General features: G+C 35.4%; 96 protein-coding genes, 1 tRNA gene and 2 riboswitches (2 of these 99 only partly in view). Of the genes, 67 read left to right on the top strand and 30 right to left on the bottom strand.

Annotated elements, in window-relative coordinates; genetic code table 11:
• The 4 genes in view from parE to parC are tightly spaced (at most 2 nt apart) and all read left to right on the top strand, a layout consistent with a single transcriptional unit that may run on beyond the window.
• A protein-coding gene (gene parE, locus ACQVD9_RS09730; protein ID WP_264745842.1) for a DNA topoisomerase IV subunit B crosses the window boundary here: on the top strand, positions 1-1,830 show its 3' portion. The gene continues 66 nt to the left of window position 1, outside the view; the window shows 1,830 of its 1,896 coding nt (coding positions 67-1,896); its start codon lies off the left edge, out of view; the stop codon is at positions 1,828-1,830.
• Entirely contained in the window at positions 1,830-2,888 is a 1,059-nt protein-coding gene (locus tag ACQVD9_RS09725; protein WP_264745841.1) for an esterase-like activity of phytase family protein, read from the top strand. The genes parE and ACQVD9_RS09725 overlap by 1 nt, the downstream gene beginning before the upstream one ends.
• Positions 2,881-3,411: a retropepsin-like aspartic protease family protein gene (locus tag ACQVD9_RS09720; protein WP_264745840.1), complete on the top strand. Its 531-nt coding sequence runs from the start codon at positions 2,881-2,883 to the stop codon at positions 3,409-3,411. Before ACQVD9_RS09725 ends, ACQVD9_RS09720 begins: the two co-directional genes overlap by 8 nt.
• A 2-nt stretch (positions 3,412-3,413) precedes the next feature.
• The gene (parC, locus tag ACQVD9_RS09715; RefSeq protein WP_264745839.1) at positions 3,414-5,711 is read left to right on the top strand and encodes a DNA topoisomerase IV subunit A; all 2,298 of its coding nucleotides are present in this window, start codon (positions 3,414-3,416) and stop codon (positions 5,709-5,711) included.
• 45 nt (positions 5,712-5,756) lie between these two features.
• Here the strand turns inward: parC and ACQVD9_RS09710 are convergent, their stop codons facing one another.
• From ACQVD9_RS09710 to ACQVD9_RS09685, 6 genes are all read right to left on the bottom strand, one after another.
• Positions 5,757-6,620 (bottom strand): SdiA-regulated domain-containing protein, encoded by an 864-nt coding sequence (locus ACQVD9_RS09710; RefSeq protein ID WP_264745838.1) that lies wholly within the window; start codon positions 6,618-6,620, stop codon positions 5,757-5,759.
• A gap of 4 nt (positions 6,621-6,624) precedes the next feature.
• On the bottom strand, positions 6,625-6,915 hold the full coding sequence (locus tag ACQVD9_RS09705) for a PA4642 family protein (RefSeq protein WP_264745837.1): 291 nt from the start codon (positions 6,913-6,915) through the stop codon (positions 6,625-6,627).
• A 110-nt stretch (positions 6,916-7,025) separates the two neighbouring features.
• Positions 7,026-8,273, bottom strand: a complete 1,248-nt coding sequence (locus ACQVD9_RS09700) for a lipoprotein-releasing ABC transporter permease subunit (protein ID WP_264745836.1) — start codon at positions 8,271-8,273, stop codon at positions 7,026-7,028.
• Between the two features lie 3 nt (positions 8,274-8,276).
• Complete coding sequence (lolD, locus tag ACQVD9_RS09695; RefSeq protein ID WP_264745835.1) at positions 8,277-8,969, bottom strand: lipoprotein-releasing ABC transporter ATP-binding protein LolD; 693 nt, start codon at positions 8,967-8,969, stop codon at positions 8,277-8,279.
• Positions 8,962-10,215, bottom strand: coding sequence for a lipoprotein-releasing ABC transporter permease subunit (locus tag ACQVD9_RS09690; RefSeq protein ID WP_264745834.1), 1,254 nt, complete (start codon positions 10,213-10,215; stop codon positions 8,962-8,964). Before ACQVD9_RS09690 ends, lolD begins: the two co-directional genes overlap by 8 nt.
• Positions 10,216-10,444: 229 nt before the next feature.
• Positions 10,445-11,287 carry an alpha/beta fold hydrolase gene (locus ACQVD9_RS09685; RefSeq protein WP_264745833.1) on the bottom strand — a complete coding sequence of 281 codons (843 nt, stop codon included), beginning with the start codon at positions 11,285-11,287 and terminating at the stop codon, positions 10,445-10,447.
• 316 nt (positions 11,288-11,603) lie between these two features.
• Between ACQVD9_RS09685 and ACQVD9_RS09680 the strand changes: the two genes are divergently transcribed.
• The 3 genes from ACQVD9_RS09680 to ACQVD9_RS09670 all read left to right on the top strand — a co-directional run bounded on the left by ACQVD9_RS09680 (position 11,604) and on the right by ACQVD9_RS09670 (position 23,175).
• A complete protein-coding gene (locus tag ACQVD9_RS09680; protein ID WP_264745832.1) occupies positions 11,604-12,110 on the top strand; it encodes a DUF2478 domain-containing protein in 507 nt (168 codons plus the stop codon).
• 518 nt (positions 12,111-12,628) lie between these two features.
• Entirely contained in the window at positions 12,629-22,339 is a 9,711-nt protein-coding gene (locus tag ACQVD9_RS09675) for an autotransporter-associated beta strand repeat-containing protein (protein WP_264745831.1), read from the top strand.
• 404 nt (positions 22,340-22,743) lie between these two features.
• Complete coding sequence (locus tag ACQVD9_RS09670; protein WP_264745830.1) at positions 22,744-23,175, top strand: DUF3592 domain-containing protein; 432 nt, start codon at positions 22,744-22,746, stop codon at positions 23,173-23,175.
• A gap of 254 nt (positions 23,176-23,429) precedes the next feature.
• On the opposite strand, the gene ACQVD9_RS09665 is transcribed toward ACQVD9_RS09670, so the two are convergent.
• A tRNA-Leu gene (locus ACQVD9_RS09665) sits at positions 23,430-23,516 on the bottom strand.
• Positions 23,517-23,830: 314 nt separating this feature from the next.
• Between ACQVD9_RS09665 and ACQVD9_RS09660 the strand changes: the two genes are divergently transcribed.
• The 3 genes from ACQVD9_RS09660 to ACQVD9_RS09650 all read left to right on the top strand — a co-directional run bounded on the left by ACQVD9_RS09660 (position 23,831) and on the right by ACQVD9_RS09650 (position 25,006).
• Positions 23,831-24,262: a pilin gene (locus ACQVD9_RS09660; RefSeq protein WP_264745829.1), complete on the top strand. Its 432-nt coding sequence runs from the start codon at positions 23,831-23,833 to the stop codon at positions 24,260-24,262.
• Between the two features lie 137 nt (positions 24,263-24,399).
• A complete protein-coding gene (locus ACQVD9_RS09655) occupies positions 24,400-24,690 on the top strand; it encodes a hypothetical protein (protein ID WP_264745828.1) in 291 nt (96 codons plus the stop codon).
• A 118-nt stretch (positions 24,691-24,808) separates the two neighbouring features.
• Positions 24,809-25,006: a phage holin family protein gene (locus ACQVD9_RS09650; RefSeq protein WP_264745827.1), complete on the top strand. Its 198-nt coding sequence runs from the start codon at positions 24,809-24,811 to the stop codon at positions 25,004-25,006.
• Positions 25,007-25,407: 401 nt separating this feature from the next.
• On the opposite strand, the gene ACQVD9_RS09645 is transcribed toward ACQVD9_RS09650, so the two are convergent.
• Positions 25,408-25,680 (bottom strand): hypothetical protein, encoded by a 273-nt coding sequence (locus ACQVD9_RS09645; RefSeq protein WP_264745826.1) that lies wholly within the window; start codon positions 25,678-25,680, stop codon positions 25,408-25,410.
• A 760-nt stretch (positions 25,681-26,440) separates the two neighbouring features.
• Here ACQVD9_RS09645 and ACQVD9_RS09640 point away from each other — a divergent pair.
• From ACQVD9_RS09640 to ACQVD9_RS09625, 4 genes are all read left to right on the top strand, one after another.
• Positions 26,441-27,502, top strand: a complete 1,062-nt coding sequence (locus ACQVD9_RS09640; RefSeq protein WP_264745825.1) for a DUF2333 family protein — start codon at positions 26,441-26,443, stop codon at positions 27,500-27,502.
• Between the two features lie 4 nt (positions 27,503-27,506).
• Complete coding sequence (locus tag ACQVD9_RS09635) at positions 27,507-27,878, top strand: translation initiation factor Sui1 (RefSeq protein ID WP_264745824.1); 372 nt, start codon at positions 27,507-27,509, stop codon at positions 27,876-27,878.
• 27 nt (positions 27,879-27,905) lie between these two features.
• Positions 27,906-29,825 (top strand): arginine decarboxylase, encoded by a 1,920-nt coding sequence (speA, locus tag ACQVD9_RS09630; RefSeq protein WP_264745823.1) that lies wholly within the window; start codon positions 27,906-27,908, stop codon positions 29,823-29,825.
• Positions 29,826-29,858: 33 nt separating this feature from the next.
• Positions 29,859-30,060: riboswitch (cobalamin riboswitch) on the top strand.
• Between the two features lie 110 nt (positions 30,061-30,170).
• Positions 30,171-32,108, top strand: coding sequence for a TonB-dependent receptor domain-containing protein (locus tag ACQVD9_RS09625; protein ID WP_264745822.1), 1,938 nt, complete (start codon positions 30,171-30,173; stop codon positions 32,106-32,108).
• Positions 32,109-32,156: 48 nt separating this feature from the next.
• On the opposite strand, the gene ACQVD9_RS09620 is transcribed toward ACQVD9_RS09625, so the two are convergent.
• From ACQVD9_RS09620 to ACQVD9_RS09610, 3 genes are read right to left on the bottom strand one after another with little or no spacing between them, the layout of a single operon-like run.
• A complete protein-coding gene (locus ACQVD9_RS09620; RefSeq protein WP_264745821.1) occupies positions 32,157-32,501 on the bottom strand; it encodes a YdbL family probable chaperone protein in 345 nt (114 codons plus the stop codon).
• A 10-nt stretch (positions 32,502-32,511) separates the two neighbouring features.
• A complete protein-coding gene (locus ACQVD9_RS09615; RefSeq protein ID WP_264745820.1) occupies positions 32,512-32,703 on the bottom strand; it encodes a YnbE family lipoprotein in 192 nt (63 codons plus the stop codon).
• Between the two features lie 47 nt (positions 32,704-32,750).
• Positions 32,751-35,294 (bottom strand): intermembrane phospholipid transport YdbH family protein, encoded by a 2,544-nt coding sequence (locus ACQVD9_RS09610; RefSeq protein WP_264745819.1) that lies wholly within the window; start codon positions 35,292-35,294, stop codon positions 32,751-32,753.
• Between the two features lie 331 nt (positions 35,295-35,625).
• On the opposite strand from ACQVD9_RS09610, the gene rnr reads away from it, so the two are divergent.
• The 3 genes from rnr (at position 35,626) to ACQVD9_RS09595 (ending at position 39,243) form a co-directional block, all read left to right on the top strand.
• The gene (gene rnr / locus ACQVD9_RS09605; RefSeq protein WP_264745818.1) at positions 35,626-38,187 is read left to right on the top strand and encodes a ribonuclease R; all 2,562 of its coding nucleotides are present in this window, start codon (positions 35,626-35,628) and stop codon (positions 38,185-38,187) included.
• Positions 38,184-38,933, top strand: coding sequence for a 23S rRNA (guanosine(2251)-2'-O)-methyltransferase RlmB (gene rlmB, locus ACQVD9_RS09600; RefSeq protein WP_264745817.1), 750 nt, complete (start codon positions 38,184-38,186; stop codon positions 38,931-38,933). Before rnr ends, rlmB begins: the two co-directional genes overlap by 4 nt.
• 109 nt (positions 38,934-39,042) lie before the next feature.
• Positions 39,043-39,243 (top strand): DUF3079 domain-containing protein, encoded by a 201-nt coding sequence (locus ACQVD9_RS09595; protein WP_264745816.1) that lies wholly within the window; start codon positions 39,043-39,045, stop codon positions 39,241-39,243.
• A gap of 46 nt (positions 39,244-39,289) precedes the next feature.
• Here the strand turns inward: ACQVD9_RS09595 and ACQVD9_RS09590 are convergent, their stop codons facing one another.
• Together ACQVD9_RS09590 and ACQVD9_RS09585 are read right to left on the bottom strand one after the other, a co-directional pair.
• Positions 39,290-39,502 carry a hypothetical protein gene (locus ACQVD9_RS09590; protein WP_264745815.1) on the bottom strand — a complete coding sequence of 71 codons (213 nt, stop codon included), beginning with the start codon at positions 39,500-39,502 and terminating at the stop codon, positions 39,290-39,292.
• Between the two features lie 259 nt (positions 39,503-39,761).
• Positions 39,762-40,001 carry a hypothetical protein gene (locus tag ACQVD9_RS09585; RefSeq protein ID WP_264745814.1) on the bottom strand — a complete coding sequence of 80 codons (240 nt, stop codon included), beginning with the start codon at positions 39,999-40,001 and terminating at the stop codon, positions 39,762-39,764.
• A gap of 1,246 nt (positions 40,002-41,247) precedes the next feature.
• On the opposite strand from ACQVD9_RS09585, the gene ACQVD9_RS09580 reads away from it, so the two are divergent.
• From ACQVD9_RS09580 to ACQVD9_RS09550, 7 genes are all read left to right on the top strand, one after another.
• A complete protein-coding gene (locus tag ACQVD9_RS09580; protein WP_264745813.1) occupies positions 41,248-41,490 on the top strand; it encodes a hypothetical protein in 243 nt (80 codons plus the stop codon).
• Between the two features lie 226 nt (positions 41,491-41,716).
• Positions 41,717-42,016: a hypothetical protein gene (locus ACQVD9_RS09575; RefSeq protein WP_264745812.1), complete on the top strand. Its 300-nt coding sequence runs from the start codon at positions 41,717-41,719 to the stop codon at positions 42,014-42,016.
• Between the two features lie 231 nt (positions 42,017-42,247).
• Positions 42,248-42,481, top strand: coding sequence for a hypothetical protein (locus ACQVD9_RS09570; RefSeq protein ID WP_264745811.1), 234 nt, complete (start codon positions 42,248-42,250; stop codon positions 42,479-42,481).
• 601 nt (positions 42,482-43,082) lie between these two features.
• The gene (locus tag ACQVD9_RS09565) at positions 43,083-43,325 is read left to right on the top strand and encodes a hypothetical protein (RefSeq protein ID WP_264745813.1); all 243 of its coding nucleotides are present in this window, start codon (positions 43,083-43,085) and stop codon (positions 43,323-43,325) included.
• 226 nt (positions 43,326-43,551) lie between these two features.
• A complete protein-coding gene (locus ACQVD9_RS09560; protein ID WP_264745812.1) occupies positions 43,552-43,851 on the top strand; it encodes a hypothetical protein in 300 nt (99 codons plus the stop codon).
• Positions 43,852-44,082: 231 nt separating this feature from the next.
• Positions 44,083-44,316: a hypothetical protein gene (locus ACQVD9_RS09555; RefSeq protein ID WP_264745811.1), complete on the top strand. Its 234-nt coding sequence runs from the start codon at positions 44,083-44,085 to the stop codon at positions 44,314-44,316.
• A gap of 102 nt (positions 44,317-44,418) precedes the next feature.
• Positions 44,419-44,739: a hypothetical protein gene (locus tag ACQVD9_RS09550; RefSeq protein WP_264745810.1), complete on the top strand. Its 321-nt coding sequence runs from the start codon at positions 44,419-44,421 to the stop codon at positions 44,737-44,739.
• A gap of 140 nt (positions 44,740-44,879) precedes the next feature.
• Here the strand turns inward: ACQVD9_RS09550 and ACQVD9_RS09545 are convergent, their stop codons facing one another.
• The 3 genes from ACQVD9_RS09545 to ACQVD9_RS09535 form a co-directional block, all read right to left on the bottom strand.
• On the bottom strand, positions 44,880-47,444 hold the full coding sequence (locus ACQVD9_RS09545) for an autotransporter outer membrane beta-barrel domain-containing protein (RefSeq protein WP_264745809.1): 2,565 nt from the start codon (positions 47,442-47,444) through the stop codon (positions 44,880-44,882).
• 178 nt (positions 47,445-47,622) lie between these two features.
• The gene (locus ACQVD9_RS09540; protein WP_264745808.1) at positions 47,623-48,960 is read right to left on the bottom strand and encodes an ATP-binding protein; all 1,338 of its coding nucleotides are present in this window, start codon (positions 48,958-48,960) and stop codon (positions 47,623-47,625) included.
• A complete protein-coding gene (locus ACQVD9_RS09535; RefSeq protein ID WP_264745807.1) occupies positions 48,957-49,697 on the bottom strand; it encodes a winged helix-turn-helix domain-containing protein in 741 nt (246 codons plus the stop codon). Before ACQVD9_RS09535 ends, ACQVD9_RS09540 begins: the two co-directional genes overlap by 4 nt.
• Before the next feature lie 156 nt (positions 49,698-49,853).
• Here ACQVD9_RS09535 and ACQVD9_RS09530 point away from each other — a divergent pair, with 156 nt between their 5' ends.
• The 5 genes from ACQVD9_RS09530 to ACQVD9_RS09510 are packed head-to-tail and all read left to right on the top strand — an operon-like array spanning position 49,854 to position 53,506.
• A complete protein-coding gene (locus ACQVD9_RS09530; RefSeq protein ID WP_264745806.1) occupies positions 49,854-50,630 on the top strand; it encodes an MtnX-like HAD-IB family phosphatase in 777 nt (258 codons plus the stop codon).
• Positions 50,631-50,635: 5 nt separating this feature from the next.
• A complete protein-coding gene (locus ACQVD9_RS09525; RefSeq protein ID WP_264745805.1) occupies positions 50,636-51,511 on the top strand; it encodes an alpha/beta hydrolase in 876 nt (291 codons plus the stop codon).
• Positions 51,499-51,855, top strand: a complete 357-nt coding sequence (locus ACQVD9_RS09520) for a DMT family transporter (protein ID WP_264745804.1) — start codon at positions 51,499-51,501, stop codon at positions 51,853-51,855. Before ACQVD9_RS09525 ends, ACQVD9_RS09520 begins: the two co-directional genes overlap by 13 nt.
• On the top strand, positions 51,855-52,292 hold the full coding sequence (locus ACQVD9_RS09515) for a DMT family transporter (RefSeq protein WP_264745803.1): 438 nt from the start codon (positions 51,855-51,857) through the stop codon (positions 52,290-52,292). The genes ACQVD9_RS09520 and ACQVD9_RS09515 overlap by 1 nt, the downstream gene beginning before the upstream one ends.
• Positions 52,293-52,312: 20 nt before the next feature.
• The gene (locus ACQVD9_RS09510) at positions 52,313-53,506 is read left to right on the top strand and encodes a DegT/DnrJ/EryC1/StrS family aminotransferase (RefSeq protein WP_264745802.1); all 1,194 of its coding nucleotides are present in this window, start codon (positions 52,313-52,315) and stop codon (positions 53,504-53,506) included.
• Here the strand turns inward: ACQVD9_RS09510 and ACQVD9_RS09505 are convergent.
• The 3 genes from ACQVD9_RS09505 to ACQVD9_RS09495 form a co-directional block, all read right to left on the bottom strand.
• Positions 53,501-54,391 carry an arginase family protein gene (locus ACQVD9_RS09505; protein WP_264745801.1) on the bottom strand — a complete coding sequence of 297 codons (891 nt, stop codon included), beginning with the start codon at positions 54,389-54,391 and terminating at the stop codon, positions 53,501-53,503. The genes ACQVD9_RS09510 and ACQVD9_RS09505 overlap by 6 nt on opposite strands.
• Positions 54,384-55,472 (bottom strand): GNAT family N-acetyltransferase, encoded by a 1,089-nt coding sequence (locus ACQVD9_RS09500; RefSeq protein WP_264745800.1) that lies wholly within the window; start codon positions 55,470-55,472, stop codon positions 54,384-54,386. Before ACQVD9_RS09500 ends, ACQVD9_RS09505 begins: the two co-directional genes overlap by 8 nt.
• A gap of 63 nt (positions 55,473-55,535) precedes the next feature.
• Positions 55,536-56,924 (bottom strand): aspartate aminotransferase family protein, encoded by a 1,389-nt coding sequence (locus tag ACQVD9_RS09495; RefSeq protein WP_264747882.1) that lies wholly within the window; start codon positions 56,922-56,924, stop codon positions 55,536-55,538.
• Positions 56,925-57,161: 237 nt separating this feature from the next.
• On the opposite strand from ACQVD9_RS09495, the gene ACQVD9_RS09490 reads away from it, so the two are divergent.
• A complete protein-coding gene (locus ACQVD9_RS09490; protein WP_264745799.1) occupies positions 57,162-57,548 on the top strand; it encodes a YchJ family protein in 387 nt (128 codons plus the stop codon).
• A 41-nt stretch (positions 57,549-57,589) separates the two neighbouring features.
• Here ACQVD9_RS09490 and ACQVD9_RS09485 read toward each other — a convergent pair whose 3' ends face one another.
• Positions 57,590-57,982 carry a DUF2388 domain-containing protein gene (locus ACQVD9_RS09485; RefSeq protein ID WP_264745798.1) on the bottom strand — a complete coding sequence of 131 codons (393 nt, stop codon included), beginning with the start codon at positions 57,980-57,982 and terminating at the stop codon, positions 57,590-57,592.
• Positions 57,983-58,146: 164 nt separating this feature from the next.
• On the opposite strand from ACQVD9_RS09485, the gene ACQVD9_RS09480 reads away from it, so the two are divergent.
• From ACQVD9_RS09480 to ACQVD9_RS09470, 3 genes are all read left to right on the top strand, one after another.
• On the top strand, positions 58,147-58,584 hold the full coding sequence (locus ACQVD9_RS09480) for an META domain-containing protein (protein ID WP_264745797.1): 438 nt from the start codon (positions 58,147-58,149) through the stop codon (positions 58,582-58,584).
• Between the two features lie 28 nt (positions 58,585-58,612).
• The gene (locus ACQVD9_RS09475; RefSeq protein ID WP_264745796.1) at positions 58,613-59,059 is read left to right on the top strand and encodes a transthyretin-like family protein; all 447 of its coding nucleotides are present in this window, start codon (positions 58,613-58,615) and stop codon (positions 59,057-59,059) included.
• Positions 59,060-59,223: 164 nt separating this feature from the next.
• Positions 59,224-59,314: riboswitch (glycine riboswitch) on the top strand.
• A gap of 66 nt (positions 59,315-59,380) precedes the next feature.
• Positions 59,381-59,998, top strand: a complete 618-nt coding sequence (locus ACQVD9_RS09470) for a trimeric intracellular cation channel family protein (protein WP_264745795.1) — start codon at positions 59,381-59,383, stop codon at positions 59,996-59,998.
• Positions 59,999-60,051: 53 nt separating this feature from the next.
• On the opposite strand, the gene gorA is transcribed toward ACQVD9_RS09470, so the two are convergent.
• Together gorA and yddG are read right to left on the bottom strand one after the other, a co-directional pair.
• Positions 60,052-61,410, bottom strand: coding sequence for a glutathione-disulfide reductase (gene gorA, locus ACQVD9_RS09465; protein WP_264745794.1), 1,359 nt, complete (start codon positions 61,408-61,410; stop codon positions 60,052-60,054).
• A gap of 92 nt (positions 61,411-61,502) precedes the next feature.
• Positions 61,503-62,411, bottom strand: coding sequence for an aromatic amino acid DMT transporter YddG (yddG, locus tag ACQVD9_RS09460; RefSeq protein WP_264745793.1), 909 nt, complete (start codon positions 62,409-62,411; stop codon positions 61,503-61,505).
• Between the two features lie 331 nt (positions 62,412-62,742).
• On the opposite strand from yddG, the gene cspE reads away from it, so the two are divergent.
• From cspE to ACQVD9_RS09445, 3 genes are all read left to right on the top strand, one after another.
• A complete protein-coding gene (cspE, locus tag ACQVD9_RS09455; RefSeq protein ID WP_201090218.1) occupies positions 62,743-62,946 on the top strand; it encodes a transcription antiterminator/RNA stability regulator CspE in 204 nt (67 codons plus the stop codon).
• 183 nt (positions 62,947-63,129) lie between these two features.
• Positions 63,130-64,104 (top strand): tetratricopeptide repeat protein, encoded by a 975-nt coding sequence (locus ACQVD9_RS09450; RefSeq protein WP_264745792.1) that lies wholly within the window; start codon positions 63,130-63,132, stop codon positions 64,102-64,104.
• 17 nt (positions 64,105-64,121) lie between these two features.
• Entirely contained in the window at positions 64,122-66,329 is a 2,208-nt protein-coding gene (locus ACQVD9_RS09445; protein WP_264745791.1) for a mechanosensitive ion channel family protein, read from the top strand.
• A gap of 39 nt (positions 66,330-66,368) precedes the next feature.
• Here ACQVD9_RS09445 and ACQVD9_RS09440 read toward each other — a convergent pair whose 3' ends face one another.
• Positions 66,369-67,307, bottom strand: a complete 939-nt coding sequence (locus ACQVD9_RS09440) for an aminoglycoside phosphotransferase family protein (protein WP_264745790.1) — start codon at positions 67,305-67,307, stop codon at positions 66,369-66,371.
• Positions 67,308-67,414: 107 nt separating this feature from the next.
• Here ACQVD9_RS09440 and dapE point away from each other — a divergent pair, with 107 nt between their 5' ends.
• The 16 genes from dapE (at position 67,415) to nuoN (ending at position 85,170) form a co-directional block, all read left to right on the top strand.
• Positions 67,415-68,557, top strand: a complete 1,143-nt coding sequence (gene dapE, locus ACQVD9_RS09435; RefSeq protein ID WP_264745789.1) for a succinyl-diaminopimelate desuccinylase — start codon at positions 67,415-67,417, stop codon at positions 68,555-68,557.
• Between the two features lie 9 nt (positions 68,558-68,566).
• Positions 68,567-69,370 carry a putative RNA methyltransferase gene (locus tag ACQVD9_RS09430; RefSeq protein WP_264745788.1) on the top strand — a complete coding sequence of 268 codons (804 nt, stop codon included), beginning with the start codon at positions 68,567-68,569 and terminating at the stop codon, positions 69,368-69,370.
• A gap of 8 nt (positions 69,371-69,378) precedes the next feature.
• A complete protein-coding gene (locus ACQVD9_RS09425; protein WP_264745787.1) occupies positions 69,379-69,759 on the top strand; it encodes a hypothetical protein in 381 nt (126 codons plus the stop codon).
• A 365-nt stretch (positions 69,760-70,124) separates the two neighbouring features.
• Positions 70,125-70,547: an NADH-quinone oxidoreductase subunit A gene (ndhC, locus tag ACQVD9_RS09420; RefSeq protein ID WP_264745786.1), complete on the top strand. Its 423-nt coding sequence runs from the start codon at positions 70,125-70,127 to the stop codon at positions 70,545-70,547.
• Positions 70,548-70,558: 11 nt separating this feature from the next.
• Complete coding sequence (locus ACQVD9_RS09415; RefSeq protein WP_264745785.1) at positions 70,559-71,233, top strand: NuoB/complex I 20 kDa subunit family protein; 675 nt, start codon at positions 70,559-70,561, stop codon at positions 71,231-71,233.
• A gap of 41 nt (positions 71,234-71,274) precedes the next feature.
• On the top strand, positions 71,275-73,059 hold the full coding sequence (gene nuoC, locus ACQVD9_RS09410; RefSeq protein WP_264745784.1) for an NADH-quinone oxidoreductase subunit C/D: 1,785 nt from the start codon (positions 71,275-71,277) through the stop codon (positions 73,057-73,059).
• 2 nt (positions 73,060-73,061) lie between these two features.
• A complete protein-coding gene (nuoE, locus tag ACQVD9_RS09405; RefSeq protein WP_264745783.1) occupies positions 73,062-73,574 on the top strand; it encodes an NADH-quinone oxidoreductase subunit NuoE in 513 nt (170 codons plus the stop codon).
• A complete protein-coding gene (gene nuoF, locus ACQVD9_RS09400; protein ID WP_264745782.1) occupies positions 73,571-74,899 on the top strand; it encodes an NADH-quinone oxidoreductase subunit NuoF in 1,329 nt (442 codons plus the stop codon). Before nuoE ends, nuoF begins: the two co-directional genes overlap by 4 nt.
• 101 nt (positions 74,900-75,000) lie before the next feature.
• Positions 75,001-77,724, top strand: a complete 2,724-nt coding sequence (gene nuoG, locus ACQVD9_RS09395) for an NADH-quinone oxidoreductase subunit NuoG (RefSeq protein WP_264745781.1) — start codon at positions 75,001-75,003, stop codon at positions 77,722-77,724.
• A complete protein-coding gene (nuoH, locus tag ACQVD9_RS09390) occupies positions 77,721-78,710 on the top strand; it encodes an NADH-quinone oxidoreductase subunit NuoH (RefSeq protein ID WP_413774149.1) in 990 nt (329 codons plus the stop codon). The genes nuoG and nuoH overlap by 4 nt, the downstream gene beginning before the upstream one ends.
• A 10-nt stretch (positions 78,711-78,720) precedes the next feature.
• On the top strand, positions 78,721-79,281 hold the full coding sequence (nuoI, locus tag ACQVD9_RS09385; protein ID WP_264745780.1) for an NADH-quinone oxidoreductase subunit NuoI: 561 nt from the start codon (positions 78,721-78,723) through the stop codon (positions 79,279-79,281).
• Positions 79,282-79,294: 13 nt separating this feature from the next.
• Entirely contained in the window at positions 79,295-79,798 is a 504-nt protein-coding gene (gene nuoJ / locus ACQVD9_RS09380; RefSeq protein ID WP_264745779.1) for an NADH-quinone oxidoreductase subunit J, read from the top strand.
• 5 nt (positions 79,799-79,803) lie between these two features.
• Positions 79,804-80,163, top strand: coding sequence for an NADH-quinone oxidoreductase subunit NuoK (gene nuoK / locus ACQVD9_RS09375; RefSeq protein WP_264745778.1), 360 nt, complete (start codon positions 79,804-79,806; stop codon positions 80,161-80,163).
• Positions 80,160-82,067, top strand: a complete 1,908-nt coding sequence (gene nuoL, locus ACQVD9_RS09370) for an NADH-quinone oxidoreductase subunit L (RefSeq protein WP_264745777.1) — start codon at positions 80,160-80,162, stop codon at positions 82,065-82,067. Before nuoK ends, nuoL begins: the two co-directional genes overlap by 4 nt.
• 31 nt (positions 82,068-82,098) lie before the next feature.
• Complete coding sequence (nuoM, locus tag ACQVD9_RS09365) at positions 82,099-83,652, top strand: NADH-quinone oxidoreductase subunit M (protein WP_264745776.1); 1,554 nt, start codon at positions 82,099-82,101, stop codon at positions 83,650-83,652.
• 15 nt (positions 83,653-83,667) lie between these two features.
• Complete coding sequence (gene nuoN / locus ACQVD9_RS09360) at positions 83,668-85,170, top strand: NADH-quinone oxidoreductase subunit NuoN (RefSeq protein ID WP_264747880.1); 1,503 nt, start codon at positions 83,668-83,670, stop codon at positions 85,168-85,170.
• 61 nt (positions 85,171-85,231) lie between these two features.
• Here nuoN and recJ read toward each other — a convergent pair whose 3' ends face one another.
• Complete coding sequence (gene recJ, locus ACQVD9_RS09355; RefSeq protein ID WP_264745775.1) at positions 85,232-86,953, bottom strand: single-stranded-DNA-specific exonuclease RecJ; 1,722 nt, start codon at positions 86,951-86,953, stop codon at positions 85,232-85,234.
• A 418-nt stretch (positions 86,954-87,371) separates the two neighbouring features.
• Here recJ and ACQVD9_RS09350 point away from each other — a divergent pair, with 418 nt between their 5' ends.
• The 3 genes from ACQVD9_RS09350 to ACQVD9_RS09340 all read left to right on the top strand — a co-directional run bounded on the left by ACQVD9_RS09350 (position 87,372) and on the right by ACQVD9_RS09340 (position 92,008).
• Positions 87,372-90,215: a ribonucleoside-diphosphate reductase subunit alpha gene (locus ACQVD9_RS09350; RefSeq protein ID WP_264745774.1), complete on the top strand. Its 2,844-nt coding sequence runs from the start codon at positions 87,372-87,374 to the stop codon at positions 90,213-90,215.
• Between the two features lie 74 nt (positions 90,216-90,289).
• A complete protein-coding gene (locus ACQVD9_RS09345; protein WP_264745773.1) occupies positions 90,290-91,540 on the top strand; it encodes a ribonucleotide-diphosphate reductase subunit beta in 1,251 nt (416 codons plus the stop codon).
• A 117-nt stretch (positions 91,541-91,657) separates the two neighbouring features.
• On the top strand, positions 91,658-92,008 hold the full coding sequence (locus tag ACQVD9_RS09340; RefSeq protein ID WP_264745772.1) for a hypothetical protein: 351 nt from the start codon (positions 91,658-91,660) through the stop codon (positions 92,006-92,008).
• An 11-nt stretch (positions 92,009-92,019) separates the two neighbouring features.
• Here ACQVD9_RS09340 and ACQVD9_RS09335 read toward each other — a convergent pair whose 3' ends face one another.
• The 4 genes from ACQVD9_RS09335 to ACQVD9_RS09320 all read right to left on the bottom strand — a co-directional run bounded on the left by ACQVD9_RS09335 (position 92,020) and on the right by ACQVD9_RS09320 (position 97,341).
• Complete coding sequence (locus ACQVD9_RS09335) at positions 92,020-92,262, bottom strand: hypothetical protein (protein ID WP_264745771.1); 243 nt, start codon at positions 92,260-92,262, stop codon at positions 92,020-92,022.
• 74 nt (positions 92,263-92,336) lie between these two features.
• Entirely contained in the window at positions 92,337-94,637 is a 2,301-nt protein-coding gene (eutB, locus tag ACQVD9_RS09330; RefSeq protein ID WP_264745770.1) for an ethanolamine ammonia-lyase, read from the bottom strand.
• A 29-nt stretch (positions 94,638-94,666) separates the two neighbouring features.
• Positions 94,667-96,178, bottom strand: coding sequence for an ethanolamine ammonia-lyase reactivating factor EutA (locus ACQVD9_RS09325; protein ID WP_264745769.1), 1,512 nt, complete (start codon positions 96,176-96,178; stop codon positions 94,667-94,669).
• A gap of 272 nt (positions 96,179-96,450) precedes the next feature.
• Complete coding sequence (locus tag ACQVD9_RS09320) at positions 96,451-97,341, bottom strand: siderophore ABC transporter substrate-binding protein (protein WP_264745768.1); 891 nt, start codon at positions 97,339-97,341, stop codon at positions 96,451-96,453.
• Positions 97,342-97,698: 357 nt separating this feature from the next.
• Here ACQVD9_RS09320 and ACQVD9_RS09315 point away from each other — a divergent pair, with 357 nt between their 5' ends.
• The 12 genes from ACQVD9_RS09315 (at position 97,699) to ACQVD9_RS09260 (ending at position 113,362) form a co-directional block, all read left to right on the top strand.
• Complete coding sequence (locus ACQVD9_RS09315) at positions 97,699-99,018, top strand: nucleotide sugar dehydrogenase (RefSeq protein ID WP_264745767.1); 1,320 nt, start codon at positions 97,699-97,701, stop codon at positions 99,016-99,018.
• 45 nt (positions 99,019-99,063) lie between these two features.
• Entirely contained in the window at positions 99,064-100,512 is a 1,449-nt protein-coding gene (locus tag ACQVD9_RS09310; protein WP_264745766.1) for a mannose-1-phosphate guanylyltransferase/mannose-6-phosphate isomerase, read from the top strand.
• Positions 100,502-102,013, top strand: a complete 1,512-nt coding sequence (locus ACQVD9_RS09305) for a glycosyltransferase family 2 protein (protein WP_264745765.1) — start codon at positions 100,502-100,504, stop codon at positions 102,011-102,013. The genes ACQVD9_RS09310 and ACQVD9_RS09305 overlap by 11 nt, the downstream gene beginning before the upstream one ends.
• Before the next feature lie 30 nt (positions 102,014-102,043).
• Positions 102,044-103,201, top strand: a complete 1,158-nt coding sequence (locus ACQVD9_RS09300; protein WP_264745764.1) for a PilZ domain-containing protein — start codon at positions 102,044-102,046, stop codon at positions 103,199-103,201.
• 9 nt (positions 103,202-103,210) lie between these two features.
• A complete protein-coding gene (locus tag ACQVD9_RS09295; RefSeq protein WP_264745763.1) occupies positions 103,211-104,674 on the top strand; it encodes an SEL1-like repeat protein in 1,464 nt (487 codons plus the stop codon).
• Positions 104,671-106,134 (top strand): ion channel protein AlgE, encoded by a 1,464-nt coding sequence (locus ACQVD9_RS09290; RefSeq protein WP_264745762.1) that lies wholly within the window; start codon positions 104,671-104,673, stop codon positions 106,132-106,134. The genes ACQVD9_RS09295 and ACQVD9_RS09290 overlap by 4 nt, the downstream gene beginning before the upstream one ends.
• A 2-nt stretch (positions 106,135-106,136) precedes the next feature.
• A complete protein-coding gene (locus ACQVD9_RS09285) occupies positions 106,137-107,564 on the top strand; it encodes an MBOAT family O-acyltransferase (RefSeq protein ID WP_264745761.1) in 1,428 nt (475 codons plus the stop codon).
• 11 nt (positions 107,565-107,575) lie between these two features.
• Positions 107,576-108,682, top strand: a complete 1,107-nt coding sequence (locus ACQVD9_RS09280; protein WP_264745760.1) for an alginate O-acetyltransferase AlgX-related protein — start codon at positions 107,576-107,578, stop codon at positions 108,680-108,682.
• Between the two features lie 15 nt (positions 108,683-108,697).
• Positions 108,698-109,339: an alginate O-acetyltransferase AlgF gene (locus ACQVD9_RS09275; RefSeq protein WP_264745759.1), complete on the top strand. Its 642-nt coding sequence runs from the start codon at positions 108,698-108,700 to the stop codon at positions 109,337-109,339.
• Positions 109,340-109,411: 72 nt separating this feature from the next.
• Positions 109,412-110,761 (top strand): alginate O-acetyltransferase AlgX-related protein, encoded by a 1,350-nt coding sequence (locus ACQVD9_RS09270; protein ID WP_413774192.1) that lies wholly within the window; start codon positions 109,412-109,414, stop codon positions 110,759-110,761.
• Positions 110,752-111,867 carry an alginate lyase family protein gene (locus tag ACQVD9_RS09265; RefSeq protein ID WP_264745757.1) on the top strand — a complete coding sequence of 372 codons (1,116 nt, stop codon included), beginning with the start codon at positions 110,752-110,754 and terminating at the stop codon, positions 111,865-111,867. Before ACQVD9_RS09270 ends, ACQVD9_RS09265 begins: the two co-directional genes overlap by 10 nt.
• 85 nt (positions 111,868-111,952) lie before the next feature.
• Positions 111,953-113,362 (top strand): right-handed parallel beta-helix repeat-containing protein, encoded by a 1,410-nt coding sequence (locus tag ACQVD9_RS09260; RefSeq protein WP_264745756.1) that lies wholly within the window; start codon positions 111,953-111,955, stop codon positions 113,360-113,362.
• 120 nt (positions 113,363-113,482) lie between these two features.
• On the opposite strand, the gene ACQVD9_RS09255 is transcribed toward ACQVD9_RS09260, so the two are convergent.
• Both ACQVD9_RS09255 and sthA read right to left on the bottom strand, forming a co-directional pair.
• Positions 113,483-113,980 carry a DUF6586 family protein gene (locus tag ACQVD9_RS09255; protein ID WP_264745755.1) on the bottom strand — a complete coding sequence of 166 codons (498 nt, stop codon included), beginning with the start codon at positions 113,978-113,980 and terminating at the stop codon, positions 113,483-113,485.
• 65 nt (positions 113,981-114,045) lie between these two features.
• Positions 114,046-115,343: the 3' portion of a Si-specific NAD(P)(+) transhydrogenase gene (sthA, locus tag ACQVD9_RS09250; RefSeq protein ID WP_264745754.1), read on the bottom strand. It continues 100 nt past the right edge of the window; 1,298 of the gene's 1,398 nt are visible here — the last part of the coding sequence; its start codon lies off the right edge, out of view — the gene reads right to left on this strand; it ends in the stop codon at positions 114,046-114,048.

Genomic DNA, 115,343 nt, shown 5'->3' with positions numbered 1-115,343 from the left:
CGCCCTGGTATGTATACAGATACAACCAGACCTAATCATTTAGCCCAAGAAGTTATTGATAATAGCGTTGATGAAGCATTAGCTGGCTTTGCAAAAAATGTGCGAGTTATTTTGCATACTGATCAATCATTAGAGGTAACGGATGATGGTCGAGGTATGCCTGTAGATATTCACCCTGAGCAAGGTATTTCAGGGGTAGAGTTAATTCTCACTAAGCTCCATGCAGGTGGTAAATTTTCTAATAAAAACTATCAATTTTCAGGTGGTTTACATGGTGTGGGTATTTCTGTTGTTAATGCCTTATCTCATCGAGTAGAAGTACATGTAAAGCGTGACGGTAATGAATACCGTATGGCTTTTGAAAATGGCTATAAGGCATCTGAATTAGAAGTCATTGGTACAACAGGTAAACGCAATACAGGAACTAGCGTGCGTTTTTGGCCAAATGCCAGCTATTTTGATACAGCTAAATTCTCATTATCACGTCTCAAACACCTTTTAAAAGCTAAAGCAGTTCTTTGCCCAGGCTTGACGATTTCTTTTGACGATTTAAATACCGAAGAACATATTGAGTGGCATTATGAGAATGGTTTAAAGTCTTATTTAGCTGAAGCTATGCAAGGTTTTGAATGTTTACCAGTAACTTCCTTTATGGGGAATCTAGAGGGAACTAAAGAAGCGGTTGAGTGGGCAGTGCTTTGGTTACCTGAAGGTGGTGAGTTATTACAAGAAAGCTATGTTAACTTGATTCCAACACCGCTAGGTGGCACCCATGTTAATGGTTTACGCCAAGGTTTATTAGATGCGATGCGAGAGTTCTGTGAGTTTCGTAATCTATTACCTAAAAATATGAAGTTAGCTGCTGAAGATATTTGGGAACGTATCAGTTTTGTACTTTCTATGAAAATGCAAGACCCTCAGTTTTCAGGGCAAACTAAAGAACGTTTATCTTCCCGTGAAGCAGCTGGTTTTGTAGGGGGGACTGTTAAAGATGCCTTTAGTTTATGGCTAAACTCTAATCCAGAGATTGGTCAACAACTAGCTGAATTTGCTATTAGTAATGCAGGTAAGCGCTTACGTGCAGGTAAAAAGGTTGAGCGTAAAAAGGTTACACAAGGGCCTGCGTTACCCGGTAAATTATCAGATTGTGCCACCCAAGATACTAGCCGTTCAGAGCTATTTTTAGTAGAAGGTGATTCTGCAGGCGGTTCTGCTAAGCAAGCAAGAGATAAAGACTTCCAAGCTATTATGCCATTACGTGGTAAAATCCTTAATACTTGGGAAGTAGATGGTAGTCTGGTATTAGGTTCACAAGAAGTACATGATATTGCAGTAGCTATGGGGATTGATCCAGATTCAGATGATTTAAGCCAGTTACGTTATAACAAAATTTGTATCTTAGCTGATGCAGATTCTGATGGACTACATATCGCTACTTTGCTTTGTGCCTTATTTGTTCGACATTTTAGGCCATTAGTAGAAGCAGGGCATGTTTATGTTGCCATGCCACCTTTATATCGGATTGATATTGGGAAAGAAGTATTCTATGCCTTAGATGAAGGTGAGCGAGACGGTATTTTAGATCGTATAGCTGCTGATAAGAAAAGGGGTAAAGTACAGGTTACGCGCTTTAAAGGGTTAGGCGAAATGAATCCTTCTCAATTACGTGTAACTACTATGGATCCTAATACTCGTCGTTTAGTACAATTAACCTTAGATCATTTTGAAGAAACGCGAGAAATGATGGATATGCTATTGGCTAAAAAACGCGCATCTGATCGTAAGCAATGGTTAGAAGAAAAAGGAAACCTCGCTGAGGTATTAGCTTAATGCTAAATAGAAGTTTAGCATTGTTATTAATAGTATTATCGATTTCAGTTTATGCTGAAGTTGATAATACTATAATTGCACCACCTAAATGGCCAGAGCTTAAATTACAAACCGAATATGCAGTTGATAATATGCCAGATGGTAATTTATCAGGTATTGCTGTGTGTGGTGATGAGTTATTAGCTATTTCGGATCGTAGTGATACGCAGCTCTATAAATTGGTTAAACAACAAGATAATAGCAAGTTGAATAAAGTTTCTATTTTAAGGGCAGAAGCAGAAACTTTCGATCCTCCTTCTGTCCCTACTAATGCTTTGCCTGTTTGGGGTGGTTTAGCTAATTTAGGGATTGGTATGGTGCGTGGAGGTGCTTACGATTATGAAGGTGTTACTTGTGATACACAGGGTAATCGTTATATTGTAAGTGAAGCCTATCTAGCCGTATTAAAAGTACCTAAGCAGGGTGAACCAAAATGGTTACCTTTACCTGATTATTTATGGCAACAAGCTAAACAACAGGGGTTATTACAAAAGATCAATCAAATGCTAGAGGGGATAGCTATATCGCCTGATGGTCAAAGATTGTGGTTAGCGGCAGAGCGTAATAAGCGCGGTATATTAGCTGTGCAATATGACGCTGAGCAAGGTTGGCAATGTCCAAATCAACAATGTGTATTATTAGTAGAGGGTGATAGGGAGGCTTTCCCTAAGCAGTTTCGTCGAAAAAATCGTGTTGATGCCAGAGACTTTTCTGACTTAGTTTTTTATAAGGAAAAATTATTTACTTTAGAGCGTGGTGCTTTTCGAGTTTGCCGTCGTAACTTGAAGGCGGAAGTAGAGCAATGTTGGTCATTTGCTGAGGAAGGATTACAACCACAACGTCAATATAGAGCATATGGTATGCCTGAAGCATTATGGGTTGATGATATAGGTGCATGGATTGGACTTGATAATGATAATGCGAATAAACGGATAGATGGAGAAGATCGCCCTATTGTTTGGCGTTTTGAAGTACCAAACAAAGGATGGTTAGCAACAGAGGGAATGCTAAATGACTGATCAAAATCAGCAACCAGCAGGCAAAGGCGCTGGCAAAACAATGATGATAATTGCTTGGTTAGTAGGTATGTTATTAGCAGTAAAGTTCTTTGCTAGCTGGGAAGAGGGAAAAATGAATCCCAATAAAAATCCTCAATCAACCTATGCTAGTAATTATATAGAGGTGGTTTTAGACAGTGGCCGTGGTGGCCATTATATGGCTACTGGTCATATTAATGGTCGAACAGTTACATTTATGTTAGATACAGGAGCAACACAAGTAGCTGTGTCTGAATCATTAGCTAATAGATTAAATTTGAAAAAACAAATGCCGGTTGATTTATCAACTGCTAATGGTATGGTTCGTGGTTGGGCAACAGTATTGGACACTGTGACTTTAGGTGGTATTGAAATACAAAATGTGCGTGCAACTATTGCCCCAAATATGGATGATGAAGTGCTATTAGGTATGAGTTTTTTAAGGCAATTAGAGTTTACCCAACGTAATAACCAATTGATATTACGTCAGTATAAGAGTAATTAGTAATGAGTGAAATAATAGATATGAGTTTAGATGGTGTTGAGCGCCAATCGTTAAAAACATTTACTGAGCAAGCTTATCTAAACTATTCCATGTACGTTATTATGGATAGAGCTTTACCTCATATTGGTGATGGCTTAAAACCAGTACAAAGACGTATTGTTTACGCCATGAGTGAGTTGGGCTTATCAGCTGATTCAAAACATAAAAAATCGGCTCGTACGGTAGGTGATGTATTAGGTAAATATCATCCTCATGGTGATAGTGCCTGTTATGAGGCGATGGTATTAATGGCGCAACCATTTTCTTATCGCTATCCTCTAGTCGATGGGCAAGGTAACTGGGGTGCTCCAGATGATCCTAAGTCTTTCGCAGCGATGCGTTATACCGAAGCAAGATTGTCACGTTACTCAGAAATACTATTAAGCGAGTTAGGACAGGGTACTGTTGACTGGCAAGCAAACTTTGATGGCACAATGGATGAGCCAGTTACACTACCTGCTAGATTACCTAATTTATTATTAAATGGTACAACAGGCATTGCAGTAGGTATGGCTACTGATATTCCACCCCATAATTTAAGGGAGGTGGCTAATGCTTGTGTTCATTTAATTGATAATCCACAAGCAACATTAACTGATTTATGCCAGTATATTCAAGGCCCTGACTTCCCAACAGAAGCAGAAATTATCACACCTCAAGCAGATATTCAGAATATATATGAAACAGGGCGTGGTTCTGTAAAAATGCGCGCTGTTTATAATGTAGAAGATGGCGATGTAATCATTACTGCATTACCACATCAAGTTTCTGGTGCTAAAGTATTAGAGCAGATAGCAGGGCAGATGCAGGCGAAGAAATTACCAATGGTGGCTGATTTACGCGATGAGTCTGATCATGAGAATCCAACTCGGATTGTGATTGTGCCACGCTCTAATCGCATAGATACTGAAGAGTTAATGCAGCATTTGTTTGCTACTACAGAGTTGGAGTCTAGCTATAGGGTCAATATGAATATGATTGGCCTTAATGGTAAACCACAGGTTAAAAGCTTGCTGTTAATGTTAACTGAGTGGTTAAAATATCGTATTAATACGGTACGTCGCCGTTTACAATTCCGTTTAGATAAAGTAGAGCGTCGTTTACACTTATTAGAAGGTTTATTAATTGCTTTCCTAAATTTAGATAGGGTAATAGAGATTATTCGTACTGAAGAGCAACCTAAACCTGTCTTAATGGAAACCTTTAATTTAACTGAATTACAAGCTGACTATATTCTTGATACTCGATTACGCCAATTAGCACGTCTTGAAGAAATGAAAATTCGTGGTGAGCAAGATGAGTTACAAAAAGAGCGTGAGCAACTACTTAGTTTATTAAATAATGAAAACAAATTACGCTCATTAGTTCGTCAAGAAATTATTCAAGATGCTGATACTTATGGCGATGAGCGTCGCTCTCCAATAGTACAACGTACTGAAGCAAAAGCACTTTCTGAAAATGAACTATTACCTACTGAACCTATTACCGTGGTACTTTCTGATAAAGGTTGGGTGCGTTGTGGTAAGGGACATGATTTAGAACCTGCAACTTTATCTTATAAGGCAGGGGATGGTTACTTATCAAGTGCCATTGGTCGCTCTAATCAAGCAGCGGTTTTTATTGATAGCACAGGGCGTAGTTATAGCATTGCTAGTCATACGCTACCTTCAGCGAGAGGACAAGGTGAGCCATTAACAGGCCGCTTAAATCCACCTGCAGGGGCTAATTTTGAATGTGTATTATTACCTGAGGACAATGCTTTATATATTATTGCCTCTGATGCGGGTTATGGCTTTGTCGTTAAAGGTGAAGACTTACAGACTAAGAATAAAGCAGGTAAAGCCTTATTAACCTTACCACAAAACGCTAAAGTAATTACTCCACAGCCAATTAAGAATGTGGAACAAGATATGATTGCTGCAGTAACCAATGAAGGCCGTTTATTAGTTTTCCCTTTAGCTGATTTGCCACAGTTAGGTAAGGGTAAAGGGAATAAGATTATTAATATTAGTAGCAGTCGCGCAGCGAATCGTGAGGAATATATGGTGAGTATTGCTGTATTACCTCAAGAAGCTAGTCTTATTTTACAATCAGGTAAACGTACAATCTCTTTAAAATCTGCTGATCTTGAGCATTATCGTGGTGAGCGTGGTAGACGTGGTAATAAATTACCTAGAGGCTTCCAACGAGTTGATGGAATGACGGTGGAAGAGGTTAAAGAGAGCAAAGAAACTACTAAAGAAATAGTTGATACAGAATAATCTTAATAAACCTTAAAACTGTCAATTAGTTGATGGTTTTAGGGTTTACTTCTTACTAAATTTATAAAATAAATTAGGTTCACTTACTATATATAAATTATCTTTATCATCCATGGTAATACCTTCTGGTTGGCGAATATTACTTAATAAGCCATGTTGATTTCTTATTAATGGCATACAACCTACTATTTGATTATCTGCAGCTACTTCTAAAATAAGTTTTGATTCATCAGATAATACTAACAAGTGTTGGTATGGTTGGTAAAAGTGTAAACCTGAAATATCATCAAGCAATAATGACCAGTTTCTATTAAGCTCGGTTACTGTTATATTTTGATTTTCAATAAAACCTGTTACTTTATAGATGGTAATAGGATCAGATTCATTAGAAGCATAAATCGTTTTTGATTCGCTATTATAAGCTAATCCTTCAAGCCCTTTATTAAACTTTTGCACTTCACCCACTTTCATTTGTGGTAATGAATGACCATCAATTAGAGTCGTTTGTTTATCAATAGTGGCTTTTAATAATTTATGATGGCGTTCATCAGCAATAATAAATTGATTATTACCAATATACTCAATGGCTTCAGGGTCACGAATCCCTTTTGTTGTAATAATTCTTAGTAACTCACCAGTAGTAGATAGTTCAACAATAGTGGGTGGCTTATTTAAGGTAGCAAAGAGGGTCTGAGTATCTTGGTTCCAAGTAAGGGCAGAGAGGTTACTAGCAATACCTTTCACTGGTTTTTTATTAATAACAATATGATAATCAGCGAGTTGTAGCGTATTAGGTAGATTTAAAGTTTGTTGTTGGATTTGTAGACAAGTTTGCTGTTGTTGAGTTTGGCAACCCACTATCAAGATACTTAATGATAATAGAGATAATTGGATTGCCCTTAATAACATGTTTTTAGCTAGTTCTAGCTTCTTCAAAAGCATTAATGTAAGGTTTGGCTAAACGTTGATCAGCTATTAAATCAGCAAAGTTTTTGCCTTCATCATTCTGGCAATCTAACGATAGGCCTTGTTGCTTAAAGAAACTTAAAAAACGTTCGAAGTCTTCTATACGCAGACTATGATAAGCACGCATTAGTTTATGTAATGGAGCAGAAGCATCAGCAGTAGGTTCTGCGCTTAGAAATACTTTAACTTGCTCATCTGTCATGGGTTCGCCAATGATTTGTTTTTTATCTTTACGCATTGGATATTGCCTTTCAAAATATATTAAATGATTATGTTACTGGTTTTAAATAATTTTAGCCTAATTGTTTAGTCATATCCTTATGACTTTAATTAATAACCATCCAGTATTTATTCGTATCTTAACGCTTCAGCTGGTTGAGTTTTAGAGGCTCGATAAGCTGGATATAAAGTGGCTAAGAAACTTAATACAAGTGCAGCAATGCATACAGTAATAATATCACTCATTTGCATATCTACGGGTAAGAAGTTGATAGCAAATACATCACTAGAAAATACTTCACTGCCTGTTAATTTTTCATACCAACCAGCTACTGTATTAATATATTGAGTAAGTAGAATACCTAATACAGTACCTGAAATAATACCAATTAAACCAATAACCGTACCCTGTATCATAAAGATACTCATAATCTGTTTGGGTGTTGCTCCTAGCGTTCTTAGAATAGCAATATCTAAGCGTTTATCAGATACAACCATAATGAGTGTAGCAATAATATTAAAAGCCGCTACCGCGACAATTATCATCAATAATAGACCAATCATGGTTTTTTCCATTTTCATGGCACTAAATAGGCTACCCTGAGTTTTAGTCCAGTCTTCACCTTGATAATTAGCTCCTAGTTCTTGAGCTAGTTTTTTTACAACAGTAGGTGCTTTATAAAGGTCTTTCAGTTTTAAACGTATACCTTCTACTTGATTAGGCTGCCATTGTTTAATTTTTGCAGCATCACTGTAATGGATGAAGGCAAGGCTATTATCAATATCAGCATTAACGCGGAAAGTACCTACAACAACTGCTTTTTGCATACGCGGCGTAATACCACTAACTGTATTACTGGCAACAGGTACAATTAAAAGTAGGGGAGTACCCACTCTTAAATTTAGATTGCCTGCAATAGCTTCCCCGACAATAATGCCAAATTCGTCTGGTTTAAGATCGCGATAACTACCAAAGGTAATATGTTTACTTAGAATAGAAACCTTATCTTCCTGTTCAGGATCAATACCACTCACCATTACAGGGCTCATTTTACCTCGATAGGAAAGCATGCCTTGTAATTGTGTTATTGGAGCAACGCCTTCTACATTAGGATTGTTGATAACTTGTTGGGCTATAGTTTGCCAATTATCAATAGGTTGTCCTTGATGGGTAATAATACCGTGTGACACCATGCCTAAGATACGACCACTCATTTCTTTTTGAAAGCCATTCATTACGGATAGTACAGTAATCATAGCAATCACACCTAACGCTAGGCCGATCATAGAGGTTAATGAAATAAAAGAGATAAATTGGTTACGGCGTTTAGCTCTAATATAACGTAAGCCAACAAATAGTGTAAAAGGTCTAAACATAGCTTATCCTTTTACTTCTTCTATTAGTTTTCCTTCTGTCAAACGTAATGTTCTATCCATTTGACTGGCTAACTCTAATGAGTGAGTAACGACTAAGAATGTAGTACTTAATGATTTACTAAGCTCCAACATTAATGCTTGGATACTTTGTGCTGTATGTTGATCTAAGTTACCTGTCGGCTCATCAAGTAATACCAGTTGTGGTTTATTGACTAACGCTCTAGCGATAGCAACCCTTTGTCTTTCACCACCTGATAATTCAGAAGGTTTATGCTTCAAGCGATGTTCTAAACCAACGCGTTTTAATAGTTCTGTTGCTCTTTGTTCAGCCTCATTAATATCAGTTTTACCAATTAATAATGGCATAGCTACATTTTCTAATGCTGAAAATTCAGGTAATAAGTGATGAAATTGATAGACAAAACCTAGTGCTTTATTACGTAATAAACCACGTGCTTTTTCATTTAAAGCTGAGAGTTCTTGACCTGCTAACCATACACTACCTGAAGTGGGGGTATCTAAACCTCCTAATAGGTTGAGTAAAGTACTTTTGCCAGCACCGGATTGGCCAATAATAGCCACTCTTTCACCTGCTTGTAAGTGAAGTTCAACACCTGATAATACTTGCACAGCATTAGGACCTTGTTTATAGGTCATGCCTAAATTTTTACAACTTAATACTAAAGAATCACTCATAGCGTAATGCCTCTGCAGGTTGAATACGTGCTGCGCGCCAAGCTGGGTAAAGAGTAGCTAAGAAGCTTAATAACAAGGCAGCACCGCAGATAATCACAACATCTTTTATCATGATTTGTGAGGGGATATAGTCAATAAAGTAAATTTCCGAATTAAGAAATTGATGACCTGTTATAGTTTGTATCCAAGCTAATATATCGCTGATTTTTAAAGCGGCTAAGACACCTAAAATAGCACCAATAAACGTACCAATAACACCAATGATAGTACCTTGTACCATAAAGATACTCATAATCTCTGTTGGTGTTGCACCTAGCGTTCTGAGAATAGCAATATCTGATTTTTTATCAGTAACGACCATCACTAAGGTGGAAATAATATTAAAAGCAGCCACAGCTACAATTAACAACAACAACATGCCAATCATATTCTTTTCTAAACGAATAGCCTGATATAAACCGCCATAGCTACTTTTCCATGTGGTTGCATAAAAGCTACGAGGGTTAGGTAGGTTTTTTAATACATCCATAGCTACTTCATTAGCTTGGAATAAGTCTTTTAATTGTAAGCGTAAAGAAAGTGTTTGGTTAACAGGCAAACGAACTAAACGATTAGCATCTTGAATATGAACCATGGCAAAGTGATTGTCTAATTCACCTGTTCCTGCATGAAAAATGCCTTTAACAGTAAAGCGTTTCATACGAGGAAATATACCAGCAGGCGTAACAGATGCCTCTGGCATAATATAAGTAATTTTATCACCTATTTTTGCATTTAATTTTTTGGCAATACCTGAACCAATAATAATCCCAAATTCACTAGGTACTAAATCATCTAATTTACCTTCTGTGAAATATTGACTAATAATGGATACATTATTTTCTGCTTGTGGATCTATACCATTTGCCAATATAGATTCAATCTGACCATTAAAACTTAACATACCCTGCATTTTTAAAAAGGGAGCCACACCAATTACTTCAGGGTTTTGTTTAATGTTTTTAGCAAGCACTTGCCAATCATCTATAGGTTGGTAGGTTTCAATGGTAGTTTGAGGAATCATACCTAGTACACGTTCACGCATTTCACGATCAAAGCCATTCATAACAGATAATACTAAGATCATTACCATTACCCCTAAAATAAGTCCTAGCATAGAGGTAAAAGAAATAAATGACACAAAATGGCTACGGCGTTTAGCGCGCGTATAACGTAATCCAACAAAAATGGGAAAAGGTTTAAACATAACGGTTAGTTAATACCAATTTTTAATATCTTATAAAACCGTTAATACTACCTGTATTCATATAAAAATCACACTATTATTTGTAAGTAGAATTATCTTTTTATTATAAATAGAGAGAAGGAGAGCGTAAGGAATAGCGGGACAGTTAAAAAATGCTTTCCCTTAAAAATAGAAAAATCACTAATTTTTAAGGGAAAGAGATCCTAATTTGCTACGATCAAATTAGTTATTAACCTTTAATGAAAGCTAATAAATCCTCGTTTATTTGATCTTTATGTGTACTACATAGACCATGAGAAGCGCCTTTGTATACTTTTACAGTTGCATTTGGTAAAAGTTTAGCTGCTGCCTCACTTGAAGATTTTGGTGGTACGATTTGATCATCATCACCGTAAATAACTAATGTTGGAATAGTCATTTTTTTCAAATCTTCACGTTGATCGGTTTCAGAAAAAGCTTTTACACAATCATATAAAGCTTTAATTGAACCCATCATACCTTGTAGCCAAAAGCTCTTTTTCAAGCCTTCAGCAGATTTTGAAGGCTTATGATTAAAACCATAGAAAGTATCAGCTAATTCATAGAAGAATGTAGAACGGTCTTGTTGTACACCTTTGCGAATATTGTCAAATACGTCTTTGGGTAAACCATTAGGATTAAAGTCTGTTTTAATCATAATAGGAGGAACTGCACCAATTAATGAGGCCTTAGCAACACGTTTTGTACCATGACGTGCAATATAACGTGCTACTTCACCGCCACCAGTTGAATGACCTACATGGATAGCATCTTTTAAATCTAATGCTTCTGTTAATTCAGCTAGATCATCAGCATATTGATCCATATTGTGACCTTCCCAGGGTTGAGAAGAGCGGCCATGACCACGACGATCATGAGCGATAACACGATAGCCGTGAGAAGCTAAGAATAACATTTGATCTTCAAAAGCATCACTTGATAAAGGCCAACCATGACTGAATACAATCGGTTGTCCTGATCCCCAATCTTTATAATAGATAACTGTGCCATCTTTAACGGTAATAGTGCTACCACATAATTTGTTAGAACTCATGATTAACTCCAAACTTTTTTGAAATGTGGAATTAATTTATTTCATTGAGTTTATTAACTCTATTATGCTTTAGACTAAAATATTCTTGTATTTGTAACAAAGTCTTTAACTTAGAAAATTAGGTTATTTTAAAATTTTTTCAACTTATTGTTTTTTATGGCATCGTTTTTCTATAGATAATGCGTCCTTTGTATAGTTTAGTTTGTATTTTCTATTGTTAGATAAATGTTACTCTATATTTAAAGATATACTATTAGGAGAATATTTTTACTATAAAGAAATCATAACCATTTAAAATATTAAAGAGTAAAGCACCATGAAAAATGAAAATATTAATGTAGCAACTATTATTCATACTGGTGCTGGAGAATATGATTGGTTAATAAGGGAATTTGTTAATGAGTTGAAAACAGCAGGCTGGAACGTGCAAGGGCTTTTAACCAAACATAGTAGAAACCCAATGGTTATTTATAATTTAAATGATAACCAAGAGTTTACTATTTCTCAACAATTAGGTAAGGAATCACTGTCCTGTTCTTTAGATTTAGGTGAGTTAGCTGCTGCAGCTTTTGTACTACGTAAGGCATTAGCAGATAAAGCTGATTTAGTGATTATTAATAGATTTGGTACAGCAGAGGCAGAAGGTAAAGGTTTTATCGCAGAAATGCTTGCTTTAATGAGTAATGATATTCCAATACTAACATTAACAAATAAAAAATATTTAACTCAATGGAAGGAGTTTACAGGTGGGTTAGCTGTTGAGTTAAAACCCAATAAGCAAGCACTCCATCATTGGTTTAAAATATTAAAAAATAATTCATAATTTAATAATTTTTTTGGCTATCATCTACTACAGCTAGCAAACAAAGTTTATTTATCATTAATAGTTATAAACATTATGCTAACTTGAAATTTGTGTATAAATTTTGAGAGTAGATAAATTGATAGTTTTTCAAATGTAATACCTGAACAAAAACATAACAACTTGTAGAATATAGATATTTAAGCCATAAGTATAATGTTAATCACTTAGAAAACGAAACTAAAATAATTACATTAACTAGGAATAACAAGGGACGAGTCTAATATTTTTTGTTGGAACTAGAAAGGCGAGAATTTATATACTCCTATTAAACTTAATTAAGGTGCTAGCTTAACTAGCATTGATAGTAGTAGTTTATTTAGTACTGTAGTAAATGGTGTAGTTTTTAGAGTTATTCATGTAGTTATAAATTTTCATTGTTTCATGTATGAAGCAAAGTAAGGTTATTTATAAATCATGGCTACAAAGAAAGATATTCATATCTCTCTTTAAATTAATGCCATTTATGGAGTGTACTAATGAACAGAATCTTTCACGTGGTATGGAATCATACCCATAGCACTGATGTGGCTGAATCTGAAACTAAAAAATGGCATATGAAAAGTTGGGGGCGTACTGCATCATTAGCTATGGCCTCAACCTTAATTATCACAGGCGCATTTGCAGATGATGTTGAGTGGTCAACGGCTTATCCGTCTTATTTATTTCCTGGCTCAATAAATTATGATCAGATTACTGAAACAGGTATAGCCTTTACCATTGATGGAGATACAAGCAAAGCTAATCATTATGCAGCGGGAACTACTTTAAATATTACTGGACCTATTCCTGTTATTACCCCCGGCTCTAATGGAACTACCACTTCTATATTAGTACGTGACGCGCTGTCTGACAGTGCAGGGACTAATGCCGACCCTGGAAGAATAACCACTATTTATGCTACTGATTCAAATGGTAATACTACACCTATAACTTCTGCTAATATTGATCAGTTTAGCTATTCTACTAATCCCTCTATACCACAACAAAATCAAGAATTAAATGTGGTTGTGCCGGGGCTTGAAGGGGGTTACTCAGTAGTTAAAGTTTACGATTCATCTACTTTTTCATCACCAGGTACTTCGCTAGTCGGTGATTTGTCATTAAGTGTATATGATCCAAATTCTTTTCGCATTTATAACAACTTTGGTATTGCAAAAGTAACCTCTGTTGGAGGTACCGCTAATATCAATATTGGTGCTGATACAGAGAGCTCAACCCCTATTGCTGCAGCGGCAAACACGATTGATCTATTAGCAAAAAACTCTACTTTGGCAAGAGCAGAAGGTACTGGCTCAGCCAAAAGTAATGTTAATTGGATTTCAGATAATTATATTAACTTTGCTCCTGCTGTAGTATTACCAACAGAAGAAAAATCTCAACAAGCAGTAAGTTCTCACTACAGTGATAGTATTACGTTACCAAACTATATAAAGGTAGGGAATTTTGTTATACGTAATCCTTTACAGCCTACTATTACCTTTACTATCAATTCCGCACAAGATATCTCTAAAGTTAATGACTTTCTATTAGGTCAAGGAGATTATAGTGGTAGAACAGGCCAAGTTCAGTTGTGGTTAACAGGTAAAGTTACTTTGCCTGATTATAATTCTGCAGTGATAGATTCAACAGCAATTGCACAAGGCGTTTATGACAGTATTATTCAGGGGTTGTTAGCAACAGAAGAGCAAAATCGTGTAAATTTAACTTATTATGTTTGGGATGATAAAGGGGTACATATCAATAATGCTACATTGGCTACAGGGGATTTGAATGTTATTTATGCCACAGGTGCAAATGCTACTGGTACGGTAACCAGTCAAGGTAGTTTAGCTGTTAATGGTGCTTCAGCTGTTATGAGGGGAGATAGTGGCGCAACACTAACTAATGATGGCAATATAAATATTTGGCGTTCTAGTAGCTCTAGCCCAATGGCTATTGGTATGCAGGTTACTGATTCAACGGCTACTAATAATGGGGTAATCAATGCAGGACTCTTCCTTGAAAAAGATGGTTCTAACCAAAATGTTAATAATCAAGGTAGTATAGGTATTCTTGCCACAGGATCAAGTACAGTAAATAATAATGGTTATATTAACGTTGCTCTAACCGATGGCAATACAACTAATACCATCGGTATACAAGCGCAAGGTTCAACAGTTGCAAGTAATAGTGGCACTATTGCCGTGGTAGGTAATAGTAATAATGCTAATGGTAGTGCAACAGGGTATGGTGTCTCTGTTTTTGATGATGCTACTTTTACTAACCAAACCAGTGGTCAAATTTATGTAGGTAGTAAACCTATTACTAGCTCATCTGGCTACAATCCTGATGTGATGGTAGGTGGTACCAAACAGTCTGCAGGTATTTTTGCAACAGGCACTGGACAAGTTGTTAATAATGGTACCATTACATTAGGTGAGAATACACGTAATGCTGTAGGTATGTTAGTTGATGGTGCTACTGGTCAGGTTACTAATAATGGTACTATTAATGTACTTGGTAAATTAGTTAATGGTACAGCAGCTCCTAACTATGGTTTATCTGTAATTGATACAAACAATGTAACTAATAATGGCACTATTAATGTATCTGGTGATAATAATATTGCTATCAATGTACAGGCTCAAAATGCCGCAGCTACGGTAGAATCTACTAACACAGGTAAAATTGTCGTAGGTGCAGCAGGCGATGCAGGCGGTAGTGATAATAATCCTTATACTTATCGTAACTATGGGGTATTTGCTGAAGGGCTTGGTGGTAATTTAGCAACAGCTAATGTTAACTCCACGATTGAGTTACAATCAGCTGGTGCTATTGGTGTACATGCACGGGGTGATGCTACTATTAATGTGGGGCCTGATTCTACACTTACATTTAATAATATCAATCAAATAGGTTATTACGCCTATGGACAGAATTCACAAATTAATCTTTCTAATGCTACCTTAAATGATAATGGTCAGTTAGGTTCCATATTATTCTTAGTTGATCATGGTGCGACATTTGATGGTGACTCTGGTACTTCAGCAGGTGCTTATGATTTAACAGTTACAGGTACTGGGTCTATAGGTGTATTTGCAAATGGTTTTGATAATGGTGTAGATGGTTCTGGCGGAACCGCTGATGATGTTTTAACGACACTTAATACAGGTGATGCAACCATTACAGTGGCTGGTGATAAAGCGGTTGGTGTAAAAGTTACTGGCGGTGCTCAAGGTACTATTAATAATGGTGGTATTATTCTTGCTCATGATAATACCACAGGGGTGGTAGTTGATGGGCGTACTTATACCATAGATGGAAAAATTGGTACGGCAGATAACGCATTAGATACTAAAGTAGTTTCTAATGCTGAAACGATAACCACAGACTCACAAAGTGGTATTGTAGGTTATGATGTTTCTTATAAAGGGCAAGTTACACTTAATGGTAATGGCACTAATGGCATTAATTTAAGTGGTACAGATAATATTGGTTTATACCTACATAATGGTGGTATTGGTATTAATAATGCGCCTTTAAATGTATCAGGAACTGATAATATTGGTGTGTATATTAAAGACCAAGGTACTTTAACTAATACTGGTGATATTACTGTAAGTGGTGCAACGGGTAGTGGTAATGTTGGGGTAAAAGTTCAAGGTGCAGGCGCAATAGTTACTCAATTAGGTAATGTAACCGCTAATGGTGGTTTGGCCGCAGTACAGTTAATTGATAATGGTGCTAGTTTAACCATTGAAGGTACCAATAATCATATTGTTGCTTCTGGTGGTGCTGATGGTATTCGTATGGATGCGGGTGCTTCATCATTAACAGCTAGTAATACAGTGATTGATATTACTGATTCAGGCGCAGGTATTAACAATAATGCTGATACTTCCAATGTTGATCTTAATAATGTCACTATTAATGCGGATGATGGCCCTGCTATTCGTACTGCTGTAACATTTGCCGCGGAAGGTACGGGTAATGTTCTTAATGTTTCAGGTAGTGGTTCAGGTTTTGCCTTTATGCAAGCGGATGGTAGTGATACTACAGGTAATTTGACGATTGGTACAGGCTATACCATTAATGTAACAGGTAATGATGGTGTTGGTATTTTAGCTAAAACAGATGGTAATGTTGTATCTGGTGCTAATATTACAATGAGTTCAGGCAGTGGTGCTGCGATTGTTGCACAAAATGCTAATACAGTGACTAACAGTGGTAATATTCAGACAAGTAGTGATGTGCACAGTACTATCCTTGCTGATAATGCTTCTAACTTTACTAATAGTGGTACTATTAATTCAAGTAGTACGCTCAATCCAGAAGCTTTAATTAAAATTAATGGTTCAGCCGCTAATCGAACAATTCTTAATACAGGTACTATTACAGCTAATAGTCAAAATTCAACTGTTATTGATGCAACAGGTACTGCTAATAATACCGTTACTAATCAAGGTATATTACAAGCAGCAACAGATACAGCATCTGCCATTCTTACAGGTTCAGGTAATGACATTATTACCTTAGCAGGTACACTTACTCGTGGTGTAATTGATGCGGGTAGTGGTACAGATACTTTTATTTGGAATAATGGTGTTTTTGAGGGGCAAGTTGATTTCACTGGTGCAGACGGTAATGATACTGCTCAGATTGGTGATGTGGATATGGCTAAAACTCGCCATATTCTCACTGAAGGAGGAAGTAATAGTACTCTAACCTTAACCAATACGCATCTTTGGAATGGTAACACATCAGGTTCTGCGTTGATTGGTTCACTTGCCAACGATGATCTCTCTGTTGCAACTAATATTGGTACAGGCTGGAGTCAACTTAATGTTACGGGTAGTTCAGCAGATGTACGAGTAGTAAATAACCTTGAGTTATCAGGTGTACAAAAAATTAGTGTGGCAGATGGAGCTACCTTACGTACAGGTGATAATACAGTCAATGCTGATTTGGCTACTATTAATAACTATGATGTTGAAACAAGTGGTGCTTCTAGTAAAGTTATTTTTGATGGAGCTTCTGCAGATCAGACTTATTCAGGTATTATCAGTGGTAGCGGTGGGGTAGAGCGGGCTACAGGCGGTACAACAACATTATTAGCCGATAATACTTGGACGGGTGATACGCTTATTGATGCAGGTGGTACATTGCAACTGGGTAATGGTGGCAGTACAGGTGGTCTTTCTGAAGTTACTAATATTATTGATAATGGTCTTTTTGTTGTTAACCGTAATAACACTGTGCAGTTAAATGGTGCTATTACGGGCACAGGTGCTTTCCATCAAATTGGTACAGGTTTAACTCGTCTTAATGGTAATAATGCTTATCAAGGCGAGACACTAGTTAATCAAGGCACTTTAATTATCAATGGTGATCAGTCGGCAGCAACAGGCGCTACTACTGTAGCGAGTGGTGCAACTTTAGGTGGTAATGGAACCATTGGTGGTGATGTTACTTTTGCAGGAAATACTACGTTAACTCCAGGTGATGGTGGTGTTGGTACACTAACCATTAATGGCAATTTAGCACTTGCAGACACAACTAATGTTAAGTTTGAGTTAGGTCAGGCTTATACTCCTGGCGGCCCTCTAAATGACTTAGTTGATGTAAAAGGGGATTTAGTATTAGATGGTGAGCTTAATGTAACTGAATCTGCTGGCGGTGCATTCCTTCCAGGAGTTTATCGTTTATTTAATTATGGTGGTGCATTAACTGATAATGGTTTAGAAATTAGCTCTCTTCCACCTGGAAATTCAAGTATATACACAATACAAACAATACTAGCAAATCAAGTTAACTTGGTGTTAGGGTTTCCTGAAGACGGTCATAAGTTACAATATTGGGATGGTCCTGATGTTGCTGGACATCATGGCGCAACAGGTATTGAGGGTGATGGTGTTATTGATGGTGGTGATGGTATTTGGCAGTCTAATGCAGTAGGTGATACAAATAACTGGACTACATCCAATGGTGTAGGAAATGCTCCTTGGGCTCAAGGGGATTTTGCAGTATTTGGCGGTGAAAAAGGAACTGTAACGATTAGCGATGTCAATGGTCCAGTCATTAGCTCTGGTATGCAGTTTCTGACAGATGGATATGTTATAAATGGAGAAACTAATGCGACATATCCTGATGGTACAGTGCCTTTAGTAATTGATGCAACCACTGATGTAATTCCTTCCGTTAATTATGCAGCAGAAGGTGAAACAGTAGCTGATGCTTATTATGCAATCCGTGTAGGTGCAGGTGGAGCGGGGGCGGATGTTACAGCAACTATTAATGCAGATTTAGTAGAAAATACAAATTTTACAGATTCACTAAAACTATTAAAGTATGATCCCGGTCGTTTAGTCTTACGTGGTAATAATACTTATAGTGGTGGTACAGAAATTTATGGCGGTACTTTAAACGTTGCTAGTGATAATAACTTAGGTTTAGGTGGTACTTCTATACTGATTAATAATAATTCCACATTACAAATAGGTGCTGATTTTGATACAGATCGTGCTATTTTCCTAAGCGAGACTGGCGGTGGGAAATTTGACTTGTATGGCAATACATTTACACCATCGGGTTTGATTGGTGGTGAGGGTCAATTAACTGTAATGGACTCTACAACTGATGGTGCTGATAGTACCTTAGAGTTAAATCGACAAAATACCTATCAAGGAAGTACCACAGTAACGGGTAAAGATGGTAATGGTAATGTGGTTGTTAACGCTAATACCACAGGTGTATTTGGCCTTGCTAGCAGTGATATAACTATTAATCATCAAGGAACTATTAACTTTAATAATGATGCAGCAGCGGAGAGTCATAATTTTAGTCTTGATGATGGTCTTTTAAACTTTAACAATACAGCATCAGCTGCTGATAGTGTTACTGATGCAAAAAATGGTTCTATTATCAATTTCGCTGATACGGCTAATGGTGGCAATGGTCTTTTTACTTTAGCTACTAACACCACAATGAACTTTAAAGATCAAACCAATGCAGGTAATGCACAAATTGATAATACTGGTTTAGTAACATTTGCTGATGATGCACAAGCTGAAAATGGTGTTATTACCAATAATGCAGGTGGTATTGTTAATATAGCGGGTGCTAATAATACCACTACCATTGGTTCTCTGTCTGGTGCAGGTAATGTAGAACTAGGTGCTACAACCTTACGAGAAGGAACACTTAATCGAGATGATACTATTAGCGGTATTATCAGTGGTAATGGTGGTAGTTTAGAAAAAGTAGGTACTGGTACCCTTACGTTAACAGGTGATAATACTTGGACTGGCACTACTTCTGTAGAACAAGGTGTATTATTAGTTAATGGTAATCAGCAAACCGCTACAGGAGATATCTCTGTTGCAGCCAATAGCTCATTAGGTGGTAATGGCACTATGGGCGGTAAAGTCACTGTAGCTGATGATGGCCACATAGCAGCAGGTGCCGATTTAAACAGTGTAGGTACCTTTACTGTCGGTGGTTTAGAACTTAGTCAAAATTCTCAAGTTGATTTCCAGTTTGGTCAACCCTATGCTGTTGGTGGAAGTCTTAATGACTTGATTAATGTTAATGGCGATTTGGTTCTTGATGGTAAGTTGAACATTACTCAAACACCAAGTGGTAGTTTTGATGTGGGTGTATATCGTGTATTTAACTACACAGGTAATTTAACAAACAATATTATGGAATTTGGTGATGTGCCAGGTGCTGCTGATGACCTTTATATTCAAACTTCAATTGCTAATCAAGTAAACTTAATTAATAAAGCTGGTCTAGAGTTAAGATTCTGGGATGGTACTGGCGGCTCTGGCGGTGTATTAAAAAATAATAGTGTAATTGATGGTGGTGATGGCGTTTGGCAAAACAATCTAGGTAATGATAACTGGACAACGGATGAGACCAATCCAGAAGGTGCGATCAATGCATCTTTTAGTAATGGATCATTTGCCGTATTTGGTGGTGAGAAGGGTAATGTTACTGTTGATAATAGCCTAGGTAAAATTTTGATTAGTGGTATGCAATTTACTACAGATGGTTATGTAATAAATGATGGAACAATTACTGCTAATGCCACAGATACTATAATTCGGGTTGGTGATGGAACGACACAAGGTGCTGATTATACTGCAACTGTTAACTCTGTTATTGATGGTACTGGTAGTGTCGTGAAAACAGACGCAGGTACATTAATTCTTACTGGTACAAATCTATATAGTGGTGGTACACAGGTACGTGGTGGTATCTTAGAGGTTTCACGTGATGAAAACCTAGGCCAGTCTGGAACAGGTATTACTCTAAATGGTGGTACATTACGCTATGGTGATGCTTTTGATACTAGCCGTACAGTAAGTGTTGTTGATAATGGAGGAGCTATTGATACGAATGGTAAAAATGTTTCCTTATTAAGCTCCGTAGTAGGTGATGGTCAATTAATTAAAACAGGTGACGGTACTTTAACATTAACCCAAAACAGTCAATACACAGGTGGTACTACCATTGCCAAAGGTAACTTACAATTAGGTACAGGTGGCACAACGGGCAGTATTATTGGTGATGTGGTCAACTATGGTGTGTTACAAGTAAATCGTTCAAATACGTTAGAGTTGAATGGTAATATTTCAGGTACAGGTCAATTATGGCAACAAGGTACTGGTACTACCGTGCTTAGTGGTAATAATAATTATTCAGGCATTACGTTAGTAGAGAATGGTACGTTATTAGCAAAAGGTGCTAATAAATTGAGTGCAGCATCCGCACATGCAGTTAGTCAGGGTGCGTTACTAGATACAGGCGGTGATAATCAGGTAGTTGCTGGTTTAGTTAACCAAGGTACCATTAATTTGCGCGGTGGTGATATTGGATCTGCATTAACTGTTAAGGGCAATTATGTGGGATTAGGTGGTGTAATACAACTTGCTGCCCAACAATATAGTACAGGTATCGCTGATAAGTTGGTTATTGATGGTGGTACAGCATCAGGAAACACTTTACTAAAAGTGGATGCCAGTCGCTTAGGTGCGTCAACTACAGGTGATGGTATTGTGGTAGTGGAGGCACTTAATGGTGCTACAACTACAGCTCAAACTACAAAAGATGCGTTCACTTTAGGTGCTCCTACTATTCAAGCAGGTGCTTATCAATACAGCTTACATGCTGCTGATGCTTCAGGTTTAGGTGAAAATTGGTATCTACGTGCTTCTTTCCGTCCAGAAGTATCTATTTTTAACAGTATAGGTACTACCGTACGTCAAGGCGATCTTGCTGTATTAGGAAACTTACATTTACGGGTGGGTGATGAATTAACCTCTAGTGACGACACTTATGTATCAAAAGATGAAGAAAATAACAGACGTTTTTGGATTCGTTATATACATCAATCAAACCGTCAACGTCTAAGTGATTCTTTAGGTACAGAAGCTAACTCTAATATGAACGGTATGCAAGTAGGTTTTGATCTTTATAGCAATCGCAATTGGAATGCTGGTCTCTACACTACCATAATGGATACTGATACCAGTATTAGTACTAGAAGTGCAGGATCGTTAGGTGATAACTCTGCTTTATCAACCTATGTGGGTGGCTATGCAACATGGACAGATGATAATGGATTCTATGTTGATAATGTATTGCAATATGGACATCATCGTATTGATCTAAAGCCTAAACAAGGTAGTGAGAAATACCATCCAAATGCTAACAGCTATGTTGCATCTGTTGAAATAGGAAAACCATTCTATTTTGGTGATACTAGTTGGGCAGTTGAACCACAAGCGCAATTAGTTTACCAACACAGTGACTTTAAAGATGTTAACTTAAAAGGTTATGCAACCACACGTGTTAAAATTGATACTGATGATTCTGTCATGGGGCGTTTAGGTCTTCGGTTAACAAAAGATATGAATACTGATTATGGTAAAATAAAACCTTATGCTCGTGTTAACCTATGGCAGCAATTATCAAATGGTAAAGATACTGTATCGTTTGAAAATTTAGCTAGTACAGATGGTAAAACAATCATGAAAACTGAACAACGCTATAGCACTACTGAACTAGCTGTAGGTGCAACTTGGGGTATTACTAACAATGTTCAGGTTTATACTGAAATGGGTAGAAGCTTCCAAAATAGTGGTCATAAAACAAAAATTGAAAATGATTTTAATGGTTCTGTTGGGCTTAAAATTCGTTTCTAATATAGTATCTTAAGCATTAAGGGCAGATCAGAATACTTTGATCTGCCCTTAATTTTATATTTACTTAATGGTATTAAATCCACTTCAGAGAATGCCATAAACGAAGTACTTAGAAATGTAGGGTATGACACCAAAACCGAAATATGCGGGATGGCTATTGAACCAAATTTTCAAACGTTACAAAATAACGCTTTTTGTCTAAGTGTTACAATATAAGCCTTGCAATACTTGCATTATAAAGGCAACTTTTACAAAGTAAGGGCTTTTTCTACCATTGTCTAAAAATCTGACATTAAAATAAAAATAATATTGCTATAATTCAAAATTATCACAGTAAACTATAATTAGTTAAAAATTAATGGCAGGGCGAACTTTATAGTTTTATGTTATGAAGATTTTTATTTATGTACAGAGGTAAATTAGTTTTGGAAAGATTAATAACTGCTTTAACAGGCATTGCTGTATTGCTCATAGGTTTTTATTTATATAATAAACAAGACAACATGTACAAAAATGGTATTCCAGCTATAGGAATAGTTACTGAAAAAGATACTAATATCCTCTCTACCAGGAATAAAGGCTCTCGTTTAACAATAAGTTTTACAGATAAACAAGATAGTAATTATGATTTCCAAACCTCTAGAGATACAGCATATAATAGCTTTAAGAAGGGTGATACTGTACGAGTACTCTATAAGGAAGATAATCCCAATTATGTTGTATTAGATAATGGAACTATTTCTATGAAAGAAATAGTAGGATGTACTGTAATAGGTATTGCTTTAATAATCTTTTCAATATTTGGAGACATAAGTTCCTTATTTAAAAAAAGATGATTTTTTAAGAAATAAGACAGACAAACCAGAGTATTAGCCATAGTCAAAAGTAATATAGGACGTGGCATAAATAATCATTTAGCCAGTATTCTAAAGGCAGCCCCTACTATAGGATTTTTTTATACCTGTGAAATTAAAAATTGAAATTTAACTTAATAGGATAGGTTAAAAATAAGATAGGGATTAAATTAGGGGTTGATAGAAATTATATAAATAAAAAACCCTAGTTAAATTAACAAGCTAGGGTTTACATATGGTGCCTCGGGCGAGACTCGAACTCGCACGTTATCGCTAACAACGGATTTTGAATCCGCCGCGTCTACCAATTCCGCCACCGAGGCAGGCGTTGCGTATTCTATGTTCTGAATTAATCAATGTCAAATCATTTCCCTATCGATTTATAGCCATTTCCCCAACTATTAGTGTTCTAAAGGTTCAGCTTCTTGTCCTATCCTGATATAGCCTTAGAGATAATCTAACTACTTGACTATGAGGATGGGGAATGGAAAAATTTCTATAATTAAAAAATCCGTTCATAGAAAGCCAGCTTGATTGTTGGTTTTTTTATGTCTTTTTTTCTTGCTAGAGCCAAAAGAATAAACACTCCTATATTACTAAAATGAAATCTCCATTAATAGTAAAAGGAGATTTTAAATTGAAATTAAAATATATGATGATATCCTTACTCTTGGGGATCACAATATCATCTTTTCAAATACAAGCTGCTGGATTAGACCCTGATCGTATAGATTATATTGAAAAAATGGCAGTAAGTGAGGCTAGCTATCTTGCACGCCCATTTAGACTTTCTATGAGTGATCAATACTCAAATACATTAAATTGTAAATTGAGCTTTATTACAAAAGAGTCAATTAGACAAAATTTAGCATTAAGTTCTTTTGTGGACGAGATTGACGCCAATGAGGACTGTACAGTGAATGTAAAGTTTGTTAATCATACATATATGCCTAGTTTAAGCAGTCAAACACTTACTTTTAAAATGAGCCCCACTTCTGCTGGTTATATGTGGGATTGCTCTTTTTCTGGCCAGTCTGGAAATATACCTAGCTACTGTACATCAAATTAATTAATACATATAAGCCGCATCTGATAACAGGAGGGGCTTTTTTTATGCCTGTTTATTCTTGCTAAAGCCAAAATAAATAATTGTATTAAATGACTATTATGGAATTTCCAAACTAACAAAATAAAGGAAATTTCATAATGCCATATGTTAATGAGTTTACAAGAAGCTCAGCTTTGAAAGTTGAGAGAGAAACAGAATGGGTTCTTGAGCCTAATAAACATGTATATAAAGTAACTGTCCCTGTTGCTATGTCAAAAATAGTTCCAAATGATGATGTTTATAAAACTCATGGAAGTAAACTGTTTCTTCATACAGAATTTGAATTTAAAATAATCGCAAACTCTAATGCTTCTGTTGTAGAGATTGAGAGTCAAGCAAAACAAGCGTTAAAATCAATGCTGGCTACAGATATTATATTTAATCTTTAAAATTAAAAGCCCCTTTCTAACGATAGACTGGGGCTTTTTTATCTGCATTAAGGTATTGCAATTCAATATTATCACACATTGATGTGTTGAAATAATACAACTTTACTTAAGAGAATTTATGCCAAATAAAGATCCTAATCTATGGCAATCAATTTACCTAGCAATAACAGCTTCAGCTACATGGCAAGGTGCAATTATGGCCTCAATTATAGCAATACTACGTATTTTATATGATGGTAAAGAAACAAAGCCTTTAAAAATTATATTAGAGGCAGTGATTTTTGGCGCTTTATCGCTTTGTGTAGTAAGTATTTAAGCACAGTAAAATAGAGTTTATATCACAGGGCTAGAAGCTAAACGAACTGAGACAGAGAAACAAGCTACTAAGCTAGTTCAAGACAAAGAAATATGAAAATCAAACTATTAATAACTGGATTGGTCAGTCTTTACCTAGTGGATTTTACTAAGGGGGTTAGCTGTGGGCTTGCAGTCATTAGCGTTTAATAATAAGGGCATAAAGCAGAACAAATAATTAGAAATCGTTTCATAAGAGAATATCCTTAAAATATTTTTGGGTTATCAGATTTAATTACGATTATAGTCTATTAGAGGGATAATATTACTGATTATTAGTGGATATAGTATTAATTTAGACTGCAAAAGCACTCAATATTACTTAAGTGCTTTTATATTTGAAAAATAATAAGAACCATGGAGTTACTTAGGTAGACCTGCTTGTGCAACAGATGGACATGACTTATTAAGTACATATATAACATAATATTCATTCTGTAAGCTACCATAACCAGCTTGCCAGCGAGTTCTAGAGTAAGTGCATTGGTATTGCATATCAAAGCCAATCATACTTGCTTTACTTGATTGAAAATACCATGCGCCATAAGTGATTTCACCTGCTGCATTAGCGGGTAAAGATGTTAAACCAGCTATAACTCCTACAGTTATTACGAATGTAGTCATTAGTTTTTTCATAATATCTCTCCTAGAAATTTCCTTTGAAGCAAAAAGCACTACTTCTTTTAGTGCAAAATGATAATAAACTAATTAGGAAAGTTTATTATTAGACCTATGTATTATGACTAGAAAATTGTTCACTACTATTTTTCTAAAATAGCATAATATTTCTTTATCCCTCTAATGGCTTGAAGTCTATTAGTTCATATATATGATAGTTTTCTTTATCAGCTTTAAGTAGCTGTAGATAAAATTATTAATTTCCAGTTGATTATGATGTAACCATGAAATCAATATTTATTTAACAAGCTTAAGTGAAGGTCTTTTTAAATTATATAATTTATCTATTTCATATAGTTAAGATGTAAGGATTGTTCTAATTCTTCGTAAGAGTATCTAAGATCAAGAGTAAGGTTTGTGATTAGGGCAATCTATAACAGATGTTTTTTATGCTCAAGATTTAATTCTGCGGGTTCTCTAGTTCTATAGCGCTTTGTTGACATTGTTCTCCATAGGTATCCAGATTGTCCTTTTGTAATTCGTCCTAATGGTTTAGGTCTAGAGGTTCAGCTTCATTATCCTCCTATAGAAAAATTAAGGACAAGTTAAGATAAGACAGATTATTTAGCCCTTTAGCTGTTCGAATAGAAGCTAACTTAATACTATTATTAATGTTCTGTAATAAAAATATCTTTATTATTAGAAATAAAATAGCAACAAGTATTGTCTATCGTTATAATTTATTAAAATCTATTTAACACAAGGCTGAATGACTATTATGTTTGGGTTTAAAAAAAAGAACACAACAGATGTAGCTGCACAACAAAAAGCTGTGATAGAACCTAAATCTAACACTAAACGCTGGGTAATAAGAATTAGCGCAGGTGTTATAGGTATTTATTTGCTGGTTTGTATAGTAGTAGGTATGTATTGGAGTAATGAGCCTGAGATGTTTTCTGTAAAAGAAAATGCTCAACAAGCTGCTGTTGCTTTGCAGTTAGACCCACAAAACCTCCCTGTTGGTTTTACAACAGTGGAAACTTTAAAAAGAGTGGTTTCTACAGTTATTCATAAACCAGGTGGTTATCTTAATAATGATATGTTTCCTCCAGGATTATGGCTAGATAATATTCCTAGCTGGGAAATAGGTGTTTTAAAACAAACTCGTGATATGACATTGGCCATGCAAAGGGCTTTTTCTCGTTCTCAGTCACAGTCTTCTGAAAATATTAACCTATCTAAAGCGTTTGAAAATTTTAGTACAGAGCCAACACGTTGGTTATTTCCAGCTGCTGAAGAGCGTTATCAAAATGGTATTAATTTTTTAACTGCTTATGAAAAACAATTATTAAATCCTGATGATTCTAATGGTAAGTTTTATGCTAGGGCAGATAATCTTGCTGCATGGTTAGGGCTTGTAGAAACGCAATTAGGTTCAATTTCGCAACGTTTATCAGCTAGTGTTGGACAACAAAGTGCTGAGTTATCCGCTAAAGATATTACTGATGATCCTTCTGCTAAGGAAAAGATTGATAAAACACCTTGGTTACAGATAGATAATGTGTTTTATGAAGCACGTGGTCAAGCATGGGCTTTAGCTCATTTGTTACGTGCAGTTGAGATTGATTTTCAAGATATTTTAGCTAAGAAAGGTGCTTTAGTAAGCATAAGACAAATTATTCGTGATTTAGAAGCTACTCAGCAATCTATTTGGAGTCCAGTTATTTTAAATGGTAGTGGTTTTGGTTTTTGGGCTAATCACTCATTGGTAATGGCAAGTTATATTTCACGTGCTAATGCAGCAGTAATAGATTTACGTCGTTTATTAGAGCAGGGTTAATAGTGTGGCTAAAAAACTATCTTCTTTAGCAGATTTAGGTGGTTTAGTTTATTCAACTGATTCAGGGCGCCATTGCCCAGATTGTGGAAAACCTGTCAATCAATGTGACTGTAAGCAACAGTTAGTGATTGAAGGCGATGGTGTTGTCCGTATTCGCCGTGAAACTAAAGGAAGGGGAGGCAAAACTGTTACAACTATTACAGGTATCCCTTTACCAGAGTCAGAGTTAAAAGATTTAGCAACAGCTTTAAAACGTCGTTGTGGCACAGGTGGAACTTTAAAGGAAGGCATTATTGAAATTCAAGGTGAGCATGTTGAGTTGTTAATGCAAGAACTTGTTAAGCGTGGTTTTAACGTTAAGAAATCAGGGGGCTAAAACCCTATTAAATAATAAGGGCAAGTAATGTCAACAGTTATTAAGCGTACCCGTAAAGATGATGGTAGTGAGTGGACTGTAGCTGATACGCGCAGTGTTTATGGCGTTAGGCATTGGAGCGCTGGGTATTTTTCTATTGATGAGCAGGGAAAGTTATTAGTTCATCCGCAAGGAAATAATACCAGCAATATTGATTTACGTTCACTTATCAATCAATTAAATGAGTCTGGCTTACAGCTTCCTTTATTATTGCGTTTTCCTGATATTTTACAAGATCGTGTACGTCGTTTAACAGGTGCCTTTGATGAACAAATTGCCCGTTTAGATTATGCTGGAAAATATACAGCCGTTTATCCTATTAAAGTTAATCAACAAGAAGCAGTGGTAGCCAATATTATTGCTACAGAGCAAGTTTCTATTGGCCTTGAAGCAGGTTCTAAACCAGAGTTAATGGCTGTGTTAGCTTTAGCACCGAAAGGCAGTACTATTGTTTGTAATGGTTATAAAGATCGTGAGTTTATACGTTTAGCTTTAATGGGTAAAAAGTTAGGGCATAATGTTTTTATTGTTATTGAGAAAGAATCTGAAGTCCCTTTTGTTATTGAGGAATCTAAAGCCTTAGCAGTAGAACCACAGATTGGCTTACGTGTTCGGTTATCTTCTTTAGCCTCTAGTAAATGGGCTGATACAGGTGGAGATAAATCTAAGTTTGGTTTATCTGCTGCACAAATTTTTAGCGTAGTAAAAAGATTCACTGATGCTGGGTTAGCGCAGGGTATTCGCTTAATGCATTTCCATATGGGATCGCAAATTTCTAATCTTGCAGATTATCGTCGTGGCTTTAGAGAAGCTATTCGCTATTACGGAGAGTTACGTAGTTTAGGTTTACCTGTTGACTATGTGGATATTGGTGGCGGTTTAGGGGTGGATTATGATGGAACACACTCTCGCAATGATAGCTCTATTAATTATGATATGGAAGATTATGCAGCAAGTGTAGTAGGGATGATTAAGGAGTTTTGTGATCTGCAAGAGTTGCCACACCCTAATATTATGTCCGAAAGTGGTCGTGCTATTACAGCACATCATGCGGTGTTAGTAGTTAATGTTACAGATGTAGAAAAACATAATGATCAATCTCCTGTTATTGATAATTTGCTTGAACAGCCTGAAATTATCCAGCAATTAGTAGAGTTATTGTCACCCACTGACCCTGAGATGGTAACGGAGATTTATTGGCGTGCAGTACATTTAATTGAGGAAGCGTCTGCTCAATATTCAGTGGGTAAATTGGATATGGAGCAAAAGGCTGTGGCAGAGCAATGTTATTATGCTATTTGTCGTCGTTTATCTGACCAGTTAAAAGCCCGTCAAAAATCGCATCGTCCTGTTATGGATGAGTTGAACGATAAGTTGGCTGATAAATATATATGTAATTTTTCTGTTTTCCAAAGTTTACCTGACACATGGGCGATTGATCAGGTATTACCAACTATCCCTTTACAACGCCTCACAGAAGAACCTTTACGCCGCGCAGTATTACAAGATTTAACCTGTGATTCTGATGGTAAATTGCAACGCTATATCGATGAGCAAAGTATTGAAAGCACAATGCCAGTACACGAAATAGTTGATGGTGAAGACTATCTTATTGGTATTTTTTTAGTAGGTGCTTATCAAGAAATTTTGGGGGATATGCATAATTTATTTGGTGATACTGACTCTGTAAATATTTATCAACGTGCAGATGGTAGTGTTGAATACTCAGGTATAGAAACCCATGATACTATTGAAGATATGTTGCGTTATGTGCATATGTCACCTGAAAAACTGATTAATCTTTATCGAGATAAAGTAGGTAGTGCACATTTAACATCTTATGAACGTAATCAATATCTTGATGCCTTTCGTTTAGGATTAACGCGCTCTTCTTATTTAGCTGACTAAAAAGTAAATAATACAATAATATTACTTGTAACTTGTAACATTCTATTTTAATGTAAGCATCTGATTTTGCGTTAGGAAGTGGGAAACAGGTGATTCATTAAAATCCTGTGCTGCCCCCGCAACGGTAATTGATAGCTAAATTAGCACTGCTCTCTAATATAACCACTGTAATTTTTATGGGAAGGTGGAGTAAGCAGATCATAAGCCCGGAGACCGCCCTAAATTACTTATTTATAGGTATAGCGCAATTTACTACTGGTGTAGCGGAGGGTTCCACCAGCAGCTAGGGTTTATGCTGCCTGTTTTACCCTCCTCAAAAGCCGAATTATACTTTTGAGGGTTAACATGAAATTATCTTTTCTATCAGTATCTATTTTATTCTTATCCACTACTAGTACGACATTTGCCCAAGAAACAACTAATAAAGAACCTCTTGATGATGCTTTAAAATTAGATACCATCGTTGTGACAGCTAATAGGGATATTCAACCCCGTGAGGAAACAAATGCAGCTGTTACTGTATTTACTCGAAAAGATATTGATCGTTTACAACCTTCTAATGTTACAGAGCTTTTAAATAAAGTGCCTGGTGTACAGATTACTCAATCCGGAGGAATGGGAAGTAATACAGGCATTTTTATTAGGGGAACTAAAACAGCACAAAGTTTGGTACTTATCGATGGACAACGTATTGGTTCAGCTTCAGCAGGTGGGGCTGCATTACAACATTTAGCTATCGATCAAATTGAACGTATTGAGGTATTACGTGGCTCTCGTTCTGCAATATATGGTGCAGATGCTATTGGTGGTGTTATACAAGTTTTTACTCGTAGGGGAGATGGCAATGGTATAAAACCACGGTTGCGTATTGCAGGTGGTAGTAATGGGACTTGGGAGAAAAGTTTAGGTGTTGCAGGCGGTAATGATAAAACACGTTTTAGTTTAAATACTTCTTTATATGAAACTCAAGGCATAGACCGTACTCGTCGTTCTTTTCCATCAGACCATGATCATGATGCCTATCGCAATAAATCATTTAGTTTTACCTTTAGTCATCAGTTAACTGATGACATTGATGTTGGTTTTAATGCATTAGATCAGCGTGGTAAAACTGAATATGATAATCCTTATGGTCGTTATGATCCTGCAACTTATATGAGTTATCCAGATACTAAGCCTTATGATGATTTTAGTTTAAGTAGTACATCTGGTTATTTTAATTATCATATTAATGATTTTTGGACAACACGTTTAGAAGCAGGCCATGCTGAAGACAAAATAAAATCTAAAGATAAGTATAGTCCAACCAGTACTGTTTATAATACTTACCGTGACTCAGTAACTTGGTTGAACACACTTAATTTGAATGAAAAAAATACAGTTCTATTAGGTGTAGATTATTTAAACGATAAATTGCATAGTAGCACCGATTACGAGAGAACAAGCCGTTGGAATAGAGCTGGTTTTATTCAGCATAGTTATCAAGGTGATTTTGTCTTTACTGAGTTGGGTTTACGACACGATAAAAACCAACAATTTGGTAGTAAAAATACTTGGAATGCCAGTTTAGGTTTTAATATTAATCCTGATAATCAGTTAATTTTCTCTTATGCCGAAGGTTTTCGTGTACCAACATTTAATGATCTTTATGCACCACCTGGCTGGGGAGCAAATCCAAAATTAGATCCTGAAAAGTCTAAAAGCTATGAAATTCAATGGCGTAATCAACTAGCTGAAAAAACGCATTTAGAAGCCTCTGTTTATCGTACAGTGATACGTGATGCTATTGTTTCAGATAGTAGTTATAACATGCAGAATATTGATAAAGCACGTATTAATGGTTTTGAAGCATCGTTACAACAAGAGTGGCAAGGATGGATAGGTGTATTGGCTGTTAGTATGATTGATCCTAGGGATGCTAAATCAGGTCATACCTTACCTAATCGAGCAAGAAGAACTTTAAATTTAGATGTTGATCGAAAGTTTGGAGATTTTTCATTTGGTGCTAGCTGGTTAGCTGCTAGCTCTAGTTATGGTAATACAACGAATACTGCTGATATTCCAGGTTATGGTTTATTAGGTATTCGTGGTAGTTGGCAAGCAACTCCAGCCATTAAGTTTGATGCTAAGATAGATAACTTATTGGATAAATCCTATTATCGTAATACTTATGATTATAAGGCTGATCCTAATAATTGGGCTGCTCCTGCAACTACTTATGGATATAGGGAAGAGGGTATTACCGCAATGCTTGGGGTTACTTGGACACCTGATTTATTTTAATCAATAAAAAAGCGACCTTAATAGGTCGCTTTTGTTAGTTAATGATTGCTATTTTTTCTGCCATTTTCCGCCAACATTAATATATTGTCCTGCAGGTGTCTTTTCTTGAGCTTTTTGGCCTGCCATAGCTTCTACATCATTTAAAGTAATACCATTTTTCTTAGCTAAATTTTGGTATTCTTTTTTACGTGCATCATTAATTAGTTGTGTAATTACTGCTGCATTACCTTCATTTTTGACGATGCCAAGATAACCATTAGCCATTTCACCTACTTGTCCACTGGCTTTTGCTTGCCCTAAAGCGCTCATGGCCTCATTTAAATTCATTGCAGCAACAGGCAGTGATAACGTAGCTGCTAATAGTGATACTGTGATTGCCTTACGTAAATTCATGTTAGTCTCCTTAGAATAGACCACTTGAGCTGTTAAAAATATTATCTAGTTCTTTATCTACTTTAATATAAATTTCATGTTGAATTTTAACATTCAAGTTGATATTAATAGGCTCACTAGGTGCTTCTACTTTAACGGTAGGTGTACAAGCTGCCAAAAAACCAGTTAAAAGAATAGAAATGCTGAGTAGTCCTATTCGCATGATAACCCCTTTGCTTTTAAAATATAATTTGTCCATCATAACGATCTTTATTGATTTTTACTAGAACGTTGTTGTAAACGTTTTTGTACACGATCACGGATAGTTTCACTGACACGATCACTCAATTGTAATGTTGTCATTAATGCAGGAATATCTTCTTGCAAGGTGATATTTAAATTGATCGGTTGCCCATTTTTTACATTGGGGTTTCTACCATTAATTTGTAATCCAAGAGTGGCAGTACCTTGGTCATAAGAAACTTGGCTACTTAATACAGTATATTGAAAGTTTTCTAGTGCTTCAGTTACTAAATGCATACTAGGGTTATTTTGTCCCATAGCTTTAATAGAGGGAGAGTCAAATTTGATAAAGCCCGCTTTACGAGCACCTAGTTTACCATCTTTTACATCAATACCATTTTTACTAATAATAATGGGTAATGTTCCATCTAATATTCCTTCACCATCAAGTCCTTCTGTAGGATAAGCTTTTAATATATCTGTTAGTTGTAAGTCTTTTATTTGCAAATCTAATTGCTGTGGTAATTTAGCTAAGTTTAACTGGCCTGGTTTTAACCATACTTCTCCTGTAAACATACCTAACTCCATTTTTGTCCAATTAATTGTTCCTTGATCTAGGTTGTTAAGAGGGGCTGTATAATCTCCTTTGAACTGTGCAGGCCCCATAACAAAGCCTGGGTTAGCCTCTGTTAAAGTAAGATCTGAAGAGCTTACTGTTAGTCGATTATTTTGTAAGTTAATGGTTGCTGAGCCTGATAGGTCTCTAAACTCACTACGATCATAAATACCAGAAAGGCCACTAAACTTTGCAGTTGCATTCGTTTTTAATAAACCCTTATCAATGGGAATAGTAACGGAACCATTGAAGCTTATTTTACCTGTAGCAATTTCTAATAGCTCAGGCCAATCTTTAAACGTTTTGGCAAACATATTAGAGGTTCTAAAAAATAGATCAGGGGTTTTTGCGGTAATAGCTAGCTGTTTACTGTAATCAGTTTTAACGCTGATATCAGCTGATAAATCAGCCCCATTAGTAATTTTTCCTGTAAAACTTGTTTGTGTTAAATCAGTAGCTAGTTGACCTGTTAGTCGCCAACTAATAGGTTTTAATAATGTATGAGTTAATGATGAGGTAGAAATAGTAATAGGGCTGGTAGCAGTTAGTTTGATATTATTTTTATCTTCATAATTGATCGTTGTTTTTAAGTTGTTAGCAGCTAATTGTAAGTTTTTAGCATTAATTTCTTTGTCAGTTAGTTGCTGTAATGTAATTAATGTTGTGTTATCAAAAGTTATGGTTGTTTGTTTAGGATTTACTGTAGCTGTAAAGGGTAATGATAAACGACCATTTTCTAAATTATATCCTAGCACTGTTAGTTTTTTAGTATTTGCTTGTAATAATGCCTCTTCAAATTGTATTTCAGCTTGTTTAGTATTAATAAATATATTGGTAGTAAATAAGCTATTTAATGTACCTTCTATATTTAAATGAACCGTTAAGGCTCTATCAGCTTCAGTATGTTGGTCAGTAATGGCTAATGGTTGTAGTTTTAAACTAACACTGTTAGGTTGTAAGTCTTTAGGCAATTGTTCGAGTAAACTTTGATCCAAATTTGTTAATTTGAGATCAGTGTCTAATTTTTCTATTCGTGGACGGTAATTATTAAGGGTAACTTTGGTTTTCATAATCCCTTGTAAGTAACCTAACTTAATAATTGGCCATGGGTTAGGTAAAGATGCATCTAAATTAAAGTAACCTTGATCAGGTTTAAAGTCAGTCATGCCATTGGGAAAATGTAGTTGCCAATCAGCATTGATTTGCATTGCTTGTGGTATTTCAGTAATCGTTTGTTGAGCAGGTAACCACTCATGTAACCAACTAAATAAAGCTCGGGTATCATCTATTTTAAATAGTTTAAGTTGCCCACGCCAATCCCTAAGCTGTTGGCTATCAATTTGTGTAGTTAATGCTAATAGTGGTTGTGTATTAAAATCTGTGGTTAGCTGTAAATCATATTGTTGATCTTTGTTATAAAGATTAGCATTGATTGACAAATTGTCATTATTATTAAATAGATTAGCTTGTAAAGAGAAGGGTAGATTTGTTTGTTGGTTTTGTAAAAGGGTTACAGTTCCTGTTGTCTTACATTGTCCCATAGCACAGGGTAAAGTGACTATTAATTCATCAATCTTAATAGTATTAGGTGCCCAGCTTAAGTTATTTAATAAAGAGGGGATATCTAGTGGTTGCTGGTCTTCTTGAATGGTATTTTGGGCGATAAAGTCTCCTTGTTGCCATTGTACAGATAATTGTTTCATGGTCAGTGTAGACCATGAAAGTACAATATTTTGACTGTTGATAGTTGTTAAATTACCATCAGTTGTTTGTTGAGTAGCTGTTAGTTGTTTAATGGTTAAACCTTTAAAGCTAACACCTAAATCTTGCCAATTAACTTCTAAGCCAAGATCATGTTTTAAATTTTGCCAACGACTCCAACCATATACCCCTAGCAAAGCGAATAGTAGAAGGACTATAAGCAACACTCTTAGTATTTTGGTTAAGCGAGTCATAATAGTTTAAGCCTGTTTTATCCTATTAGTTTATTTTAACAATAACAAAAATGATTGAAAGAAGAACTATTTTTAAAAAGTAACATATTGTTAATATTAATAATTGATTATGGCTATTAAAGTATATTAACAACTTATAAAATAATAGTTACTAGCAAATATAAAATATTTAGAATATGAACGAATGTACTATTTTTAATAAAAAGCTAGCAATCTACAATAAAGTACGTAAAAATAGACAGATACACCTTCTTCAAAGTAATAGAAAGAGATTTTTAAACGATAATAATGAAGTTGTATTTATTTAATTAATGAGGAAAATTTAAAACACATGGCCAATTGGCGTGATCTTGATCCTGAGGCAAAAAGAGAAGCCTCAAAATACGAAAATCCTATTCCTAGTCGTGAATTAATTCTTAAACATTTAGAAGAGCGTGGGGCTCCAGCGACTAGAGATCAATTAATAACAGAGTTTGCATTAACTAACGAAGATGATATAGAGGCTTTAAGGCGTCGTTTACGTGCAATGGAACGTGATGGGCAAGTTATCTATACTCGTCGCGGAGCTTATGCACCTGTTGATAAGCTAGATTTAATACGTGGCCGTGTTATCGGTCATAGAGATGGTTTTGGTTTTTTAGTACCCGATGATGGTAGTGATGATTTATTTTTAGGTCCTGGTCAAATGCGTTTAGTATTTGATGGTGATAGGGCGTTAGCTCGTGTCTCTGGCTATGACCGTAAAGGTCGTCGTGAAGGGGCTATTGTTGAAGTAGCAGAACGTGCTCATGAAACATTGGTGGGACGTTATTATAATGAAAGTGGTTTAGGGCATGTAGTGGCGGATAATCCTAAGATGCCACAGGAGATTCTTATTCCTCCTTCTAAACAAGGAGCTGCTAAACATGGTCAATTTGTTGAAGTAACCATTGAACAATGGCCTACTGTATTTCGCCAAGCTCAAGGTACAATAACCAATGTGCTTGGTGACTATATGGCACCAGGTATGGAAATAGAAGTTGCATTACGCAGCTATGATTTACCCCATGAGTGGCCAAAAGCTTTACTAAAAGAAGCTGCACAAATCAAAGAAGAAGTAGCAGAAAAGGATAAAAAGAAGCGGGTTGATTTAAGAAAACTATCTTTTGTTACTATTGATGGCGAGGATGCTCGAGACTTTGATGATGCAGTTTATGCAGAAACCACTAAGCAAGGTTGGACACTTTATGTGGCTATTGCTGATGTTTCTCATTATGTGAAAATTGGTTCTGCCTTAGATGAAGAGGCAGAGAAGAGGGGAACTTCTGTTTATTTTCCTGAACAAGTTATTCCTATGCTGCCTGAAGTATTATCGAATGGACTTTGCTCACTTAATCCATTGGCGGATAGGTTAGCAATGGTTTGTGAGATGAATATTAATAAAAAAGGAGAAATGACGGATTATTTCTTCTATGAGGGAGTCATTCATTCTCATGCACGTTTAACTTACAATAAAGTGAGTCAATTATTAGAAAAACCTAATAGTGCAGAAGCTAAATTTATTCGTAAAGAAATGCCACATTTAATGCAACCTTTAAAAGAGCTTTATGCTTTATATAAAGTGTTGTTAGCAGCTCGTCATAAACGTCACGCTATTGAGTTTGAAACCCAAGAAACACGTATTGTATTTGGTGCTGATCGTAAAATTAAAGAAATTGTACCTACTGTTCGTAATGAAGCACATCGTTTAATTGAAGAATGTATGCTTTGTGCAAATGTGGCATCAGCATTATTTTTAATGAACCATGATATTCCTGGCTTATACCGTGTACACGATGGTCCTACAGAAGAAAAACAGCAAAAGTTACAAGCATTTTTAGGTGGTTTGGGGCTATCACTCTCTATGGGATCAGGTGATCCAACGCCTGAAGACTATGCTAATTTATTAGAAAAAATTAAAGATAGATCAGATTTTAGTTTAATCCAAACGGTTATGTTACGCTCAATGGGACAGGCACATTATACCCCAGAGAATCATGGTCACTTTGGTTTGAATTATGAAGCCTATACACATTTTACATCGCCTATTCGTCGTTATCCTGATTTATTAGTACATCGTGCCATTCGAAGTATTATTCGTTCTAAAAAGCAATCAGAGCATGTACGAAGAGTAGGGGCTACTAGTTTAGTTAAACAAACTATTTATCCTTATGAAGAGGCGCAATTAGAGAAATTAGGCGAACACTGTTCATCATGTGAGCGCCGTGCTGATGAAGCTACCAGAGATGTAGTAAACTGGCTCAAATGTGAATATATGCAAGAGCGAGTAGGTGAAACTTTTACAGGTATTATTACTGGGGTAACAAGTTTTGGCTTATTTGTTGAATTATCTGATATTTTTGTGGAAGGTATGGTTCACGTTACCGCATTACCTGGTGATTATTATCATTTTGATGTTATTCATCACCACCTAAAAGGTGAACGTAGTGGCCGGACTTTTAGATTAGGTGATACTATAGAGGTTATTGTTACACGTGTTGATATGGATGATCGAAAAATAGATTTTGATTTAGCTGAAAATGCGTTAAATTTGACAATACCTAACAAACGTAAAAAACAATTACCTAACTCAAAAACAAGAGCTAATACCTCTAATAAACGTCCTAAAACTAAATTAAAAGTTGCTAAAACTAATAATGAAAGTAAAACAGTAGATAACGAGTTATTAGAAAAAGCAGATAGTTTATTAACAAAATCAACATTAAAAACAAAGCGTAAAAAACGTTCTGTAAAAGTTAAAAAAGCTCAACAAGTTCTGGCTTCTGAAGTTGCTATTCTCCAGCAAAAGCCAAAAGCAGTTACTAAAAAATCAAAATCATCCACTAAAAGAAAAGCTAGGGTGAAAAAGCTATGAGTCAATGGGAAAAAATTTATGGTATTCATGCAGTAGAAGCATTACTTAATCATCATCCTAAACGTGTTAAGCAACTTTTTATATTGGAGGGTCGACAAGACCCCAAAATACAGCATATTATTGAGTTAGCTAAAAAAAATCATGCTAAAATACAAATATCTAGCCGAGATGAGCTAAATGAGCTAACCGCTGAGGATGCTGTACATCAAGGTGTAGTTGCAGAGGTTTCGCCTAGTCAAGTATGGAATGAGGCTATGCTAGAAGAGTTATTAGAAAAACTAGCAGAACCACCTTTATTATTAGTATTAGATAATATAACTGATCCACATAATCTAGGCGCTTGTTTACGAACAGCAGATGCCGCAGGCGTTCAGGCTGTTATTATCCCCAAAGATAAATCAGCTACATTAAATGCTACTGTACGAAAAGTAGCTTGTGGTGCTGCGGAGGTTATTCCTTTAGTCACTGTCACTAATCTTGCACGTACTTTAGAAAAACTACAGCAACGTGGTTTATGGATTGTTGGTACAGCAGGTGAAGCTGAACAAGAAATTTATCAGCAAGATTTAACTATTCCTACTGTCTTAGTAATGGGGGCAGAAGGAAAGGGGATGCGTCGCTTAACCAGAGATCATTGTGATTATCTTGTAAAACTGCCTATGCTGGGTAGTGTAAGTAGTTTAAATGTTTCTGTAGCAACAGGTATTTGTTTATTTGAGGCCGTTCGGCAGCGGAAACTTATTTAATATTATAACTACAATTACTTAGAATATTTATTAACACTTATAGGTATTTTATAAATACCTATGTGTGGTAAAATAGTATCAATCCTTTGAATTTTTGTGGATTAATACTATGACCAAGAAAAAAAACTTTCCTACCCATCCTAAACATCCAGAAAGGATTTGTTGGGGGTGTGATAAGTATTGTTCTGTTAAAGAATTGGGTTGTGGTAATGGTGCAGATCGTACACAACACCCAGTAGAGCTATTTGGAGAAGATTGGCTTGAATGGGAGCTACAGTCCGACCGTTTAATTAATCAAAAAGATTATTAGTTTTGGAAAGATTAAGTAAAGAACAAATCCTTTTGTTAAAATTAAATTAAAGATCAACAATAAACTCTTTAAATAAATCAACTGGATCAATAATTTGGTCTGGATCATTATGGCAGGTATATATTTTCCCTGCTTTAGTATGCATAGAAACTTCGCCAGAATCAGGGTTATAATCAATACTTTCTATTTCTGCCAAATTGATAAAAGTTGTTCTTTGTCTGCCTTCAGGTGTTTGATATCGGTATTTTATAAATTGCATAAAACCTCCATAGTTAATTGATTATTGATTCTATTATTTTATTATAAATTCAGTGTAGTTATTCATTTCTTATAAAAGGATAATAATTTTATTTTGGAGTGACAGCAAGCATTATTGTGGAATACTTAAATAATTACTCATGATCCGCATATTCTAATCAATGTTATGTTAGCGTAGCCGAGCAGGGCGAGAAAAAGGCCTGTAGATAATACTGCCACTAGCTACAGGCCTTTTTTAATATAACATGTGTTATGTGAAGTTATTTATTTATCTCTTCATTAATAAACTCTGTTAAATCTTCATTATCAGTCATTAAAAAATACTCTCTTCTTTCTTTATCTTCATGTTGCCCCCATGGTTGGTCTACAACTGCACCTACTGCGATTTTGATTTTTATTCCTTTATAATCAAACTCTTCTGACAATACATTTTTGTGTGTTTTTATATATTTTATTTTAGCTATTATTTTTTGTAACTCTTGATCATTATCGTAACTCATATATTTTCACTTTTCCTTATGCCCTAAAGGACATGATAGGCGCATACACAAGGCTATTTTAAGGACAACAGGACTGATGCGCCAAGACCTCCTACCTTATGTTAATTTATTACTAAAGGCCTGATTATACGCTAAAAAGATGGTTATTTGCGATAGCCTGAGAGAATAGCTCAAAACATGTCTAATCGTGCCTGATTAACAAATTGCTAATTATCAACATGTTATAACTATCAAGCATTAAAACGTTAATACAATCAATAGATTATAGCGAGTGAGGACGCGGCGCGGCAGGACAAGGACGAACGAGCGCAATAGTTAAAGGTAGGTGTTCGTAATACCTACCTTTTGTGCCATTTTGGCAGTAATTAATTATTCTCTTTTATTCTTTAAGTCTTGGGCGGCTTCATTTGCATAGTTATCGAACATATAAAATGCTAGATCAGTCCATTTTATAGGTTTTCCTACCTTGTAACTAACTCCAATATTTAGACCAGCTATTGAAATATTGTCTAAAAAAATAACCAATCATACGCAGCAACTGATGAGAAGTTTAAATTAGATAATGTGAAATTCATTATAAGTATATTGCCTGGATAAAAAAATATGCTTACTGATGGATTAGATTAGACTCATACTATAGTAATAAAACTTCGCATAATGTAATGGTGTTATGTTAGCGAAGCCTTGCAACGCAAGAAAAGGGCGTGAAGATAATAGCCAAAACTTCACGCCCTTTTTAATATAATTCATATTATGCGAACCAATCAGAATAAAAAGAATATGCGAAGCATGATAGACGCCTACACAAGGCTATTTTAAGAACATTAATAATTACCGCGTCGTAACAACCTAAAGTATGTTAAAACCTCGCAAAAGAGATGTTACAGCCAATAAAAGGTTAATTCGTCTAACAAGGTCATACAACTAAAATTAATCTGCTTTCGCCCTGATTAACCCTAAAAACTAGAAAACTGGTACCAAGTTTCAGAATGAAAATAGATGTGTGGGTGCTAGTAACACCCACACTTTGGTACGAAAGTCCGTACTAGTTTATTTAAGATTTTCAGCTACTTTCGTTGAAGCATAACGTTTCTAACATTTTTATAAGATTTTATATTAGTGTTATTTTTAGCTGTTTTTTAGTTAATTTTTGTATTGCTATATTTATTATTTTGTTTTACAATTGCGCTCATATGCATGCAATGTATATGCAGGATTACACAAAGTTATTATATGAGGTGTACAAATGAGTAAGGGTTTAGACGGTTTTTTAGATCGTGTAGATAAGCGTAGTAGTGCCACTCGGACATATCAAGGCGATAAGGCAATAGAGCGTGTTGGTGTTAATTTAGATACTAATATCAATTTTCGAGTTAATTCTGCTTTAAAAGATGAGTTTGATCATCTGTGCAAACTTAATCATACATCTATGGCTCGTGAAATTAAAAAATTCATGACAGAAGCCATTAGATTGCAACGCTTAATCTAGGCATATTTGTGTACGCAATTTGAGCGTGGCGAAAATGCGTACAAATATGCTTGATTATATTTCAATTAAGAGGCTATTAGTTTGTGATAGGCTGTTAATTAAACAAGTTAGAAGAGTGCGTATGTGCTCTTAGACAAATCTAGCTACCTAGCTAGTAGGCGTCATCCCTTAGAGTTGAGACCTCTTAAGAGATGACTAATCACAATGTAACTAATAGGAGTTCATTATGACTAATCATAATTCTATCCAAAATACATCTGCTACAGGTGTAAATCATTCTGCTAAAACTGTGTTAAGTGCTCGCCAATATGAAAATATTTCAAGTTTAGAGCAGTTAAATAAAAGTAACGAAATATTTCAAGAAGTATTTTATTTTATTAGATTGATGTCTGGTTATCATCAATTTATTAAAGATTGCCTTTTAACTCATCCTGATTTAAATGATTTTACTTTATCAGTAGAAGCTATCCAATTAGATATTGATAAACGTTTAAATAGCATTTTACAGTTAGTTACAAGTAGTTGATAACATGAGCGCGATGCAGAGCGCAGCGTCGCCGACGTCGCGCATTGCAGAGCGCGAACAAGTGACAAGGTTATACTGATATGAATCCAGAGAACGTTATTATTTTATTACTAATGATATTAGTAATAGCTTTTGCATTAATTGTTTTAAAGCGGTTTAGATAATCGAGGTTCGCATAATATAACAAATCAAAACTAGGGTTTTGTCTCTTCAGTAAAGAGGATCGCTATAATGAGCATAACAGTATTTGTCGCTCGGCAAGCTTTTAGATATTCGTCAGAACAACCAACTTTATTAATTACTAAATGCAAGCAAGGTTTTACATTGTGCATAGCTCATGCAGTTTTAGAAACTGCTAGAGGTAAAATTAGATACTTTAAGAGCATAGAAGCTATTGCAAACTTAGTTGAGTACATACTAGATAGAAAGAGCTTTGTATTTATGTACGCTTTTGAAAATAATTAAAAGGTTCGCATAATGTAATGATGTTATGTTAGCGAAGCCTTGCAACGCAAGAAAAGGGCGTGAAGATAATAGCCAAAACTTCACGCCCTTTTTAATATAATTCATATTATGCGAACCAATCAGAATAAAAAGAATATGCGAAGCATGATAGACGCCTACACAAGGCTATTTTAAGAACATTAATAATTACCGCGTCGTAACAACCTAAAGTATGTTAAAACCTCGCAAAAGAGATGTTACAGCCAATAAAAGGTTAATTCGTCTAACAAGGTCATACAACTAAAATTAATCTGCTTTCGCCCTGATTAACCCTAAAAACTAGAAAACTGGTACCAAGTTTCAGAATGAAAATAGATGTGTGGGTGCTAGTAACACCCACACTTTGGTACGAAAGTCCGTACTAGTTTATTTAAGATTTTCAGCTACTTTCGTTGAAGCATAACGTTTCTAACATTTTTATAAGATTTTATATTAGTGTTATTTTTAGCTGTTTTTTAGTTAATTTTTGTATTGCTATATTTATTATTTTGTTTTACAATTGCGCTCATATGCATGCAATGTATATGCAGGATTACACAAAGTTATTATATGAGGTGTACAAATGAGTAAGGGTTTAGACGGTTTTTTAGATCGTGTAGATAAGCGTAGTAGTGCCACTCGGACATATCAAGGCGATAAGGCAATAGAGCGTGTTGGTGTTAATTTAGATACTAATATCAATTTTCGAGTTAATTCTGCTTTAAAAGATGAGTTTGATCATCTGTGCAAACTTAATCATACATCTATGGCTCGTGAAATTAAAAAATTCATGACAGAAGCCATTAGATTGCAACGCTTAATCTAGGCATATTTGTGTACGCAATTTGAGCGTGGCGAAAATGCGTACAAATATGCTTGATTATATTTCAATTAAGAGGCTATTAGTTTGTGATAGGCTGTTAATTAAACAAGTTAGAAGAGTGCGTATGTGCTCTTAGACAAATCTAGCTACCTAGCTAGTAGGCGTCATCCCTTAGAGTTGAGACCTCTTAAGAGATGACTAATCACAATGTAACTAATAGGAGTTCATTATGACTAATCATAATTCTATCCAAAATACATCTGCTACAGGTGTAAATCATTCTGCTAAAACTGTGTTAAGTGCTCGCCAATATGAAAATATTTCAAGTTTAGAGCAGTTAAATAAAAGTAACGAAATATTTCAAGAAGTATTTTATTTTATTAGATTGATGTCTGGTTATCATCAATTTATTAAAGATTGCCTTTTAACTCATCCTGATTTAAATGATTTTACTTTATCAGTAGAAGCTATCCAATTAGATATTGATAAACGTTTAAATAGCATTTTACAGTTAGTTACAAGTAGTTGATAACATGAGCGCGATGCAGAGCGCAGCGTCGCCGACGTCGCGCATTGCAGAGCGCGAACAAGTGACAAGGTTATACTGATATGAATCCAGAGAACGTTATTATTTTATTACTAATGATATTAGTAATAGCTTTTGCATTAATTGTTTTAAAGCGGTTTAGATAATCGAGGTTCGCATAATATAACAAATCAAAACTAGGGTTTTGTCTCTTCAGTAAAGAGGATCGCTATAATGAGCATAACAGTATTTGTCGCTCGGCAAGCTTTTAGATATTCGTCAGAACAACCAACTTTATTAATTACTAAATGCAAGCAAGGTTTTACATTGTGCATAGCTCATGCAGTTTTAGAAACTGCTAGAGGTAAAATTAGATACTTTAAGAGCATAGAAGCTATTGCAAACTTAGTTGAGTACATACTAGATAGAAAGAGCTTTGTATTTATGTACGCTTTTGAAAATAATTAAAAGGTTCGCATAATATATATTATGTTAAATTGATAGTGGTCAAGCTTGTGTATCTTTATTTATATTTGTTATTATTAGTTCCTGTAAATAGGATTTAGATTAATGACAAAATATTTATTACTAATATGCTCCTTACTCTTTACTCCATTGATGTGCAACGGGGAAATAATCATTGGTGATCTAAAAATAGATGCGACAACAAGAAATAATGAAATAAGGATTACCAATATTAGTAAAAAAACGATAGAAAATATTCAAACTGATGGTAGACCTACTGATTTTACTAGCTTAAAGCCTAATGAAGAGATTTTAATGACCTTTACACCATATGATGAAGAGGCAATGGAGTCTGAACTAAAAGAAATAGAAAAAAGAATAAATAAACAGAGAAAAGATTGGTTAAAAACTTTTAATAAACCTTAAAAATGAGCTAAGGGAAAGTATTTTAATCCTTATTGCCGCACACTTCGTCAGCATCCTCTGTGCGATGCACTACTCTACACCGATTTACAAAAAGAGATCACAATTTTATTGCGAACCCTTTTTGTGATAATTCTAATTAGTTAGAACGCATATTCAATACCTAATGTTGTTGTTGTGTCTTTATAAGAATCATGTCCAAATTGATGGCTAGCATTTAGCAATAATTTAGTGTTTTGATTAATATTACCTTCTATACCTGCTTTAATCTCAGCTATATTTTTAGTACCAGCCTGATCTATTGATACATTATTCATATCAACAGCATAGCTTCTTGTGTTATGTAGCCAATTACCTTCTAAAAAAGGTGTGACTGAAAAGGATGATATATCATTAGCTTGTTTTGGAACAAATAATAATCTAGTACCTAAACGAGTTTGTATATTTTCTCTATTCGCGGTTACTAATGAACCATTTTTTTCTATATGTTTATCTGCTTTAACACCTTGCCAAGTTATTTGGGCTTGAGGTTGTATCCATACTTCATATTCTTCACGTGGTTTGCCTGCATTAACTGTATAGCCTAGCTCAATAGATCCTGTTACACCTTCAAGGTGATATTTTTCTCTTTCTAATTCTTGACCATTTACTTTAGCTGTAAATTTATTCCAAAGAACCCAGCTATCAATATATAAACCTGTTTTATCAACAGCATTTTCATACCATGTACTATATAATCCCATACTATGCCCTTTTATTTCATTACGAGCAGAATAATTGGTTATTTTGGATTCTGAACGTCCATGAGCATAGCCATAGCCAGCCATAATACCTAAATGTAAACGATCATTGTCATTAGTTGTCCATTGGGCGATATCACCACCTATTTGGAAAATATTTCTATTGCTTTTAGTCGTTAAAGAACCTGTTGTATCATTAAACTCATTATGGCCATAATTATGACGAATCCATAATGTTGTGGTCTTTGTTTTACCTGTTATAGGGTCTTTGTAGTTTCTTTCCACTTGACGATCATGTAGCCTTAGATCAAACATATTATTTGCTAATGCTAAATTACTTAAATAAGCCATTGCTTCTGGGCGGATCTGCCCTCCAGAACCTGAGCTGCCCCCCCCCAATAAGCTAGGATCATAAACGCTCATTAAATACCAGCTTTGTTCATCTTGTCCTGTTGTAGAGCCTTTTATTAAACTATAATCATAAGCTCCTGCCACAATTCGACCATTTTGTATAAAGGCATTGGTATCTGAAATACCTTGTACATCTATGATTTTTATACCTTCTATTGTTTCTGCTCCAGAACCACCTAAGTTTTTAACTGTTACATAAGTTGTTCCTGTTGCATTACCTTGAATAACTAGTTGATCTGTTGGGGATATATCATCACCAAGTTCTGTTCCTATTACAAGATGACCATTTTGCCCCACATAATTACCTGTAATCTTTAATGTTGCACCTGCCATATTTCCAGATAAATCGGTTGTGCCTGCATTAGTTAGTGTTGGTATTATTTGATTGTAACCTTTAAGGTTCATCCCACCACCTGAGCTAATGCTATAGATAGAGTTACTACTAAAGGTATTATTAGCACCTGCTTGTAAAAAAGCACCACTTTCAATTGAAGTATTACCTGTATATGTATTAGCACCTGTTAAAGTAGTAACGCCTGAAAGTACTTCAACTGTTCCATTACCAAGGATAGGTGCCGCTAAGGTAAAATCATTGCTTGTGTGATTAAAAACCAGCGTTCCTTGACCTGATCCAAATTTAATAGAATTAGCTGTAACTGTGCCAGCAGCCGTTGCTTGCTCTCCCTTACGACTACCAATAGCTAATTCTCCTACCCCAGTGCTATTAGAACCAATTATAATATCTTTAGCTACAGATAACTCTGCTTTATCAGAAACAACTAGTGTACCTTTACCATTTAATCCTACAGCTACACCACCATTAGCTACTGTTGCTGTAGTATTTTCACCTGTAATAATTAATAAACTGTTGTTAGCTGCTGCCTGATGCCCAATCACCAATGCATCAGTTCCTGTACTGTTCATTGTAAGTTTTGCGCCATTGGAAATTTCTGCCTGTCCATTATTATAAGCGCCTACAAGAAATCGCCTTTCTGTTAATAGTTCACTACCTGGCCCCGTTACTGTGACATAACCTTTTGTTGTTACGCCACCTCGCGAACCTAGAAAAAGATCAGTACTTGATGTAAATTTACCACCATCAGTAATATTGATATAACCTTTTGCTCCTTGATTTCCAACAGTTATATCTCCACCTCCCCCGTTAACAATAACCTCACTACCAACTCCTGAGATGTTTAATATACCTACAGAGTTAATAGATCCATTATCACCCGTACTATCTCCAGAACCACCGATACCAAAAGGATAAGAATAACTATTATTATTGTTAATAATAATTTTGCCACCCTCTATAACATTTACTTCACCAGAACCACCATTAAAACCTACCCGAAGCATTGTTGTTGTCCAACTTCCTTGATCAGTAGCAACAGTAAACTTTCCATAATTATTGTTGGTACCAACCTCTGTTATATCCCGTCCAATTGTGCCCGAGTTATAATCAACATACTTATCTTGATTAATGGTTTCAGCCATAGCATTATTATGTGTTAATAACAGACAGTTAATTGTTAGAAAAAGCGCATTATATTTCATAAAGTAAAATCCATAACCCTTTGATCCTTATGCATAGATTCTGTTTCTATGCATTTATACTACTTTAGTATATTGATAAATTTAATAATTTAATAATTAATTTTATATTTATTAATCATAAATATTATCTATCATGAAAATAAACTGATTCTGAAATGTATTTTTTAGTTTTATTAACTTACGCACCAGATTTTAATGTAACAATAAATCGAGCCCCTCCTAAAGAGCTAGTGACAACAAAAGCGCTACCATGATGAAATTCTGCAATTAATTTTACATAAGCTAAACCAAGGCCATACCCCCCAGTAGTTCTTGTTCGACTATTATCAAGTCTTGAAAAAGGCATAAATACTTTTTCTCTAGCATTAATAGGAATCCCTGGGCCATCATCATCTACTTCAATGACTATTAAATCTTCTTTTTTACTAAGATTTAGTATGGTTTTATTTGTTGCATATTTAAAAGCATTAAGTAGTAAATTGGTAACAATGGTATCAGCTAATTGGATATCAATTAATGCTATATCATCTTCGACTTTACAAATCAGTTTAAAGCTATTCGGTTTAAATAACTTCAATGAGTTACACAATCTATTGCTCCATTTAGTTAAAGATACTTCAGATAAATTGAGCTCAATTTTGTTTTGTTGCATTTTAAAATAATTTAGACTGGCATTTATTAATGACTCTAACTCATTAATATCATCATCCATTCCTTTACAAAGCTCTAACTTTTCTTGTTCGTTATTAGCTTCATAGAACATATCAAGGCCAAAACGCATACGGGCTAAAGGGGTTCGTAACTCATGTGCCATTGCATGGGAGATTGTTTGACTGGATGTAACCAAGTACTCAATATGTGTTCCCATATTATTTAATACGCTTGCTAAGGGCTTAAATAACCAACTTTTTGCTGATTTTGCCCTAGCCTTCAAATTACCCTGACCTAATTGCTCTGCAGTTTGGCGAATATTAACTAAATCTTTCCAAAACTGTGCAAAAGCAAAATATATCAAAATAAAAAATATGGCTGCACTAAATAATGACCAAAGAAATAAAAATAAACCAAATGACATAACATCTGATTCAAGAATATCACGCATTAAAATAGGTCCTAGTACAAGCATATGACCATTATCTAAATTTGCATATAAGATATCTTGTGTCTCGTCATAAGCATAGTCATATTGATCAAATTCTTTTTTCACTTCTGGAGCTAATGTTGTATCAATAGATACAACATGGATTGGATAACCAAAATAAGGCTGTAAATTATCAATAACTTGTTGGATAGGTATATCTTTATGCTCATCAATTTGCATACGAATTAAATTAACTGCACCTCGTTGAGAGTCACGCTGTACAATATGATCTTCTGGTACTCCTGTTATAGACTGGGGTAATGCATCAAAAACTAATAATGCGCTGTAAGCAATTAGACATTGTAAAATTAATAAAATAACTAAATAGACTATTATTCGTTTATTAAATAATGCCTTGATTGATAATTTATTCAATGACTATCTTCCTCTCTTAAGAAGAGATAACCTTTACCTCTAACCGTTTTTATACGGCGGGGATTATCTGGATCATCAAGCAATTTCCGACGTAAACGGGATATTCGCGCATCAATTGAGCGGTCACTACCATCAAAATCAAAACCCCTAACTTGAGAAAAAATATCATCTCGTGACAAGATTTGTCCAACATGTGTAGCAAGCAACCACAATAAATCAAACTCTGCCGTAGTTAAATCAATTTCCTGCTGATTCAGTGTTACTTTACGGTTTTCGTAGTTAATTATTAGTTCACCAAATACTAATAAATTGTCTGTACTAATTAATGGTTTTACAGTTGTTGTGTCAATATATGTTGAATCTATTTGTTTACGGCGTAATAAGGCTCTAATTCGAGCAAGCAATAGTCTTGGCTCAACTGGTTTTGCTAAATAATCATCTGCGCCAAGTTCTAATCCGACGATTTCGTCAATATTATCCTCACTGGCTGTCATAATTAAGATAAAACCATTAAACCAAGACTGTATATCTCGGCAAATATCAAACCCTGATTTGCCTGGTAACATTACATCCAGAATAATTAAATCTGGTTTTAAATCACGAATTACTTCCTCGGCAGTATCCCCTCTTTCATGCCATTGAACTTCATAATCATGGTGCGAAAGATAGGTTTTGATAAGGTTAGCTAGACGATTATCGTCTTCTACAATTAATATTTTTTCAGTCATTGATTTCATTTTCTCCAAACTACTTACTAGCCTAGTTTGTTTGATAATCCCTTGCTGTTACAGAATATATACAAAGCATGAACAAACATTAATTTCAAATCTTTATAATATACTCCTAAAGTCGTAGATTAATTCTACTTTAATTTTAAAGATTTGGTAAAAAGTATGAACAATTTCTTATCAATTTCAGAAAATATTTTCTTTCAATCTCTTCCTGTTTACGGCGTTGAGTCACAAAAACCAATAATTCTTTGTGACTTTGATGGCACAATTAGCCTAAAGGATGTGACAGATATTTTATTAAGTCATTTCGGTAAGGAGGGTTGTGAGGATTTAGAGGAACAGTGGCTTGCAGGTGTTATTGGTTCTCAAGAATGCATGAGTAAACAAATAGCATTAATGGATGCTAGTCTTGATGAATTAGATAAAGTATTAGCACAAGTAGAGATTGATCCTGACTTTACAGCATTTGTTCATAAAGCATTAGATGAAGATATTGTGGTTCATGTTGTAAGCGATGGCTTGGATTATGCTATTCAATCTATCTTAAAACGGCATAACCTCAGTATGTTGCCAGTTTTTGCCAATAGACTATTACATGATAATAATCGCAGTTGGCGTCTTGACTTTCCATATGCTTCATCAGGATGTATTAAAGCAAGTGGTAATTGCAAATGTGCTCATCTGCAAAAACAACGACAACATTTTTACAATGTATTATATGTTGGGGATGGTGCCTCTGATTACTGTGTTTCTCATAAAGTTGATTTAGTTTTAGCTAAAGATAAATTAATCAATTATTGTGAGCAACACTCAATTAATCACTATAAAATTCGTAATTTTGCTGATGCACTAACGGCATTACCTACAATCTTAGCGACATCGGCACATAATGAAGTAAATAGCAGACACCATACTATTGCTGCTATGTCTATAGAGTAAGTAAGATGATACAAGATTCAAGCTATTTTATGCCAGGTAACCGAAATGGTGTATTGTTAATTCATGGATTAACAGGTACCCCTAATGAGATGCGGATTGTTGCCAAAGGTTTAAACAAAGCTGGTTTTACTGTTTATGGTATGCAACTAGCAGGCCATTGTGGTGATGAAGCTGATTTATGTAAAACGACTTGGCAAGATTGGTATAAAAGTGTTGAGGATGCGGCTGATTTCTTAGCGGAGAAAGTTGATAATATTTTTGTTGCTGGCCTTTCTATGGGCGCCCTACTTTCATTAAAACTAGCCGCAGAAAGACCAGAACAGATTAAAGGTGTTGGTGTATTTGGCCCAACCTTTAAATATGATGGTTGGAGTATGCCATTATGGGCTAAGAAGTTGTTTTTCTTATTAGTTTGGTTTAAAAAAGTTGGCATTTTTCAACAAACATCTTTTATTGAAAAACCACCTTATGGTTTAAAAGATGAACGTATTCGAGCTACCGTTTCAGAAAGTATGTTAAATGGTGATAGTGCCGCAGCAGGACTTGCTGGTAATCCATTCCCAGCTTTAGCAGAAATGCAATTATTGGCTAAATTAGTTCGTAAACAATTACCACAAGTAACAAGTCCTTGCTTGATTATGCATTCTGCCCATGATGATGTTGCTAATATTAATACAAATGCTCGTTTAGTAGAAAAATATGTGTCAGGTCCAACAAAACTTGTTGTATTAAATGATAGTTATCATTTGATAACTATTGATCGTCAGCGCCGAGATGTTATTAAAGAGTCTGTTTGCTTTTTTGAAAAGCTTGCTCAAAACACCACTAATAACTATTCAGTTGAGAGCTTACAGGAGACAGAGTTGTCATGTCCCCTTTAGTTATTACCCTATGGATTGCTAATGTTTTTTTTGACACTATTGGCCAAATAGCCTTCAAATTTGCTGCAGTTGCCCCTAATAATAGAGAGGGTTGGCATTATTGGCTAGATCTATTTCGTAATTATTGGTTATGGATTGGTATTGGTGCTTATGTCTCAGAGTTCTTTTTATGGTTAGCTTTTTTAACCTTAGTTCCCCTTTCTCAAGGTATTTTATTAGGCTCTATTAATATTATTGCTGTAATGATTGTGGGACGAATTATATTTCGTGAACTCCTTACTCTCCATCGTATTATAGGTATGGTTTTAATCACTATTGGTGTTATTTTAGTAGGGGTTTCATAATGCGTAAATTTTACCTAATAGGTTTTGCCTTATTATTGCTATTTGATACCCTTGGTCAGAGTAGTTTTAAATTTACTGCTATCCATGCAGAACCCCTTGAGGCTAGCCTTGACTGGGTTATTCGTGTATTTACTAATCATTGGGTATATACCGCTATTTTAGGTTATATTGGTGCATTCTTTACTTGGATGATTTTATTAAAAAAAGCACCTATTGGCCCTGCATTTGCTGCTTCACACCTTGAAGTAGTCACTGTAATGATTGCTTCTGTATGGTTATTTAATGAACAAATCACTTGGATTAGATTTATTGGAGCAGTATTTATTGTTGTTGGTATTGTATTCTTAGCATTAGCAGAAAAGAAAATTAATAAGCAATTTTTAGAGGAAGTTGATAAACAACAAAAGCAAACTAATACAGAATTAAACAACTCTTAATTGCTTTAAAGGGGCTTCTGATGTCAGTGTTTCAACGCTACCATGAAATTCCACCTACAGCGGGCTTGCCTGCTCATTGGAGTGATTGGCTGCCAACAAACAAGGATCTATCCCTGCAGATTGGCCAACTTTTTGATCTTCCTCCTTTACAACTTACATGCTCAGGAACAGCTGCTTTAGTTATTGCGTTAACTACATTATCTAACAATAACTCACAACGAAAGTATGTGATTATTCCTGCTTACACCTGTCCCTTAGTGGTTTTAGCTATTCATCATTGTGGGCTTCACGTAAAATTATGTGATTTGACTGTTAATTCTTTTGATTTTGATTTTACTCACTTAGAGTCATTAATGAGTGATCAAATACTTGCAGTTATTCCTACTCATCTTGGTGGTAGAGTAGCTGATGTGCAACAGGTTAAAAGGCTTGCAGAAGCTTATGATATAACTGTTATTGAAGATGCTGCACAAGCACTAGGGGCAAGTGTAGGTATATATGGTGATATAACTTTTTTTAGCTTAGCAGCTGGGAAAGGGTTAACTTTATATGAAGGTGGATTATTAACTGCTCATGATTCTATTTTAAGAAATCAACTGGTAGAAACTGCTCAATCAATTATTCCAACCAATATAGCTTGGGAATTGCGCCGCTCTATTGAATTACTAGGTTATACAGCATTATATAATCCTTTTGGGTTGCATTTTGTTTATGGTAATCCAAGACGAAAATTGCTAAAAAATAAGCAATTGATTGAGGCTGTGGGTGATAATTTTAGTTTTAAGCTGCCACTTCATCAAGTAAGCAAGTTTAGACAACATATAGCAGCTAAAGCTGTTAGTCGGCTACCCTACTTTATTGAAAAAACTACAAATCAAGCATTATGTCGTATTAAACAATTACAAGAAATAAAAGGAGTACATGTTATTGAAGAAAATAATAATAAGGGTACATGGCCTTTTTTAATGATATTGCTACCCTCAAAAAATATTAGAGATGATATTTTAAATAAATTATGGCAAGAGCCACTGGGTGTTAGTCGCTTATTTATTGATAGTCTTCCCAACTATCAATATTTAAATAAAGTTGTACCACAAATACCAATGCCTAATGCACAAGATTTTGCTGATAGAATGTTAACTATTACCAATAGTCTATGGCTTGACAATACACATTTTAAAGCTATTTGTCAGACTATAAAGAGTTGTTTATAACGAATGGTTGTGACAGTTGCTTAATGCTTCTACCAGTTGAGTATTTAATTTTTGTTGTGCTATTTGCCACTGTTGTAAAGTCTCTATTGGAACTACTGGTTGTCCATCAAATGAACTCAAAAGACGCTTCCACCAACTTTTACACTGCCAGCTAGAAACATCACCTGTAATATCGCTACCAATAATTCGACTAGACAATGCAGAAATACTATCAAGTATATGATAAGTCTGTAACTTTCCTTGATCCCAATTAGTCCGTATAGTTTCCTCACTGAGTACATCTTTATCAATTGATAAATAGATTGGTTGTGAACTATGGTACTGATGAAATAAAAAATCTGCAATGAGCTCATCAGGGGAATTAAAATGATGGAATGCTTTACCTAACCCTAATCTTTTAGCCCATGAAGTATCAACATCCATACACCAATAAGATAATTTATTACCCAATAATGGACGTAATCTGTTTTCCCATAGGTGGGCTACTCCAATATCATTTGACGTAATACCTAATACATGGACATGACTCACAAAAGGTAATTGTGCAACATAACTAACCCATGAACCACAATGAATACCAAATAAATAGCGCATATTATCGGGATGGTTATCAAAAACAACAACTTGAATAGGATTTTTAGGATTATAAAGTTTCTTTAAACGTTCAATTAATAGTAATGTAATATGGTGATAATCGCCACTACCCATCAATACGGTACCATAGGTCTCCGGTAACAATTGCTCAAGCTGAGTTGCTAATTCTTTATATTTGCTCATTGAACAGCCAAACCGAATTGAATCTTGCCAATCAGTTAAATCAAATGTCAGAGCATCTTTTATATCACCAATGCTTTGATCAAAATTAAGAATAATGGGGCTATACATGTTTACCCTCCTTATTATTAATATTGGTATGTGAATCACGCCATGTGCGATCACTCTCAAATCGACTGCTTAATTTACGTAGAATAGCCCTTAATAATGGGTTACGTATATACACCATATGTTGAGTAAAGGAGAATTGTGCACCTAAGGAAGCTTTGACTTGTGGATCTGTCCAACCTGCAATATAGTATTTTAATCCATTCTGCTTAGCATATTCTAAATTATGAAACCAACTAATATAATAAAGATTAAAATCTCTAGCCGCTGGGTATACAAGACCAATATACTTATCGACTAGCATATCATTTACTACAAAACAAATATTATAGCCAATCAGCTCGTTTTGATGATGGTAAGTAAAAATTTTAGTTCCAGTTTGCTTATCTTGTAATAATTGAGTAAAAAAAGCTTTAGTTAATAAGTCAAAATGAACTTCACTTTGTTCATAAACATTTAAATATAGTTGGTAATAGGTATCTAATATTGATTGTTCAAAAAAACACTCATCCCCACCCTGCAATACATTGATATCAATCTTTTCACGCAATTTTAGCTTACGTCGAAAATCTTTACGTCGGCTAGCAGAAAATTTTGATAAATAATCATCAATATTTTCATAATCCACTGGTACCCATGCTAATGCTTGCCCTTCTATCTCAATAAATCCATTGCTCTTTAAAGCTTTAATAAATGCTTGAGAGTAGTCATTAGCTTGTTGACTTTGTAAAGGTGAGTTTTGGGGAATATCTTTGACAATCAAGAAAGGGAAATCTTTAGCATATTGTTGTTTGATTTGATTGGCTAATAAATCAGCTTTGACTATATTTGTTAATAATGAGTATTCAGAAACAGTAGTACCAATAAAGCACGTTTTTGGTTGTAATAATTTAGACCATTTAGTATAAAAAGGTATCTTTTGAATTTTTTGGCGGAAATCACTATCAGCTGTGGTTAATAAGTCAAATTTAGCAGAAAAAACAGGCACTCCACCCTCTGCTAACCAAGCATTAAAATTGTTAGGTGGATTAGTCAGAAAATTTTCGATTAATCCGTCTGGTTCAAGTTGATTAATATATTTCATTGTTTTTATAGGATAATAATATTAGGCCATAAAACAGCCTAATATTAATTATCTTTCAACTTATTATAACTCTTTCTTAGCTCTAGTAATTAACTGATCAAGTAACTCTATACCTTGATCAATCTCTTGTTTAGAGATAAGTAAAGAAGGTGCAAAAGTAATAACATTTTTATAGTAACCACCGATATCTAGTACTAAGCCCATTTTTTGGCCATTCCAATCAAGGTCACCTGACATACCAATATCAACCATTTTATCTACTAATGCTTTATTAGCTGTAAACCCATCTTCCGTACAAATTTCAGCACGAAGCGCAAGACCTAAGCCATCAACCTCACCAATTTCTTTATGGCGTTTTTCTAAGCTTCTTAAGCCCTCAAGGAAATATGCACCACTTTCCATAACCATTGTTTCATAGTCATGTTCAGCCGTCATTTTTAATACTTCAAGCCCTACTGCTGTACCCAATGGGTTAGATGCAAAAGTCGAGTGAGTAGACCCTGGCGGGAATACTGTAGGATTAATTAACTCTTCACGAGCCCATAACCCACCTAGTGGATTTAAACCATTGGTTAAGGCTTTAGCAAATACCACCACATCAGGTTTTACATCAAAATGTTCAATAGACCATAATTTACCTGTACGATAGAAACCCATTTGAATTTCATCGACCACTAATAAAATGCCATATTGATCAAGTACTTTCTTTAATCCTTTAAAGTAATTTGGTGGTGGAATAATATAACCACCTGTTGCTTGTAGAGGTTCAGCATAGAATGCTGCGTACTCAGCTTGGCCAACTTTAGGGTCCCAAACACCATGATATTCTGTTTCAAATAAGCGAGCAAAATCATCTACTAAATATTCGCCGTATTCTTCTGCTGTCATACCTTTAGGTCGACGGAAAGGATATGGAAATGGAACAAACATCGCTCGATCACCAAAATGACCATAACGACGACGATAACGATAACTAGAGGTGATAGATGAAGCACCTAAAGTACGTCCATGATAACCACCTTGGAAAGCAAACATAAGCGTTTTGCCACCCGTAGCATTTCGTACAACTTTTAAAGAGTCTTCAATACACTGTGCACCACCGACGTTAAAATGTACTCTTCCATCATAACCAAACTTTTGTTTCATGCCTTCAGCAATCGTTTTAGCCAATTCGATTTTAGTAGGATGAAGATATTGGCTTGCACACTGTGGTAAAGTATCTATTTGGTTTTTAAGTACATTATTTAAACGTTCATTAGCATAACCAAAGTTACAAGCTGAATACCACATTTGTAAATCAAGGTAAGCTTTACCTTCTTTATCATACATGTAGCTGCCTTCACAGCCATCAAAGATCTTTGGTGGTTCAACATAGTGAACAGTATCACCAAAAGAACAGTATTTTGCTTCATCAGCTAAAAGCGCAGCATCATCAGGACGGCTATTTACCATCTCTGGGGTTGGTTTACTCATGAGTTACTCCAAAATCCATCTTTATTTAATAATTAGAACATGGAGCATTATCAAAAAAAATTCACATTTAAAATATATCATTAGTGTATAGGTTTTGTGACAAAAGTTACTTATTCTGACAGATATATGAATATTTATTATTGTTAAAAGGTGTATTACACACTATTACTGATTATTAGCTATAATTTCTAAAATTTAAGCGCTAGAGAAAAGCAAATGACTAACACAGCCTGCCCTTGTGATATTAATAAGTTATATAGTGAATGCTGTCAGCCTTATCATGTTGATATGAAATTACCAATGACTGCTGAACAATTAATGCGTTCACGTTATAGTGCGTATGTCTTAAAATTAACAGCTTATATCAATAATACATGGCATAAAAGTACTAGACCAAACATTGCTACCTTAGAGAATGATCAATCTATTCAATGGATAAAGCTTATTATTAATAAAGCATGGGATAGCAATAATGCCAATGAAGCTTTTGTAGATTTTGATGCTTTTTATGAGGCGAATGGTAAGCTAGAAAGAATGCATGAGGTGAGTCGTTTTATTTATAGCGAACAAAAATGGTTTTATATTGATGGTAAAGTATCTTAAAACTAGCTAATTTATAGCTAGTTTATTTGTTCAGTCGTTTATTAGTTAAATGCTAAAATAGCCTTAGCAAGAGCCATATCATCTACTCTTTTATAATCTGGCTTTTCATGACGTAATAAATTAAATGCAGCCTCTAAATAAGTACCTTTTAATTGACCATTAGTTGCTACAAAGGTAGCGGCATCGTTTTTAGCATTATAGATAATTTTTGATTTGGCGCCAAAGGCTGTTCCTGACCATTCAGAAGGTACTACTACAATAATAGTTGTTGTATAGAATGGGCTTAAAAGGATACATAATCCAGAAACAATAGCTTGACTAGAACAGCCTTCTGTTATTTCTTGCACTATTTCTGCTTTTGACGTTGTCGTTGAAAATAAAGCAAGTAATGCAGAGAAAGCTATTACTTTCTTAAATGATGATTTAACTATCATATTTAGACTTAAGTTCCCTTTCTAATGATTCGTGTTGCAATTATTCTATCATTATCTTATATAAAATATATAGTTACTTATAATAATTTATGGATAATATGAGTAACTTAATGAAAGTTTAATATATAATTCTCTAAACTAATCAATTATTGAGCTAATAATTAATGAAAAAATCTTTAATAGTAATAAGCTGTTTATTGCTACTAGTGGCTTGCCAACACAGTAATAAGACAACTAATAATGAATCAAGTATTCATCCTCATATTAATGGGGTTGTAAAAAAGCAAGGAAATACTGTTCCCCATGTACAGATAACTTTATCTTCCAGTATTTGTAATACAGCAACAGTAGTCACTGATGCTCAGGGAAAATTTACATTAGAGCAATTTTGTGAGGTAGCAAACTCAGGCCCTGGAAATATCTTAGGTGCTCCTACTTATTTATTTGATGTGAATGTAGTGGATGGTGAAAAATCCTTTATTTGGTCTGTTATCAATCCTTTTGATATGTCTGTAGAGTTTGATCTTACTGAACAGATGGTTTGTGTGACCAATGGTCAAGAAAGCCGTTGTAGCAACTTAGTGAAAAATGGTATACATTAATGAATTATAATAAAATTAAATTGATTACATGAAAAAATATTTATTAGCTCTATTTATATTAGTTGCTGGCTGTCAGCAGACACCTAATAATAACATGCAAGTTTATTATAGTTCTCCAGAATTAGTAGGAGTTCTTTCTTTTGATAATCAACCTGTAATAAATGCCAGAATATATTTGTTGACTACTTGTGATGATAAATCCACAGTAACTGATCTAACAGGATATTTTTCACTATCCCCTGCTTGTATGGGTTTTATAAAACAAGTACCTGATGATGAGTTAGGATTTTTCTATCAATTAATAGTAGATGCAGGTACAGAACAATTTTTATGGCAAATATCTGGCTTAGGATATGGCTTGAAATATATAAGGGCTAATATAGATTTATCCACTAAAACAGTTTTTTATCAAGTAAGTGATGATATAAATCCACCTTATGAAAAAGTAGATGAGCTGGTTTTATTTAACCAATAATTAGAAAATTACTTTATTATTTTATTCGCTTACATTTTCTATAGTTATTCGCTATAATCTTGCCCCAAGACGTAGGAGAGAGGAATTTTTCACAATTCCCGCCGAAGGCGCATACTCCCATAATCGCTCAGGCCTTATCTAATGATAATAATAACTGCGTCAATATCAGCCGATCTGGAGAGAGGTCTTAACTGACCCGCCGAAGGGGCACGCAGTCATACTGCTAAACTCTCAGGCAAAAGGACAGCGGGAGCGGCAAAGAAATTATTGTTACATTGCTTAGCAATGGTTTCTCTATCGCTGTTTCTGGAGTTCTATTTAATGTTATTGCATGTTATTTATTTGATCGCAATTACTGCTGAAGCCGTGACGGGTGCATTATCAGCAGGTCGGCAACGTATGGATCTATTTGGTGTTGTTACTATTGCTTGTGTTACTGCACTAGGTGGTGGTTCTGTTCGTGACGTTATTTTAGGACATTACCCTTTAGGTTGGGTAAAACATCCTGAATTCTTATATTACACCATTGGCGCAGCACTTATTACTACTTTTGTGGCTCGCTGGCTACATTATCTGCGCACTATTTTCTTAATACTAGATGGTTTAGGTTTAGTAGCTTTTACTCTGATCGGTTGTGCTATTGCTAGAGAGCTTAACTGCCCTACAATGGTTGTGCTAATTGCTGGAATGCTAACAGGAGTATCGGGTGGTGTATTACGTGATGTATTGTGTAATCAGGTACCTTTAGTTTTTCAAAAAGAACTTTATGCCAGTGTATCGCTTTGTACAGGTGTAGCGTATTTAGCTTTATTACATTTTCAAGTTAATGACAATACAGCCACTTTACTTTGTTTAAGTGGTGGCTTGTTATTAAGATTGTTAGCTATTAAATACAGTTGGCGAATTCCTACTTTTACCTACGATGACAATATGCATTAAAGACCACTAATAACAGATACACTATATTATATAATGTATCTGTTTTAATCTTATCAAGCTTGTCGGGGGGTACGCATAGTTACAAACTCTTCAGCAGCCGTTGGATGAATACCAATCGTTTCATCAAAAACTTGCTTTGTTGCCCCTGCTTTTAAAGCAATCGCTAATCCTTGAATCAAATCCCCTGCTCCTTCACCAATCATATGGCAGCCTAAAACGCGGTCCGAATCTTTATCTACCACAAGTTTCATATAAGTTTTTTCAGTACTTTCTGTTAAAGTTAGTTTTAACGCACGGAAATGACTTTCAAAAACAGCAATATCATAACCGGACTCTATGGCTTGCTGCTCTGTTAAACCAACAGTAGCTACATTTGGCAAACTAAACATTGCCGTAGCTACCTGAGTTAAATCCACTGAACGGTATTGTTCTGGTTTAAAAAGGTGTCGTGCTACCGCCATACCTTGTGCTAATGCAACAGGTGTTAATTGAATTTGTCCAATAACATCACCAATCGCAAAAATACTTGATTCAGCAGTAGTGTAATATTTATCTACATCGACAAAACCTTTGCTATTTAAGGTAACTTTTGTATTATCTAAACCTAAATTATCTAGTTTAGGGCGACGTCCTGTAGCATAAAATACTAAATCGGTTGTAGCAGTTTCATCATTATCAAATGTAGTGATTAAACTATTATCAGCTTGTTTATCAATTTGCTTAATATCTGTATTAAATTTTAAAGTAATACCTTTTTTAGTTAACTCTTCAGCTAAATGCTTACGTATATCATCATCAAAGCCTTTTAAGAATAGCTCACCACGATATATTAAAGTAGTATCAACCCCTAACCCATTAAAAATAGAAGCAAATTCAACAGCAATATAGCCACCACCAACAATCGTACAACGTTTAGGTAGTTCTTTTAAATAAAACGCTTCATTAGAGGTAATAGCATATTCTTTACCCTTAATATCAGGTACGTTTGGCCAACCACCTACAGCAATTAAAATATTTTTTGCAGTGTAAATCTTGCCCTCTACGCTGATTGTATTAGCATTAACTAATTGAGCATGCCCTTCTATTAAAGAGACACCACTATTGACTAATAAATTACGATAAATACCATTAAGCCGTTCAATTTCTTTATTTTTATGTTCAACTAACGTTTGCCAATTGAAATTAGGCTTATTTATTTGCCAACCAAAACCTTTAGCTAACTCAAACTCTTCCTCAAATTGTGAAGCATAAACAAATAGTTTTTTAGGTACACAGCCTACGTTAACACATGTACCGCCTAAGTAACGCTCCTCAGCAATAGCTACTTTTGCACCAAAACTAGCAGCAAAACGTGCTGCTCGCACACCACCAGAACCGGCACCTATTACAAAAAGATCATAATCAAAAGACATACCATACCTCTTATTAAGACAGGGGTTTCCTTATCTTGTTATTTCAGCGGTTTTATTTAAACAATTTTGTTTAGTTTAGCAAAGTAATGAGGTTAATGCGAAGAGGCAGGTACTTTATTAGTGACCCTGGTAGCTAGCCAACAAAGTAAAGAACCTATGGTAACCATAATAACACCATACCAAAATGATATAGTAAGAGGCGTTTTTAGCCAAATAGCTGAAAATAACACGGAAGCTATAGGCGTAAAATAAGATAATATGGCCAATAATAGCATATTACCTTTTTGAATACCTATTTCCCAAAAAGCATAAGCAACAGCAATAAGAATACCTACTAAAATAAGTTCAGCTATTGCAGAAAAATCAACCTGCCCTATTTTTTCTGAACCTAATAAAAATTTAGTCCATAGTATTAAAGCAATAGCAATGAAAAATAAAGGAACACCATTATTACCATTATTAAAACGTTTCGATAAATTACAATATAGTCCCCATAAAAAAGCAGCTATAAAAGCAAGTAAATAAGGAATGGGATCAGTTGTAATATTATTGATTAAATTATAGATATTAAAACCATACTCTCCTGATATAGACCAAGCTACCCCAATAAATGAAAGAACTATACCAGGCCAGAATAGCAAACTTACCTTTTGTTTATTAATAAATATAGACAGAAATACAATAAGGCAAGGCCATAAATAATTAATTAAACTCACCTCAATAGATTGTTGACGACTGCTAGCGAGCCCCACCGCGAAAGATAGCAAAATTTCATAAATTACAAATAAAATGCCACACCCTAATAGATAACTTATAGGAAATTTTTTAATATTGGGAATCCCTCTATTATATATACATAGAGTGATAGCTCCTATTGTATAAATAAGGGCTGCACCAGCTACTACACCAAAGCTTTCTGTTAATGTTCTGATAAGAGCTGTGAAACAGCTCCATATTAAAATGGCTATAATACCCAGTATGGAAGCTTTAATTGAGGTCATTAAATTTTAAGGAAAACTTAGCTGTTTAGAGCGTATAAAACCGATTATTATATGTTTTTTTCTTAAAAAAAGAAATAATTGTTTATTATTAAATAATTAGTTAATAGTTTTATCAACTTTTTTCAAAATAAACTTAAAAACCATTTGCTATTTTTAATGTTATCGCGCATAGTATTGAACAGCGGTTTTAAGGTTGTGTTTGTCCTCTGGTATATCTGTTTCTTTCTAGTAGCAATTTTCCGAATCCTCAATCTCAGTCTTGATCCTCGCCTAGTGTTACTGGGGGCTTAACTATCCCCTATTATTTTTTAAGTTCTATAGGATACATAAGATGCAAACTGGCATTGTAAAATGGTTTAACGAAACTAAAGGCTATGGCTTTATTACTCCAGAAGATGGCAGCAAAGATTTATTTGCCCACTACTCAGAAATTCAAAGCGCAGGTTTCAAAACCTTAACTGAAGGACAACGCGTTTCCTTCACTGCTACTCAAGGCGCAAAAGGTCCACAAGCTTCAAATATTCAAATAATTTAAGCTTTCCTTTTAATAATTACGTGGTTATTTTAAATCACGTAATTATTTAATCTCCTATTAAACATACTCTCTTCTCTTTTATATTCTTTAAAATTATCATAAACAATTCATATTAAAGATGATCTTCTTATAATAGCTGTATACAATAGCCTGTAAATTTATTAATTAGGAATAATTATACGCATGCGCTCTTGGATACATACGTGCCTTATATTGCTGCTACTTTCTTTTACCTCAGCCATTTATGCTGATAATTTTGCTACTTTTAAACAATTAGCGAAACAAGGTGATGTGGTAGCTCAATATCTAGTAGGTATGATGTACCAACAAGGCAAAGGAGCTGAAAAAAGCAAACCTGAAGCTGTAAAGTGGTATATAAAATCTGCAAAACAAGATTATATCCTAGCCCAATACGCATTAGTGGTTATGTACCAACGTGGTGATGGTATTGCACAAGACCATGAGCAAGCACAATACTGGTATGCTCAAACCTCTGAAGCACGCAATCTAGTTACACTAAATAAACAACAACAAAGCCTTAAACACATTATTGCATTATTAAAGCCTCTAGCTATTAATAATGATACTAATGCGCAATATTTATTAGCTAGCTTATATGGTAATAATAAACAAGAGAATACTGCAAACTATTGGTTTTTGAGAAGTGCTTTAGCAGGTGATAGAGATGCTCAATACTATATTGGTGTGACGTACGAAGATAAACAGGGTTTTTTTAATACCATGCAAGCATTCTATTGGCTAGAAATGGCTGCTAAACAACAATCATTAGATGCTCAAATTGTGTTAGCCTCTCTTTATGAGCAAAATAAAGAAATAGTGGCTAATTTTGAAAAAGCAGCTTATTGGTATGAGCAAGCAGCCAATCAGGGTGATAGAGAAGCACAGTCATTTATTGCTGGAATGTATCGTGATGGCAAGGGAGTCCCTGTTGATAAACAAAAAGCATTTACTTGGTATGAAAAAGCAGCAAAACAAGGTGATGCTTTTAGTCAATATAATTTAGGACAGATGTATGAAACTGGTAATGGCGTTCCTTATGATCGTAATAAAGCAATTTATTGGTATCAACAAGCTGCTAAGCAGGGACATCCGGCATCACAATTAAAATTAAGTACATTACAAGGTAATATTCAATAGCTTAAAAGGTATCGTCAGTGCTTAAATCATTGTCTTATCAAAACTTTAGTCGAACAGTATATTTACTGTTAATGCTAATTATTTTCTGTGGCTTTGTTTCTACAAGCCATGCTGCCCTGCCTAACCCTTTAAAATCAAGCTCTTCTTCTGAGTCACAACCTACAGTTACTAACGCAGAAATGGCACAGTCGCTTGAGGCATTGATTAAAACATTAGAAGATAATAAACAGCGCCAGCAGTTAGTTATTGATCTAAAAGAATTACGTGATAGCTTAAAAGCCGCAGCTAAAAAAGATGAAGATGAAAAAGTTAAGGGTTTATTAGCGGGCATATCTGGATTAGTCGATAGTTTAAGTTATGGTTTGGATGGTGAAACACCCATCAGCTATTGGACAGAGCGCAGTAAATTAGCTTTTTTAGAACTACAAATCCTAACACCTCCCATTAAAGAGCTATCCCCTCTTTTTTATGGCTTCTCCTTTATTATTATTTTATGGTTTGTTATTGCACAAATTCTACTTTGGTTAATTAAACGTATCAATATTCGTTATAAATTGCCTTTAACACTATCCAATAATCCTAATACATGGGAATTATTACTCTATGCAGTTGAAAAGTTACTACCTTGGGCTGTAGCGTTTTTTATCACCCTGTATAGCTCACAAATGCTCCCAGAAACAGCTCCACTAGGGAAAAGTGTTGCACTATTGATGACCTATTCTATTTTAGGCGGTGGTGTATTTGCTGCACTTTGTTTTATTTCCCTGTCTTTATTAAGTGGTGACCATCGCTGGGGAGCTTTGCGAATATTACGTAAGCGAGCGTTTAAGCCATTATTCTCCATTGGATTATTTGCTGCATTAGGTGATGCTTTAACTAATTATCAAGTTATTGGCTTATTAGGTGGTAATCTTAGCCTAGTCTTATCAACACTTAATAATTTAATGGCAGCCCTATTAACAGGTTGGTTTGTTATTACTTTCCGTCGCCCTATTGCTCATTTAATACGTAATCGCTCTTTTAATTATCGTAGAAAAAGAAAAAGCTCCTATGATTTCCTGCGTTTTTTAAGTGCAGTTTGGCATATTCCTATTTTAATGCTTGTTTTAGCTTCATTAGTTGCTACTATTTTTTCTGGCGACCCTACTTCGGCACTACGTAAAGCCTTACTATGTACAGCATTATTAATTGTTGCTTTGGTTTTAACTGGGTTAATACAACGCCATGCAACAAAACTCCAGCAAAAATCAAAACGTACTCAAAATGCACTGTACTTATTACGTTTAATCCGTTTTGGATATACATTATTGAATTTTGCTGTATGGATAGTATTTATCGACTTCGTATTAAGAGTTTGGGACTCTTCCATTCTGCAATTTGAGCAAGGTGCTGGTCATGATCTAACCATCATTATTATTACTATTGTACTCACTATTCTTATTACTCGTTTAGTTTGGATTTTAGTTGATACAGCAATATACCGTGCACTTACAGGCGTTGGGAGAAATGGCCCTAGTACCCGTGCATTAACCATGATGCCATTAATTCGCAATACAGCTCTTTGTATTATTTTAGTGATTGCTACTATTGTTGCCTTAGCTAATTTAGGTATGAATGTAACCCCTTTACTTGCTGGTGCGGGTGTTATTGGTTTAGCGATTGGCTTTGGTGCACAGTCTTTAGTATCTGATTTAATTACAGGTTTGTTTATTATTGTTGAAGATTCATTAGCAATTGGTGACTATGTCGATGTAGGCAACCATAAAGGAACTGTTGAAGCTATCACTATCCGTACAGTGTGTTTACGTGATATTGATGGTATTGTTCATATCGTTCCCTTTAGTGAAATTAAAACAGTTAAAAACTATTCCCGAGAATTAGGTTTTGCCATCTTCCGTATCTCAATAGCTCATGATATGAATATTGATGATGCCATTAAAGCGGTACGTAGTGTTGCTAATGAAATGCGTTTAGACCCTATATTACAAAGAGATATTTGGTCTCCCATTGAAATACAAGGTGTAGAAAGTTTTGATTCAGGCAACGCTGTATTACGTGCTCGTTTTAAAACAGCACCATTAAAACAGTTTGAAATATCTCGTATTTTTAATTTACGTCTAAAACGCTATTTAGATGAGCATGGTCTAGATCTAGGTGTACCTAGACGTAGTATCCGTATTTTTAATGAGACTTCAGAAGCACAACCTCCTATTCCATCAGAATAGTATTTAATACCCTTAATCTTAGGTTTTATAAATCTAAGATTAAGCTTCTGGTAATAATTTGTTATTGGCTCGAATTGAGCCACACTCGGTAGCCAGTAAATGTAAAGTATAGGCTCGTAACTCGCCTGTAACCTTATCAGTAACTAATTGTTCTATTAGCTCCCATAAGTCTTCTAAAGAACGTCTACATAGATAAAACAACATAACAGATTGATTGATTTGAAAATGAGGATGTTGCTGCTGATAACAATCTATAAAATCCTTAAAAAAAACTTTGTTATAAAACATAAACAAGTCTGCTTCGGCAGGTGCCAACTTTAATCCTTCCCAATCAAGTAATACTAAATGATGGTCAGCTTGCATTATATTCCAACCATGAATATCGGTGTGACAAAGTACAAACACTAGCTTTTGCTGTTGTAAGTTTTTAGCTAACTCATCAATATCATTAATTTGTTTTAGAATATCTTGTAAATAAGTTAACTCTTGTTTTAAAAAATAAACTAATTGCTTAATAAAAGGTAATTCAAAATGTTCTTTAAGATGGTTTATAGCAAATGGTATTTGCTCATTATAACTATGTAAATTAGCTACAATTTGTGCTAATTGTTTTACTTGTAATACTGTTAAAGCATTATCTGCAACAACATAGCCAGTAATATATTTAAATAACACATAGATATAATCATCATCTTCATATTTATAATCTAAATGTTTAGTTAATACAGGCTCAACTATTTGCCCAGTTAATGAGTTTTTACCCAACCAAGTTACTACAGAAAGGTAATCATTTAAATATTGAGTTAGTTTCTCTGTAGAGGCTCGTTTTTTTTCATAGACTTTAAGAAAATAATTGCTATTTTCAGTAATCACTTTATAAGCAAGTGATACCCATCCTCCTTTCTCTTTTACTATAAGGGTAGGAATTACATCATATTCATTAAGTAAAACTTGATAAAAAACATTTAAATCAGTCATTGTTATATAAATAATAAATTTTAGAATATTGTTTTTTAGTGAGTAACTACTCTATTATGAGTAGTTTATTTATTATCATACATTATTTTTATTGGAATACGCTTACTATGTCATCACTTTCAGCTACATTACAACTGGCTTTTGATCTTATTAGTCGTCCTTCAGTTACCCCAAAGGATGAAGGTTGCCAACAAGTAATGACTGATCGGTTACAAAATATAGGCTTTACTATTGAACAAATGCCTTTTGCAGATGTACAAAACTTTTGGGCAAGTCATGGCAATAGTGACCCTGTATTTTGCTTTGCAGGCCATACTGATGTAGTGCCTAGCGGTGCTGTAGATAAGTGGCATAAAGACCCCTTTACTCCTTATATAGATGAGCAGGGTATGTTTTATGGTCGCGGTACAGCTGATATGAAAGGTAGCTTAGCGGCAATGGTTGTGGCTACTGAACGCTTCATTAAAGACTATCCTAACCATAAAGGGACTATTACTTTTCTTATTACCAGTGATGAAGAAGGCATTGCACAACATGGTACACGTGCGGTAGTTGAAACATTAGCAAAACGTAATGCTAAAATTGATTGGTGTATTGTAGGTGAACCCTCTAGTGTTAACCAGTTGGGTGATATGGTAAAGAATGGCCGTCGTGGTTCATTAAACGGAGTCCTAACAGTAAGAGGTAAACAAGGTCATGTGGCTTACCCCCATAAAGCCAAAAACCCTATTTTTCTTGCCTCTCCTGCTATTACGGAACTAGCTGCGGAGCATTGGGATAGTGGTAATGACTTCTTTCCTCCCACTAGTTTCCAAATTTCTAATATACATGCAGGTACAGGCGCAAATAATGTAATACCAGGTGAACTAGTAGCAGAATTCAATTTTCGTTTCTCCACTGAATCAACAGTTGATGGACTTAAACAACGTGTAGAGCAAATTCTAAATAAGCACCAATTAGATTGGCATATTGACTGGTCACTATCAGGACTTCCCTTTTTAACTGAACCAGGACAACTACTGGCCGCCATTAGCGAAAGTATCCAGTCAGTAACAGGCCTTACCACAGAACCTTCCACTAGTGGTGGTACTTCAGATGGTCGTTTTATTGCTACGTTAGGTTGTCAGGTAGTAGAGCTTGGGCCTGTCAATGATACCATTCATCAAATTAATGAATGTGTAAAAGCAGAAGACTTAAATCAATTAACTGAAATCTACTACCAAACACTAGAACGTTTATTAGCGGAGTAATAATTCACTATGCTAATCTGCCCGCTCTGTAATGAAGCATTAGTAGTTGCTGATAAAGTTGTTAACTGTTCAAATAATCATAGTTTTGATCGAGCCAAACAAGGCTATTTAAATTTGTTACCTGTGCAACACAAAAATAGTCGAGCACCAGGTGATAATTTAGAAATGGTTATTGCTCGTCGTGATTTTTTAGCAGCTGGTCATTATGCTCCCCTAGCCTTACGTTTTGCAGAATTAGCAAGCCAACAGCACCCTAACAATTGGTTAGATGTAGGTTGTGGTGAAGGCTTTTATACCCATCAATTAGCAATGGCCTCACCTAATACTGTAGGTTATGCCCTCGATATTTCTCGAGATGCCATTAAACAAGCATGCAAATTTAATAAAAATATACAATGGTTAGTAGCTAGTATGGCGCGGATTCCATTAGCTAACCAAAGCTGTAATCTGATTGCTACCATTTTTAGTCCTTTTAATTGGCAAGAAGCATTACGTGTAGTTAGCCAACAGGGAGGGATATTAAGGTTAGGGCCAACTAATCAACACCTTATAGAGTTAAGAGAAAAACTTTATGATGAAGTACGTCCTTACCAAGATGATAAACATCTACAGCAAGTACCTAATGAATTACAATTAGTTTTTACTGATTATTTAACATTTTCCTTAACACTAAATAATGAGCAAGACCGTAAAAACCTTTTAGCCATGACACCTCATGGTTGGCGAGCCAGTGCAGAGAAAAGAAAACAAGTAATAGAACACCCCCTAAAAGTAACTGTTGCTGTACGATATGACTATTTCAAACTAATCTGAGAGTATTTATGAAACAAGATGATATTGAAATTTACTTAAAAGACACCGATTTATCCATTGTTACTGAATGGCTAACACAATCTTTAGGTGAGTGCAGTGAATGGCAACAAAAAGGTAAGGTTTATAAATGCCATAATATTAAAAATAATATTGCTATTACTTGGTATCCTAAAGCGGTTGGTAGTTGGCATGGCTTACACATAGCAAGCAATCAAACGCCTTGGGAAAACGATTTAGCCTGTGCTAAAGATGCCAATCGTTTTTTAAATATAGAAGTACGTTGTGCTCCAGATAATTGGACAGAACAAGCAAATGAATCAATAGAACAAGCTGATCAATGGCTAAAAGTAGTAAATCAACAAGTAACTACTATTATTTGGCGGACTTAAATTATAAAAACTGTGTCTAATATAATTATTTTCAAATTCACTATACGAAAATTGTAACCTGTTTTATTAATATTCTTACTATTTATTAGCTATATTTTAAATATATAACATTTTATTATATCCTAATAATGAATATTAAGTAAGAGGTATTATTGCCTCATATCATAAATAACTTAAAATTAGCTTAAAATAAGGAAATCATTAAATAAAATATAAAAGATTTCGCTAAATGATTTTACTTAAATTGAAATCGGTCTTAGAATAGCCGGATAAATTATTAGCCAAGATGATTAAGATTGAACTTTAGTCGTAAATTTCTATCTTAAACAGAATTACTATAATGAAAGGAGTGGAAAAGTTTTTCTATGTCTGAAACAGCAATCGCGACACTCTCCCAAAATTTAGGCTTTGCCGTTTATGTCTTTGCCGTTCTCGCCTTAGTAGGCTTTGTAGTTGCTTTTGCGGCGCTTCTCGGTGGCAGAGCTTTTGGCCGCAATAAAAATACCCCTTTTGAGGCAGGCCAATTACCTACAGGTAGTACTAAAATAAGATTCTCTGCTAAATTCTATTTAGTAGCTATGTTATTTGTCATCTTCGATATTGAAGCACTTTTCTTATTTGCTTGGGCAGTTTCATTAAAAGATGCTGGCCTATTAGGATTTGGTTGGGCAAGCTTTATCGAAGCCACTATTTTTGTTTTAATCCTATTAGCCGGTCTTGTTTATATTATGCGTTTAGGTGTCCTAAATTGGGCTCCACAAGGTCGTCAAAATAAATTGAATAAATAAGAGTACCATCAATGAAATATACACTTACCCGTATTGATCCTAATGCTGCTAATGAAAAATACCCCATTGGAGAAAGGACAATTGTTGATGACATGTCAGAAGATCTTGCCAATAAAGGCATTTTCATGGGTAAATTGGATAATGTATTAAACAAGGTAGTAAATTGGGGACGTAAGAATTCATTATGGCCTTATAACTTTGGTATTTCTTGTTGTTACGTAGAAATGACCACTGCCTTTACTGCGGTACATGATATTTCGCGTTTTGGTGCAGAAGTTATACGTGCATCACCTCGTCAAGCAGACTTCATGGTTATTGCTGGTACTTGTTTCGTTAAAATGGCACCTGTGATTCAAGAGTTATATGAACAAATGCTTGAACCTAAATGGGTTATTTGCATGGGTTCTTGTGCTAATTCAGGTGGTATGTATGATATTTACTCTGTAGTACAGGGTGTTGACAAATTTTTACCTGTTGATGTCTATGTAGCAGGTTGTCCCCCTCGTCCAGAGGCGTTCTTACAAGCTTTATTGTTATTACAAGACTCTATTGCTGCAGAACGTAGACCACTTTCGTGGGTAGTGGGTGATCAAGGTGTTTACCGTGCTGAGATGACTCCACAAAAAGTAAAATTAAGAGAAAAACGTATTAAGGTGAGAGAGTTACGTACTCCTGACCAAGTTTAAAACTATTATTAACTGTGATTTTAGAATAAGTGGCTGAAACTATGACAGTAGAAATGGCGAAGTCCGTTCCGCCTTATAAAGCCGATGATCAAGTAGTTGTTACAGAGTTACTAACTCGTTTTGGTGATCAAGCGCTAACCATACAACCTCAGACTAGAACAGGCTGCCCAATTGTTTGGGTGACTCGTGAACGTCTAATGGAAGTAATGCGCTTTCTTCGTGAGTTACCTCGTCCTTATGTTATGCTTTATGATTTGCATGGTATTGACGAGCGCTTAAGAATTCACCGTGAGGGACAACCTGAAGCTGACTTCACTGTGTTTTATCATCTGATCTCTATGGAACGTAATAGTGATATTATTATTAAAGTTCCATTATTTGATGGTGATTTAAACCTTCCTACTGTTATTCCTATATGGCCTAATGCTAACTGGTATGAGCGTGAAACCTATGACCTTTATGGTATTCATTTTAAAGGTCACCCTCGCCTATTCAGAATGCTATTACCTCCTACTTGGGAAGGTCATCCACTTCGTAAAGACTACCCTGCTCGTGCTACTGAGCAAGAGCCTTTCCAACTAACTGTGGCGAAACAAATTCGTGAACAGGAAGCAATGCGTTTTAAACCAGAAGACTGGGGTATGAAAACGCATGATGAAAACTATGACTATATGTTCCTTAACGTTGGTCCTAACCACCCATCTGCGCATGGTGCTTTCCGTTTAGTATTACAATTAGACGGTGAAAACGTTTTAGATTGTGTGCCTGAAATTGGCTATCACCATCGTGGTGCTGAAAAAATGGCTGAACGTCAGTCATGGCACAGTTATATTCCTTATACTGATCGTATTGACTACTTAGGTGGAGTAATGAATAACCTCCCCTATGTACTAGCCGTAGAGAAATTAGCAGGTATTACAGTTCCTGATCGTGTTAACTGTATTCGTATTATGATGTCTGAATTCTTCCGAATTCTAAATCATCTATTATTCTTGGGAACAATGGTACAGGATATTGGTGCAATGTCTCCTGTATTCTATACCTTTACTGATCGTCAAAAAGCCTATGATGTAGTAGAAGCTATTACTGGTTTCCGTATGCATCCTGCATGGTTCCGTATTGGTGGTGTTGCTCATGACCTACCAAGAGGTTGGGATAAATTAGTTCAAACCTTTATTGATTGGTTCCCTAAACGTCTTGATGAATACCAAAAAGCTTGTTTAGATAACAGTGTTACCATTGGTCGTACTAAAGGTGTTGCTCAATACAATACTAAAGAGGCCTTAGAATGGGGTGTCACAGGTGCTGGTTTACGTGCTACGGGCTTTGATTTCGATGTACGTAAAGCTCGCCCCTACTCTGGTTATGAAAACTTTGACTTTGAAGTGCCACTAGGCCATAACGGTGATATCTATGACCGTATTATGGTAAAAATGGGTGAGATGAGAGAAAGTACTAAAATTATTGAACAGTGCTTAAAAAATATGCCTGCTGGCCCTTATAAAGCAGACCATCCATTAACTACGCCTCCACCTAAAGAACGTACGTTACAACATATTGAAACCTTGATTACCCACTTCTTACAAGTATCGTGGGGACCTGTAATGCCACATAATGAATCATTCCAAATGATTGAGGCAACCAAAGGTATCAATAGTTACTACTTAATCAGTGATGGTAGCACCATGAGCTATCGTACGCGGATTAGAACACCTAGTTTTGCCCATTTACAACAAATACCTTCTGTCATTAAAGGCAGCTTAGTTTCTGACTTAATTGCTTATCTTGGTAGTATTGACTTTGTTATGGCAGATGTGGATCGTTAACAATGAAAGATCAAATAATACAAACAGACCGTAAGCCAACTAAACCCTTTGAACCTACAGAGGCACTAAAGGCAGCTATTGAACATGAGATTCATCACTACGAAGACTCTCGTGCTGCTTCTATTGAAGCGTTAAAAATGGTACAAAAACATCACGGATGGGTACCTGATGAAGCCATTAGTTATATAGCTAACATTCTTAAGATTTCTGCTGCTGATGTAGAAGGTGTAGCTACATTCTATAGTCAAATTTTCCGCCAAGAAGTAGGCAGACACATTATTAGAGTATGTGACAGCATGGTTTGCTATATGGGTGGTCATGAAGCAGTTTTAGAAGCTATTACTAAAAAAATAGATGCTGGTTTAGGTGAAACTTCAACAGATAATCGTTATACATTGCTTCCTGTTTGTTGTTTAGGTAACTGTGATAAAGCACCAGCTATGATGATTGATGATGATACCTATGGTAATTTAACCCCTGAAACAGTGGGTGAGATTTTGGAGGCTTATAAATGAAACAACCAACCTCCTTTGGTCCTGCTAACACATCTGCTCGTCCTTACGAAACGCACCCATTAACATGGCGTTTGAGAGAAGATGGTCAACCTGTTTGGTTAGACGAATACAAACAGAAAAAAGGTTATGAAGCAGCCCAAAAAGCACTAACAGCTCTTTCTAAAGACGATGTTATTCAACAGGTTAAAGATTCTGGCTTAAAAGGTCGTGGTGGTGCAGGCTTCCCTACTGGTGTTAAGTGGGGCTTAATGCCAAAAGATGAATCATTAAACATCCGTTACTTACTTTGTAATGCGGATGAAATGGAACCTAATACGTGGAAAGACCGCTTATTAATGGAACAAGAACCTCATTTATTAATTGAGGGAATGTTAATTTCTGCTTTTGCATTAAAAGCTTACCGTGGTTATATTTTTCTACGTGGTGAATATGTCGATGCAGCCAATAACTTAAATAAGGCCATTGAAGAAGCCAAACAAGCAGGTTTACTAGGTAAAAATATCTTTGGTAGCGGTTTTGATTTTGAGTTATTTGTTCATACGGGTGCAGGTCGTTATATCTGTGGTGAAGAAACAGCCCTTATTAACTCTTTAGAAGGTCGTCGCGCTAACCCACGTTCTAAACCACCCTTCCCTGCAGCGGTAGGTGTATGGGGCAAGCCTAGCTGTGTAAATAACGTAGAAACCCTTTGTAATGTACCAGCCATTATTGAACGTGGTGTTGATTGGTACAAATCACTCGCCAAAGAAGGCAGTGAAGATATGGGTACTAAATTAATGGGCTTCTCAGGTAAAGTAAATAATCCTGGTATTTGGGAGGTACCTTTTGGTATCACAGCTAAAGAGTTATTAGAAGATTATGCTGGTGGTATGAAAGAGGGGTATAAGTTAAAAGCGTGGCAACCAGGTGGTGCTGGGACAGGTTTCTTATTACCTGAACACTTAACAGCACAGATGCACTCAGCTGGCATTGCTAAAGTAGGTACACGTATGGGTACAGGTTTAGCAATGGCTGTGGATGATACAGTAGATATGGTCTCTTTATTACATAATATGGAGATTTTCTTTGCTCGTGAATCTTGTGGTTGGTGTGCACCTTGTCGTGACGGTTTACCTTGGACTGTACAAGTACTAGCTTCTTTAAAGAAAAAGCAAGGTAAAGCAGAAGATATTAATTTACTGGAAGAACTTGCTAAGCAAATTGGTCCAGGTCTTAGTTTCTGCGCACATGCTCCTGGTGCTACTGAACCACTAGCAGCAGCTATCAAATACTTTAGAAGTGAATTTGAAGCAGGCATTGCAGAACAGCAGTTGCCAATTTTATAAAATAGGTAATTGTTATTTGAATTATCTAATTTAAATAACAAATAAAATTTTTCCATTAGCCAGTCTCGTTTCGACGAGCAAATGATGAAGAAAAAAGAACCATGGCCATTATCCATGTAGACGGTAAAGAATACGAAGTTAACGGAGCGGACAATCTATTACAAGCTTGTCTATCTCTAGGACTTGATATCCCCTACTTCTGTTGGCATCCAGCATTAGGTAGTGTAGGCTCTTGTCGGCAATGTGCTGTTAAACAGTATAAAGATGCAGATGATAAAGTAGGACGTCTTGTTATGTCCTGCATGACGCCTGCTACTGATGGTGCTTGGATATCTATTGCAGATGAAGAAGCGAAAAAGTTTCGTGAGAATGTCATTGAATGGTTGATGACTAACCACCCTCACGATTGTCCTGTATGTGAAGAAGGCGGTCATTGTCATTTACAAGATATGACAGTAATGTCTGGCCATAGCAAACGTCGCTATCGTTTCGAAAAACGTACTCATAATAACCAAGATTTAGGTCCTTTCATTAACCATGAAATGAACCGTTGTATTGCCTGCTATCGCTGTGTCCGTTTCTATAATGACTATGCAGATGGTACAGACCTTGGTGTATATGGTGCTCATAACTACGTTTACTTTGGGCGTGTGGAAGATGGTTGCTTAGAAAGTGAATTCTCAGGCAATTTAACAGAAATTTGCCCTACTGGCGTGTTTACTGATAAAACTCACTCAGAACGCTATAACCGTAAATGGGATATGCAATTTGCTCCTAGTATTTGTTATGGTTGCTCGATGGGTTGTAACATTTCTGCTGGCGAACGTTATGGTGAAATTAGACGTATTGAAAACCGTTACAATGGTGAAGTAAATCGTTACTTCCTTTGTGATCGTGGTCGTTTTGGCTATGGTTTTATTAATCGTGAAGATCGCCCTTTACAACCCATCTTAGTTAAAGAACAAAAAGTACTTACTATTGATGAAGCACTAGATAAAGCAGCTGATTTACTAAAGAATCAAAAAGTAATAGGTATTGGCTCCCCTCGTGCTAGCTTAGAAAGTAACTTTGCTTTAAGCAAATTAGTAGGCGTAGATAATTTCTCAACAGGTATTGCAGCTAACGAATTAGAGTGCATTAATCTTGCTATTAAAATTATGCAAGATGGCCCCTTACCTACCCCAACAGTAACTGAAGTTGAACAACATGATGCTGTCTTTATTTTAGGTGAAGACCTTACCCAAACGGCCGCACGTTTAGCATTAGCTGTACGTCAAGCTGTAAAAGGTAAAGCCATTGATATGGCCCACCAATATGAACAATATGGTGTACAACCTTGGTTAGCAGCAGCCGTAAAAAACATTGCACAACATGCTAAAAATCCATTATTTATTGCTAGTGTAGCTAATACTCGTTTAGATGATGCAGCAGAAGCAACTATACATGGTACGCCTAATGAATTGGTACAACTAGCTTGCGCTATTGCACATGAATTAGATAGTACGGCACCTGTTGTATCTGGCTTATCAAACGCATTACAAGAGAAAGCCAAACAAATTGCAGAAGCATTAATTAAAGCTAAAAAGCCATTAGTTATTTCAGGTTGTTCTTTAGGTTCAAAGGCCTTATTAGAAGCAACAGCTAATATTGCTAATGCGTTAAAACTTAAACAAAAAGATGCTGCACTAAGCTTAGTATTCCCAGAAGCAAACAGCGTTGGTTTAGCTCTACTTGCTAATAAACCATTAGAAGATAGCTTTGCTGCTATTACTGAGAACAAAGCAGATGTAGTTATTGTTTTAGAAAATGACCTTTACCGTCGTGCTGGTAGCAAAACGGTCGATACTGTATTAGCAACAGCTAAATCAGTCATTGTTATTGATCATCAAGCTACAGCTACTACTGCTAAAGCAGATTTACTACTTTCAGCAGCTAGTTTTGCTGAAGCAGATGGTACACTAGTAAGTCAAGAAGGTCGTGCACAACGTTTCTTCCAAGTATTTGATCCTACTTATTATGATGCAAGCAATTGTGTTAAAGAAAGTTGGCGTTGGCTTCATGCGGTTCATAGCACTTTAGAAAGTAAGACAATTGATTGGACACAGTTAGACCATGTAACTTATGCTTGTGCTGATGCTAACTCCCTGTTAGCTGGTATTAAAAATGCTGCACCTGATGCTTCGTTCCGTATTAAAGGTTTAAAACTAGCTCGTGAGCCACATCGTTATAGCGGTCGTACTTCTATGCTAGCCAATAAGAATGTACATGAACCAAGAGCGCCACAAGATATTGATACTGCATTTGCGTTCTCTATGGAAGGTTATGCAGGTACTTCCCCAGAGCGTCAACAAATATCTTTTGCTTGGTCACCAGGTTGGAACTCACCACAAGCATGGAATAAATTCCAAGCTGAAGTGGGTGGACATCTACGTGCAGGCGATCCAGGTATTCGCCTATTAGCCAATAAAGGTGAATTACTCCCTTGGTTTACTGCTACTACAGAGTCAGCAGAAGGTCTTTATGTTGTGCCTTTATATCATCTGTTTGGTTCAGAAGAAATGTCTGCTAAAGCAGCACCTATTCAAGAACGCATTGTAGAACCTTACATTGCTTTGAATACAACAGATGCGACGCATTTAAATGTACAAGAAGATGAACAAGTTAAACTTACGATTAATGGTCAAGAAATAGCCTTAACAGTACGTTTAAATATGGGTTTAGAAAAAGGTTTAGTTGGTCTACCTGTTGGTTTTGCTAATATTCCAGTACAGTTATTTGGTCAACGTATTTCTAGCCTACAAGAATTACAGGAGAAAGCACAATGATAGAGTGGTTAACTTCTGATGTAGTGCTTGCAGTTATTATATCTGCTATTAAGGCCATTGTTATTATGCTTGTGGTGTTTGTGTTTGCAGCGCTACTTAGCTGGATCGAACGTCGCCTCTTAGGCTTATGGCAAGATCGTTATGGCCCAAATCGGGTAGGTCCTTTTGGTTGCTTACAATTAGCAGCAGACATGATTAAAATGTTTTTCAAAGAGGACTGGATTCCACCCTTTGCAGATAAACTACTGTTTACCATAGCACCTCTTATTTCTATTTGTACTATTTTAATTGCATTTGCTATTGTGCCAATCACGCCAACTTGGGGTGTAGCAAGTAATACCAGTATTGGCCTACTCTTCTTCTTAGCCATGGCAGGTATTGCAGTATATGCTGTATTATTTGGTGGTTGGGCTAGTCATAATAAATTTGCCTTATTAGGTGCTGTGCGTGCTTCTGCTCAAACGGTATCTTATGAGGTATTCTTAGGTTTGGCTTTAATGGGTGTGGTACTACAAGCTGGTTCATTTAATATGAATGAGATTGTTAATGCTCAACAAGGTCTATGGTTTATTATTCCTCAGTTCTTTGGTTTCTGTACTTTCTGTATTGCAGGTGTAGCTGTTACTCACCGTTTCCCATTTGACCAACCAGAAGCTGACCAAGACTTAGCCGATGGTTATCATATTGAATACTCTGGTTTGAAATGGGGTATGTTCTTCGTAGGTGAATATGTAGGTATTGTGCTTATTTCATCATTGATAACTGTGCTTTTCTTTGGTGGCTGGCATGGCCCTATATTACCTGGTATCGTTTGGTTTGCTCTCAAAACTTTATTCTTTGTGATGATGTTTATTTTAATACGTGCTGCATTACCTAGACCACGTTATGACCAAGTAATGCTATTTGGCTGGAAATTCTGTTTACCATTAACGTTAATTAATCTATTGGTTACAGGTTTCTTCGTGTTATTGGCACAAGGGGCTTAAGGAGACTGTTATGAAATATATATGGCATGTTATCCACGGTGCTTATACACAGCTAAGAAGCATTGTGATGATTTTTAGTCATGCTTTCCGTAAGCGTGATACAATCAACTACCCAGAACAAGAAGTATATTTACCACCTCGTTATCGTGGTCGTATTGTTTTAACCCGTGAACCAGCTCCTGAAGGACAACTAGGTGAAGAGCGTTGTGTAGCGTGCAATCTTTGTGCAGTAGCCTGCCCTGTTGGTTGTATTGCACTACAAAAAGCTGAACGTGAAGATGGCCGTTGGTACCCAGAATTCTTTCGTATTAACTTTTCACGTTGTATATTTTGTGGAATGTGTGAAGAAGCTTGCCCAACAGCAGCAATTCAATTAACACCTGATTTTGAATTAGCTGAATTTAAACGCCAAGATATGGTATATGACAAAGAAGATTTATTAATTTCTGGTCCAGGCAAATACCATAACTATATGTTTTATACCTTCTCAGGTATGGCTATTAAAGGCAAACCAAAAGGTGCAGCAGAAAATGAAGCTGAACCTGTTAATGTAAAAAGTCTTTTACCTTAAAGGACAACAGATTATGGCAGCATTTTGTTTTTATCTTTCTTCTTTCGTTGCAATAATTGCGACACTATTAGTGATTACTAATAGTAAACCTGTACATGCGTTGTTGTATTTGGTTGTTTCTTTATTAGCTGTAGCAATGATTTTCTTTAGTTTAGGCGCACCTTTTGTGGGCGCTTTAGAAATCATTGTATATGCTGGTGCTATTATGGTGCTCTTTATCTTCGTGGTAATGATGCTTAATCTTGGTACACAGACTGTTAATCAAGAATTACAGTGGTTATCACCGAAAACATGGGTAGGCCCTGTATTATTATCATCTTTGCTTTTAATTGAGTTTATTATCATTATTTGTATGGGTGATACAGGATTAACTATAGGCAATGTTACTGTACCGCCTATAGATGTTGGTTTATCGCTATTTAGTAGATACTTATTAGCAGTAGAACTAGCCTCTATGTTATTACTGGCAGCACTTGTGACTGCTTATCATATGGGACGTGAAGAAGCGAAGGACTAAAAATTATGTTTGAAAATATTCCTCTTGAACACGGCCTGATAGTTTCAGCCATCCTATTTAGTTTAGGTTTAATAGGTTTGCTAATACGTCGTGATTTATTATTTATTTTAATGAGCCTTGAAATCATAATGAATTCTGCTGCTTTAGCTTTTGTGGTAGCTGGTAGTGCCCACACTTCAGTAGTAGTTGATAAGGTTGTTGCAGGTAAACATATATTAGTTCATGCAGCTGATGGTCAAGTAATGTACATCATGATTATTGCTTTAGCTGCTGCTGAAGCTGCTATAGGTCTAGCATTACTATTACAACTTTATCGTCGTTTCCATACCCTTGATATTGATGCAGCAAGTGAGATGCGCGGATGAACCCAGTATATTTAACAGTCGGTTTCCCTCTTCTTGGCTTTTTATTATTAGCTTTCTCTAGAGGGCGTTTAAGTGAAACAGCATCAGCAGTCATTGGTGTAGGCTCTATCGGCCTTGCTGCATTATCTGCTGCTTGGATAACTTTCAATTTTGTAAATGGCAATATTACAGAGCCACATGTACCTTTATGGTCATGGATTACGGTAGCTGACCCTACTAATGCTGAAAACCTTCTATTTAATCCAAAACTAAGTTTTTATATAGATGGCTTATCAGTTACTATGATTTCTGTAGTATCAGGTGTTGGCTTCTTAATTCACCTATTTGCTTCTTGGTATATGCGTGGTGAAGAAGGTTACTCACGTTTTCTAGCTTATATGAATCTATTCGTTGCCTTTATGTTAATCCTTGTATTAGGCGATGATATTTTATTCCTCTATTTTGGTTGGGAAGGTGTAGGCTTATGTAGTTATCTATTGATTGGTTTCTATTATACTGAACCTAAAAATGGTGCAGCTGCCTTAAAAGCCTTTATTATCACTCGTATTGGTGATGTATTAATGGCTATTGGTATGTTCATTATTCTTTGGAAAGTACCTGAATTACTTTCTTTAAGCGTACGTGAAATGGCAGCTAATAGTGATATGATTTTAGATAAACTAGCCGATCCTTACCTTACTGCTGCTACCCTATTCTTATTTGGTGGTGCAATTGGTAAATCTGCACAAGTACCATTACAAACATGGCTTGCGGATGCAATGGCTGGTCCTACACCTGTGTCTGCGTTAATCCATGCTGCAACCATGGTTACTGCAGGTGTTTACTTATTAGTTCGGTTAAACTTCCTATTCTTACCTGCTACTTTCACCTTAGAAATAGTAGGAATTATTGGTGCAATTACTTTATTACTAGCAGGTTTCTCTGCTTTAGTACAAACCGATATTAAACGTATCCTTGCTTACTCTACTATGAGTCAGTTAGGTTATATGTTCTTAGCTACTAGTGTTTGTGCTTGGAATGCTGCTATTTTCCATTTAATGACCCATGCATTCTTCAAAGCCTTACTATTCTTAGCTTCTGGCTCTGTAATTCTTTCTTGCCACCATGAGCAAAATATTTTCAAAATGGGTGGTTTATGGAAGAAATTACCATTAGCCTATGCTAGCTTTATTGTTGGTGGTGCTGCCTTATGTGCCCTACCCTTTATAACTGCAGGTTTCTATTCTAAAGATGAAATTTTATGGGAAGTAATGGCTGCCGATCATCCAGGTTTATTGATTGCTGGTTTAGTAGGTGCCTTTATGACATCTCTCTATACTTTCCGTTTAATCTTTATTACGTTTCATGGTAAGCCAGCTAATGAGCATGCAGCTCATGCTACAGCAGGTACTGGTCTTGCTCATGCAATACCTTTAGCAATATTGATTGTGTTATCTACAGGAATTGGTGCTTTAATTACACCACCATTAGGTGCTGCTTTTGCTTCACCTGAACATGCTGCAAGTACTGATGGCAAGCATATGTTAGAGCTTGTTTCAGGTATTATTGCAATTACAGGCATTTTACTAGCAGCTGCGTTATATTTAGGTAAACGTAGTTTTGTAACGAAACTCTCTGAAAGTGCCATAGGTCGCTTCTTTAGTTGTTGGTGGCTAAATGGCTGGGGATTTGATTGGGTTTATGACAAGTTATTTGTAAAACCTTACTTGTTCATTACCAAAGTACTAGTAAAAGACCCTTGTGATAAAGCCATTGGTTTAATCCCTTTAGTAGTACGTGGCGGTAATAAATTAATGACTTTAACAGAAACAGGTCGTTTACGTTGGTATGCACTTTCTCTTGTAGGTGGTGCAATAGTACTGATAGCTATAATGCTTATTACTTTTATGTCATCAGTAGCCTGATTTAAACTTATAAAAAGGAATAGATATTGTCATGTCGTCCCTATTGTTACCTTGGCTAATCCTGATTCCGATAATCGGCGGCTTTTTTTGCTGGATTTCCGAACGGCTCAGTAATATTCTTCCACGTTGGATAGCCCTATTTACGATGGTGCTTCTTGTTGCTTTGTCCCTATATTTCTGGGGTACAGGCAATTTCCAAAATGCACCTAATTTACAAACATCATTTGCAATAGCTGATGGTCAATCAAAATGGTGGGCTTTCTACTTTCATTTGAACTGGATACCACAATTAGGTATTAGTATTCACTTAGGAATGGATGGTTTATCTATTCTATTGATTACATTAACAGCTATTTTAGGTTTATTAGCTGTACTCTGTTCATGGAAAGAAATTAACAGCCGTGTAGGTTTCTTCTACCTAAACCTTATGTGGATTTTAGGTGGTGTAGTTGGGGTGTTTGTTGCTATTGACCTATTCCTCTTCTTCCTATTCTGGGAAACGATGTTGATCCCTATGTTCTTCCTAATTGCCTTATGGGGACATAGTGGTTCAGATGGTAAAACGCGTATTTACGCAGCTACTAAATTCTTTATCTTTACTCAAGCTAGTGGCTTGTTAATGTTAGTGTCTATTATTACTTTAGCACTTAAACATTACACTAATACAGGTACTATGACTTTTGATTACATGCAATTGCTAGGTACTAATTTAGGAGGTCTTGAGTTTATTTTAATGCTTGGTTTCTTTATTGCATTTGCAGTAAAGCTTCCTGTTGTACCTATTCACTCATGGTTACCAGATGCTCATGCGCAAGCACCAACAGCAGGTTCTGTTGATTTGGCAGGTATTCTATTAAAAACAGCTGCCTTTGGTATCTTACGCTTTGCAATTCCTTTATTCCCTAATGCCTCCCATGAGTTTGCGCCTATTGCCATCTGGTTGGGTATTTTCAGTATTATTTATGGTGCCATTTTGGCGTTCCAACAAACGGATATTAAACGTTTAATTGCTTATACCAGTATTTCACACATGGGTTTTATCTTAGTAGGTATTTACTCAGGTAGCCCGCTAGCACTACAAGGTGTGGTTATACAGATGATTGCGCATGGTTTCTCAGCCGCTGCACTATTCATCTCTAGTGGTCAATTATATGAACGTTTACATACGCGTGATATGCGTTTAATGGGCGGCTTATGGGGTAAAATTACCTACTTGCCTGCCATTATGCTGTTCTTTAATGCTGCTTCGCTAGGTTTACCAGGTACAGGTAACTTTGTGGGCGAGTTTATGATTCTTATTGGTGCCTTCCCTGCTGATAAAGTTGCAGTTTCTATTGCAGCCTTTGGTTTAGTGTTAGCCTCTATTTATTCATTAATTGTTATGCAACGTGTTTTCTATGGAACAACACGTGGTAATTTTCATGAACCAATCCAGGGACTTTGTAAACGTGAACTAGGTATGATGTTTATATTGATTGTGCTGCTTATATTATTGGGCATTTATCCACAACCAGTTCTGGATACATCAGCAGCCACTATGAATGGTGTGCATGCTTGGTTCTCCCCTAACCTCGTTTCTCGGTAGTCGCTCATGGAACAAATACAATTAACAGCAAATCACTTTATAGCACTACTACCAATTTTGGCAATTAGTGCAACGATTGTCGTGACCATGCTATCCATTTCATGGCAACGCAATCAGACGTTAACTTCTATAATAGCTATGTTTGGTATGGTGCTTACTTTAATAGCTATCATTCCAGCACTAAAAGTAGTTAATGCCGAAGGTGGCTCAATTGAAGTTACCAGTTTATTAATTTTTGATCATTATGCTTATTTTGCTAGCCTGTCGTTAGTATTAGTAACTATGGCTTGTACTTGTTTTGCCCATATTTACTTAGAAGGTTATAAAGGTAATAGAGATGAGTTTTATTTGTTATTACTTCTTTCAACCTTAGGTGGTATGGTATTAGTAAGTACTAAGCACTTATTAGGCTTATTTATTGGCTTAGAATTATTATCAATTCCAATGTATGGTTTAATTGGTTATGCATTCTTCCAACGCCGCTCATTAGAAGCTAGCATCAAATATATGGTGTTGTCAGCCGCAGGTTCTGGTTTCTTGTTATTTGGTATGGCATTAGTCTATGCAATAACAGGCCAACTTACTTTCCTATCGATTGAGCAAGCTTTTAATACAGCAAATCACTCTGTCTTAGTTGATTTTGGTGTTGTATTGATGATAGTTGGTTTATCTTTCAAATTATCATTAGTACCTTTCCACTTATGGACACCTGATGTTTATGAGGGTGCCCCTGCTCCTGCTTCTGCTTTCTTAGCTACAGCCAGTAAACTAGCTATTTTTGCTATGTTAGTAAGATTTATGGAGTTCATTCCAATTCATCATAGCTCTTGGATTTATTTAGCTATTACTATTTTAGCCATTGCTTCTATCTTAGTAGGTAACTTATTAGCGTTATTCCAAAATAGCTTAAAACGGATTATGGGTTACTCTTCTATTGCACATTTTGGCTATCTATTAATCATTCTATTAGCTAGTAATGAAATGGCTACAGCAGAAGTTAAAGTAACTGCTGCCAAAACAGCAACTATCTATCTATTCACCTATATTGCAACCACTATGGGGGCATTTAGTGTGGTAACTGTGTTGTCGTCACCTTGTCAAGATCGTGATGCTGACGCTTTATATAGATATCGTGGTCTTTTCTGGCGTCGCCCATTATTAACCATCTCTTTATCTGTAATGATGTTATCTTTAGCAGGTGTTCCATTAACTGCCGGCTTTATCGGTAAATTCTGGTTATTAAGAACGGCTGTTGAATCTAACCTTTGGTTATTAACTGCAATGGTAGTTGTTGGTAGTGCTATAGGCTTATACTACTATTTAAGGGTGATGATTACACTTTACTTAGCTGAACCTACTGCTAATGCTAATGAAGAAAAAGATATTCATTGGTCACATCTAACGGCTACTATTGTTTTATTAGCTATTGCTGTGATTGTAATCTTTGTAGGTGTATGGCCATCACCGCTTATTTCAATTGCAGAATATGCAGGTGTACCTTCTACATTGATTCATTAAGCATTAATGATAGTACATAAAAAAGGCAACTTATTAGTTGCCTTTTTTTATTCTATCTCAATTATATAGGTAGTAAATGAGAAACCAGTAATTGTACACTTTGCTGTCCTTTATACTCATTTACCATTAACTTATAGACTATATTGGCTTGTTTTATTGTGCTATTAGGCCATATATTTTTATCAACATTAAATGCTATGGCTTCTAGTTGATGTTGTTTGTCGGCTGTTCTTAATACTAATTTTAGGTGTTTTTCTTTTAATAAACGTTGTTGTTCAATCCAAAACACTCCATCAAAAAGAGGTTCAGGAAATCCTTGCCCCCAAGGGCCAGCATCCATTAATAATTGTGCCTGCTCCAAGCAGAAATCTGCTTTGTCTAATGAACCATCAGTTAAAATAACCTGTTGTAATTGCTCTTCAGTGATTTGTTGTTGTGCTTCTTGGTTAAATGCTTCTTGGAATAATGTTAGTTTTTCTCTAGCAAGTGTTAAACCCGCAGCCATTGCATGACCACCAAACTTATCTATTAAATCAGGATAACGACTGGCAATATTTTGTAGTGCATCTCTAATATGGAAATTGCTAATAGAACGAGCAGAACCTTTAATAATACCTTCTTGCTCTGTTGCAGCAAAAATAATAGTAGGTCGGTGATATTTATCTTTTAAGCGTGAAGCCAGTATACCAATTACTCCTTCATGCCATTGTTCATTAAATAAACAAATGCCATAGGGTAAATCATCCAAAGTAATATCTTTTAGTTTATGTAACGCCTCAGTTTGCATTGTCTGCTCAATACTGCGGCGCTCTCTATTTAAGGCATCAAGTTGACTGGCTTTTTGATAAGCATCTGCTTCATTATCAGCTAATAGGCAATCAATCCCTAATTTCATATTATCTAGCCTACCCGCTGCATTTAAACGAGGCCCTACAATAAAACCTAAATCTGTTGCAGTTATTTTTGTGTAGTCTTTACCTGCTAACTGTAATAAAGCTTTAATACCTGGTCTAACTTTACCGTTCTGAATACGCTTTAACCCTTGATATACCAATGTTCTATTATTGCTATCTAAAGCAACCACATCAGCTACTGTACCCAATGCTACTAAGTCTAATAGCTCAGCAAGATTTGGCTCTGACAAATTATGGTTAGTAAAATAGTTTACTTCCCTTAATTTTGCCCTTAAAGCAATTAATACATAAAACATAACACCTACACCAGCTATAACTTTACTAGGAAAATTACATGTTGGCTGATTAGGGTTAACCATAGCATCTGCTTCTGGTAAGATTTCACTGGGTAAATGGTGATCAGTAATAAGAACGCTTAAACCTGCTTTTTTAGCAGTAGCCACACCTTCAACACTAGAAATACCATTATCCACAGTAATTAATAATTGTGGATTAAATTGTTCAATAGCTAATTCTACTATTTCAGGTGATAGGCCATAACCATATTTAAAACGATTAGGAACTAAATAATCTACATGCTTTGCCCCAAGCATTTTAAGACCTAAAACGGCTACGGTTGTTGCGGTAGCACCATCACTATCATAATCGCCAACAATAACAATAGCTTGTTGCTTATTTAAGGCAGTAATTAATAACTCGACTGCTTGCTCAATACCTTTTAAGGTTTGATAGGGTAATAAATTAGCAAGCTCTTTAGTAAGTTGCTGACTATTTTGAATACCTCGTGCTGCATAAATACGTTTTAATAAGGGTGATAAATGAGGTAATTCAACTGCATTCTCTGATAATAGGCGTTGCTTTATTAACATTAATAGTCTCAACTATTGAAATATCTTATAAAATACATAACACTATATATTGTATCTGACTAATAGTTAAAAATCTTAGAATTTACACTTCTAATAAAAAAATAACATGGCTATTGTAAGTTCAATGAATAACAGTAAATATCCATAACATATCCACAGAATTATCCACAGTACTAGTTGTTCTAATACTAAAATATCACTATATTGTATATTCAAGTCAATATATAATACTATATATAGTAATAAGCTAACCCATACCTAGTAATTACTTTTCTAATTTTAGATAAGCTCTGACAACCTAAAAAGTCTATAGAAGTTGTTCTTATAAGACTAATAGGGAGCTTTCTCTAGGAAATAAAGTAGATACTATATATTGTGTTTAGTGCTTTATCATTGTAATAAATTTTAGGAGACATAAATGTTAAGTGGTGTATCTCGTGATGACAATAACACGCTAGATAATGAATTAAACGCCCCTATTCCAGGGCAAATTAATGTTATCAAGAGAACAGGTACGGTTGTCCCTTATACTGATGATAAAATTGCTGTTGCTATTAGTAAGGCTTTTTTAGCAGTTGAAGGCGATAATGCTGCCGCCTCTTCGCGTATCCATGATGCTGTTAAACAATTAACTGAGATGGTTACTGCTACATTTAAACGTCGTATGCCTTCAGGTGGTGTAATCCATATTGAAGATATTCAGGATCAAGTTGAATTAGCATTAATGCGCTCTGGTGAACATAAAATCGCACGTGCTTATGTACTTTATCGTGAAGCTCGTAAGCAAGAGCGTGCTAAAAATACTGTGCAACAAGCTCACCCTAGTATTCGTGTCACTAATGCTAAAGGTGAATTTGCACCTTTAGATTTAGGCCGTTTAAATACCATTTTAAAAGAAGCTTGTGAGGGTTTAGAGGAAGTAGATCCTAGCATCATTGAGAAAGAAACCTTAAAGAATCTTTATGATGGTGTAGCAGAAAAAGATGTCAACACGGCTCTTGTAATGACTGCCAGAACATTGGTTGAGCGTGAACCTAACTACTCTTTTGTAACTGCTCGTTTGCTATTAGATAAACTACGTGCTGAAGCTTTAGATTTCTTAGGCATAGCTGATCGTGCTACTCACCACGAAATGGTAAATTTCTATCCACAAGCATTAAAAGTTTATATTGAAAAAGGTATTGAGTTTGATTTGCTTGATAAGCGTTTAGCGCAATTCGATTTAGCCAAATTAGGTCAAGCATTACAGCATGAACGCGATCAACAATTTACCTACTTAGGTTTACAAACCCTTTATGATCGCTACTTTATCCATAAAGAGGGTATTCGTTTTGAATTGCCACAAGTATTCTTTATGCGTGTGGCAATGGGTTTAGCCTTAGAGGAAGCAGATAAAGAAGCACGTGCTATTGAGTTTTATAACTTACTTTCTTCTTTTGACTATATGTCATCTACCCCTACTCTATTTAACTCAGGTACAGTACGTCCACAACTTTCAAGTTGTTACTTAACAACGGTACCAGATGACTTATCAGGTATTTATAAAGCTATTCACGATAACGCTATGTTATCTAAGTTTGCAGGCGGTTTAGGTAATGACTGGACACCTGTGCGTGCTTTAGGTGCTTACATTAAAGGTACTAATGGTAAATCACAAGGTGTTGTGCCATTCCTTAAAGTAGTAAATGATACTGCTGTTGCGGTTAACCAAGGCGGTAAACGTAAAGGTGCAGTATGTGCTTACCTCGAATCATGGCATTTAGATATTGAAGAGTTCTTAGAACTTCGTAAAAATACAGGGGATGACCGTCGCCGTACTCATGACATGAATACAGCGAACTGGATCCCTGATTTATTTATGAAGCGTGTTTTTGAAGATGGCTCATGGACACTCTTCAGTCCATCTGATGTACCTGATTTACATGATCTTTTTGGTAAAGCCTTTGAAGAGCGTTATGAGTATTATGAAGAACTAACCAAATACGGCAAAATTAAAGCATTTAAAACAATGCCTGCCCGTGACTTATGGCGCAAAATGTTATCCATGGTATTTGAAACAGGTCACCCTTGGGTAACTTTTAAAGATCCTTGTAATATTCGTAGCCCACAACAGCATGTTGGTGTGGTACATAGCTCAAACCTTTGTACTGAAATCACCTTAAATACTAATGAAGATGAAATTGCAGTATGTAACCTTGGCTCTGTTAACTTAGTAAAACATATTGTAGATGGTAAGTTAGATACTGAAAAACTAGCGCGTACCGTAAAAACTGCAGTACGTATGTTAGATAATGTAATCGATATTAACTACTATGCAGTACCACAAGCGAAAAACTCTAATGCTAAACACCGCCCTGTTGGCTTAGGTTTAATGGGCTTCCAAGATGCACTTTACTTACAGCATATTGCTTATGGCTCTGAGGAAGCGGTTAAATTTGCTGACCAATCGATGGAAGCAATTAGTTACTATGCTATTAAAGCTTCTTGTGAATTAGCACAAGAACGTGGCACCTACTCTACTTTTGAAGGCTCTTTATGGTCTAAAGGTATTTTACCGTTAGATTCTATGGATCTTCTAATTGAAGAACGTGGTAGCAAATATATCTCTGTAGATAAAAGCACTACTTTTGATTGGGCACCTATTCGCAAGTTAGTGAAAAAAGGTATTCGTAACTCTAATATTATGGCAATTGCTCCTACTGCAACTATTGCTAATATTACGGGTATTTCTCAGTCGATTGAGCCTACTTATCAAAACTTATTTGTGAAATCTAACTTATCAGGTGAATTTACTGTTATTAATCCTTACTTAGTGCGTGATTTAAAAGCACGTAAGTTATGGGATAATGTAATGGTAAATGATCTTAAATACTATGATGGTAGTGTTCAACAGATCGAACGTATTCCTGAAGACTTAAAGAGACTTTATCAAACTGCTTTTGAAGTAGAACCAAAATGGATCATTGAGTCAGCTAGTCGTCGCCAAAAATGGATTGACCAAGCTCAATCATTAAATATCTATGTGGCTGGAGCCTCTGGTAAAAAGCTAGATGTTACTTATCGTATGGCTTGGTATTTAGGTTTAAAAACCACTTACTACTTACGTGCCTTAGCTGCAACCAGTACCGAAAAATCTACCATTAATACTGGCACCCTAAACGCTGTATCATCCGCTATTGAAGAACCACAAGCGCCTGTTGCACCTGCTCCAGTACCAAAAGCTTGTAGTATTGATGATCCAGATTGTGAAGCTTGTCAATAATCGCTGTACAACTATTTTCATATTATGCATAAGCACTATCAATCTGATAGTGCTTACACTAAGGAGATTAACTTATGTTAAGTTGGGATGATTTTGATAGTGAAGATGCCCCCAAAAAAACCACTAAAACGGCAGAAATAAACACCGCTACCAACCCTTCTGAAGAACAACTAAACCATGTAGGTGATGATTTAGCAATGGAAGCACGTGCTGTTCATGCTGAAGACTCAGAAGATGTTAAAAGAGCTAAAGCAGCCCTTGATGAATTAGATATTCAAGAAGGTCTTGATGATTTAGAAGGTACTTCAGGTCGTGTACAAGTTGATGATAAACAAATGATTAACTGCCGTGCAGACTTAAACCAATTAGTACCCTTTAAATATGATTGGGCTTGGCAAAAATACCTAGATGGCTGTGCTAACCACTGGATGCCTCAAGAAATCAATATGACGGCTGATATCGCTCTTTGGAAAAGCCAAGACGGTTTAACTGAAGATGAACGCCGTATCGTAATGCGTAACCTTGGTTTCTTCTCAACTGCCGACTCATTGGTTGCAAATAATCTAGTATTAGCCACTTATCGCTTAATTACTAATCCAGAATGCCGTCAATATATTTTACGCCAAGCATTTGAAGAAGCTATTCATACCCATGCCTATCAATACTGCATTGAATCATTAGGCATGGATGAAGGTGAAGTATTTAATATGTACCGCGAAGTACCTTCAGTAGCTAAGAAAGCAGCTTGGGGTCTAAAATATACACGTTCTATTTCTGATCCCACCTTTAAAACAGGTACTGTTGAAACTGATAAGCAATTCTTACGTAACTTAATTGCCTACTACTGTGTATTAGAAGGTATTTTCTTCTACTGTGGTTTCAGTCAAATTCTTTCAATGGGTCGTCGTAATAAGATGACTGGTGTTGCTGAGCAATTCCAATATATTTTACGTGATGAATCAATGCATTTGAATTTTGGTATTGATATGATTAATCAAATCAAAATTGAAAATCCACATTTATGGGACGAAGGCATGAAAGATGATGCCCGTCAAATGCTATTACAAGGTACTCAGTTAGAAATTGAATATGCTCGTGACACTATGCCTCGTGGTGTATTAGGTATGAATGCTAGCATGATGGAAGAATATCTAAAATTTATTGCTAACCGTCGCCTCGTACAAATTGGTTTAAAAGAAGAGTACCCTAATGTGACTAATCCATTCCCTTGGATGAGTGAAATGATGGATCTCAAGAAAGAGAAAAACTTCTTTGAAACACGTGTTATTGAGTATCAAACTGGCGGTGCTTTAACTTGGGATTAATGACCATCCCCCTCTTAATAAAAAAGGTGCTAAATTTAGCACCTTTTTTTATGCTGGCAGTTTATAATACTATATAAAATACCTTATTCTATTTTAAAGCATCAGGGTAGAGCTGCTATGTTAGATCTAATAAATAAACTTAGAAATACATTTAAGAGGGATATCTTTGAGGTAAAAGATAAGCCCGAACAAACTAAGGATAAAAATTTAATAACTGACATTAAAGCTAAAGAAAAAGTAATAATCACTATTAATCAATTAAAGCAAGACTATCCTGCCCATATTCGTCAAAGAAAAAATGTATATAACTATCTCAATAAAAAGCTAGATCTTGATATTGCAGTTTATGACTATGATGATACAGGGGAAAATACTATATTATCATTAGACCCTACTGGTACACAGCAAGGTGAATACAATTATATTGTTGAAAAATTTACAGTCGCGTTAAAAGATAAAAAAGATTAAATATCTTTGCCTTAAACTAAAGAAATAAAAATATTTGTCTTTATATTATTCTCAATCACTTCAAAATTTGAGGCGTATTTCCCATCAGCTTTTGCTACTTCTAGCATGGTATTAATATCAATACCTCTTTCTTCAAGTTCTTTTAAGGCTGCTTTGGGTAAAAATTTAGCAGATAAATTAATTAATAATACAGGTACTTCAAAACTTTCAATGAGCTCACCTGCTATTGTTTTTTCTATTTTAATTTTTTTCACTGACTTATTTCCTTTTAAAGTAAAACTATTCAATTTAATAAATAAGTGGGAGTATCCCTCCCACTTATTAGAAGTTAACGTTTTCTTAATGACTCCAACCTATTACCTCCTGCTTTCAAGCGATGCATATCAGCAATAAACTCTACCAATACACTAGCAGCCTCCATTGGAGGTAAACCTCCTGCATAAATATTGGAAACTACTGATACTTCGTATTGAATATCAGCATTACCACTAAAGTTAATGGCAGCTTGGCGGGTAGCATCATCAGTAATATGATAATTTAAATAAGCAGATAAACTACGAGAAGCTAACGCATCACCCCCTGGACGTTCTCCTAATAAATTAACTACAATTTTCGCATTGACAACATTACCGACATCTTCAGCTAGTTTTACTCGACCATAAGGTATTAACATAGGTTGCCCTATAGTAAACCCTTTGGCTTTTAAACCATCCATTAATACAGGTAATAATTCAATAATATTATGGTGTGTCGCTTCAGCACTAAGACCATCAGAAACAATAATTTGAATATCATTATTTTCTGCAGTCAGTTTGTTACGTGAATCTTGGGATAAATGGCTACCTAAATCGGGATTATTTAAGTGACTTTCTTTATCAGCAGCCCCTGTGCTTAACACACGGAATTGAATATCTCCTAGTTTTTCTTGTTGCAAATCTGCATAAATAGCTTCTCTAGCAACTGCCTGATTAGCTCTTAACAAACGTATTACTTTATTGGCTGGGCGTGGACCTGCATTTTCAAAACCATAAGAAGCAGGTAAATTCTCTTTTAAGCGTTGATATTCACTATCACTGCTACAGAAAATTCTTGGGTTACCCCAATTAGGGCCTCGTTGAATATTGCCATCTTGGTCTTCGATAAAAATACCTTTTTCAACACACCAACGTAAATATTCAGGAGCTGGTTTTAAATTGTAAATTTCACGCATGGTTTGGTCATCATGACCACTGGTATCAAAATAAGCTAACATTCGGTCAGTGTTTAAATAAACATCCATATAGTAGTTAGCCCCTGCAGCCGTTAATAGCTCAATAGCCATTTGCTGACCTTCGGTAGTTACTTTTGAATGTAACGTGAAGCAAGGCGCCATACCCATTGGCAAGCCAAGTAATTTACCCATTAAATGATCTTGTAAATTAGAATAGATCATTTCAAAATTATCAAGATGGGTTTCAGGGCCAATAAAGCCTGTTACGTTATTCACCATAAAGGGTTTATAGCGACGAGCTAGTCCATAACAAAGAGCTTCGGTGGTCGTCATATCAATGCCATTATGCTTGTTATAACTAACTTCACTACCTTGCCCTGTTTCAAAATACATCCAATTTTTAGCTATATCTTTTAAAGGACCTTTTTCCTTCATCGTCATGTAGGCTTTATCTAATAAGTCTACCGTAACATCAAATTCTTCTGTTAATACTGCTTCAGTTCCTGCAATACTTTGGAACATGATTTCTACAGGTGCCCCAGAAGCTAAACATTCAAGCTGTGTTTTAATATGAGAAAGTACACAAATTTGAGTAGGCACGCCAAGTTCTTCACGAACCTTATTAAAATGATTTAATACGGCATTGATATTATCAACTGTATCAATGGCAGGGTTTAGACCAAACATACAATCACCCGTACCCATGCTTAACCCTGTATAAAGTAACATGGTAATACTATCGAGATTGTCTGTTGGATGATTAGGTTGTAGGCGTGTTGAAAGTGTACCTGGTAATCCTAATAACGTTCTTGCTTTAGCAGAAGCGCCTGTTTTTAATTTTCGCGCTAAAAAAATCATTTCATGAACGTCTAATAATTTGGTAAGTGCCGCAGCCATAACACCTGTTAACGCTGTACCATAACGACGTATTTCATTACCAGTAGAGCGCATTAATAAATCTTTAAACTCACCAACCGTTAATGATCCAATTTCCTCAAAAACAGCATGGTCGATGGCATAGTTTACGCGCATTACTGAATCAACTTTACCATTATTATCAATTAATGGATTATCAAAAATATGTTGTAAGGTTAGATTAGATAATACTGCTCTTGCAGCCTCTCTGGTTGCCTCATCAGCGGCTGCCAAATTAGCAACACGATCCCCTGCTTTGCTAATATCAGCATTTCCTAGCACTTGTTTTAAATCTTTAAATGAATAATGCAGACCTAACAATTCTATTTGATAAGAGTGTGCTAGGCTAGGCTTAGGCACAAAGATATCTGCTATGGGTGGCAACTCTGTTGAATATATTTGAGTTGCTGTATTAGCAACAGTTTGCTCAGCTACACCTACCCCATTAGCAGCTAAGGCCGCTACTACTTTATTAACAACTTCATCAAATTCTTGGCTATTCATATTAATTAATCCATCATAAAGATACTAATTTATTTAATTCCATAAAAAGAAATAGGTATAACTTGCTGATGTTGCCTTCTTAAGTTAACAAAACTAGCATCCTTTAACAGAACCTCATCAACAACTATTAAATTCAAAGCTAGCTTCCCCCACTGGGTAGCATAAGCACCTAAACTTTTACCTATATTACAATCAACTAGCAGTACTATAGGTACACTCTTAGCTGGTTGTAATTCCTCTAATATTTCATAGAACATCTGACCTAATGTCCGAATCATGTTTACTTTATTCGTACGATAACCTATAGAGTCAGCAATAAATATTTGTAAACAACCTCCCATATGATTTTGGCAAATGAGTTTTAATGCTTCATATAACTCAGGTTTACTAATATCTCCTGAACAACGACTTACAATCGGTAAATGTTTTATTGGTAAAACATTTGGATCAGGTAAATACAAAGTAGCACCAGAAACTTCTGTACTGTGCAGAGCTAAGCCATAAACAGTGGCCCGTCCTTCATTTTCGGGAATAATAGTTGTTAATGAGCGAGATAGTATTGGAGAAGCCATAATGGCTTTGGCTAGATCAATCCCTAAATCACCATAAAATGTAGTTGGAGGTAAACCTTTTCCTGCCATAGCTTGGTAAATTAATTCACCAACACCACCTGAAAAAGTAATGGCAACTGGATTAGCTGTTAGCTCATAACTAAAAGGAACTTGTTGTATTGGTAATAACTCAGCAGAATTAAAGAATGCTATATTGCCTTGAGCAATGTTCTCTAATGCCTGCACATAGAACACTAGGAAATTATTAACTTCTTCCAAAGTTAAAACATCATTAACCTGCTTATGGATATTTAGACGTTTAAATAAAGTAATCGCTTCAGGGGTTAAAGCACGAATTCGATAGCTACCTGGCTCAAACTGTATATGTCTTGCCCCAATAAAGTAACAACCTGTGTGAATAACTTTGCCATTAAGACCAATCGCTGGATTAGTAGTGCCGCCACCAATATCCAAATTGACAATGGGTGTAGTGCTACGGTAACGGCTTAAAGCACCACATCCCCCTATAAAGGCTAACCATGATTCAAAATTAGGATCATCTGCTGTGGCAACTAGGATTTCTCCCATTCGGTCTTCAATTAACTTGGCCAAAAACTCTGCATTCTTTTGTCTTGCGGCTAGCCCTGTAATAATGACACCACCAGCAAAAAAGTCTTCAGCTTGATAGCCACATTGTTCAAACCATAAGTCTAATAGTTGTGTTACTTTCTTTTCATCAATATGGTCATTAATAAAAGGGGTTAAAACAATTTCTGAACGAAAAATTATCTTAATATCACCCAGCTCCATATTGCCAGTGATACTATTAGTAAGGATATGAGAACGAGCAACTAAAGCACTGCTAGTAGTTGATCCAAAATCTAACCCTAACAGCAGTACAGAGGAGTTTTTAGGCACTAAATGGCTATTACTTGCTCTGCATGGAGAAGTAGCAAAAGTAGTTAATGGCATACCTTTATCCAAGGCCATAATTCACTTCCTGTTACTTTTTGCTGGTTATTTATGTTTATATAAAAACTAAAACAATTTTAAGGAGACTAATAAATTTTTTTATTTGGTGATATCAAATATTGGCAAATGTTTCTTTATTAAAAGAATTATTGCTCTAGGTCTAAAATAACCTATAAAATCCCTATCTAACATTTAATTAATAATGTTGTTCTTTATTGTGTTTATTAAATAATTATTAAATTTAGCCATAAAAGAGCCCCAATATTTAGGGTTCTTTTATATTTAATATACTATTGAAATGCTTTTGCTACTTCTTGCATTTGTAATGTTAAGCTCTCTAAACCACCACCAGATAAATACCAAAGATCTGGCGTTAAATAGATAATATGTTTATTTTTATAAGCATTGGTTTCTTGCATGCTGCTATCTTCTACAGTATTTTTATCTAACTTACCCTCACCTATTGCTTCATTACGATCAATTACAAATAAAACATCAGGATTTAAATAGGCAACATCTTTATTAGATAACATTAAACGTTCTGCATTGTTACCCTTTCTAACACTTTCTAAACCTATAGCTTTAATACCTAACCAGCCATGAATAAGCCCAGCATAATTGCTCTGTTCAGAGGCAACTAACTTACCATTATAATGAACAACAATAAGTGCTTTATTAGCAGATTGTTTTGCTTGTAGTTGAATAGCTGTTGCTTGTTTGTCTAACGCTTGTAAAGCTGCATCAACTTGAGGTTGCTTATTAAATGTTTTTGCTAAAAATAACATATTATTTTTAACTGAGCTTTCATAATCTTTAGGGTTAGTAGTTAAACTAACAGTAGGCGCTATCGCTGCGAACTCTTTATATTGAGCTTGCTGTCTACCTGAAATAATAATTAAATCTGGCTTAATTTCTTTTATTTTTTCAATATTAGGTGTTTTTAGCCCACCGACATCTGCATATTGATCAGCTTTAAATTTATCTAGGTAATTAGGTAAGCTTTGTTTAGGTAAAGCTTTAACACTCACACCTAATTTATCTAAACTATCAGCAATACCCAAATCAAAAGATACAACTTTTTTAGGATTAATTGATATTGTCTTTTTTTCTGTTTCATTAGCTGTTGCTAAACCACCAATTAATAATGAACTAACCACTCCTATTTTAATAATATTATACATAAATAACCCTTCCTTAAAAAATAATGATTATCATTTAATAAGATTAAGAAAGCAATTCAATTTTTATAGAGAGATTGGAGTATTGAAGTTTAGCGATATAAAGGAAAGCATTAAAAAAGAAATTAATAATAAAAACCTTATTAATTTTAGGTGCTTATACTATATTGCAAGAAAATATACTATTGTCTTTTGCTCTTTTTGTGATTACTTTCACAATTTTATTCTATTTATTAATTGACATTTTTATTTTGGTTTAGAATTAAGTAGTTATATAAATATAACAAATTGAATAAACACTTATTTGGATCGATAAGTTCAGGAATGCAGTAGGACTATCACAAGGATTAAGGAGCAGACGTGCGTATAAGTATTTTTGGCTTAGGGTATGTTGGTGTTGTTTGCGCCGCGTGCCTGTCAAAACGTAATCATGAAATAATTGGTGTAGATGTACATTCAGCTAAAATTGATCTGATTAATCGAGGTAAATCTCCTATTGTGGAGCCTGGGTTAGAGCAGTTATTGGCTGAGGGTATTAAAGAAAATCGTTTAACTGGTACAAAGGATGTAGCAAAAGCTATTAACCATTCAGATATTTCTTTAATTTGCGTAGGGACACCGAGTAAACGTAATGGTGATTTAGACCTTACTCACTTACAAAATGTTTGTGAGCAAATAGGACAAGCGCTTAGAAATAAAGCTACTTATCATGCGGTAGTAGTTCGCAGTACTGTATTACCTGGTACAGTCAAAAACATCGTTATTCCTATTTTAGAAGCCACCTCTGGCAAAAAAGCAGGTGTTGACTTTGGTATTGCGACTAACCCAGAGTTTTTAAGGGAAAGTACAGCTATTGCAGACTATGATTATCCACCCATTACAGTAATTGGTGAACTAGATAGTAAATCTGGTGATTTACTAGAAGAGCTATATTCAGATCTTGAAGCCCCTATTCTGCGTAGACCCATTGAAGTGGCAGAAATGATTAAATACACATGCAATGTTTGGCATGCTGTAAAAGTCACTTTTGCTAATGAAATCGGCAATATCGCAAAAGCCTGTGGAGTAGATGGTCGGGACGTTATGAGTATCATTTGCCAAGATGATAAACTCAATATTTCAAGTTATTACATGAAACCTGGTTTTGCATTTGGTGGTTCTTGCCTACCAAAAGATATGCGTGCTTTAAACTATAGAGCATCTCAACTAGATGTAATCACACCAATGTTATCATCGGTAATGAATAGCAATACACAACAAGTTCGTAACGCTTTCAATATTATTGATAGTTATGGCAAACGTAAAGTAGTTATGCTTGGCCTTAGCTTTAAAGCTGGTACTGATGATTTACGTGAAAGCCCATTGGTTGAACTTGCTGAAATATTAATTGGCAAAGGATATGAGCTAAAAATTTACGATCATAATGTTGAGTATGCCAGAGTTTTTGGGGCTAATAAAGAATATATAGAATCTAAGATTCCTCATATATCTTGTTTACTTACTAAAAACTTAGAAGAGGCAATTGATTCCTCAGATATTATTATTTTAGGAAATAATAATAAGGATTTTGGGGATATTCTCCAAAATATTCATGAAAATAAACAAGTACTGGATCTTGTAGGTTTCCTTCCTCAATTAGATAAAAATGGCTCTGCAAAACAAGAGGGTATTTGCTGGTAGTTTGAGAACAGCTATTGATTGCTTATTTTTAGTAGGAGGCTAACGTTGATTACGGTAATTTTGTCTGGTGGAAATGGCTCGCGCCTTTGGCCCTTATCAAGGGGACAGTATCCTAAACAGTTTTTATCATTATTAAATGACAAAACATTATTGCAAGAAACTTTATTAAGGCTAGATACAAAAGCGACAGGCTCTATTGTTGTATGTAATGAAGCACATCGCTTTATTGTAGCGGAACAGCTAGCTCAAATTGATGTAACAGCTGATAGTATATTATTAGAACCTTTTGGTCGTAATACTTCTCCAGCGGTAGCTTTAACAGCAATGATGTTATTGGAACAAGGTAGAGATGAAACGTTGGTGGTATTACCAGCTGATCACTTCATCCAAGACAAAACTCGTTTTCATCAAGCCTTAGCTATTGCAGAGCAAGTGGCAGAACAAGGGCAACTGGTATTATTTGGTATTAAAGCCGATAAGCCTGAAACAGGATTTGGCTATATAAAATGTCATCCAACAACAGATAAAGCTTCCCCTGCCCTCAATGTCGAACAATTTATAGAAAAACCTGATGCTATAACAGCTCAGTCTTTTATAGAGCAAGGAAACTACTATTGGAATAGTGGCATGTTTGTTTTTAAATGCAGCAGTTACTTGGATGAACTGTTGCAATATGCACCTGCTATTTATGAAGCATGCAAACAAACATTACAAGCTAGCCAATATAAAGACCAATTCCTCTATATAGATGCTAAAACCTTTGCTCAATGTCCAGATGACTCTATTGACTATAGTGTTATGGAGAAAACGCAAAAAGCAATGCTTGTTCCTCTTGATTCAGGTTGGAATGATATTGGTGCATGGAACTCGTTATGGGAAATTAGCGATAAAGATAAACAAGGTAATGTTAGCTATGGCGATGTTATTTTAAAAGATAGTAAAAACAACTTAGCCTTTTCATCAAAACGATTAGTCACTCTATTAGGTGTAGAAAACTTACTTGTTGTTGAAACACCTGATGCTGTTTTAGTTGCTCATCGTGATAATGCTCAAAGCATTAAAGAGTTAGTGACACAATTAAAATTAGCCAAACGCCCAGAATCAGAAACTAATAGCTTAGTTTATAGACCTTGGGGTTGTTACGAAACCATTGATTATGGCAATAGATTTCAAGTTAAACGTATCACTGTAAATCCAGGTGCCACCCTATCCCTGCAAATGCATCATCACCGAGCAGAACACTGGGTTATTGTGACAGGTACAGCGTTAATTACTTGCGATGATAAGGAGTTTATTCTTTCTGAGAATCAATCTACTTATATTCCCATCACCTCAATACATCGTTTATCAAATCCTGGTCATATCCCATTAGAGGTTATTGAAATTCAATCAGGTAGTTATCTTGGTGAGGATGATATTCAAAGATTTGAAGATCGTTATGGGCGCTTAAATGTTGTATCTGCAACCAAGGAGAAATTGGTTAATGAGCGTTAAATTTGTAGCCAAGTCAAAAAACACTTTTTGCTCCAAAGCATTTGGCTGGCTCATGCTATTAACACTTATTATTTTTCTTGCCTCGCTTGTAGACCGTGAGTATTTGGACTCAAGCAGCCATCAATTTATCTTTTTAATTGGTGTTGTGGGTACATGGCGATATAGCAACAACATATTACATTATATACGTGGCATGTATTTTTTATATTGGGCATTTCCAAGGTTGCGTAAACTCGCTGATAAAATGGGAGATCAAACATTACCCTCGCATATTTTCATGGTAGTCACTAGTTTTCGTATTCCACCAGAAACCACTTATAAAGTTTACCAATCTATCTTTCAAGAATTAAGTAGCATTCCTGTTCCCAGTACTATTATCGCCTCTATTGTTGAAGCAGGTGATGAGTACTTTATTAAACAGATTATGCGTGAAGAGATTAAAGACCGACCAGATATTACACTAGTGATTGTAAGGGCTAGAGGAACAGGTAAAAGAGATGGGCTAGCGCATGCTTTTAGAGCATTATCAAGACGTGCACCAGCTCATGATGCCGTCGCTTGTGTTGTAGATGGCGATACGATGATGTTACCCGGTTGTGTAGATAAGGCTTGTCGATTATTTGCTCTACTTCCTAATGTAGGAGGAATGACTACCAATGAATACTGTATTGTTAAAGGTGGTAGATTACTAACGAGTTGGCACAATATGCGTTTTGTACAACGTCATATTAGCATGTGCTCCATGTCATTAAGTCATCAGGTGTTAACTCTCACAGGTCGCCTTTCCTTTTTCCGTGCTAGCTTAATGATGGATCTTGATTTTATTAGAGACGTAGAAGCCGACTATCTACAACACTGGCGATTAGGTAAATTTCAATTTCTAACAGGCGATGATAAGTCTTCTTGGTTTAGTCTAAAACGTGCTGGTTGGGATACATTCTATGTACCAGATAGTTATACATTAACTGTTGAACATCCCCCTAGTAAATATTTTTTAAAGGCAACACGTCAACTCATGTTTCGTTGGTATGGCAACTCATTAAGACAAAACTTTAGAGCCGTAAAGTTATTACGAAAACAATTAGGTTTATTTACATTATACGTACTCTATGATCAACGCGTTTCTATGTGGACTAGCTTATTTGGTCTAACCGTAGCCCTTACTGCTTCATTACTTATTAGCATCCAATTTCTCTATATTTATTTTCTATGGATACTTATCACGCGTAGCATTGTATGTATGCTATTTGTATTTTCTAAGCATCCAGTAGATCCGCTATATCCTTTTGCACTCTATTACAACCAAATTATTGGCTCAATGATGAAAATTAACGCTGTATTTCACTTAGATAGGCAACAATGGACAAGACAAAAAACAACTTTAAATCAAAATATTAGCTTTGACACAAAACTTAATCGCTGGACATCAAAGATAACCATGCTATCTGCTATTGCCATTTTTCTTTGTATTGTTTCTCTAGCAATAGATATCAATAAATAAATTTAAACCGTGAGTTAATAAAGTAATATTATGGATAACAAATCAACTACTGGCAGTCAAGAAGGACCCAAAATAGTGCATGAAGCACTTGATGAACGCCAGCATATTCGTACAAAAATTCCTGCAAAAGTAACGATTACAAAGGAAAATAATCAAGAGTTCATCACAGAAACAGATATAGAAGATGTTTCTCTTGGTGGTATTTCTTTCAATCATTATGGAGAAATACCTAAAGGGACTTTATTACATTCACTCATTTCTTTACCTATGAATGCCCTTGAGATACGTATTGAGGTAACATTAAAGGTAGTATCTCGAACCAACCAAAAGTATGGTTGCCAATTTATAGATTTAGATGCTGGCAAATGTGATATTTTACGTTATCTTATTGTCTCCTACACCTCAGGTGAGGTAGTTGATATTAGCGGCCTGTTTAATATCATGCAACGTGAGAACTATATTAAAAGCCGTAAAACAAAAGATGCCACTCAAAGAAATATAGTAGAAAGACTAAAAGCCATTATAGGTACACTGCTATTTACTATAGTGGGTTTACTTGCATTAAGTTTTGTACTTTATAAAAGCTACTTATTATTCTTTACCTTAACACCAACTGAAGCAGTTGTTAGTGCAGACACTTATACCATTAGCATGCCGGATAATGGTTACCTTAATTTATTACTAAAACCAAATCAGACTTCAGTAGTTGAAGGTGAACCGTTAGTTAGTATTTCAACTCAACTAGCCACGTATTTTACTAATCTTTCTGATATGCAAATGTTAGACAAACTAACACCAGAAGAAACTAATGAGTTATTAGCTAGAACTACAGTAAAAACTGTTATTAATAGCCCTTGTAATTGTGAAGTTTTTTACCCATACCCTATTCCTAAAGGCTTTTCTTATAAAGAATCCCCTTTATTATATTTAGTACCAAAAAATGAAAAACTTTATGTAAAAGCCACTATTCCTTACGGCAAACTAAATAATCTAAACAAAATAAGCCGTATTACCATCAATGCTTATAACAGCAGGGAAACAATTGAAGGAAAAATTTTTAGAACACAAATTGATAATCGTACCCAAAGTACTATTTTATTTATTGAACCTAATAAGCCATTACCTAAAGAAAGTTATCAGCAGCCAGTATCTGTAAACTTATTCTTAGGATTACCTTTTAGTTTTTAGGAATAAGTTATGAAAAAAGGGATTGTTTACTTTCTTATCTCACTTGCAGCCACTATTTGTACAGTTGATGTTGCATTAGCTAGTCGTGGTTTAGATGAAATACGTTATGCCTTATTTAAAGATCCTAATGCTGATGTAATGGAAGATTTAAGAAAACTAGTAAAGTTTGGTGATAGACAATCAATGTTATTACTAGGTAATCAGCTAGTTCAACAAAATAGCATGGCTAATAGTACAGAAGCTTTAGTGTTATTTAAAAAAGCATTTGCTGAAGGACAAGGAGAAATACCTGCACTTACCGCAATGGCTAGAATATTAGACAACAACATGCGTTTGCGTAAAAGACAAGCTAACTATATAAAAAGATCTTTACAACAATATCCCTTAACAAGAGATCCACAAACCCTTACAGCAACGTTAGAGGTTTTTGTTACTTATCCAAACTTTATTAATAATAAACAGGCCGAAGAACTAATCTCTCTTTATCAATCATCTTGTTTAGCTTTTTGCCGCCCAGAACTTTATAGAGCGGTATTAGCAGAGCAACAAGGTAATAAAACATTAGCATTACAACTCTATGAAAAAGCTTTTTTTAGCGATAGTCGTGCTGTTTTTCGCTACTACAAACTGTTAGGCGATAAGCAAGATACACTATTTCCGTTATATACACGTAGTCTACAAGATCAAGTAGATAATTTACCAGTAACTACTATACACAGTATTGCATCAATATTAGATACTGTTTTCTCAACTCAACGTAGCTTAGCTATTTTAAAAGGTAGACAATTCCATGAGCAAAATAAAGGCTTAACTGGAGCAGCTAATGAACGAGTTAAAGCTGAAATAGAGGAATTACGCAAGCAAATAACTGAACAATTTTCTAAAGATGAAAATGAAGTTAATTTTTGGCTAGATAAAGCAATCGAGCGTAATTGGGTACCTGCTATGGTTTCCAAAGTTAATAAGATGACCTCATTACCTGATAGCTATACCCCAGAAGAAGCTCTAGGCTTAATTGAAAGAATAGCTACAACTCAGCCACAAAATGCTAAAGCATTAACTGTATCAGTTTCTATGGTAAGTAGTTGGAATACGCTTAATCCACCTAAAAGTTATGAGTTAATTCAGCAATTACAGCAAGAGCAATACCCTTCTGCCAATACGTTACTAGCTACTCTATATAGTCGAGGTGTATTAGACGAGCCAGATCAATATCGCGCTATAACCATACTAGAAGGTGAAGCTAAAAAAGGATACCCATCTGCCTTCTATGCTATTGCAGGTATTTACTATCAAGGTCGAGCAATCTGCCGAGATAAAGCCAAAGCTTATGCTTATGTATTATTAGCTAATGAGTTAGGAGAGTTCAGGGCCTCTGGACTAAAAAAACAATTAATGAATGACATGACAAAACAAGAAGAGCAACAAGGACGTACTTTATATAAACAACTAGCCAAGGAGTATCAACTATGAAATGGCTAATTAAAATACCCTGTTCTTGCATAATAATTTTTTCCCCTATTTTCAATACGTGGGCACAAGAAGAGAACGACTTTTCTGATATAGGAGAACTTCCAGCACAATTAGTTGATGGGCAGCTACCACCTGTTACTTCTCTTTTCTATAATAAAGTAACTACACAGTTTGGTAGAGGTCCTGAAAATTCAGCTTTAGGCAGTGATCGTAAAAACTTCTATAGTTTACGCTATGAACCCTCTTTTTACTGGTTTTCTCCTGAACAAAAGTGGCCAAAATGGACATTCTATACCCGTGCATGGATAAACTATGACTCAAAATACTACTCTCCATCCTTACAAGAAGATGGTGGTAACTATGAAAATACCCGTAGTACTAAAAGACCACGTTATGCTTATGCTGAATTAAGAGAGTTTTATATTCGTCGTGGCCTATTATGGGATGATCCAAGATATTCAATCACTGCTGGTAGACAGCGTTTCTATGATAGATATGGCATTTGGTGGGACGACAGTTTAGAGTCTATCAGGTTTGACTATAACAACACCTTAAACTCAGGTTTTCTAGCAGTCAGTCAAAAGTTCTGGAACTATAATACTGACGTTAACAAATTAGATGAACAAGATAAAAAAATTGTTTATGTAATGGGACAATATGAATGGCAATGGAGTCCACGTAACTGGCTAGGTACTCGTTTCCTCTATGAAAACGACTATTCAGGTAGACGTATTGATGACTCTAATGATTTTAAAGGAAGTCGTATAGGTGTTTTCATTAAGGGTGATGATCAACGAGTCTCTCCCCTTTTTAATGATTATCATGTTGAATTTGTTCGTATGCAAGGAAAAAGACGAACAATTGATGACAATTATAATACCGAAAAAAATTCTATAAATGGATGGTTGTTATTAGGCGAAGTTGGTAAAAGATTTGATAGCACCCCATGGAAACCTAGAGTATTTGTGTATGGTGGCCTAACTGATAATCCAAAAGATCAATACCATGGCTATCAACTTAATAGAATCCAAACAGACCGTTTAACTACACCTGGTAGCTATAGTACACGACTAGTAAGTTCATTTGTGCGCTTAGACATGAGTAACTTAATGTTCTATGGCATAGGTATTCAGACTAATCCTGCTGACCGTACTCGAGTAGATTTTCGTATCAGTGATATTAAGCTACGTAATAGCTCTGCTGGCTTACCTATTCGTGTAAGCCAAGAGATAAATCGTGAACGTAATCAACAAATTTCTAATAACAATCTTTCTGGTAGTAAATCAGTTGGTCAAGTCTTTGATATTAATTATTACTGGCAAATGTTTCCTTACAACTATCAAGGCAAACACTTCACCATGAATACATTACTCAACCTAAGTTACTTTAAAAGTGGTAGTGCCGCTAAAAAAGTAGGTGATGACTATCAAATTACACTAGGTTTAGTTTTTAGGTACTAACAATGATATTTGCATCGAACGTTTTTTTATTTTTATATTTACCTACTTTTTTTATTGTTTACTATTCAGTAAAAGCAAGTTGGCGCTCTACCGTTATTGTTATTGCTAGTTATCTTTTCTATGCATGGTGGCGCCCAGATTTCCTATTGCTTTTTATTGGTATTACTGCATGGAACTTTTGGCTTGGCTTACTGATTAAAAAACAACTGGATAAAAACAATAAAAAAGCTGCATTCCGAATATTATGGGTAGGTGTCATTGGCGACCTTGCAACATTAGGCTACTTTAAATATGTTAATTTTGGTGTTGAAATTATTAACGCTGTACTAGAACCTTTAGGTTTTAATACCTTTACCCTAACTAATATTCTATTACCGTTGGGTATCTCTTTTTATGTATTCCATGCATTAAGTTATATTGTAGATATATACCGCAAAAATGCTGTGCCTACTAAAAGTTTTATCGATTTTGCAGCTTTTGTTTCCCTCTTTCCTCACTTGGTGGCTGGGCCAATTTTAAGATACAGCGAATTAGCCCCCCAATTTAAACACCGTGAACATTCACTAGATATATTTTCTTTAGGCGTTTGCCGATTTTTCCAAGGCTTTATTATGAAGGTATTAATTGCTGATAATTTAGCTGGCATTAATGCCCTATTCCTTGGACAAAATACCTTACATTTCTTTGAGGCATGGTTTGGATTAGTTGCATCATGCCTACAACTATATTTTGACTTTGCTGGCTACAGCTGTATGGCTATTGGATTAGCATTAATGATGGGCTTTAAGTTTCCTGAAAACTTTAACCAACCTTATGCTTCACAAAGTATTACTGAGTTTTGGCAACGCTGGCATATAACACTTGCTCATTATTTACGGGACTACTTATTTATGCCACTCGTCCGTAACAAAATAATGAATCCATTATTAGCCATTATTTTCACTCTTACCGTTTCTGGTCTATGGCATGGTGCTAGTGCAGCAATGGTTCTTTGGGGATTCTACTTAGGCACCTGTATGGCATTAGAGCGTGTTTTTGGTGTTGCCACCAAATTAAATACACCTTGGAAGTTCCTAAGATACATTCGCGCTGTATTTTTAGTTTTATTAGCAATGCCTCTCTTCTTTACTAGTAATTTAAACCACAGTATTGATATCTATGGCTCACTATTTGGTTTAAATGGCTTTGGTGATTTAGATATTTATATTTATGGCAGCTCAAGAATGACCGTTGCTTTCCTAGCTATCACGGTGCTTTGGACATTAATTGCTGGCATTATTAATAAACGTTACTACTTGGGTAATAAAGATAATTACTTTATGCAACGAGCAACAGGTTTTAACTCCTTATTACTGTGGGCAGGCTTTTTATTAGCGCTCAGTAGCCTTGCTGCTAATTCCTTTTCACCTTTTCTTTATTTCCAATTTTAGGGGGATTGTTTATGTTTCCTACAACACAATCATCCAGTAAATTAAACGGTATATTATTTATTGTTTTAATAGGTGGTATGTTTATTTATTCCATACCTTCTATTTTTAAATTTTCTGAAACTGAAACAGACAATTGGTCACTATTTATGGATGGCAAATTGTTACGCAAATATGAAACTTTTTATGATAAACAGTTTTTTGCTAGAGAACCCTCTGTAAAATTTTGGGCAGATATTAGATACCTCGCTTTTAATGAAGGTACCAGTGGTGTTATTTTAGGCAAAGATGCTTGGCTATTTAGTAATCAAGAATATCTGGTCGTTAATGATTTGTCTGCACAGCTTAATAAACAATATCATCAAATAAAAGAAATTGATGAACAATTAAAACGGCGTGGTCAAAAGCTAATCATCCTACCTATTCCAATGAAAGTTGATATTGAACATAGCCATATCAGCCGAGAACCTGAGCCTGTTGTTATTAATCTCTATGATTCTTTTATTAAACAACTTAATGATGCCGATATAGCATCAGTAGATATTAGACCTAGTTTTCAACAACAGGTAACAAACCATTCTGTCTTTATTCGTAATGATACTCATTGGTCACCTGAAGGTGCTTCATTAGCCGCTAAGCAAGTAGCACTACAATACCCTGAGCTAAAACAAGATACTTTATTCATTACCAATAAAGTCAGTGAAAAACAACATAAGGGCGATTTAATGAACTATATGCAGTTTCATTTAAGTATTGCTCGACAAAATTATCAACCTGTAAATTTACCCATCTTTGAAACAACACAAGCCAATCAAGAGATCTCTGATAGTGCATTATTTGGCGATCAACAATATCCAATTGCACTAGTAGGCACTAGTTATAGCAAAATGGATGATTGGAATTTTGTCGGCTTTCTTAAACAGGAGTTACAAACAGACATTCTTACCCATGCACTAGAAGCTAATGGTCCATTTGAAGCAATGGCTGAGTTTCTTAAGCAACCCGATTTTAATGATCCCACTATCCATGCTGTAATTTGGGAGTTCCCTGTCCGTACCTTATTAGTGCAGAGCTTCAGAAACAATAAAAAAGGTACTGAAAATCAAGTCAAACATTTTTAAAATGGAGTTATTTCTATGAAACTACTAAAAACCTTAATGATCTTAGCTAGCTTTTTAGCTTTTACTACTAACATTCAAGCACAAGAAGGTAATGCTGATTTATATGATGCTGTAGCACCTGCTGACTCGGCTTTTGTGAGAATAATTAATCTAAGCAACAGTAATATCTCTGCTACCTTAACAGGCAAAGTAAACCCACAACGTATTGCTGTAAAGCAACTTAGCAACTATCGTTTTGTGCCACCAGGTAAACATAAAGTAAGTACTGGTAATGCTAGTATAGATTTAGATTTAAAAGCGAATACAGCCGTTACCTTAGTTTACGAAAATGGCAAACTTACTTTAATTAATGATCAGTTTTCTAATGAACCTAGAAAAGCACAAATTGCCTTCTATAACTTAACCAATGAGTCTATAGAATTAAAAACAGCTGATGGTAAACATGAAGTTATTGCTGCTGTTAATAAAAACCAAACAGGTAGTAGAAAAGTTAATGAAATTAAAATTGCTTTTGCTGCTTACTCAGGTAGTAAAAAAATAGCTAGCTACCCAAGCAACTTCTTAAAGAAAGGTGGTTCTTATAGCTATCTAGTAATCCCAGAAGGAAGTGGTTACAAAGCAATTGCTCAACAAAGCGGTATTGATCCAACTGAATAATGATAATACAGGGTAGTAAATATGAATTTCTCATGCATCAATAAATCAATTTCCATTGTCACTTTTGGGCTAATGTGCTTGTTTTCAACACATGTATTAGCAGAAAAGAACTGTAAAGATGATTTGAGTTGTTTAATCTGCCCTGCTATTCATGACCCTGTACAATATCAAACAGGGGCCATGAAACTACTTAAAGAGCTTATACCTGGTAAAGATCGTTGGTTATTTCGCACAATGGTTGATTTAAGCACAGATTTTGGTATTCCTGCTGAAAGACATGCAGACTTTGCACGATTAATGCAAACTTTCAAAAGTAAAGGAATACATGTGGTAATGGCTATTCAACCAACCAGAGGTTTAATGCATCGTGATAAGCTTTATGACAATGACAAAAATAAATTTAACTATAAGTTAGCTACTACTAAATTAAAAATACTTGTTAACCAAATGCGCAGAGCAGGTGCAGTGGTTCCTGATGTATTACCGTTAATTGAATCTCCTCCTAAAGAGGATTATTTTTTTCGTCGAGATCACCACTGGACACCTCAAGGTGCAAAAATTACAGCTAAATTAGTGGCAGATGAAATTAAAAAGCAACCATTCTATAAAGAGTTACATAAAACAACTTACAAAACTGCCCCTGGTGTATTTATCCCTAAAATGGGAACACTCAATGAAGGACTACAAAGAATTTGTGGTAATAACTTTGGTATGCAATATGTACAAGGCTACCAAACAATTCCTGAAAATAATGATGCTGATGCGTTATTCGGCGATATGCCAGAACCTGAAGTAGTGTTGGTAGGTACTAGTAACTCGGCAGCTCGGGAAAATGAAAGTAAACAATTTAATTTTGATGGTTTTTTAAAGCAAGATTTATCCGTAGATATTTTAAACTATGCACTACCAGGTGCTGGTGCAGAAGGCTCCCTGTTAGAATATTTACTGTCTGAAAACTATGATGCTAAAAATCCACCTAAATTAATTATCTGGGAGCTCGTGGCAAATTATCGATTAGGTGATGAGTTAACATATCGACAGCTTATTCCTGCTGTTAAAGGAGGCTGTAAACAACCTCTACTAAGTAAAACTACTAAGATGTCTAAGTTAAGCGAAGGGCAACGTATAGAATTATTAAGTAATACAGCTAGTAACATAAAACAACTTAATACACCTGGTAATTTCCTTGATATAAAATTCAGTGATAAGAACTTTAAGTCTTTTTATATATTTACCTATTATGACAATGGCGCTCGTGATAAAGTGTGGTTCCGCAGACCACTCATAGTGACAGGTGGGCAATTCCATCTTGAACTAAGTCGCTCTGCTGAATTCAAAGATGCCAATTTATTATCGGTATTTATTCAACCCACACAAACAATTAATGGCCCTATTTCCATGGAGGTAAATGTATGTCATTAAAACTTAAAGTAGTTGTAATAATGTTTTTAATCAATACTTTCAATCTATCTTATGCAGAAACCACTTCTAGTCTTTGGAGTAAATTAGACACACTACAATCACAAATAACTACCAGTGATTATAAAACTATACCATGCTCTACTGCTCCTCCAAAGCCTTTTACTGGCGCACTACTAATAGAAAGTAAATATGATCAAACGGATGTTAATAAAACTATTTTAGTAACTACTTCTGAGTCCTCTACAGAAATTCAAAATCATATTAAAAACTATATAAAGGGATTATTAACTGCATCTAAAAGTTACAGAAAAGCAACCAAAACCACTCAAGCTAATACAGCACTAGCTTGCCTAAGTTATTGGCTAGATGATTGGGCTAAAGCTAATGCTTTACTTAATCCAGAAGCTACTAAAACAGGCATTGCGGGTAGAAAATGGGCTTTAGCGGCCATATCCGCTATTATTCTTAATACTCAAGGGTATAGTAATGGCAAATTTGAATTAACAACAGATCAAAAACGTTGGTTAAAGAAATTAGCTGAACAAGTAATTCTAGAATATGAACCAAGACGTGCTGATAACTTCACAGGTTATTTTAATAATCATGATTACTGGGCTGGTTGGGCTGTATCTGCTACAGGTATGGCAATACAAAATAGAGACATGATTATTTGGGGACACACAAGCCTACAAAGGGCTTTACAACAAGTGATGGTTTCTAATAATGGACAATACGCTTGGTTACCTTATGAAGTAGCACGTGGTAAATTAGCAGCCGACTATAGTAACTATGCGATGATCCCTTTAATGCTATTAGCTGATGCAGCTAAGGCTAATTATCTCTATCTGAGCACTGATGAATTAAAAAAACTACAGCTACTAGGCAATTTTACGGCACTCACTGTTCTTAATCCTAATTCGCTTCATGAATTACCAGGCACACAAAGCACAGTAAAACCTTATAAAATGATTTGGGTAATACCTTTTATTAATAAATATCCAGCTAATAACTTAACTAAAGAACTTTATTCACAAGACCCGACTGGTATTGATAATTACAGTCAAATTAGTGGTTCAATTAAGCATTTTTATCCTAATATAAACTAATATAGAGAAAAATATGCAAAGGCTAATACTACTATTGAAATCTATAAAAAATATCCTAATAGGATTATGGATGGGTTTCTTTGTTATGTACACAGCCTTTGCTTCTCCCTCTATACAACAAATAGATGAAAAAATATTCACCAATAAGTTATTAAGTATTCAAGAAACTATAGAGCCCTCTATAAAAATTGCAGAGATGCAATTACCTAGTCAAACAGGCAAAATAACAATCAGTGCTATGTTTTCAGCACAGCATGGGAGCTGGCCTTTTGAATCTTTTGCTATTAATAATCTATTCCGTGTTATAGCAACTTATCAAGCAAACCATCCCAGAATGATTACCATTAAAGGTGGCACTATCACTCTAGAGCAACTAAACAGCCATATTAATAACCGACAAGTTATTCGTCCTTTTCAAAATGGCTATTTATTAAGTTATCCATTACTTATTGAAGATGATGCGGCTTTATTATTGGAAAATACTTCCCTTTATCTCTATGGTCACTCAGGTACAGCTATTATCAATAAAGGATTACTTAGCATACAAAAAACAAACGTTGAAAGTTGGTTTGATAATAAACCTGCCTATGTCATTAATAATACTGTTTTTCGCCCTTTTATTATTAACTGGGGAGGTAGTCGTTTACAAATTATCGATTCAAAATTTGCTAAGCTTGGATATAACGCTTATCTAGTACAAGGCATTACTACTGCCATTAATAATAACCAACCTACAAAACTACCAATACAAGTTGAAATCAAAAACAGTGACTTTACTGCCCTATCCGCACTTAACTTAAAAAATGCTATAGTTTCTATTGATAATTCAACTATTAATACTTTCCAACAATATGGTGTTGATTTAATAGACAGTCAATTTAATATTACTAATAACAAAATTCAGGCTATAAAAAACAATAGTGGTATTCGTGCTCAAGGTAATATACAAGGCATTATTGAAAACAACGCTATTTTAACTGTTAATAAGTCTGCCATTGAAGCACAGCAAATATCAGGAAACTTAGTTATTCGTAAAAATATCTTAGCTAAAGATAGTCGTCATGGTGTGCTACTAACAGAAAGTAATGCTAATGTACTAATAAAAGATAATCTATTTACTAAGCTTACAGGTACTGCCATTGAATCCAATCAGTTTTCTGGTTCTGCCTATATTTTAGATAATACTATTCAAGATATTCCTGAATATGCAGTGAGTTTCAGAAACTTAACAAAACAAGAAAATGCTAAGTTGGTATTTTATAATAATAAGATCACCAAGGTAAGCAAACCAATATTACGAACAATAGGTATTGGTAATGTTTCATTAGGTCATAATAAGTTGCTAGGTTCTCAACTCTATCAAAACTTATTAATTGGTGATTTACTACCTATCCAAGGAGCCATCTTAGAGGCAACACAAAAATATGATTGTATTGTAGAAGTTAATACTTTTTCATCTACTAAAAGCAATATAAATTTTCAAGCATGTAAATAACACCATGTACTTAACTTAAACAGCTACTCTCTTTTTTGCTCTAAAAACTGAACCATCTTAAGCTTAATACCTGTTTTTCAATCAGTTTCCTAATAAAGACTATTGAATTGTTCTCATTATTTAATATTCTGATAATCCTGCACGGAATCGAACAACTAAATCAGATAACTGCTTTAAACAAATTTCAGCATCTTGTAGGGTATCTAAGCTATTTTCTAGGTGCTTTGTAGGAATAATATTAGCAGATGGCTTTTGTGCTATGGCAGGATTGAACAGTTCTTGCCATGCTTGATCTATTAAGCTTAAAAAGCTGCTGGAATCTTCTAATAAAGTAACTAATTCATTCAGTTCTGGACTAGGATTTTGTTCCACAAATGTTGTAGTTAAAAATCCTTTAATAGATAGAGGTTGGTTTATCAGTGGAAAGCGATAGTAACTAGCTATTTCATTGTACAACGCCCAACAAGAACCATATAAATGAAAAACTATTCGTTCTTGGAAGGCTTTAATAATAGCTACATTAGTGGAGGGTGAGTCTATAGCTGCCTGCCAATCGGCTAATGTTAATTTTACAAAATAAATTTTTTGATTAGTTATTGTATAAGGTTCATTTGCCATAAATATAGTTAATCAGCTAAATAAAAAAGTAGGTTAATTAGTATAACCTACTTGTTAGTTATTGATTAAATCTTAAATAATCTATTTAAACCATCAAATGCTGCTACCCGATAAGCTTCCGCCATTGTTGGATAGTTAAATGTATTATTGATAAAGTAACGTAGATTATTTTGTTCACCTGGCTGATTCATAATAGCTTGTCCAATATGAACAATTTCTGAAGCTTGATAACCAAAACAGTGAACACCTAAAATTTCTAAAGTGTCTCGATGGAATAAAACTTTTAACACTCCTGCTGTTTGATTAGCAATTTGAGCACGCGCCATGCTCTTGAAGAAAGCTTTTCCCACTTCATAAGGCACTTTATCTTTAGTTAATTCTTGCTCTGTTTTACCCACACAACTAATTTCTGGGATAGTATAAATGCCTGTAGGAACATCATCCACATAACGACCACTACCTTCTTCTGCTATATTAGAGGCAGCCGAACGCCCCTGATCGTATGCTGCGCTAGCTAAGCTAGGCCAACCAATAACATCACCAGCCCCATAAATATGAGGAATTTCTGAACGATAGTTCTCATCCACATGAATTTGACCACGACTATTGGCTTTTAAACCAATATTTTCTAAGCCTAAGCCATCAGTATTACCTGTTCTACCATTGCTCCATAATAAAGCATCTGCTTTAATTTTCTTACCCGATTTCAAGTGTAGAATTACACCATGCTCAATCCCTTCAATCTTTTCATATTCTTCATTATGACGAATCATCACATTAGAGTTACTAAAGTGGTAACTTAAAGAATCGGATATTTCTTCATCTAAATAGCTTAATAAGCGATCCCGATTATCAATTAAGTCAACAAGCACCCCTAAGCCACTAAAGATCGACGCATATTCACAACCAATCACCCCTGCTCCGTAAATAATTAAGCGACGTGGGGTATGATTTAATTTTAAAATAGTATCACTGTCATAAATACGTGGATGATTAAAATCCACATCAGCAGGACGATAAGGACGAGAACCTGTTGCTATAATAATTTCTTTAGCAATTAAGCGTTCTACAGTACCTGAATTACAAGAAACTTCTACCGTATGATCATCAACAAAACGACCTTGCCCAAAAAACACAGCAATACGGTTACGCGCATAATAACCTGTACGAGAGTTTACTTGACGATCAATAATTTTTTGAGCATTTTTAAGCACATCAGGAAAAGAAAACCAACGTGGCTCACCAATCGCACGAAACATAGGATTAGTATTGAAATCCATGATTTGCATAACTGAATGACGTAATGCTTTTGATGGAATTGTCCCTAAATGAGTACAACCACCACCAACCACACCTCTATTTT

The sequence above is a fragment of the Entomomonas sp. E7T21 genome (assembly GCF_058693955.1).
The sequence above is the reverse complement of the archived record's forward strand: the minus strand, read 5'-3'. Positions and strand labels throughout refer to the sequence as shown.

Bases quoted from the DNA above. Each gene is read 5' to 3' on its own strand.
- lolD (WP_264745835.1), bottom strand. From the start codon at position 8,969: ATGAGTGATTCTTTAGTATTAAGTTGTAAAAATTTAGGCATGACCTAT.
- ACQVD9_RS09720 (WP_264745840.1), top strand. From the start codon at position 2,881: ATGACTGATCAAAATCAGCAACCAGCAGGCAAAGGCGCTGGCAAAACA.
- ACQVD9_RS09425 (WP_264745787.1), top strand. From the start codon at position 69,379: ATGAAACAAGATGATATTGAAATTTACTTAAAAGACACCGATTTATCC.
- nuoK (WP_264745778.1), top strand. From the start codon at position 79,804: ATGTTTGAAAATATTCCTCTTGAACACGGCCTGATAGTTTCAGCCATC.
- ACQVD9_RS09530 (WP_264745806.1), top strand. From the start codon at position 49,854: ATGAACAATTTCTTATCAATTTCAGAAAATATTTTCTTTCAATCTCTT.
- ACQVD9_RS09295 (WP_264745763.1), top strand. From the start codon at position 103,211: ATGAAAAAAGGGATTGTTTACTTTCTTATCTCACTTGCAGCCACTATT.
- rlmB (WP_264745817.1), top strand. From the start codon at position 38,184: ATGAGTCAATGGGAAAAAATTTATGGTATTCATGCAGTAGAAGCATTA.
- ACQVD9_RS09505 (WP_264745801.1), bottom strand. From the start codon at position 54,391: ATGTATAGCCCCATTATTCTTAATTTTGATCAAAGCATTGGTGATATA.
- ACQVD9_RS09595 (WP_264745816.1), top strand. From the start codon at position 39,043: ATGACCAAGAAAAAAAACTTTCCTACCCATCCTAAACATCCAGAAAGG.
- ACQVD9_RS09470 (WP_264745795.1), top strand. From the start codon at position 59,381: ATGTTATTGCATGTTATTTATTTGATCGCAATTACTGCTGAAGCCGTG.
- ACQVD9_RS09680 (WP_264745832.1), top strand. From the start codon at position 11,604: ATGAAAAATGAAAATATTAATGTAGCAACTATTATTCATACTGGTGCT.
- ACQVD9_RS09675 (WP_264745831.1), top strand. From the start codon at position 12,629: ATGAACAGAATCTTTCACGTGGTATGGAATCATACCCATAGCACTGAT.
- yddG (WP_264745793.1), bottom strand. From the start codon at position 62,411: ATGACCTCAATTAAAGCTTCCATACTGGGTATTATAGCCATTTTAATA.
- ACQVD9_RS09690 (WP_264745834.1), bottom strand. From the start codon at position 10,215: ATGTTTAAACCTTTTCCCATTTTTGTTGGATTACGTTATACGCGCGCT.
- ACQVD9_RS09575 (WP_264745812.1), top strand. From the start codon at position 41,717: ATGACTAATCATAATTCTATCCAAAATACATCTGCTACAGGTGTAAAT.
- ACQVD9_RS09555 (WP_264745811.1), top strand. From the start codon at position 44,083: ATGAGCATAACAGTATTTGTCGCTCGGCAAGCTTTTAGATATTCGTCA.
- ACQVD9_RS09585 (WP_264745814.1), bottom strand. From the start codon at position 40,001: ATGAGTTACGATAATGATCAAGAGTTACAAAAAATAATAGCTAAAATA.
- ACQVD9_RS09515 (WP_264745803.1), top strand. From the start codon at position 51,855: ATGCGTAAATTTTACCTAATAGGTTTTGCCTTATTATTGCTATTTGAT.
- ACQVD9_RS09495 (WP_264747882.1), bottom strand. From the start codon at position 56,924: ATGGTAAATAGCCGTCCTGATGATGCTGCGCTTTTAGCTGATGAAGCA.
- eutB (WP_264745770.1), bottom strand. From the start codon at position 94,637: ATGAATAGCCAAGAATTTGATGAAGTTGTTAATAAAGTAGTAGCGGCC.
- ACQVD9_RS09550 (WP_264745810.1), top strand. From the start codon at position 44,419: ATGACAAAATATTTATTACTAATATGCTCCTTACTCTTTACTCCATTG.
- ACQVD9_RS09725 (WP_264745841.1), top strand. From the start codon at position 1,830: ATGCTAAATAGAAGTTTAGCATTGTTATTAATAGTATTATCGATTTCA.
- ACQVD9_RS09615 (WP_264745820.1), bottom strand. From the start codon at position 32,703: ATGCGAATAGGACTACTCAGCATTTCTATTCTTTTAACTGGTTTTTTG.
- ACQVD9_RS09520 (WP_264745804.1), top strand. From the start codon at position 51,499: ATGTCCCCTTTAGTTATTACCCTATGGATTGCTAATGTTTTTTTTGAC.
- ACQVD9_RS09625 (WP_264745822.1), top strand. From the start codon at position 30,171: ATGAAATTATCTTTTCTATCAGTATCTATTTTATTCTTATCCACTACT.
- ACQVD9_RS09305 (WP_264745765.1), top strand. From the start codon at position 100,502: ATGAGCGTTAAATTTGTAGCCAAGTCAAAAAACACTTTTTGCTCCAAA.
- ACQVD9_RS09685 (WP_264745833.1), bottom strand. From the start codon at position 11,287: ATGAGTTCTAACAAATTATGTGGTAGCACTATTACCGTTAAAGATGGC.
- ACQVD9_RS09670 (WP_264745830.1), top strand. From the start codon at position 22,744: ATGTACAGAGGTAAATTAGTTTTGGAAAGATTAATAACTGCTTTAACA.
- gorA (WP_264745794.1), bottom strand. From the start codon at position 61,410: ATGTCTTTTGATTATGATCTTTTTGTAATAGGTGCCGGTTCTGGTGGT.
- ndhC (WP_264745786.1), top strand. From the start codon at position 70,125: ATGTCTGAAACAGCAATCGCGACACTCTCCCAAAATTTAGGCTTTGCC.
- ACQVD9_RS09275 (WP_264745759.1), top strand. From the start codon at position 108,698: ATGAAACTACTAAAAACCTTAATGATCTTAGCTAGCTTTTTAGCTTTT.
- ACQVD9_RS09535 (WP_264745807.1), bottom strand. From the start codon at position 49,697: ATGAAATCAATGACTGAAAAAATATTAATTGTAGAAGACGATAATCGT.
- nuoL (WP_264745777.1), top strand. From the start codon at position 80,160: ATGAACCCAGTATATTTAACAGTCGGTTTCCCTCTTCTTGGCTTTTTA.
- ACQVD9_RS09565 (WP_264745813.1), top strand. From the start codon at position 43,083: ATGAGTAAGGGTTTAGACGGTTTTTTAGATCGTGTAGATAAGCGTAGT.
- ACQVD9_RS09325 (WP_264745769.1), bottom strand. From the start codon at position 96,178: ATGGCCTTGGATAAAGGTATGCCATTAACTACTTTTGCTACTTCTCCA.
- dapE (WP_264745789.1), top strand. From the start codon at position 67,415: ATGTCATCACTTTCAGCTACATTACAACTGGCTTTTGATCTTATTAGT.
- nuoC (WP_264745784.1), top strand. From the start codon at position 71,275: ATGACAGTAGAAATGGCGAAGTCCGTTCCGCCTTATAAAGCCGATGAT.
- nuoF (WP_264745782.1), top strand. From the start codon at position 73,571: ATGAAACAACCAACCTCCTTTGGTCCTGCTAACACATCTGCTCGTCCT.
- ACQVD9_RS09525 (WP_264745805.1), top strand. From the start codon at position 50,636: ATGATACAAGATTCAAGCTATTTTATGCCAGGTAACCGAAATGGTGTA.
- ACQVD9_RS09510 (WP_264745802.1), top strand. From the start codon at position 52,313: ATGTCAGTGTTTCAACGCTACCATGAAATTCCACCTACAGCGGGCTTG.
- ACQVD9_RS09260 (WP_264745756.1), top strand. From the start codon at position 111,953: ATGTACACAGCCTTTGCTTCTCCCTCTATACAACAAATAGATGAAAAA.
- nuoM (WP_264745776.1), top strand. From the start codon at position 82,099: ATGTCGTCCCTATTGTTACCTTGGCTAATCCTGATTCCGATAATCGGC.
- ACQVD9_RS09655 (WP_264745828.1), top strand. From the start codon at position 24,400: ATGCCATATGTTAATGAGTTTACAAGAAGCTCAGCTTTGAAAGTTGAG.
- ACQVD9_RS09345 (WP_264745773.1), top strand. From the start codon at position 90,290: ATGTTAAGTTGGGATGATTTTGATAGTGAAGATGCCCCCAAAAAAACC.
- nuoJ (WP_264745779.1), top strand. From the start codon at position 79,295: ATGGCAGCATTTTGTTTTTATCTTTCTTCTTTCGTTGCAATAATTGCG.
- nuoI (WP_264745780.1), top strand. From the start codon at position 78,721: ATGAAATATATATGGCATGTTATCCACGGTGCTTATACACAGCTAAGA.
- recJ (WP_264745775.1), bottom strand. From the start codon at position 86,953: ATGTTAATAAAGCAACGCCTATTATCAGAGAATGCAGTTGAATTACCT.
- ACQVD9_RS09580 (WP_264745813.1), top strand. From the start codon at position 41,248: ATGAGTAAGGGTTTAGACGGTTTTTTAGATCGTGTAGATAAGCGTAGT.
- ACQVD9_RS09560 (WP_264745812.1), top strand. From the start codon at position 43,552: ATGACTAATCATAATTCTATCCAAAATACATCTGCTACAGGTGTAAAT.
- nuoH (WP_413774149.1), top strand. From the start codon at position 77,721: ATGATAGAGTGGTTAACTTCTGATGTAGTGCTTGCAGTTATTATATCT.
- ACQVD9_RS09350 (WP_264745774.1), top strand. From the start codon at position 87,372: ATGTTAAGTGGTGTATCTCGTGATGACAATAACACGCTAGATAATGAA.
- ACQVD9_RS09610 (WP_264745819.1), bottom strand. From the start codon at position 35,294: ATGACTCGCTTAACCAAAATACTAAGAGTGTTGCTTATAGTCCTTCTA.
- ACQVD9_RS09650 (WP_264745827.1), top strand. From the start codon at position 24,809: ATGCCAAATAAAGATCCTAATCTATGGCAATCAATTTACCTAGCAATA.
- ACQVD9_RS09255 (WP_264745755.1), bottom strand. From the start codon at position 113,980: ATGGCAAATGAACCTTATACAATAACTAATCAAAAAATTTATTTTGTA.
- ACQVD9_RS09480 (WP_264745797.1), top strand. From the start codon at position 58,147: ATGAAAAAATCTTTAATAGTAATAAGCTGTTTATTGCTACTAGTGGCT.
- rnr (WP_264745818.1), top strand. From the start codon at position 35,626: ATGGCCAATTGGCGTGATCTTGATCCTGAGGCAAAAAGAGAAGCCTCA.
- speA (WP_264745823.1), top strand. From the start codon at position 27,906: ATGTCAACAGTTATTAAGCGTACCCGTAAAGATGATGGTAGTGAGTGG.
- ACQVD9_RS09450 (WP_264745792.1), top strand. From the start codon at position 63,130: ATGCGCTCTTGGATACATACGTGCCTTATATTGCTGCTACTTTCTTTT.
- parC (WP_264745839.1), top strand. From the start codon at position 3,414: ATGAGTGAAATAATAGATATGAGTTTAGATGGTGTTGAGCGCCAATCG.
- ACQVD9_RS09705 (WP_264745837.1), bottom strand. From the start codon at position 6,915: ATGCGTAAAGATAAAAAACAAATCATTGGCGAACCCATGACAGATGAG.
- ACQVD9_RS09265 (WP_264745757.1), top strand. From the start codon at position 110,752: ATGTCATTAAAACTTAAAGTAGTTGTAATAATGTTTTTAATCAATACT.
- ACQVD9_RS09620 (WP_264745821.1), bottom strand. From the start codon at position 32,501: ATGAATTTACGTAAGGCAATCACAGTATCACTATTAGCAGCTACGTTA.
- ACQVD9_RS09640 (WP_264745825.1), top strand. From the start codon at position 26,441: ATGTTTGGGTTTAAAAAAAAGAACACAACAGATGTAGCTGCACAACAA.
- ACQVD9_RS09590 (WP_264745815.1), bottom strand. From the start codon at position 39,502: ATGCAATTTATAAAATACCGATATCAAACACCTGAAGGCAGACAAAGA.
- ACQVD9_RS09290 (WP_264745762.1), top strand. From the start codon at position 104,671: ATGAAATGGCTAATTAAAATACCCTGTTCTTGCATAATAATTTTTTCC.
- nuoE (WP_264745783.1), top strand. From the start codon at position 73,062: ATGAAAGATCAAATAATACAAACAGACCGTAAGCCAACTAAACCCTTT.
- ACQVD9_RS09545 (WP_264745809.1), bottom strand. From the start codon at position 47,444: ATGAAATATAATGCGCTTTTTCTAACAATTAACTGTCTGTTATTAACA.
- ACQVD9_RS09430 (WP_264745788.1), top strand. From the start codon at position 68,567: ATGCTAATCTGCCCGCTCTGTAATGAAGCATTAGTAGTTGCTGATAAA.
- ACQVD9_RS09280 (WP_264745760.1), top strand. From the start codon at position 107,576: ATGTTTCCTACAACACAATCATCCAGTAAATTAAACGGTATATTATTT.
- ACQVD9_RS09485 (WP_264745798.1), bottom strand. From the start codon at position 57,982: ATGATAGTTAAATCATCATTTAAGAAAGTAATAGCTTTCTCTGCATTA.
- ACQVD9_RS09415 (WP_264745785.1), top strand. From the start codon at position 70,559: ATGAAATATACACTTACCCGTATTGATCCTAATGCTGCTAATGAAAAA.
- ACQVD9_RS09270 (WP_413774192.1), top strand. From the start codon at position 109,412: ATGTGCTTGTTTTCAACACATGTATTAGCAGAAAAGAACTGTAAAGAT.
- ACQVD9_RS09710 (WP_264745838.1), bottom strand. From the start codon at position 6,620: ATGTTATTAAGGGCAATCCAATTATCTCTATTATCATTAAGTATCTTG.
- ACQVD9_RS09320 (WP_264745768.1), bottom strand. From the start codon at position 97,341: ATGTATAATATTATTAAAATAGGAGTGGTTAGTTCATTATTAATTGGT.
- ACQVD9_RS09700 (WP_264745836.1), bottom strand. From the start codon at position 8,273: ATGTTTAGACCTTTTACACTATTTGTTGGCTTACGTTATATTAGAGCT.
- cspE (WP_201090218.1), top strand. From the start codon at position 62,743: ATGCAAACTGGCATTGTAAAATGGTTTAACGAAACTAAAGGCTATGGC.
- ACQVD9_RS09285 (WP_264745761.1), top strand. From the start codon at position 106,137: ATGATATTTGCATCGAACGTTTTTTTATTTTTATATTTACCTACTTTT.
- ACQVD9_RS09645 (WP_264745826.1), bottom strand. From the start codon at position 25,680: ATGAAAAAACTAATGACTACATTCGTAATAACTGTAGGAGTTATAGCT.
- ACQVD9_RS09340 (WP_264745772.1), top strand. From the start codon at position 91,658: ATGTTAGATCTAATAAATAAACTTAGAAATACATTTAAGAGGGATATC.
- ACQVD9_RS09440 (WP_264745790.1), bottom strand. From the start codon at position 67,307: ATGACTGATTTAAATGTTTTTTATCAAGTTTTACTTAATGAATATGAT.
- ACQVD9_RS09490 (WP_264745799.1), top strand. From the start codon at position 57,162: ATGACTAACACAGCCTGCCCTTGTGATATTAATAAGTTATATAGTGAA.
- ACQVD9_RS09475 (WP_264745796.1), top strand. From the start codon at position 58,613: ATGAAAAAATATTTATTAGCTCTATTTATATTAGTTGCTGGCTGTCAG.
- ACQVD9_RS09500 (WP_264745800.1), bottom strand. From the start codon at position 55,472: ATGAAATATATTAATCAACTTGAACCAGACGGATTAATCGAAAATTTT.
- ACQVD9_RS09300 (WP_264745764.1), top strand. From the start codon at position 102,044: ATGGATAACAAATCAACTACTGGCAGTCAAGAAGGACCCAAAATAGTG.
- ACQVD9_RS09570 (WP_264745811.1), top strand. From the start codon at position 42,248: ATGAGCATAACAGTATTTGTCGCTCGGCAAGCTTTTAGATATTCGTCA.
- nuoG (WP_264745781.1), top strand. From the start codon at position 75,001: ATGGCCATTATCCATGTAGACGGTAAAGAATACGAAGTTAACGGAGCG.